Below are 87,930 nucleotides of genomic sequence, written 5' to 3' on the forward strand. Positions count from 1 at the left end.
GCGGCTCTCCGCCTTGAGCTCCTCCCCCTTTTCGAGCGCGAAGAGCCGCAGGGAGTAGATGACCTCCCGCTGCTGGTTCATCACATCGTCGTACTCGAGGAGCCGCTTTCGGGTCTGGAAGTTCTGGAGCTCGACCCGCTTCTGGGCCTGCTCGATGGCACGGGTGATCAGCGCCCCCGTGATCACCTCGCCCTCCTCCGCACCGCTGCGGTCCATCCATGCCGCAATCCGGTCGGACCCGAACATCCGCATCAGGTCGTCTTCGAGCGACAGGAAGAAGACCGACTGGCCGGGGTCGCCCTGACGGCCCGAGCGTCCGCGGAGCTGCCGGTCGATGCGCCGCGACTCGTGCCGCTCGGTGCCGACGATCTGGAGCCCCGCCTCCTCGGTGGTCAGGTCAAGATTGGCCCCGAGCTTAATGTCGGTGCCGCGGCCGGCCATGTTGGTCGCGATCGTGATGGCATCGCGCTGCCCCGCCCCGGCCACGATCTCGGCCTCGCGCTGGTGGAACTTCGCGTTCAGCACCTCGTGCTTGAGACCGCGCCGCTTGAGCATCTTGCTGAGGGTCTCGGACGTCTCGACCGTCACCGTGCCGATGAGCACCGGCAGGCCGAGTCCGTGCAGCCGCTCCACTTCGTCGGCGATGGCGTTGTATTTCTCCCGGCGGCTCTTGTAGATGAGGTCGACCTTGTCCCGCCGCCGGATCGGGCGGTTGGTCGGAATGACGACGACGTCGAGGCCGTAGATCGTGTAGAACTCGGTCTCTTCCGTCTCGGCGGTGCCGGTCATGCCGGACAGCTTGTCGTACATCCGGAAGTAGTTCTGGATGGTGATCGTGGCGAGGGTCTGGGTCTCGCCCTTGACCTGCACCCCTTCCTTGGCCTCCACCGCCTGGTGCAGGCCGTCGGCCCAGCGCCGCCCGTGCATCGTCCGGCCGGTGAACTCGTCGACGATGAGGACCTGGCCCTCCACGACCAGGTAGTCCACGTCGCGCTCGTAGAGGGCGTGCGCCTGCAGCAGCTTGTGGATGCCGTGGAGCTTCTCGCTCTTGACGGCGTATTCCGCCTCGATCTTCCGGCGCGCCTCGACCCGCTCCTCCGGGGTCAGGTCCGGGTCGTGTTCCGCATCGTGGATGGCCTGCGAGATGTCCGGCACGATGAAGAGGTCGGGATCGTTCGGCGACATCGTTTCCGCGCCCCGCTCGGTCAGGTGCACCGAGTGGCCCTTCTCGTCGAGCACGAAATAGAGATTGTCCTCGATGCCCCGCATCTTCTGCTGCCGGAGCGGCAGCTTCCGGTCGGCCAGGGCGTCCAGCTCGGTTCGCTGCAGCAGTGCCTTGACGCCGGTCTCGTTCAGCATCTTGAGCAGTTTCTTGTTCTTCGGCATCCCCAGGTGCGCCTGGTAGAGCAGGATGCCCGCGTCGGCCTGGGTGTCCGGATCCTGGAGCAGCGTCTCCGCCTCGGTCAGCAGCTGGTTGACCACCGCCGTCTGCTTGCGGACCACCTCCGCCACCGGTCGGTTGTGCTGGGCGTAGGAGTCGTCCTCCGCATTCCCCGCCGGGCCCGAAATGATCAGCGGCGTCCGCGCCTCGTCGATGAGGATCGAGTCGACCTCGTCGATGATGGCGTAGGCGTGGGGCCGCTGGACCCGCTGCTCGATCGCGAACACCATGTTGTCGCGCAGGTAGTCGAACCCGAATTCGTTGTTGGTGCCGTAGGTGATGTCGGCGGCGTAGGCCGCCTTCCGCTCCGGCGTGCTCGGTTCGGTGTCGTCGAGCACGGCGACGGTCAGGCCGAGCCAGTTGTAGAGGTGGCCCATCCACTGGCTGTCGCGCCGGGCGAGGTAGTTGTTGACCGTAACGAGGTGCGCCCCGCGACCGGCCAGGGCGTTCAGGTACAGCGGCAGGGTGGCCACCAGCGTCTTGCCTTCGCCCGTGGCCATTTCGGCAATCTTGCCCTGGTGCAGGACGATGCCGCCGATCAGCTGCACGTCGTAGTGCACCATGTCCCAGGTCAGTTCGCGGCCGGTGACCACCACGGTCGTCCCGACGAGGCGGCGCGCCGCCTCGCGGACCGTGGCAAACGCCTCCGGCAACAGCGCGTCGAGTTCGGTCGCCAGCGCTTTCTTGTAGTTCGACTCGAGTTCGTGGAACCGGGTCTCCAGGCGGTCGCGCTCGTGCGGATCCTCGCACCCGTGCTTGGCGGCCCGGACTTCCTCGAGTTCCGCCTGGGCCGGCCCGAGGCGTTCCGCCAGGCGCGCGCGGAAGACGGCGGTTTGCCCGCGGATTTCGTCGTCGGACAGCCCCGCGAGCCGTTCCTCCTCCTGCTTGATGGCCTCGACGATCGGCCGGATCTTCTTCATTTCCCGGTCGTACTGGGTGCCGAAGACCACCTTTACCAGTTTCTTGATCATCCCTGTCCGTTCCTGTACAGCCCCTGGGCCGCGATATATTCGGCGACCGCGTCGGGGACGAGATAGCGAATCGAGCGTCCGGCCGCCACGCGCTGCCGGATGGCCGTCGAGGAGATCTCGACGGCGGGGGCGTCCACCACCTCGCGGAGCAAGGGGTGCGAGGGACGGGGACCGCCCGCCCGCGTGAACGCCACGAACTGCGCGAGGTCTGCCAACGCATCCGCCTCGCGCCACTGATGCAGCTCGGCGGCGGCATCGGACCCCAGTAACACCACGAACCGGTGGTCGGGTTCCCGCGCCCGGAGCGCGCGCAGCGTGTCGACCGTGTACGACACGCCGGGACGGTCCGACTCGATACGTTCGACGGCCAGCCCCGCCTCCCCGGCCACGGCAGCGGCAACCATCGCCACCCGGTGCCCGACCCCGGCCACGTGCCGGCCCCGCTTCAGCGGCTGTTCGCCCGTCGGCATGAACCGCAACTCCGCCAGGCCGAGCCGCTCCGCGATCGCCCGCCCCACAATCAGGTGTCCGACATGGATCGGGTCGAACGAGCCCCCGAAGAGGCCGATCATCGCGTCACCCGCCGGAGACCGGGCAGAGCGTGTCGAGGTTCTTCGTGTCGGGGTGGAACTGCCGCAGCGCCCCGCACATCTCCTCCGCGTCCTCGACATACCCGAGCTTGCGGTAACTGACGACCAGCTGCTCGAGCGCCTGCTGCGCCGACGGGGTGTTGGGATACGAGGCCACGAGCGCCCGCATGTAGAGAATCGCCGAGTCGTACGCCTTGAGGCGCAGGTAGAACTTGGCCGTTTCCCACTCCTTGTACGCGAACTTGTCCGCCAGGTCCGCCAGCTGCACCCGCGCCTTGGCGGCCGCGGGCGAGTCCGGGTACCGGTTCAGGAGCTCGGTATAGGTGGCCATGGCGGACTTGCCATAGGTCGGATCGAGCTGCGGCTTGTGCCAGAGCACGGCGTAGGCGTCGCCGGCACGATACAGCGCGTCGGGCGCCAGCGGATTGCTGGGAAAGTCGTCCGACACCTTGCGGAACTCGCGCACCGCCTGGAGCTCGCTGCCCGAACCGAAGTACGACTCGCCCAGGTAGAAATGGGCCTGGGGAATTCGCGGGTCGCCAGGACTGAACTCGAGCAACACCCGCTGGAACACCTGGGCGGCGGAATTGTAGAACCCCTTCCGGAAGTCCTTGACGCCCTTCTCCCACATCGAGTCGATCCGCGCCGCCGAGAGCGTCGGGTCGGCCGGCGCCGCGCCCAGGTCGGGCGTGGCGGTTCCGCTGCCCGACTTGCAGGCGGCCAGCGCGAGCATCCCACAAACCAGCAGTGACCGCAACGTCATGGCGTTTCCGTCGAGAGTGAGTCCGGCACGTCGGCCGACACGAGCGCATTGAGTTTCGCCGCAGCCACGGTGGACAGCGAATCGGAACGGTCTCCACTCGAGAGGACCGTCTGATAGGCGAGCGCGGCGCCGATCAGGTCGCCCTGGCGCAGGCGCGCGTCGCCCAGTCCCACCATGGCCGCGCGGCCGACCGGCGACGTCGAATCGATGCCCGCGACACTGCGAAACCACACCTCGGCGCTGTCGGGCGCCGTGGCCAGCTGCGTCGCGCCCAGGCGGAAGAAGCAATCCACCAACCCCGCCTCGGCGCCGGCATTACCCGAGCGACCGGCCCGGCGGACGGCCGCCTGATAGAGCCGAATCGCCTCGGTGCAATCGCCCCGGGCGGCGAGCGCGCCGGCCTGCCGCACCAGCAGCGAATCGACCGAGCGCGCGTCGCTCGCGACCGCCAGCGCCGCCGCGAAGTCGGAGGGCGCCACCGGCCCGTCGACCACCTGCATGAGGTTCAGCGCGTGCCGGCCCAGCGGGCGTTCCGGCGCGACCTCGCGGAGCGCCGCGACCGCCTGCTCCAGCGACACCTCGTCGCGCCGGCGTTCCGCCGCCTCGATGACCTGCTCGAGCCCCTCCGACGCCTCATCGGCCCGGTCGGGTGCCGAGGCGGCAAGCGCCTGGTACGCCGCCGTGGCCTCCCGGAGCTGGCCAAGCCGAAGCGATGTGGCACCGATCTTTGCCCAGAGGGACGGAGAGGGCTCGGTCTCGGCCAGCGGGGCGTACACGGCCAATGCTTCCTGGTACCGGCCCTCGGCGTAGTCCCGGTCCGCGACCCCCTCGGGTCCCCCAGTGGGTCCGCAGGCGACAATCCCGAGCACCAGCAGGCAGGAGCCACACCACGCCGCACCCGTCATCGCGTCCCGCGGCTCAGCATGGCCAGGTAGGCCTCGACCCGGGCATCCTCCGGCCGACGCGTCAGGCAATCCCGCCAGACCGCCTCGGCGCCATCCGCGTCGCCGCTGAGATACCGGGCGAGGCCAAGGAGGGCCAGCGCATCGAGGAAGTTCGGACGGGTCCGAACCACGAGCTCCAGTTCCTCGCGCGCTTCCAGGGTCTGGCCGGCCTCGAGCAGCAGACGCGCCAGCCGATACCGGAGGTCCGGAAACTTCGGACCCAGTTTCGTGGCCATGGTCAGCTGCTCGATGGCCGGCTCGAGCGCGCCGAGTTCCGCATAGGCCTCGGCGAGGCCGGCATGCAGGTTGGCGAGCCGACCGGCGGCGTGGGCCGGCAACCCCGCCGTGAGCATCTCTCCCTGCTGCGCGAGCTGGAACGAGGCCTCCGCCTCCTCGCGGCGCCCGAGATCCATCAGGATCATCCCGCGGTGAATCAGCGCTTCGAGGTACCGCGGATTGAGCGCGAGCGCCCGGTCGAATTCCACCAGGGCGCGATCGGGCAGGCTGAGCAGCGAGTAGGACACCCCGAGCAGGTGATGCACGTCGGCAAAGGCGCGGCCGCCGGCAACCACTTCCTCGAGGAGGAAGGCGGCGCCGCGGTAGTCCTGGAGGGCAAAGCGCTCGCGCGCCTGCTGAATCAGGTGCTCAGGGCTGACGTTCATCGAACTCCCGGGGCGGCCACTCACGGCCGGCCAATGGAGGCGTAGGAAAACCCGAGGCCGCGCAAGCGGGCGGCATCGTACAGGTTGCGTCCGTCCACGAGAACCCGGCCTGCCATTTCCTTCAACAGGCGATCGAAGTCGGGGTTCCGGTAGACCAGCCACTCGGTGACCACCACCAGCGCGTCTGCCCCGCGGGCCGCCGCATACGGATCGGCCGCGTAGTCGATCCGGTCGCCGAAGTACCGGCGCGCGTTTTCCATCGCGTGCGGATCGTGCGCCACCACGCGCGCGCCGCGGGCCAGCAGCCCCTCGACGAGCGGAATCGCGGGGCTCTCCCGCACGTCATCGGTCTCGGCCTTGAAGGCGAGCCCCCAGAGGGCCACGGTCTTGCCCGCCAGGGCGCCACCGAACGCGCTGTCCACCTTCCGCAGCAACACCTGCTTCTGCCGCTGGTTGACCGTTTCGATCGCTTCGAAGAGGTCGGCCGAGGCATCGGCGTCGCGTGCCGTGCGAATCAGCGCCTTCACGTCCTTCGGAAAACAGGCCCCGCCGTATCCAGGCCCCGGGAAGAGGAACGCCGGTCCGATGCGCTGGTCGGTGCCGATGCCGCGTCGCACGCTCGTCACGTCCGCCCCGACCAGCTCACAGAGATTCGCGATCTGGTTCATGAACGAGATCCGCGTGGCGAGCATCGCGTTCGCGGCGTACTTCGTGATCTCCGCCGACGGGATGTCCATGAACAGGATGCGGTCGCTCTTCCGGAAGAAGGGGCCATACAACTGGGCCATTGCCTCCCGCGCGCGATCGTCCTCCACCCCGACGACCACCCGGTCGGGATGCATGAAGTCCTCGACCGCGGCGCCCTCCTTCAGGAACTCCGGGTTGGCGCAGACCGAGAACGACTCGGTCGACTCCGCGCGAATCACCTCGCGCACCCGCTCGGCCGTCCCGACCGGCACCGTGGACTTCGTGGCAATCACCTTCGGCCCGTTGAGATGCCGGCCGATGACCCGCGCCACATCGAGGACATGCTGGAGGTCGGCGGAGCCGTCCTCGCCCTCGGGCGTGCCCACCGCAATGAACACCACCTGGGCCCGCTCCACCGCCGCGCCGATGTCCGTGGTGAAGGCCAGCCGCCCCTCTTCCTGGTTCCGGCGCACCAGCGGCTCGAGCCCCGGCTCGTAGATCGGCATTTCATTCCGCCGCAGGCCTTCGATCTTCCCCTCGTCCAGGTCGGCGCACACGACATCGTTGCCGGTCTCGGCAAAGCACGCGCCGGCCACAAGGCCGACATACCCGCTCCCGACGATGGTCACGCGCACGGCCGGCTCAGTCCCTCGGCATCACGTGACGGGTGTCGACCACCAGCTTCGCGTGCTTCTTGACCATCGCATAGTCGACCGCCTTGTGGTCGGTCACCACCATGACGCAGTCGGACTCCTCCACCTTCTCGACCGTCAGCGGAACGGAGTGCACGAGCCTGCCATCCTCGCGGTAGCTCTTCACGTGGGGATCGTGGAACTCCACGTGGGCCCCCTGGAGCTCGAGCAGCCGGATGATGTCGAGCGCCGGGCTCTCGCGCAGGTCGTCGATGTCCCGCTTGTACGCGACGCCGAGGATCAGGACCCGGCTGCCGCGCACCGAGCGGCTCACGCTGTTCAGCGCGTCCGCCACCTTGCGGACCCAGAACATCGGCATCTCGGTGTTGACTTCGCCGGCCAGGTCGATGAACCGCGTCTTGTAGTTGAGCCCGCGCATCTTCCAGGCGAGATAGTGCGGATCGATCGGGATGCAGTGGCCGCCGAGCCCCGGTCCAGGCAGGAATTTCATGAACCCGAACGGCTTGGTCGCGGCGGCCTCGATCACCTCCCAGACGTCCACCCCGAGCTTGTCGCACACGATGGCGGTCTCGTTGACCAGCCCGATGTTCACGCTGCGGAAGGTGTTCTCGAGAATCTTGACGAGCTCCGCCGCTTCCGGCGACGAGACCGGCACCAGGGTGTCGATCGCGGGCTGGTAGAGCGCCACCGTCACGGCCAGGCAGTCGGGGGTGATGCCGCCGATGACCTTGGGGGTGTTCCGGGTGCCGTAGGTCGGGTTGCCCGGATCGACGCGCTCGGGGCTGAACGAGAGGAAGAAGTCCTTCCCCACCACGAGGCCGGTGCTCTCCAGCGCGGGGAGCATCAGTTCCCGCGTGGTGCCGGGATAGGTGGTGCTTTCCAGGATGATGACCTGACCCTTCCGGAGCGTCTGGCGGATCGACTCGGTCGAGGCCTGGATGAAGCTGACATCCGGATCCTTGAACTTCGAGAGCGGGGTCGGCACCGCGATCGAGATCGCGTCCGGCTCGCCGAGACGGCTCAGGTCGGTCGTGGCCTCGAAGAGGCCCTTGTCGAGGACCTCCTGCAAGGCGACGTTGGTGATGTCCTTCACGTGCGAGCGGCCGGCGTTCAGCCCCTCGACCACGCTTGGAAGGATATCGAAACCGAGCACCTTGTAGCCGGCACGGGCCAGCTCAATGACGAGCGGCAACCCGACATAGCCGAGTCCGACGACGCCGAAGAGCGCGTCGCGCCGCTCTGCCTTGGCGATGAGGTCCTGCGCGGTGGTATTGGTCATCCCTGGTAGAACTCCCGGACGGCCGCGATGACGGCGTCGAGTTGGGCGGAGGTGAGCTCCGGATAGATCGGCAGCGACACGACTTCTTCGGTGGCCTGCTCGGTGACCGGGAGCGAACCGGCCCGCACGCCGAGGAAGGCGAAGCACGGCTGCAAGTGCAGGGCGAGCGGGTAATACACCTTGTGCCCAATGCCACGGGACTTCAGGTGCGCCAGGAGCGCCTCGCGCCGCTCGGCGCGGATCGTGTACTGGTGGAAGATGTGCTCGTTGGCCGGGTCGACCGGCGGCGGGGTCACGCCGGGGATCCCGGCAAACGCCTCGGAATAGATCGCCGCGAGCTCGCGCCGGCGCACTCCCCAGGCGGCGAGATAGGGCAGCTTGGCCAGGAGCACCGCCGCCTGGATCGAGTCGAGCCGGCTGTTGAGTCCCACCTCGTCGTGGAAGTACTCGCGGGCCCCGCCATGCAGCCGCTCCCGGCGAAGCCGGTCGGCGAGCTGGTCGTCCTGGGCCACCATCATGCCGCCGTCGCCCCAGGCACCAAGATTCTTGGTGGGAAAGAACGAGAAGGAACCGACGGTCCCCAGTTCGCCCGCCGCACGCCAGGTCCCGTCCACCTTGCGACGGGCCCCGATGGCCTGCGCCGCGTCTTCCACCAGCATGAGATTGTGCTTCCGGGCGAGGGCCGCGAGGGCCCCCACGTCAGCCATCTGGCCGAAGAGGTGCACGACAACGATGGCCCGGGTGCGGGGGGTAATGGCGGCCTCGACGGCCGCCGGGTCGACGTTGAAGGTCCCGGGCTCGATGTCCACGAACACCGGACGCCCGCCGGCGTTGTGAATGGCGCCCGCGGTGGCAAAAAAGGTAAACGCCGGTGCGATGACCTCGTCCCCCGGCTTCATGTCGAGGGTGCGGAGCGGGATGAGGAGCGCATCGGTGCCGCTGGCGCACGCGATGCCGTGTTTAGCCCCCGAGAGCTTCGCTACCTGGGTCTCGAGTTGCCCCACCTCGGGACCCATGATGAAGCCCTGCCGCTGAATGACACTCATGACGGCCGGGAGGACGGCCTCCTTGATGCGCTCATGCTGGGCAACGAGATCAAGCAGCGGGACGTTCACTGGTGTGGCCCTCAAGTGGCGGGCGGCCTGCCCCGCCGGTGGAAATACTCTAACCTACGATAACCAACAAACTTAGCCCTGCGGAGGGGTAGAATCAACGCGGCGGAGAGCCCCCCCATCCTCCCGATATTCCGCTCCGCAGGAGGCGCAGGCAGCCGCCCCATCGGTCACCACGAGGCGTTCCCCGCACTGGCACATCCAGCCGATCCGGCGGGCGGGCATGCCGACCATCAAGGCGTAGTCGGGAACCACCCCCCGCACCACCGCCCCGGCCCCCACGAAGGCATAGGCCCCGAGGGTGCTGCCACAGATGATCGTGGCGTTGGCCCCAATGGTGGCGCCCCTGCGGACGATGGTCGGCCGGTACTCATGCTTCCGCGACACATGGCTCCGCGGGTTGATGACATTCGTGAAGACGCAGCTCGGGCCGCAGAATACATCGTCCTCAAGCTCCACACCCTCGTAGATCGAGACGTTGTTCTGGACCTTCACGTTGTTCCCAAGGCGGGTCCGGGGCATGACCACGACGTTCTGCCCGAGGTTGCACCGCTCGCCGATGATCGCCCCGGACATCACGTGGCTGAAGTGCCAGATCTTGGTCCCGGTCCCGATGACGGCGCCGTCATCGACGTAGCTGGATTCATGGACGAAATAGTCAGGCATGGGGTGTTCCGTCATCGGGGGGTGGGAGCGTGTCGGCACTGCCGTCGGGTCGGATGAGCTTCACTTCGGTCTCGAGCACCGCACCGAATTGCTGGTACACAGTGGCCTGTGCACGGCCGATCAGCGCCCGGATATCGGCCGCGGTCGCGCCACCGGTGTTCACGAAGTAGTTCGCGTGCTTCGGGGAGATCTCGGCGCCGCCGACCCGGACCCCCTTCAGCCCCGCGGCCTCGATCAGCTGCCCCGCGGTCCGGGGCCCCCCCTCCCGGTGCCAGGAGGCGCCGCCCGGGTTCCGGAAGACGCTCCCGCAACAGGGCTGGTTGAAGGGGGTGCCCTCGGAGCGCCACTTGAAGAGCTCCGCCAGCTCCTCCTCGATCACCGCGGGCGACTCGGACCGGAGGCACACGGTGGTCTCCAGCACCACCCGACCGGACAAGCCGCTCTGTCGATACGCAAACGGAATCGCCGCGCGCGGCAGGACCTGGTCGGCCCCGGCCTCATCGACCACGAGCACCGATTCGACGAAGTCGGACCATTCGGCGCCATGGCAACCGGCGTTCATGTAGACGCCGCCGCCGACCGTCCCGGGGACCCCGACGAACTTGTGCAGGCCGAACCAGCCGGCGGCGGCGGTGCGGCGCGCCGCAAGGGGAGCGGGAAGGCCCGCGCCGATCGTCCAGCGGTCGGCGTCCCGCGCGAGCCGGTCGAGTCCCTTCCCCAGCCGGATGACGAGGGCATCCATCCCTTCGTCCGGCAGGAGGATGTTGGAGCCGAGGCCGATCGTGAACCAGGGGACCCCCGCCTCGGTCGCCGCGCGCAGCGCCACGCCCACATCCGCGTTGACCGCCGGGAGGAGCACCGTGGCCGGACCGCCGATCCGATAGGTCGAGTACCGCGCCAGTGGCTCATCGGCCCGTACCTCACCCCGCACGCTGGCACGCAGCGAGGCGATGAAGCCGGGGTCGCGGGCCGTCGTCACACTGGTTCCGTGGCGGCCTCGCGCGCCAGGGCGTGCCACTCCTGCAGGGAGCAGACGGTCCGGGCCCGGCTTCGCATCGCGATGACGGCGTCGCAGGCGGCGGAGGCCGCCGAAAGCGTCGTCGTGTAGGGCGTGCGGTGCTGCAGCGCCGCGCGACGGATGAGGTAGTCGTCCTGCTGGGTCAGCTTGCCCAGCGGCGTGTTGATCAGGAGCTGCACGTCGCCGGAGAGAATCAGGTCGATGGCGTTCGGCCGCCCTTCGTGCACCTTCAGGACGCGCCCGGCGGGGATGCCGCGGGAGCGGAGATAGCGCCCCGTCCCCTCCGTGGCCACCACCTTGAAGCCCAGCTCGTGGAACCGTCGGATGATCGGCACCACCGTCTGCTTGTCGTGGTCGTTGACCGTCACGAAGACGGTCCCCTCGAGCGGCAGCGCGCCATCGGCGCTGATCTGCGCCTTGGCAAAGGCCATCCCGAACGAGTCGGCGATGCCCATCACTTCGCCGGTGGAGCGCATCTCCGGCCCGAGAATCAGGTCCACCCCGGGCAGCTTGTTGAAGGGGAACACCGCTTCCTTGACCGCCACGTAGGGCTGGAGGACGTCGTCGTGGAGGCCGAGCGACTCGAGCGTCTTGCCCGCCATGACGGCCGCGGCGAGCGACGCGAGCGGCACGCCGGTGGTCTTCGACACGAACGGTACGGTGCGCGAGCCGCGGGGGTTCACCTCGAGCACGTACACCTGCCCGTGCTTGATGGCGTACTGCACGTTGATCAGGCCGACCACACCGAGCCGCAGCGCGAACGCCCGGGTGTGCTCGCGCATCTGCTCGACCTGGTCCTCGGTGATCAGATACGGCGGGAGGACGCAGGCGGAATCGCCGGAGTGGATGCCGGCGTCCTCGATGTGCTGCATGACGCCACCGATAATGCACTGGGTCCCGTCGCAGATGGCGTCGACGTCGGCCTCGAAGGCGTCCTCGAGGAAGCTGTCGATCAGCACCGGGTGTTCCGGCGTGACCCGGGTCGCCTGCGCGAAGTAGCGCTGCAGGGAGTCGACGTCGTAGATGATCTGCATCCCGCGGCCGCCGAGCACATACGAGGGGCGGACGAGAATCGGGTAGCCGATGCGGTCGGCCACCGAGGAGGCCTCCTCCACCGACATAGCCGTGCCGCTCGGCGGCTGCGCCACACCGAGCTCTCGGGCCATGGCCTCGAACCGGCCGCGGTCCTCCGCCTCGTCGATGGCATCGGGCGAGGTGCCGAGGATCCTCACCCCGGCCGCCTCCAGGCCGCGCGCGAGCCGGAGCGGGGTCTGGCCGCCCAGCTGCACCACGACCCCCATCGGCTGCTCGATGTGAACGATCTCAAGCACGTCCTCGAGTGTGAGCGGCTCAAAATACAATGCGTCGGAGATGTCGAAGTCGGTGGAGACCGTTTCGGGGTTGGAGTTGACCATGACCGTCCGGTAGCCAAGCTCGCGGAAGGCAAGCACCGCGCGGACGCAGCAGTAGTCGAACTCAACCCCCTGCCCGATCCGGTTCGGGCCGCTGCCGAGGATGATCACGGCCGGTCGGCCATCGGGGATCGACTCGTTTTCCTCGTCGTAGGAGGAATAGAGGTAGGGCGTGGCGGACGGGAACTCACCGGCGCAGGTGTCCACCATCTTGAAGACCGGTCGGATGCCGTGCCCGTGGCGCGCCGCGCGCACCTCCGCCTCCGGCACACCGCGCAGCCGCCCCAACTGGGCGTCGGAGAACCCCATTCGCTTCATCGCCCGCAGCGCTTCCGCACCCATCGCGTTCGGGTCGGCCGCCCACGCGGCCTCCGCCTCCACGAGTTCGGCCCATTGGTCGATGAACCAGGGGTCGATGCCGGTCCGCTCGGCCACCTCGGCAACCGGCACGCCGCCGGCAAGCGCCCGCTTGATCTGGAAGATTCGCTCCGGCGTCGGGCGCCGGAGCGCCGCCTTGACCGTGGCGATGTCGGCGTCGTCGAGCCGGTCAGCCGCGGGGGTGGCCCCTTCGACCCAGCCGATCCGGTCGATCTCGAGCCCGCGAAGCCCCTTCTGGAACGCCTCCTTGAAGGTGCGGCCGATGGACATCACCTCGCCGACCGACTTCATCTGCGTGGTGAGCGTCGCGTCCGCGGTGGGGAACTTCTCGAACGCGAACCGCGGCACCTTCACCACCACGTAGTCGAGGACCGGCTCGAAGGAGGCGGGGGTCGTCTTGGTGATGTCGTTCTGGAGCTCGTCGAGCCGGTACCCCACGGCGAGCTTGGCGCCGATGCGGGCGATCGGGAAACCGGTCGCCTTGGACGCCAGCGCCGACGACCGGGAGACCCGCGGATTCATCTCGATCACGAGTTGCTCGCCCGTGGCGGGATCGACGGCAAACTGGATGTTGCACCCGCCGGCCGCCACGCCGACCTCGCGGATGATGGCCAGCGCGCTGTCGCGCATCGTCTGGTACTCCCGGTCGGTCAGCGTCATGGCGGGCGCCACCGTGATCGAGTCGCCGGTGTGGACGCCCATCGGATCGATGTTCTCGATGGCGCAGACGATCACCACGTTGTCCGCGGCGTCGCGCATGACCTCCAGCTCGAACTCCTTCCAGCCGATGACGCTCTTCTCGATGAGGACCGAGCCAACCGGCGAGAGTTCCAAACCATGCCCGACCAGCGACTCGAACTCCGCCCGGTTGTACGCGATGCCGCCCCCCGACCCACCCAGCGTGTAGGAGGGGCGCACAATGGCGGGATAGCCGGTCTCCGCCACCACAGCGAGCGCCTCCTCGAGGTTCCGAATCGTCTGGCCGGACGGCGTCGCCAAGCCGAGGCGCCGCATCGCCTGCGCAAACTGTTCGCGGTCCTCCGCCAGGCCGATGGCGCGGGCGTCGGCGCCGATCAACTCGACGCCGTACTTCTCGAGCGTCCCGTCGTTGGCCAGGGCCATCGCCACGTTGAGCGCCGTCTGCCCGCCCATCGTGGGCAGGAGGGCGTCGGGGCGCTCCCGTTCGATGACCCGCGCCACCCACTCCGGCGTGACCGGTTCCACGTAGGTCCGGTCCGCCAGCTCGGGATCGGTCATGATGGTGGCGGGGTTGGAGTTCACCAGGATGACCCGATACCCCTCCTCCTTGAGCGCCCGCACGGCCTGCGTCCCGGAGTAGTCGAACTCGGCGCCCTGCCCGATGACGATCGGGCCGGAGCCGATCAGGAGAATGGAGGAGATGTCAGTCCGCTTCGGCATCAGCAACTTCCTTCAGGATCCGGTCGAGTGCGATGGTGGGCTGCCACGCGGTGGCGGCCCGCAGCTTGGTGGCGTCACCCACCAGGTGGAGGATGTCCGCCGCGCGCATGAGGCCGGGATCGACCTCCGGCACGGCGGCCACCCCGACTTCCGCCGCGAGGCGGGTAAAGAGCTCGTGCAGCGACATGCCTTCGCCCCGGGCCACGTTGTAGGCCTGCCCGGGCTCGCCGTGCACCACGAGCGCAAGATAGGCGTTTACCACGTCCTGCACATGGAGGAAATCGCGGACCGGCTCGAGGTTGCCGGTGCGGACCGCGGTGGCGCCGGATCGCCGCGCCGCCCGCAACCGGGCCGCGAACGCCGGCACCACGAACCGGTCGCTCTGGCCGGCGCCGGTGTGCGGGAAGGGACGCGCCACGACGACCCGCAGCCCGGTCCGGCGCCAGACCTCGAGCGCCGCGATCTCCGCCCCCGCCTTGCTCGCGGCGTACGGGGAACAGGGCACGATCGGGTCGTCTTCCCGCCGCGGCCGGTTCACGCCGCCGCCATACACCTCCGCGCTGGACACGAGCAGGAACAGCGGGTCGGCCTCCCCCCGCTCGCGAAACCCGCCCAGGACGTCGGCCAGGCGGGCGGTTCCCGAGGCGTTGACCGCCCAGGCGGTGCCGACGTCGCGCCGGGCGTCCGCCCCGGAGGCGATCGCGGCGAGGTGAATCACGGCGTCGGGGCGCCAGGCCATGGCGGCGTCGACCGACGCGGTATCGAGCAGCTCCAGCGGGATCCGCGCGACGGCCGCGCGTTCGGCGGCCGCCAACCCCGGGACTTCAAGTGGACCGCCTGGTCGGATGCCCGCCTGCACTTCGTGGCCGGCGGCCAGCAGGGTGCGCACCATGGTGCGCCCCACAAACCCCTCGGCCCCCGTCACGAAGACCCGCATCAACGCCCCTTGAGACGGGCGATGTCGGCGTCCACCATCATCGCGATCAGCTCGGGGAACGCGACCGTGGGCGTCCAGCCGAGCTTCGCCTTGGCGAGCGACGGATCGGCCAGCAGCAGGTCGACTTCGGCGGGACGGATGAACGCCGGATCGAGCTTCACGTATTGCTGCCAGTCCAGCCCGGCGTGGCCGAACGCCTGCTCGACGAGGTTCCGCACGCTATGCGTGACGCCGGTGCCGATGACGAAGTCCTGCGGCGTATCGAGCTGGAGCATGCGCCACATCGCGTCGACGTAGTCGCCCGCAAATCCCCAGTCGCGGTGCGCGTCGAGGTTGCCGAGTCGAAGCTCGGTGGCCATCCCGAGCTTGATGCGCGCCACCCCGTCGGTGACCTTGCGCGTGACGAACTCGATGCCGCGGCGGGGAGACTCGTGGTTGAAGAGAATGCCGCTCACCGCGTAGAGGTTGTACGACTCCCGGTAGTTGACCGTGATCCAGTGGCCGTAGGCCTTGGCCACGCCGTAGGGTGAGCGGGGGTAGAAGGTGGTGGACTCCTTCTGCGGGGTCTCGGTCACCTTGCCGAACATCTCGGAACTCGACGCCTGGTAAAACCGGGCGGAGGGATGCACCAGCCGGATCGCCTCCAGCATGCGTGTCACGCCGAGGGCGGTGAACTCGCCGGTCAGCACCGGCTGCGACCAGGAGGTCGGCACGTACGACTGCGCGGCCAGGTTGTAGACCTCGTGCGGGGTCGACTGCTGCAGGGCGACCGTCAGCGAGTGCTGGTCGAGAAGGTCGGCGGGAAGCAGCGTGATCCGGTCGGCAATATGGTCGATACGCGCCAGCCCGTGGTGGCTGGTCCGCCGCACCACACCGAACACCTCGTACCCCTTGTCGAGGAGCAGCTCGGCAAGATAGGACCCGTCCTGCCCCGTGATGCCGGTAATCAGCGCGCGTTTGCGCTCAGTCATGGGGGTCTCCAAGGGGTGGTTGTGTCGGGGCGGTCACTGGGTTAGATTTCGCGGTTTCCAGTTGTACCGTCAATGACGTAACTGCTTGAGGGATGGACATATGGCACGGGTATGCACCGTGTGCGGCAAGGGGCCGGTCACCGGCAACAACGTCAGCCACGCCAAGAATCGCACCAACCGCCGCTGGTATCCGAACCTGCAGACTGTTCGCGTCCTGAAGGACGGCGAGCCGCGGCGTGTCCGCGTCTGCACCCAGTGCATCAAGGGTAACAAGATCGCCAAGGCGGGGTGAACCTCGGCGCGCCCTCGCGGGCGGCGCCGTCCGGACCGCCGCAGTGCTGTAAAAAAGGGGACCCTCGCGGGTCCCCTTCGTCGTATCGGAAGCGGGCGATGCCACCCTTACTCCGCAAGCAACTCGATGCGAGCCACGTCGGCGCCGTCGCCGGGCCGGTGCCCCATCTTGAGGATGCGGGTGTAGCCGCCGGGACGCGCCGCAAAGCGGGGACCCAGCTCGGAAAAGAGGCGACCGAGGACCTCGCGGTCCTTGATGTTGCGCCCCACAAGCCGGCGCGCGTGCAGGTCGCCGCGGCGGGCCAGGGTGATGAGCTTCTCGGCAAAGGGCCGGAGCTCCTTGGCCTTGGCTTCCGTCGTGTTGATGCCTTCGTGCTTGAACAGGCTGGTGGCCATGTTGTTCAGGAGCGCGCGGCGATGGGCGGAGGTCCGGGACAGCTGCCGTCCCTTGGCGCGATGACGCATTTAGGCGGTCTCCCCGTTGCTGGCGGCGGGGGCAGGCGCGGCGGCGGGGGCAGGTGCGGCGGCGTCGGCGCTCTTGGCGCGCAGGACACCGGCCACCTCATCGAGCACGTGCCCGAAGGCCAGGCCTTCCTTCTCCAGCAGTTCAACGATTTCCGACACGGCCTTTTCGCCCACATTCTTGACCTTGAGCAGGTCTTCCTCGGAATAGGCGATCAGGTCCTGCAGGGTGCGGATATTGGAGTTCTTGAGCGAGTTCAGCGACCGGACCGAGAGGCCGAGGTCGTCGATGGGCCGCGAAAGGCTGTCGCGCAGTCCGCCGCCGAGCTCGGCGACGACCGGCGCGGGCTCGCGCATGACCGGCACCTTGCCGAAATCGACGAAGTACCGGAAGTGCTCCTGCGCCAGCGCCGCGGCGTAGGCGACGGCGTCTTCGGGCGAGATGGTGCCGTTGGTCTCGACGGTGACCGTCAGGCGGTCATAGTCGGTCCGCTGTCCGACGCGGGTTTCCGCCACCGTGAAATTGGCGCGGGTGACCGGGTTGTAGATCGCGTCGATGCGCACGAGGTCGACCGGCAGGGAGCGGTCGAAGGGGTGGAGCTCCGACTCGACGTAGCCGCGGCCCTTGTTGACATAGAGCTCGGCGTTCACTTCCCGGTCTTCCTGCACGGTGAAGAGCAGGTGGTCGGGATTGATGACGGTGACCGAGCCGTGGGGCTGGATGTCGCGGGCGTAGACCGGCCCTGGGCCGTTCTTCTTGATGTGCAGGACGGCTTCATCCACCTCGGGGACCAGCACCAGCGTCAGCCCCTTGAGGCGCTGCACCACCTGGTGGATGTCCTCGAGGACGCCCTGGACGGTCTGATGCTCATGCACGACGCCGTCGAGCCGGAAGCCCCAGACCGCGGAGCCGCGGAGTGAGGAGAGCAGCATGCGGCGCAGTGAGTTGCCGAGAGTGTAGCCGAAACCCCGCTCCAGCGGCTGGAGGCGGAACTCGGCGGCGTTCGGGTTGTCCTCGCGGCGGCTCATTTCGAGCAGGTGCGGGCGGACAAGTCCGGTCAGGTCGATAGTCATGGTTCAGGCCACCACTTACTTCGAGTAAAGCTCGACGATGAGCTGTTCCTGCGCGTTGACCGGAATGGCCTCGCGCGTGGGACGCTCAACGTACCGCCCGGCGGCCTTGTCGCCGTCGACGGAGAGCCAGGATACCGGAGCCCCGCGCGACGCGTATTCCTGCGCCGCCTTGACCGCCACCATCTCGCGGCTGGTCGGGGCGACCCGGACTTCCTGTCCGGGCATGACGTGATACGACGCGATGTCCACCCGGCGGCCGTTGACTTCGACGTGGCCGTGGTTGACGAGCTGGCGCGCCGCCTTGCGGCTCGACGCGAAGCCCATCCGGTAGACGATGTTGTCGAGCCGCGACTCGAGGGCGATGAGCAGGTTGGTGCCCTTGACGCCCGACTCGCGGGTGACGCTCTCGAACAGGTTGCGGAACTGCCCCTCGGTCAGGCCGTACATCCGCTTGACCTTCTGCTTCTCCCGGAGCTGCTTCGAGTACTCGGACGGCTTGCGGCCGCGGCCGGTGCCCTGCCCGTGCTGCCCGGGCGCATAGGCCCGGCGCTCCACGGCGCACTTCTCGGTGAGACAGCGGGTGCCCTTCAGGAAGAGCTTCGTGCCCTCGCGACGGCAAAGCCGGCAGCTGGGTCCAGTGTATCGCGACATGGTTAGACCCGCCGCTTCTTCGGGGGACGGCACCCGTTGTGAGGAATCGGGGTGACATCCCGAATGGACACGACCCGGAGGCCGACCGACGCGAGCGCCTGGATGGCGGACTCACGCCCGCTGCCGGGGCCCTGCACGCGGACATGGACCCGGCGCACGCCGAGGTTCATGGCTTCGCGACCGGCGCCTTCCGCGGCGACCGTCGCGGCGAACGGCGTGGACTTCTTGGAGCCCTTGAACCCCGCCTTGCCCGCCGTTCCCCAGGCGAGGGCGTTGCCCTTCATGTCGGTAATGGTGATCAGCACGTTGTTGAAGGTGGCCGAGATGTGGGCGATGCCCTCGGACTCGACGACCTTCTTGGAACGCTTGGCGCCAGGCGCCTTCGTGGGAGTAGTCGGTGCAGTCATGGTTACTTCTTCGTCGCCTTCTTCTTGCCAGCAATGGCCCGCCGGGGACCCTTCTTGGTCCGGGCGTTGGTATGGGTGCGCTGCCCGCGCACCGGAAGGCCCCGGCGGTGCCGCGACCCGCGATAGCTGCCGATGTCCATGAGCCGCTTGATGTTCATGGCGACTTCCGTCCGGAGGGCGCCTTCGACCTTCAGCGCGCGCTCGATGAACTGACGGAGCCGGGCCACCTCGGTGTCCGAAAGATCCCGGACCCGCGTGTCGGCGGGAACGCCGGCCTCGGTGAGGATGCGAACGCTCGTGGGACGACCAACCCCGAAGATGTACGTCAGGGCAATTTCGACCCGCTTCTCGCGCGGAAGGTCCACGCCTGCAATGCGTGCCATGATCAGCCCTGCCGTTGCTTGTGCTTGGGGTTGCGCTTGCAAATGATGCGAACAACGCCCTGTCGCTTCACGACTTTGCAGTGTTCGCAGATTGGCTTGACACTCGAACGTACCTTCACGGAATCTCTCCAGGACCAGACTTTGAGGTAGCTGAGGAATATAGACCGCGCCAGAACCCAACGCAAGGGAAGCGGTTAGGACGCGATCCGGACCTCCGTCAGCACCCAGGCCGACCGGCCCCGGCGGTAGCCGAGCAGGATGACCGACTGCCGCTCCCCGGGAATCCCGACCTCCCGGTAGCGCCGGCTCAGCCCCACGTAGCCCTGGGCGGAGTCGACCACCTCCGCCCGCTGCAGGACGGTCTCAACCTCTTGTGTCCCTTGGACATAGGACGATAGCATGGCGCGCGCCTGCTCGGCGGTGATCGGCGCCGACTGACCGGCGGCCGGGAGGGTCACCACCAGGCGGCCCGCCCCCGCCGGGGCCAGAAAGGCCCGCAGGTCACGTCGCTGCCAGGAGGCGCGGGCGGAGTCGCCGACCTCGGTGAGGCCAGGCAGCGCTGGTGGGGAGGCGGGGACGCGGGGACGCGGGGCCGGACTGCCGAGGAGGGCGAGGGCGGCGGCCAGCGAGAGACTACGGATCATGCCGCACCGGCCTCGGCCGTGAACTCCGCCAATACCGCGGCGGGATTCGGGGCCTGGGTGATCGGCCGCCCCACCACCAGGTGGGTGGCCCCGGCGGCCGCCGCCTCGCGCGGGGTGGCGACCCGGACCTGATCGCCCGCCGCGTCGATGGCTCGCCGAATCCCCGGCACCACCACCCACCCCCCGGCCGGCACCACCGGCCGGACCACCCCGATCTCCGCCGGCGAACAGACGACCCCCCGGAGCCCTGCCCCGATCGCCGCAGCTGCCAGCCGTGGCACCTCGCGTTCGAGGTCCACCGCGTCCCGGCCGACGGCGTCGGCATATCCCGCCGCATCGAGCGAGGTCAGGACGGTCACGCCGACGAGGTTCATCTCGCCGGCGGCATCCTGCGCGGCCCGGAGCATCGGGACACCCCCCAGCGTGTGCACCGTGGCCATCGCGACGCCGAGCGATTCGGCCGCGCTCACGGCGCCGGCGACCGTGTTCGGGATGTCGTGCCACTTGAGGTCGAGAAAGATCCGGACGCCCCGCTGGTGAAGCTCCGCGAGGAAGGGTGCCCCCTCCCGCGTCATCAGGACCGACCCAACCTTGGCCCAGCGCAGGTCGGGGAGACGGTCGAGGAGCCGGCGGCCGGCGTCGCCCGATTCCACGTCGAGCGCAAGGATGATGTCAGCCACGGTGGCGCTCCAGGTCGCGAATGATGCGGGCGGGAAGGCGCGGATCGGCGAGCGCGCCCGTCCCGATGCCGACGAGCGTGGCGCCGACCGCGAGATACTGGCGGACATCTGCGGCGCTTCGGACGCCGCCGAGGCCGATGATCGGCAAGTCGGGCGCCCGTTCACGCACCCGGCGCACCGCCAGCACACCGGCCGGGAGGAGGGCCGGACCGCTGGCACCGCCGTTGCCGTTGCCCAGCCGAGGGACGCCGTCGGGGTTGAGCGCCAACCCGGGCATCGTGTTCACGACCGATACCCCATCGGCGCCGGCGTCACGCGCCACCAGTGCCAATGCCGCAATGTCCGGCAGGACCGGTGAGAGCTTGGCCACCAGCGGTCGCCCGGTCACCCGCCGGCATCGGGAGATGATGGTGGTGACCGAGGCGGCGTCCGCGCCGAATTCGAGGCCCCCCGCCGACGTGTTGGGACAGGAGAGATTGAGTTCGTACGCGGTGATGCCCTCCAGGTCGTCCAGCCCCTCGATGACCGCCGCATATTCATCGAGCGTGAAGCCGACGACGTTCACAAGGACGCGCGCCGCCTGCATCCGCTGAAGCAGCCACGGCATTTCGACCGCGCGTACCTGCGCGAGGCCGGGGTTGGCCAGGCCAATCGCATTGAGCATCCCACCGCGAAACTCGGTCACCCGTGGCGGGGCGTTCCCTGCCCTGGGCTCGACGGAGACCGCCTTGGTCACCAGCCCGCCGAGGCGGTCAATGTCCATCACGCCGTCGAGTTCACGGCCGTAGCCGGCGGTGCCCGACGCGAGCACAAGGGGATTCTGGAAGCGGACTCCGAAGACCATCCGCTCCAGCGCGGTGGCCGCCATCACTTGATGTCGTCCTCCCGGAGCTGGCCGGCGGGCGTATTGGGTGCCGTCGTGGGCCGCGCGCGCCGTTGCCCGGTCGACCTCTCGCCGCTGTTGGCGTACGCCTGCATCGAATCCTCGAGCGCCAGTACCGCGGGGGTCACCTCTCCCGCGACAAGCTGGAGGTACGGGCTCTCCGGATACTCGCACTCGAGCGTGTGGAAGATCGACTCGGCACGGGTCGGCTCCAGCGCCGCCAGGGCGAGGAGCGCCTTCGGCGCATACGGGGAGGTCGGCCACCAGGCCGGCACCGTGGCAAAGAGTTCGGCGGCAATGCGCGGCGCGGGGAGGGAGTCGCGGACCGCCTCGGCGAGCACGAACGTCGCGAGGTCGCCCTCTTTCGCGTCGGGGCTGATTGAGTCGGCGTAGGCACGGGCCTGGTCGAGGACACGGAGATAGCGCAACGCCTGAATCGAGGGGCGGCCGCCGATTTCGCTGAGCTCGGTGAGTTCCGGGCGCGCCTGCTCGAGCTGCGACAGGGTGTCCGCCTGCCCGATGAAGTATTCGCCGATCCGCAGCCGCGCCGTCAGGCTGGAGAAGGTGGTCGGCCTCGCCGAGGCGGCCTCGCGGAGCCGCGCCAGACCGGAGTCTGGATTGGAGGAGAGGAGGCGCATGCCATCGGCGAGGAGGAGCCGGTCCCTCGATTCCGGCGGCAAGCCGGGGAGAGCGACGGCGGCCGAGGTGTATTTGGAGGCCAGGCCGGGGTCGACGCGGCCGACCCCGGTGATGATCGACTCCCACGGCAGCGCCGTGTCGCCCTGTGCGAGCGCCGAATCGATGAGTGGAACGGCCTCGGCGAGGTTGCCGAGGTTGGCATAGTCGGCCGTGCGTTCGGCGTCGACCGCGGGCCCCTCCAGGCCTTCCAGCGTCGTGACCGCCGCCTGGTACTCCCCGTTGAGTCGAAGCACGCGGGCGTGCTCCAGCTGGGCAGGGCGACTGATGGCGGTGTCGGAACTCGCCATCAGCTCGAGGAGCACGCGATCCGCGGCGGAATAATCGCCCGCTTCAAGGAGGCAACCACTGAGGAGGACCTTGGCCCGCTCCGCCACCTTGGGACTGTCCATGCTCAGCGAAGCGGCCTCGAGCGCGGGCACGGCGGCCGGGCAGTCTCTGCGCGCCACCATCGCCTCACCCCGGATCAGCTGCGCATCGTCCACCCAGCTGCTCTCCGGATGGCGGGCGATCACCGTATCGGCGCGCACCTCCGCCTGCGCCCAGTACCCCTGCGCCTCGAAGGTGCGCCCCGCCGCCTGCGCCTTCTGGGCGCGCTTGGCAAACCGATTGGCGTTGTACATCCCGTTGTAGTAGACGCACCCCGTCAGCGCGAGCAGGAGCAGCAGCGCGCCTCGCTTCACCGGCCCGGGCCCCCGGCCCGCGCCCCGCTCTTCCACTCGAATTCCAGCAGGTAGTCGACAATGGCATCCGCCAGGGCGCGCGCAATCTGGCGCTGGCCCGTCTTCGACATCAGGTACTTCGCATCGGACGGACTGGTAGCGTACCCGATCTCGACCAGCACTCCGGGCCGCCGGCCGGTGTTGAGCACGATCAAGTCGTTGCGCTGCTTGACACCGCGATTCGCGCCGGGATGCACCGGCTCCAGGTGGGTCTGAATCAACGCCCCCGCGCGCGCCGACTCACGCAGATACTCGTTCATCTGCAGGTCCTTCAGGATGTACCCCAGCGGGCCGGTCACCAGCTCCTGATCCTCGGGGCTGTCAAACCGCAGCGCTTCGTTCTCTGTCCGGGCTACCCGATCCGCGTCGGCGGAGTTCTCCTCGCCGATAATTAGCGTCGAGAACCCGTTGACGGAGCGGTAATCGCGCCGCTTCCCGGTATCGAGGGCGTCCACATGAAGGCTGATGAAGAGATCACAGCTGGCGTCGCAGGTCGGCGCGCCTGAATCAGGTTCGCTGGCGGACATCAGTGGTGCGCGTCATCCGCACGGTGATGCCGCGCTTAACCAGTTCCTCTTGCAACAACAACGAGACCTGAAGCGTGACGTCCTTCTCGGTGACGCCGCGCGGAAAGAACTTGCCGAGATTCCCGGGGTCGGCGCCGCCATGCCCGGCGTCCACCGTGACGATGTGCCCCGGCAACAGCCCGTTGGGCAGCCGCTTCGGCGCTGGCGCCGTGACGGCCACGCTCCCAAGCTGGACCAGCCGGCCCGCGGTGCGGTCGAACTTGTACAACTCGCCGAGATATCGCGGCAGAACTTCCGAGACGAACTGGTAGGGCACGAAGAGTGAATCGCCGCGCTCGATGGTCGGCACGGCCAGGGGCTCGAGCCGGTCGTTGAGGCGGAAGAGCGGTGCGCCGGGGAGGAAGGCGAAGTCCTGCCGGGAGATGACCAAGGTGACCCAGGCGCCCTCGCGCCGGATGGTCCCGGCCAGTGCCGCGGCAAGGGGATAGGCGGCCACCATCGGCCGGCCATCGGCATCTGTACTCACCGACAGCTGCGTCTCGCCGCGCGGCGTGGCCACGAGAAGCTGCGAGGGCACGGCGCCCGTGAGCGCGAGGAGGAGCGAGAGGGCGATCACCGTTGCCGCCCCACGGCGATGGCGCGGGCCGTTTCGCGGTCGATCATCCGTTCCTTCAGCGCCTGTCGCTTGTCGTGCTGTTTCTTGCCGCGGCCGAGCCCGATGGCAATCTTCGCCTTGCCCCTGCTGAAGTAGAGCTCGAGCGGCACGAGGCTGAGCCCCTCGCGCTCGACCGAGCCGATGAGACGATTGATTTCGCGACGATGGAGGAGAAGCTTGCGCGAACGAACCGGGTCGTGATTGTACCGGTTACCCTGGGCGTACGGGGTGACATTCATTCCTTCGAGATACACCTGTCCCCCGGAAACCCGGGCGTACGCTTCCTTGATGGAGGCCTTGCCGCTGCGGAGCGACTTGACCTCGGTGCCGGTCAGCACCAAGCCCGCCTCCCACGTCTCGAGGATGTGGAAGTCGTGGGTCGCCTTGGGATTGCGGGCGACCGAATGCCGGCGCTCCGTGGGCGCATCCGATTTGGTAGACATGGGCGGTCTCGTAAACCCAAGATAGACAGTGGGTTCGGGAGGGTCAACGGGCCGCTTGACGCCGGGGCCGGCCTCCCGCTACCTTTGCCGCCCACGCCGAAGTGGTGGAATTGGTAGACGCGCTGCGTTCAGGGCGCAGTGGGCGCAAGCCCGTGGGGGTTCGAGTCCCCCCTTCGGCACTTCCCTTCCTCAGTACCGCACCATCTCCCGATCAATCTCGCGAGCCCACCGGTCAATGCCGCCGGCGAGGCTCCGCACGTTGGGCAACCCGACGGACCGCAGGAAGCTAGCCGCCTGCAGCGAACGCACGCCGTGGTGGCAGTACGCGACGATCTCCGCCGCAGGGTCGAGCGCATTCGCCAGGCCCGGCAGCCGGGAGAGCGGCGCCAGGCGCGCACCCTCCAGTCGCACCAGTTCCCACTCCGGCACCTCCCGCACATCGACCAGCACGATGGAGCGCCCTCCCGCGAGTTCGCGCTGGAGTTCCGCCGGCGTCACCTCGAGCCCGGGGGCCGCCGCCACGGGCGCCACCCCGCAGAACGCCTCGTAGTCGATCAGTTCCCGGACGCTCGGCGAGTCGCCGCAGAGGGGACAGGCGGGATCCCGCTGCAGGGCGAGTTCGCGGAACTGCATCCGGAGCGCATCGAAGAGCAGCAGGCGTCCGATGAGGGGATCGCCAATGCCGAGGAGGAGCTTGATCGCCTCCATGGCCTGGATGGAACCGACGACGCCCGGCAGCGCGCCAAGGACCCCGGCCTCCGCACATCCAGGCACCATGCCCGGCGGGGGTGGCTCCGCGTAGAGGCAGCGATAGCAGGGACCGCCCTTGGCCGCAAAGACCGACGCCTGACCCTCGAACTGGAAGATGGCGCCGTACACGTCGGGAATGCCGCTGAGGTACGCCGCGTCGTTGATGAGATAGCGGGTGGGAAAGTTGTCACTCCCGTCGAGCACCACCTCGAACCCCTCGAAGATGCCGAGCGCGTTCTTCGCTGTCAGCCGCTCGGGGAACTTCTCCACGGTGACGAAGGGATTGAGGTCCTCGATTCGGGCCGTGGCGGAGTCGAGTTTCGGGAGGCCGATGGTGGCGGTCCCGTGGAGGACCTGGCGCTGCAGGTTGCTCACGTCCACCACGTCGGCGTCCACGAGCCCGATCGTCCCGACGCCTGCGGCGGCGAGGTAGAGCGCGGCGGGCGAGCCGAGGCCCCCGGCCCCCACCACGAGGACGCGCGCCTGCTTCAGCCGGCGCTGGCCGGCCTCGCCGACGTGCGGGAGGATCAGATGCCGGGAATACCGCTGGAACTCGGCGGTGGTCAGCGGAGGAAGATCGGGATGGAGTTGGTCAGCCATGGCTGGGACCGCCCGCGGTCAGGACGCGGCGGCGGTCCCGACGAGCTGCGCGACCCGGCCTTCATCCTGCAGGAGGTCGGTCAGGCTGACCCCCTTCAGGAGATCGTCCACCCGGGTGCGGAGGGCGTGCCAGACGGGGCGGATGCTGCACTGGGCGCCGGGGCCGCAGCGTTCCTCGTCCACCGGGTGCGTTTCGCAGTTGATCTCGAAAATCTGGTGATCGCAGGCGGCCATGACGTCGTGCACGGAGATCTGCTCGGGGGGACGCCCGAGGAAATACCCGCCACGCGCGCCGCGGACGCTCTCCACCAGCCCGGCCCGTCGCAGCCGGAGGAGGATCTGCTCGACATAGTCGCCGGGGAGGCGCTCCGACTCGGAGATGTCCCGCGCCGCCACGGGCTCGGTCCCACCCCGCCGCGCCAGATGCAGCGAGATGATGAGGCTGTACTCGGTCCAGGTTGTCACTCGCATGGACGCAATATGGGAGTTGCGGGGTGGGATATCAACCGCAGCCCCACGGACCTCAGCCCCCGGCCGGCAGTCCCTTCCCACCAGGGACGCCCAGCTCCGTCATGGCCCGCAAGTCGAGGATCTCCTCGAGTTCCTTCCCCTTGAGGATCCCGCGCTCGGTGACCAGCTGCTTCACCGTCAGTCCGGTCGCGATGGCCTCCTTGGCAAGCTTGGCGGCCGCGGCGTAGCCGATCTTGGGTGCCAGCGCAGTGACGAGCGCCGGGCTCCGCTCGAGCCAGTGCGCGCACTGCGCCTCGTCGGCGGTGATGCCCTCGATGCAGCGCTCCGAGAAGACCCGGGTCGCGTTGCCGACGATGATGAGGCTGAACACGATGTTGTGGGTGATGACCGGCATCATGACGTTCAACTCCAGCTGCCCCGCTTCCGCGGCCATCGCGACGGTCATGTCGAGGCCCAGTGCCTGATAGCACACCTGGTTGACCATTTCGGCGATGGAGGGATTCACCTTGCCCGGCATGATGCTGGAGCCGGGCTGCACCTCGGGCAACCCGATTTCCGCCAGGCCGGTGCGGGGCCCCGAGGCGAGGAGCCGGATGTCGTTGGCCAGCTTGTTGAGGTCGAGCACCCAGGCGCGGAGCGCGCCGCTGAAGGTGGCGATGTCGCCCATCGACTGCATCAGCTGGACGCGGTCCTCCGCGACCTCGAGCTTGAGCCCGGTGATCTCGCTCAGGTGCTTCACCATCAGCGCGGGATACGCGGGTTCGGCGTTGATGCCGGTGCCCACCGCCGTGCCGCCGATGTTCATCGCGCGGAGCCAGCGGGCCGCCTCGGCCAGCTTGGCCCGGTGGCGTGCCACGGTATGCCCGTATGCGGTGAACTCCTGGCCGAGCCGGATCGGCGTCGCGTCCTGCAGGTGGGTGCGTCCCGACTTGATGATCCCATCGAACGCCTTGCCCTTGGCGAGGAACGCCTCGGCCAGGCGATCCATGGCGTCAAGCAGCGGCGTGAGGGTGGTGAGGGTGGCGAGGCGCATGGCGGTCGGGATGACGTCGTTGGTGCTCTGCGCCATGTTGACATGGTCGTTCGGGTGCACGGGCGAATAGGTGCCTCGCTCCGTGCCGAGAATCTCATTGGCCCGGTTGGCGAGCACCTCGTTGCAATTCATATGGTGACTGGTGCCCGCGCCGGCCTGGTAGACGTCCACCACGAACTGGTCCCGGAAATTGCCGCCGAGCACTTCCTTGGTGGCCGCAATGATCGCATCGGCCAGCTTGCGATCGAGCCGGCCGGTCTCCCTGTGGGTGAGCGCCGCGGCCTGCTTGATCTGGATCATGGCGTCGACGAACGCGGGGAGGGGACGGAGCCCGGAGATGGGGTAGTTTTCAACGGCGCGCAGGGTCTGGATGCCGTAGAGGGCGTCGGCGGGGACGGCCTTCTCGCCGAGGGGGTCCTTTTCGATGCGTGTCTTCATGACGGATACCGGTTGATCGGGGAATGAATCACAAGGCTGCCAAAGGGAACCAGATGAGCACCTATTTCACTCAGCTGTCGGAACATACGGCCTTTGCCGAGGCCAAATTCACCAAGGCGGACCTGGCGCAGGGGGCCCACCTCTTCGCCGGGCTCAACTGCTTCGAACCGGGGCAGTCGCAGGCGGTCCACGCCCATGCGGGCGCCGATAAATTTTACCTCGTGCTGGAGGGAAAGGCGAGGATGCGGGTGGGCAGCGAGGAGATCGATGCGGAGGCGGGAACGCTGGTGTGGGCGCCGGCGGGCGTCCCGCACGGGGTCGTGGAAGCGCTGGAACGCTCGGTGATGCTGGTGGGGATGTCGCGCTAGGTCCAGGCTGTTGCTGCTTCCCTGCCCCGCTGTGCTGCCTCACCCGCTGTCCCCCGGCCACGCCGATCCACCTCACCCCCTGTCCCCCTCTCCATGATATGGAGAGGGGGGACGTGTGCCTCACGTTCTGTCCCGGCGGATGGGACCCCTAGTCCGAACAGTCTCCGAGGGGATAGACGGTGCCGCAGTTGGGGCATGGATTCTTGCAGCCCATGGCGCGGGTCCGGACCTCAAAGCCGCAGCGATTGCACAGCGGGCGGGGCAGCGGGGCCGCGGGGCCGTCCGCACTGTGCATCCCCTTCTCCTGCCCCCCTGCCCCGCTGCCCCGCCTATTCAAGGCGATAGACCCCGGTCAGGAAGGGGTTGGTGTTCCGCTCGACGCCGATGGTGGTGTCGGGACCGTGGCCGCTATGCACGATGGTACTGTCGGGGAGGGTCAGGAACTCGCGGTCGATCGAGGCCATCAGCGTTGCGGTGTCCCCGCCCGGGAGATCGGTCCGCCCGATGGAACCGTTGAAGAGCACATCACCACCGAACACCCTGCCATACCCCACGAGCGCGACGCTGCCGGGGGAGTGCCCGGGCGCGAATCGCACATCGAAGCGGATGTCGCCGAGGGTCAGCGGCTGACCGGGGACGATCTCGTCGGTGGGCGGCGGAGCGGGCAGGCAGCGCAAGCCGAACATCTGTGCCTGCGGCGCCAGGTTGTCATACAGCGGCCGGTCGAGCGGGTGGAGCCAGATCGGCACCGGCCAGCGGTCGATCACGTCGCGAACGCCCATGATGTGGTCGATATGACCGTGCGTGAGCCAGATTGCCTCCAGCGTCCAGCCCCGTCGCTCCACCTCCGCCATGATGCGCCCGCTCTCCTCCCCGGGGTCAATCATCGCCGCCGCCCCGGTGGCCGGATCCGCCACGAGGTAGCAGTTCTGCATGAACTGCCCGTTGGGAATGGAGACGACGACCGGATCAGGCAACGGCGGCGGCCTTTCGTTCGGTCAGGAACTTCTCGACGGCGATCAGGGCGGTGGTCGCGTCGCCCACGGCGGTGGTCACCTGGCGCGTCAGCTGCACGCGCACGTCCCCGGCGGCAAAGAGCCCGGGAATCGAGGTCATCATCCGGTCGTCGGTGATCATGTAGCCGGCCGGATCGTGGGCGAAGTGCTGGGTGACGAGCCCGGTGTTCGGCTTGAACCCGATGAAGATGAAGCAGCCGGTGACCGGCAAGGTCGACGTGGCGCCGTTCACGGTGTCCTTGAGCGACAGCGACTGGAGCCCGGTGTGGTCGCCGGTCAGCTCGGTGACCACCTTGTTCCAGATCACCTCGATCTTCGGGTTGGCGAAGAGCCGCTCCTGAAGAAGCTTCGACGCGCGGAACTCGTCGCGCCGGTGGATCACGTACACCTTCGAGGCGTACCGCGTCAGGTAGGCGGCCTCCTCGACCGCGGCATCGCCCCCGCCGACGACGGCGATGGTCTGCTCCTTGAAGAAGGCGCCGTCGCAGACCGCGCAGTACGACACTCCCTGCCCCGCATACTCCAGTTCGCCGGGCACGCCGAGCTTGGTCGGGGTGCCGCCGGCGGTGAGGATGACGGCCGGCGCCTCGTAGGTGGCGCCGGTGCTGCAGGCCACCTCGAACATGCCGTCCTCGCGACGGGCGACGGTCTCGACGTTCTCCTGCAGGATCTTCGCGCCGAACTTCTCGGCGTGCTCCGCCATCAGGCGCGCCAGTTCCTTGCCCTTGATGGTGGCAAAGCCGGGATAGTCCTCGATGAGGTCGGTGTTGAGGAGCTCGCCGCCCGGGATGCCGCGCTCGAGGACGACGGCGTCGAGCATCCCGCGACCGGCGTACATGCCGGCGCAGAGGCCGGCGGGGCCGGCGCCAATGATGATCACATCGTGGGTGGAACGGGACATTTGAAGCCCAGGTCAGAGGTTGTCCGCCACCGGCCGGTGTTTGGCGGGGAAGCGGGAACGCGGGCCCCGGCTTTCGCCGGGGTGACGGCGGGGCCGTCGATGCTCAAATATAGAACAATCGGGGGTTCCCTACTGCGCCCCGCCATCGGGGCCGGCATGGTCCCCACGGAGGATCGGGCGCAACAGGCAGATCCCCGACCAGGGCCGGTTGGGGTCGAAGCCGCCGCTGCCCGGCAGGTAAGAGAGGAGGCGCAGGAATCGTGGGAGTCGCCGCAGCGCCCTGGCGGCGACGAAGGTCGACTGGCACTCCGCCACCCGCCAGCCACGGGACTCGAACCAGGCCACACCCTCGGGAGGCGCGAAATGCATGGAGGCGCTTCCCGCCCGGAGCGCGTGCCCCCAGTCCTTCTCGATCATCCGCAGCAACCCGGGTGATATGACGTCCGTGACCCAGCCCTGGATGGTGGGGACGCCGGCCATGGTGCGTGCCAGCGTCGCGACCTCCTCCGGCCGGAGATACATCACCAGCCCCTCGGTGATTACCAACACCTTCTCGGCCCGCTGCCCGAGTCGCTGCAGCAGCTCCCGGACGGGGGCTTCCTGTGACAGATCCAGCGGAATCCGCTCGAGCGTGCAATGGGGCTCGGCCGATTCGAGCAGCGCCGCCTTTTCCGCCAGCAAGGGCCCCTGATCCACCTCCACCCAGACGAGGTTTGGCGGCAGTGGGAGGCGATAGGGCCGCGTATCCAGCCCGGCGGCCAGGTTGACGACGAGCGTGACACCGGCGCTGATCTCCGCCTGGATCATGCGGTCCATGACGACCGTCCGGGCCACCACCGACCAGGCGGCGTTGCGCATGGGCCTGGGCAGCGTCGCATGGATCTGCTCGCCTCGGGTGCCAGCCAGCCTTCGCGCGTGTGCATCGTGGAAATGCGCGTCCGGGCGTTCCGACTCCAGGGCACGGTAAAGCGCCACCCAGTGGGCGGTGTCGGAGACGTTGCGGACGGAGGCGGGAGGGTTCATCGATGGTACTCGGAGGGTGGAAACGGTGTGGTCGTGGGCGTGGCGTGCGAAGAGCGGTGACCAAGATAATCAGGGATTGAACGTCACCGCCTGAAAGACCAATACCCGCACCTTCTGCCCTCGCACCTCGCCCGGCCGGAAGAGGCTCCCGAGCACCATCCGGAGGGCGGCGACCTCGAAGCTCGGGTACACCACCGAGTGAACATGGAAGGAACAGGGCTCCGGATGGCCAAGGGTATCGATGATGAACGAGAGCTCAACTCGCCCTCCCACGCCGGCCATCTCCAACTGCCGTGGATACCGCCGCTTTCCCACTTTGACCAGCTCGGGAGGGATGTCCACGGTCGCCTCGGTGTAGGCAGCCCCCGAATCGACCGCACCGGAGGCCGGACTCACCTCATGGGGCGGCTCCTCGGGACAGACGCTCTCCTCCGGCACAATCCGGTGCGGAACCGGCAGCTGCCCGGCAGTACGACTGGACACCGCCCCCAGGGGGACGGGCCGGAGGGGAACCTGGCCGCGGAGTGGTCCCGCGGACAGAGGGAAGCAGAGCGCGAGCAGCAGGAGGCATCGCATCACCGCCCGTTTCATTTGCCGGTCGTCCTCGCGAGGCGAATGACGGAAGGGATATCGAGGGAATCGGTCTCGATCCCATAGAGCTTTCCGCCGGCGACCGCCGCCAGGCGAAAACCCGCCGGAAACCGAATTGTCCCGAGGAACCGTCCGTCGGCGTCGAAGACATCCGACGCCGGCGGCGCCTGCGGCGCTTCAATTGCCGGGAGTCTCGAGACCGCGCCAGCCATCTCCGCCGCGGTGATCGGCTGCCGCACCAGCCAGGTGCCGTCCGGCCCAGCGATTACTGCCCCGAACGCCGGGTAGGTCTCACCGAATTCGATGTTACCAGCCATCTGCGTCATGGCAGCGCGAATCTGCTCGTTGTCGATCTTGGCCATCTGCGCCTCGAAGGCCTGCTTGAACGCGGCCGTCACCCTGTCCCGATCCGCCTCCGTGACCGGCTTCGGCTCGTGCTGCTTGGCGAAGACCATCCGCAGACGGCCGTCCGCACCGTAGACGGACAGCCGGTACTCGCCGGTCATCCCGGCCGCTACGAGGCCGTTGTCGGCCGTGGTCCACGCCGCGGTGGAATTGAAAACCCGCGTCTTCATGGTGGTGGGGCCTTGGCTGATATCAAGGATCGGATCGAGCGGGAAGGAGAGGATGGTGTCCTGCACCACTCCATCGGGCGCCAGGCGTACAACGACGTTGATATGACCCTCGGCGGCCTGGCCGGGCATTACCATCGCGTTGACCTGACCCGCAAGCTGGCCCTGAGGAAGCGTCCGCCAGAGGAACGGAGTGTCGGGAGAGGCCGGCAGCGAAAAGCTCCGCACGAACCGCCCGTCGGGCGCGAAGAGCTCGATCCGCATATTTCCCAGATCAGGGACAGTGAGGGTGTCGCCGGCACCCACCAGCACCCCCGCCACCATCCGCCCAAACTGTCCCGGGCCCTCGCCGGGTCCGCCGATGGTCCCGAGGAAGGAACCGTTCGAGTCAAAGTGCTGAATATTGGGTACGGAGCGGTCCAGCACGAAGATCTCACCGCGGCTGTTGACCGCGACGCCGGCGAGGATCCCAAACTCGCGACCGGCCACATCCTCGGCGGACTCGATGCGGAGGTCCTCCTTGAACTGCCAGGCCTGGTCGGGCGTCCACGTCCCTTCCGTCCCGTTCATGACCAGTTTCACACCGGCGCTGTCGGTGACCTGGTAGCTGGCGTCGCCGGAGGGGCGGTCGCAAGCGATGGCACCGACGCAGACGAAGGCAACGACTACGACAACTGGCAGCTTTCGGTGCACGCGGCCTCCTCAGCCGGAGTTTGCAGCCTGTGCGTCGTGCACCAGTCACTCCCCCTGCTTGAACACCTTCATCGCCGTGGCCACCATCGAGGCCATGTCGCCCACGTTGGCCGGCAGGATCATCGTGTTGGTCTTCTGCGCCAGGGCGCCGAACTGGATCAGGTAGTTCTCCGCGACCCGCAGCTGGGTGGCCTCCATGCCGCCCGGCTTGTGGATCGCCTCGGCCACCATGCGAATGCCCTCGGCCGTCGCCTTGGCCACCGCCAGGATGGCCGCGGCCTCGCCCTCGGCCTCGTTCATCTGCTGCTGCCGGTTGGCCTCGGACGCCTTGATCACCTGCTGTTTGCTGCCTTCGGCGACGTTGATGGCGGCATCCCGCTGGCCTTCAGACGTGAGAATGACCGCGCGCTTCTCCCGCTCCGCGCGCATCTGCTTTTCCATCGCCGCGAGGATGTCGTGCGGTGGATTGATGTTCTTGATCTCGTACCGGAGCACCTTCACGCCCCAGGGGTCGGAGGCCTTGTCCAGCTCGGCGACCACCGCGCTGTTGATGTTCATCCGCTCCTCGAACGTCTTGTCGAGGTCGATCTTGCCGATCTCGCTGCGGAGCGTGGTCTGGGCCAGCTGCGTGATGGCAAAGGTGTAGTCGTCAATGCCGTACGACGCGCGTTCGGGATTGAGCACCTTGAGGTAGAGCACCCCGTCCACACCTACCTGCACGTTGTCCCGGGTGATGCAGACCTGCTCCGGGATATCGTACGCCCCTTCCTTCAGCGAGAGGCGGTACCGGATCACGTCGATGAAGGGAATGAGAATGTGGAAGCCCGCCTGCAGCACGCCGGAGAACCGGCCGAGGCGCTCCACCACGAACGCGCTCTGCTGGGGGACCACCACCGCCGTCTTCGCGATGACCATCACGATGACGACGCCGAGGAACAACGCGACGATCACGAAGGGACTGATGCTCATTGGCCTGCTCCTTCTGGCGCGACGGAAAGGGTAAGACCATCCACGCTGGTCACCCGGCAGCGGGTGCCGCGGGGCAGGAGCGCTCCGGTGCTCGTGCGGGCGGACCAGGTCGTCCCCCGGAGCTCGACCTTGCCGACGGCGCCCGGCGGCAGCTCCTCGATGACGATGGCGACTTCCCCCACGAGCTGGTCGATCTCCGTCGCTCGGGGATCGCCCTGGAAGTGCTGCACCAGGGCGTCACGGAAGAGCAGGAGGGAGGCGACCGAGAGCACCGAGAACAGAATGAGTTGCGCGCCGATCGAGCCTGCCGCATGCATGCTGGACAGCAGCCCGACCAGCAGGGCGGCGATGCCGAAGAAGATGACGTAGAAGCCCCCGGCCGCGGCCAGTTCGACCAGGACGAGGAAGAGCCCCAGCACAACCCAGTGCCACCACAGGATGTCCATTGCGTCCCGCCGTTGGAGGAGGGGGATCGTTCAGGGATTTCGAAGTATATCGTGCGGCGAGGCGCCCCGCCACGTGGGGCGGCCCGCACTCGACGCCCGGTGCCTAGTCCAGGCCGAGCAGCCCCAGCGCCCCGTGACAGGCGGAGACCGTCCCGACCAGGAGTGAGCACGAGCGGCCGCTCGCGCCGGCGTCGCGCAGCATCCCGGCCGCCGCCGCCGCATCACTGACCGCGAACGCCCCGACGCCGTCCGTCAGATGGCGCGTCACGAACAGGGCCGGCCCGAACACCTCGCGCTGCTGGGACAGTCGCTCCACCACCGCATGTGCCGTCTCGCTCATCTCCCACATGCGTGGCGCGCGAATCACCGGACAGGTGGCCGGCTCGATGCAGTGCGTCGGGCAGAGCCAGTCGGCCCAGGATACGTACCGCGTGCCGTCGGGTGCGAGCGTGTCGTAGGGGGTTCCGACGGGATCGGTCAGCGGCTGCTGAGCGACAGCGCGTCCGGGCCAGGTCTTCTTCGCGAGGCGGCGCAACCAATCGAACATGAGGTGGGGCATGAGGGGAGAGGGGACGATGTAGGAGGGCTGGGCAGCGGGGCCGCTGGGCAGCGGGGCCGGGAGGCCGGAGCGGAGATATGTATCAAAGAACCCGTCCCAGTCCTGCACCACCAACTCGCGATCGGGACTCGGCGGCAGCTCCCGGGTCACCTGGCAGGCGGGATCCCGGTCCACCACCAGCACCCGCTCGTACCCGAGGACGCCCCGCGCCTTGGCGCGCGCGAGCTGGCGGGCGTAAAACGTTCCGTAGCAGCCGCCACCCACGACAACGAATTCGTGGACCGCGATCGGCTCAGAGTGCGCCGTTGGTGATGGGGAGGACGTGCCCGGTGATGGCGGAGGCGGCGTCGCTCGCGAGGAAGAGTACTCCATCGGTGATTTGCCTCATCTCGACCCAGCGAACGGCGGCATCGTCGACCGAGGACACGTTGTCGCCGGTGCGGACCATGCCGGGCGCCACGGCGTTGACCCGGACGCCGCGGTCGCGGATCTCGAGCGCCAGGCTCTGGGTAAACGCCGCCACCGCAGACTTGGCCGCGGCGTAGACTGCCATCTGGTCTTGCGGTCGGAAGAAGGCCACCGAGGCGAAGTTGATGACGACCCCGCCGGTATCGGCCAGCGCGCCGACCGCCGCCTGCGACACCAGGAACGCCGTCTTGAGATTGATGGCGATTTCCCGGTCGAAGTCCGCGACGGTGGTCCCCTCGATTGGCCCGAACGTCGTCAGGCCGCCCGCCACGTTGACCACCACATCGAGCCGCCCGAAGTGCTTCACCGCCGTCTCGACGGCCAACCGGGCGATATCGGGCTCCGTCAGGTCGCCTGCGGTCGGCCGCGCCTCGATGCCCTCGGCCTCGAACTCCCGGGCCCGGGCCGCTGCAGCCACCGCATTGCGGTCACACAGCACGAGCTTGGCACCTGCGCGCCCAAAGGCGAGCGCCACCGCGTGCCCAATCTGGCCCACCCGCGCGACGCCGGTGACCAGCACCACCTTGTCCTTGAAATTCCACGCCGTCGTCATGGAGGGCTCCGTCACGTGGGCGTCGGCCGTCGCGACTCCAGCCGCGCCAGCCACTCCTCCGGCACCGTCTGCGAGCCGAGGGAACCATGTCCCTCCCCGGGGCCGATGTCGCCATGCCAGTCGCTTCCGCCCGTGCGCGCCAGGTCGAGCGCCGTCGCCAGCCCGGCGATCCGGGACCGCGTCTCGGCCGCGTGGCGCGGGTGCCGCACCTCCACGGCGTCGAGTCCTTCCTGCTTCAACCGCGCCAGGTAGGGCCGGGTGGCCCGGTCGCGCAGGTGCGCGGCCGACACGACGCCGCCCGCCGCGTGGACCAGGTCCGCCACTTCCCCGAACGTCGGAAGGACCTTGTCGGCGTACGCCGGCTTGTTGCGGCCGAGAAAGCGATCGAACGCCGAGTTCACATCTTCCGCGCCGCCCATGCGGACCACCGCGCGGGCCACGTGGGGCCGTCCGATGGCACCGCCAGCCGCCTCCTCCAGCACCGCGTCGAGGGTGACGCCGAGCCCCAGCTCCTGCAGCCGGCCACACATCACTTCGGCCCGGCGCCGCCGGTCGGCACGGCAGCGGTCGAGAAACGCCTCGACCCGCTCGTCATCCACCGGCAGGAAGTAGCCCAGGATGTGGACCTCGCCCCACGGGGAGGCGGCGGAGAATTCGCAGCCGGCAATGACCCGGACGCCCGCCGCGTCTCCCGCTGCCACCGCCTCGGCGACGCCGGCCACCGAATCGTGGTCGGTCAGGGCAATGGCGCTGAGCTCCGCCGACCTGGCACACGTTACCACATCCGTCGGCGAGAGGGCGCCGTCGGACGCGGTGGAATGCATGTGCAGGTCGATAAAGCGAGGAGGAGTCAGCGCCGATATCCTGTATCAGGTGAGGTCCAGGAAGGCTGCGACCGGGCAAAGAGCTCGCGGAGCTGCTTCTCGGTCAGTTCGTTGAGCGAGAGCTCGCGGCTCCGCGCGCCGATCGGGGAATACTTGGCCACACGCTCCACGCGATCGGGCCCGGTGCCACTGATGAAGACCATGGTGAATTCGTCGCGGGTGTACTGGGTGACATGCCCGCTCGGGGTCACCCTCCACGTCGTGCCGTCTACATCGATGGTGCGTTCGGGCATGGAAACCTCAGTCGGGCAGAGAAACTTCGAGCCACAGGTCATCGGCGCCGGGACCGTAGGAGGCGATGCCCTGGAGGGCGCCGATCAGGCTTGCTTCGTCCGGCGTCGGCGCCAGCGCGGCGTGCGCCGCTCCGTCCGCCGCTTCCCGGAACTCCAGAAATTGACCGGGACGATCCGGGTGACGGAACACCCAGAGGTGCTGGCCGCGCAGCGTCAGCAGCGCGGCGAGCCGTCCGGCCAGGGCGAGGTACTCCCCTTCGCGCGCCGTCGGCACGCTCACCCGGGCAACCGCGAGCGCCCGGGCCACCGATCAGGCGCCGGTGTCGGGGAAGGTCTGCAGGGCGGTCTTCAGGTCAGCCAGGAACCGGTCGGCGTCGGCGCCATCGACGATGCGATGGTCGTACGCCATGGTGAACATCCCCTTGGTCCGGATGGCCAGCGCGTCGGTGCCGTCGGGCCCCGTGACCACGTGCGGCCGCTTCTCGATGGCCCCGATGCCCAGGATGGCCACCTGCGGCTGGTTGATGATCGGGGTGCCGGCAAAGGAGCCGAAGCCACCGGGGTTGGTGATGGTGAAGGTCCCCCGCTGCACCTCGTCCGGCGTCAGCTTCTTGGCCCGCGCGCGCTCACCGAGATCGTTGATGGCCCGGGCGACCCCGATGAGGGACAACTCATCGGCGCGCTTGATGACCGGCACGATCAGGCCCCAGTCGAGCGCCACGGCGATGCCGATGTTGATGTCGCGCCGATAGACTGTGGCGTCGCCCATGACGGCGGCGTTGACCACCGGATGCTTCCGGATGGTGTCGGCCACCGCCTTCACGATGAACGCCAGGAAGGTCAGGTTCACTCCCCGCTCGGCGTACTCCTTCTTCCGCGCGGCGCGCACCTGCGCGACACGGGTGAAGTCGATCTCGAAGAGGCTGTTCACGTGCGCCGACACCCGGCGCGACATGATCATGTGATCGGCGGTGAGCTTGCGGATCTTGCTCCACGGCTCGACGCGATCCCCTTCCCACGGCTCGACGACGGGAGCGGGCACCTCGATGAGCGTGGTCGCGCCGCGAGCGCCCGCTGCGCGGGCGGGCGGGGCGGCGGGGCTGCTGGGCAGCGGAGCGGCCGGCGCAGATTCGAGGTAGGTGAGGACATCCGACTTCGTCACGCGGCCGGCGTGGCCGCTCCCCGGAATGGCGCCGATGTCCAGGTTGTGCTCCGCGGCCATCTTGCGGACCAGTGGCGTGCTCTTGCGCCGCAAGCGCTCGTCTGCCGTTTCAGGACCGGTGTGCGCCGGAGGCGGGGCCGCCGGGCTGGGGGGCCGGGGGGCAGGAGCCGCGGCAGCGGACGGCGGGGCCGCGGGGCTGCTGGACTGCGGGGCTGCCACAGCCGTGGGAGCGGGTGTCGGTGCCGCTGCTGGTGCGGGGGCCGCGGGGGCCGCCGCCGGGGCAGCCGCCGGGGCAGCCGCCGCCGCGCTGGCATCCGTCTCCAGTCGGGCGACGACCGTCTGGATTGCCACCGTCTCCCCTTCCTGGACCAGGATCTCGACGAGAACACCGGCCTGGGGCGCCGGGATCTCGGCGTCCACCTTGTCGGTGGAGATCTCGAAGATCGGCTCGTCACGCTTGACCGTGTCGCCGACCTTCTTCATCCACCTCGACAGCGTCCCCTCGGCGATGGATTCACCCATCTGGGGCATGATCACGTCGATCTTCGCCATGCGAACCTCTCCCAATTCCTAGTAAGCGGCCAGCCAGCGGGCGGCGAGCACCAAGTCGTCCGTCTGCGGCAGCACAAAGTCTTCGAGCGTCGGCGCGTAGGGCAGCGGCACATCGTGCGCCGTCACGCGCTTGACCGGGGCGTCGAGCCACTCGAACGCCTGGTCGTTGATCCGGGCGGTGATTTCGCCGGCCACACCGCCGGTGCGGGTGTCCTCATGCGCAATCAGCACCCGGTTGGTCTTGCGTACCGAGGCCATGATCGCCTCGTCGTCCATCGGCATCAGCGTCCGGAGATCGAGCACCTCCACCTGCAGCCCGTCTTCCTTCTCCAGCCGTTCCGCCGCCTCCAGCGCCTTATGCACCATAGCCGACCAGGTGATGATCGTCAGGTCCCGGCCCTCGCGGGCCACGCGCGCCTTGCCGATCGGGGTGAGGATCTCCTCCCCCTCGGGCAGCTGTTCCTTGATCCGGCGATAGAGGAACTTATGCTCAAAATAGAGCACCGGGTCGTCGTCGCGAATGGCGCTCTTGATGAGACCCTTCGCGTCCCGCGCCGTGGCGGGGCAGACGATCTTGAGTCCCGGCGTGTGCAGGAACGCGGCCTCGGGATTCTGCGAGTGGAACGGGCCGCCGCGGACGTAGCCCCCCGAGGGGCCGCGCACCACCATCGGCGTCGGCAGGCCGGCCCGGTACCGCGCCGTCGCGACGTAGTTGGTCAGCATGTCGTAGGCGCAGGAGATGAAGTCGATGAACTGCATCTCCGCCACCGGTCGCAGCCCCATGTGCGCCGCGCCCGCCGCCGCGCCCACGATGGCCGCCTCCGCGATCGGCGTGTCGATGACCCGCCGCTCCCCGAACTCGGCCAGGAACCCGTCGGTCACCTTGAACGCGCCGCCGTAGGCGCCGACGTCCTCGCCGAGAATGAAGACATTCTCGTCGCGCCGCATCTCCTCCTGCAACCCCTGGCGGATCGCCTCGAGGTAGGTCACCTCAGCCATCGGTCCTCCGGTACCATTCAAGCTCGGCGCGGGCCGGATCGGCCAGCACACCGTCGAGCGCCGTCATCGCCTCGGGCATCGGCTCGTGCTCGCACGCGCCGACCGCTTCGTCCAGCAACGCCTCGACCCGCGCATCGATCTCGGCCAGTTCGGCAGCCGTCGCCCAACCGGCGGCCGTGTAGTCGCGGATGCAGCGGTCGATCGGGTCCTTCGCCTCCCACTCGGCGATCTCGGCCTTCGGCTGGTACGACTGGTTGTCGTGCTCCGCGTGGCCCTTGCGGCGATAGGTGACCAGTTCGATCAGGGTGCATCCCCCGCCCTGCCGCGCCCGTTCGACGGCCGGCTTGGTCACGCCGTACACGTCGAGCACGTTGTTGCCGTCGGCCCGCTCGCCGGGAATGCCGTAGGCGGCCGCCTTGTCCACGAGCTGCGTGACCGCCGTCTGCTTCCGCATCGGGGTGCTGAACGAGTAGCCGTTGTTCTCGCAGACGATGACCATCGGCAGGCGCTGGACGGCGGCGAAGTTGATGCCCTCGTGGAAGGCGCCGGTGCTCATGGCGCCGTCGCCGACATACACCAGCCCGACCCGCGGCTGCTTCCGCATCTTGAACGACAGCGCCACGCCGGCCATGACCGGCACCATGTCGCCCAGGTGCGAAATCTGGCCGATGAAGCCCCGCTCGAGGTCGCCGTAGTGAATGTTGAGCTCGCGGCCGCGCGTCGGGCTCTCCGCCTTGGCCATGTACTGCCGGAGGATCTCGAGCGGCGTGGCGCCCTGCACCAGCATCGAGCCGAGGTTCCGGATCAGCGGCGAGAGGAAGTCGCCCTTCGTCCGGTCGAGGGCGTAGGCGCTGCCGACGCTGTCGGCCTCCTGGCCGAGCGAACGGAAGAGCCCGCCGATGACCTTGGTCTGGCGGTACAGGTTGACCAACCGCTCCTCGAGGGCGCGGGTCAGTCGCATGTAGTAGTACATCTCGTGCAACTGGGCCCGGCTGAGCCCGTGCGGCGGGGCGGCCGGGGTGGTGCTCGGTGCGGCGGTCGGTGTCATATCAATCCGTTACTGCGTTTCGATTCGCATGCCGTAGAACGACCGGTACACGAAGACGGTGCTCACCAGGAAGAAGGCCCCGGCCAGGACGTGCAGGAGCATGCTGCCCTTCTCGGCCGCCAGGTAGACGCCGAGCTCGACCGCCAGCAGGCCGAACAGGGTGGTGAACTTGATGACCGGGTTGAGCGCGACCGAGGAGGTGTCCTTGAACGGGTCGCCGACCGTGTCGCCGACGATCGAGGCGTCGTGCAGCGGCGTCCCCTTCGCCTTGAGCTCGGTCTCCACGATCTTCTTCGCGTTGTCCCACGCGCCGCCGGCGTTGGCCATGAAGATGGCCTGGTAGAGCCCGAAGAGCGCGATGGAAATCAGGTACCCGATGAAGAAGAACGGTTCCGCGAAGGCAAAGGCGAGGGTCGAGAAGAACACCGCGAGGAAGATGTTCAGCATCCCCTTCTGCGCGTACTGCGTGCAGATCTCGACGACCTTCTTGCTGTCCTCGACGGAGGCCTTGGTGACGCCCTCGAGCACGATGTTGGCCTTGATGAACTCGACGGCGCGGTAGGCGCCGGTGGTCACGGCCTGCATCGACGCGCCGGTAAACCAGTAGATGACGGCGCCGCCGGTAATCAGCCCGAGGAGGAAGGGGGGGTGCAGGATCGACAGGCTCTGCATGCCGCTCTGGAGGCCGTGGGTCAGCGCCATGATGATCGAGAAGATCATCGTCGTGGCCCCGACCACCGCGGTCCCGATCAGCACCGGCTTGGCGGTGGCCTTGAAGGTGTTCCCCGCCCCGTCGTTCTCTTCGAGGAGTTCCTTGGCGGTGGTGAAGTCGACATCGAAGCCGAAGTCGCGCTTGATCTCCGCCTCGATGCCCGGCATCTGCTCGATGGTGGAGAGTTCAAAGACCGACTGGGCGTTGTCGGTGACCGGCCCGTAGCTGTCCACCGCGATGGTGACCGGCCCCATCCCGAGGAAGCCGAACGCCACCAGGCCGAACGCGAAGATGGCGGGGGCCAGCATGATCCCGCTGCTAAGGCCCATCGTGCTCACGCCGTAGGCGGCGGCCATGAGGCCCATGATGGTCAGGCCGAGCCAGTACGCGGAGAAGTTGCCGGCCACCAGGCCGGACAGGATGTTGAGCGACGCGCCGCCTTCGCGCGAGCTGATGACGACCTCCCGCACATGCCGTGACGAAGTCGAGGTGAAGACCTTCACCAGTTCGGGGATGATCGCACCGGCCAGCGTGCCGCAGGTGATGACGGTGGAGAGCTGCCACCAGAGCGAGGTGTTGCCGCCCAGGTCCGGGATGATGAAGTAGGACACCACGTACGTGGCGACCACCGAGACGATCGAGGTGAGCCACACCAGCTGGGTGAGGGGATGCTCGAAGTCGAACTTCACGGCCGCACGGTACTTGGCCCGCGAAATGGCGTTGCTGACCAGGTAGGAGAGTCCCGACGCGATCACCATCATCACGCGCATCAGGAAGATCCAGACCAGGAGCTTCGCCTGGATGGTGGTGTCCGGAACCGCCAGCACGATGAAGGTGATGAGGGCCACGCCGGTCACGCCGTAGGTCTCGAACCCGTCGGCGGTGGGACCGACCGAGTCGCCCGCGTTGTCGCCGGTGCAGTCGGCGATGACGCCGGGGTTGCGGGCGTCGTCTTCCTTGATCTTGAACACGACCTTCATCAGGTCGGCGCCGATGTCGGCGATCTTCGTGAAGATGCCGCCGGCAATCCGGAGCGCCGCCGCGCCGAGCGATTCACCGATGGCGAAGCCGAGGAAGCAGGCGCCGGCCACGTCGGCGGGAATGAACAGCAGGATGCCGAGCATGAAGAGGAGCTCGACCGCGATGAGCATCATGCCGACGCTCATCCCCGCGCGGAGCGGGATTTCGGAGACCGGCCATCCCTTGCCGCGGAGCGACGCGAAGGCGGTCCGCGAGTTGGCCAGCGTGTTGATCCGGATGCCGAACCAGGCGACCCCGTAGCTTCCCGCCATGCCGATGAGCGAGAAGAGGAGGATGATGGCGATCTTGGGGAGTTCGAGCCCGGTCAGCAGGAAGTAGACGATGATGACGGCGCTGACGAACACCCAGAGCCCCATCAGGAACTTGCCCTGCTGGATCATGTACGCCTTGCAGGTCTCGTAAATGATGTCGGAGACGTCGGCCATCGCCTTGTGCACCGGCATCTTCTTGACGGCAGCGTAGCTCCAGAGCCCGAAGAGCAGGCCGAGGACGCACACGACGATCCCGGAGAGCAGGATCTGGTGCCCGGTATAGCCGAGGAAGTTGCCCTGGTTCAGGTCGGGGAGGAGGAGGTTGACCTCCCCGCCCGGGCGATGCGTCGGAGCGGCGTCCTGCGCCGCGGCGACGCCGGCCAGGAGCGGGAGCATCAGGAAGGGCAGAAGGAGTGCATTACGCCACCGCAGGGCCAGACGAGGCATGGCTCGGTATCTCCGGAAAGGGTGCCGCCGGCGGACGACGGCTCAGTAGGCGCCCCGCGGCTCGAACGCGGGGTCCGCCATGGTGTGCACGACCGTGAGAAAGCGCTTCGCGAGTTTGTCGAGCTCGCTCTCCCCCGGCTGGTCGGTCTCGATGGTGATGAGCGTGTAGTGCCCCCCCTCGGCCTGGACCGTCACGCCGAGCTGCCCCAGCGTGCCGCCGAAGCGGCGGCGACGCGGGGTTTCCTCGACCGGGGTCAGCCGCGCGCCGAAGAACTCGGCGGCGCGGGCGACGGCGGCGTCCGGGGAGATGCTGGTCCGATGGAAGTACTTCATCAGTCGTTCTCGTAGTACTCAATGCCCAGGTGGGTGATCTGGTCCTCACCCTTGAGGTACCGGAGCGTGTTCTTGAGCTTGGTCAGCTGAATGAAGAGGTCGTGCTCCGGATACAGCCCGGCGCCCACCTGAGGGCTCTTGAAGTAGAAGGACAGCCATTCCTGGATCCCCGAGAGGCCGCACCGGCCGGCGAGGTCGAAGAAGATGGCCAGGTCGAGCACCAGCGGCGCGGCGAGGATGGAATCGCGGCAGAGGAAGTCGACCTTGATCTGCATCGGGTAGCCGAGCCACCCGAAGATGTCGATGTTGTCCCAGCCTTCCTTGTTGTCGCCCCGCGGCGGATAGTAGTTGATCCGCACCTTGTGATAGATGTTCCCGTACAGCTCGGGGTAGAGCTTCGGCTGCAGGGTGTGCTCCAGGACGCCGAGCTTCGACTCTTCCTTCGTCTTGAAGCTCTCCGGATCGTCGAGGACCTCGCCGTCGCGGTTACCGAGGATGTTCGTGGAATACCAGCCGGCCACGCCGAGCATCCGCGCCTTGAACATCGGCGCGAGCACGGTCTTGAGCATCGTCTGGCCGGTCTTGAAGTCCTTGCCGCCGATCGGCACACCCTTCTCGCGGGCAAGCGCCTCGAGCGCCGGGACGTCGCAGCTGAGGTTCGGCGCGCCGTTGGCGTACGGGACGCCTTCCATGATGGCGGCGTAGGCGTAGAGCATCGACGGCGCGATCGAGGGATCGTTGGCGTCCATCGCCTTTTCGAAGGTGGCCATCGTCTGGTGGGTCGGGCCGGGGGCGATGAAGACCTCGGTGGAGGCGCACCACACCATCACGAGCCGGTCGCACTTGTTGGCAGCCTTGAAGTCGCGGATATCCTTGCGCAGCGCTTCGGCGAGCTCCCGCTTGGTCTTTTCCTTCTTGACGTTGGTGCCGACGAGCCGCTTCACGTAGAACTGGTCGAAGACGGCGGGCATCGGCTTGATGCCCTTCAGGAACTTGGCGATCGGCTCCACGTGCTCGTGCTTGTCGAGCACGCCGCACTTCAGCGCCGATTCATAGGCGTCGTCCGGAATCGGGTCCCACGCGCCGAACACGAGATCCTCGAGCGCGGCGAGCGACACGAAGTCCTTGATGAGCGGGGTGCGCATCTCGGTCCGCTTGCCGAGCCGGATCGTGCCCATCTGGGTCAGGGACCCGATCGGCTTGGAACGCCCCTGTCGGACGTTCTCGACACCCGCCATGAAGGTGGTGGTCACCGCGCCGAGGCCGACGCAGAGGACTCCGAGCTTGCCCTTGGCGGGCGTGATAGACCGGGCAGTTTGTGGCGCCACGGTGGTCATCCTTTCACGAGTGGTTCAGGTAGGGGCGTACGGGCGCGGCATCCGCGCCTCTACGCCCCGTTGGTTGCGCGATAGACAAAGACGAAACGCTGCACGACAGTGATGATGGACGCGATCGCCAGCAGGGCCACGATGCCCTCGAGCACGAGCGCATTCGGCCCCGCCCCGACCAGGAGCGAGGCGAGCCCGAGCCCGATGATCCGTTCCGCGCGCTGGGCGATCCCCACCCGGCAATCGATGCCGAGCCCCTCGGCGCGCGCACGCGCGTAGGACACGACGAGCGACGAGAGAGTGGCGACCATCGCGAGGATGATGGCAAGGTTGCGATAGGCCACGTCGGGCGCGTGCAGGAGGTACGCCGCAATCCCGATGAAGGTGGCCCCGTCGCCGATGCGGTCGAGGGTGGAATCGTAGAAGGCCCCGAACTTCGTGGTCGCGCCACTCAGCCGGGCAACGGCCCCATCGAGGGTGTCCATCCCCCCGCTCAGCAGCAGGACGGCCCCGCCGAGGCGGATGCGCCCGAAGCCGTAGAGGACCGCGGAGAGGACGACCAGCAGGGTCCCGACCGTGGTGATCGTGTTCGGCCGGACACCGGAGCGCACCAGCCACCGGACCAGCGGACCGGTGACGGCGTAGTAGGCGCGTTCGACGCCGATGGGAACAAGCTTCACTGGTCGGATAGACCTCGACAAAGTCGCTTTTCGGCCACCTTCAGAGCGGCGAAAAGTTAACCGGGAGAAGGCGTTAGGGCAATTCGACAGGGGGGGCAGCGGGGCAGCGGGGCAGCGAGGCCGGAGGGCTGTGGGGCGGTCAGGGGGTGGGTGACGTCCCACTGGCTCGGGGGTACAGCAGGGCCGGCTGCCGACGCCGGGCGAACGCCGTGAGCTCCGCCGCCCAGTCGTTCATCACCGCCGCGGGTGCGGCACCCGACGCCAACCCGTTCCGCAGAACGGAGTTACCGGCCAGCCGATCGAACTGCGCCGGGGTCCATTGCATCTGTGTGGGGTGCACCGCCCGGATCACCGCCATAATGGCGACCGCCGTCGCGGTGGGGTCATACGTGTCCCGGTCGGTCATGGTGAGGCGGATCCCGAAGAGCCGTGTATCGGGGTACTTGGCGTCGCCGGGCTTCTTCGGACGAAACTTCACCCCCGAAAAGGTGACCCCGGGCAGATGGGCGGCCCGCAGCCCCGCAAGGACCTTCGTGGTGTCGAGCCAGGGAGCCCCCACCTGCTCGAAGGGGTGCTCGGTACCCCTGCCGACGCTCAGGTTGGTCCCCTCCATCAGGCAGAGGCCGGGATAGTGATAGAGCGCCTCGAGCGAGCGCAGATTGGGACTCGGGGGAACGTACGGGAGGCCGGTCTCGGCCAGATCCATCGACGGGGTCCACCCCGTGACCGGTACCACGGTCAGGTCGGCGCCGATCCCGAGCTCCGCGTTGGCGAGCCGGGCCAGTTCGCCCAGCGTCATCCCGTGTCGCATCGGGATCGACATGATGCCCACGAACGAGGTGTACGCCGGATCGAGCACATTGCCCTGCACCATGTCGCCGATCGGGTTCGGCCGGTCGAGCACCACGACCCGCTTGCCGCTGCGGACGGCCGCACGCATCACGGCCACGGTCGTGCTGAAGTAGGTGTAGTAGCGCGCGCCGACATCCTGCAGGTCCACCAGCAGGAGGTCGATTCCCGTTAGCGTGGAGGCGATGGAGGCGGTATTCTGGTTATAGAGACTGTAGATTGGGAGGCCAGTGGCGTCGTCGGAACTGTGCGGTACCGGCGCCCCGGGGTCGGCCTCTCCGCGGTAGCCATGCTCGGGGGAATAGAGCGCCACCAGTTCCAGCCCCTTGGCCCGGATCCTGGTCACGTCGCTCACACCGGCGGCGTCCACACCGGCCTGGTTGGTCACCAGTCCGAGCCGCGCGTGGCGGACCAGCGACATCGAATCTGACAGCAGGACATCGATGCCGGGCCACACCCTCGTTTCGACGGGCACCGGCTCCGGCGTCACGGTGGGCGGCGGACTGCCGCATGCCGCCACCACGCCTACCATTGCAACCAGGACTCTCTGCCGGTGATTCACGCCCGCCTCGCCCAGTATTCGGTTCTCCTGCTTGCCTGCGCGGCATCCGCCGCGCCGGCACCGACCGCCGTCACCCCACTCCCGTCGACCCCCGTCGTGCCCGCCACCGCACCGGCGGCCCCGGTGGATCCGATACAGCGGATGCTCGACTCCCTGTCGCTGCGCGCGAAGGTCGGCCAGCTTGTGATGCCGTGGATACCCGGCACCTACAGCGCGCTCGACGACCCCGGATTTCTCAAGGCCCAGGCGTGGGTCGACTCGCTGCAGGTCGGCGGCATCATCGTCTCCATCGGCTCGCCGCTCGACATTGCCGCCAAGCTCGACGCCCTGCAGCGGCATGCGAAGCTGCCGCTGCTCATCGCGTCCGACCTCGAGGGGGGCACGGCGATGCGGTTCAACGGCGGCACTGCCTTCCCCACCAATATGGGGGTAGCCGCCACCGGCCGGGAGTCGGACGCCTACGAGATGGGCCGGATCACCGCGGTGGAGGGGCGCGCCGTCGGCATCCACCTGGTCTTTGCCCCGGTGGCCGACGTCAACAACAACGCCGCCAACCCGATCATCAACACCCGATCCTTCGGGGGCGACGCCTCCGCGGTCGCCACGCTGGTTGCCGCCGAGGTCCGCGGGCTGCAGGACCACGGGATGCTCGCCACCGCGAAGCATTTTCCCGGTCACGGCGACACCGGCACCGACACCCACATCGAACTGCCCGTGATCGACGCGCCGTGGAGCCGGCTCGACTCGGTCGAGCTGGTTCCCTTCCGCGCCGCCATCAAGAGTGGCGTCGCCGCGGTGATGTCGGCGCACATCGCCTTGCCGGGCATCGACAGCGGCAAGGTCCGGCCCGCCACGCTGACGCCGACGGTCCTCACCGGTGTGCTCCGCGACTCGTTGGGCTTTGAGGGGCTCGTGGTGACCGACGCCCTCGACATGGGCGGGATCGTCCGCACCTACGGCCCCGGCGAGGCGGCGGTGCTGGCCATCCTCGCCGGCGCCGACCTCATCCTCCAGCCGCCGGATGCACGCACCGCCATCGACGCGGTGGTGGCCGCCGTCGGGCAGGGCCGCATCACCACGGCCCGGCTCAATCAGTCGGTGCGGCGCGTCCTCGAGATGAAGCGACGGGCGGGTCTCTTCACGCACCGCACCGTGGACCTCGACAGCGTCATGGCCCGGGTCGGCACCGCCGAGCACCAGGCGATGGCGCGCGACGTGACGCAGCGCTCGCTGGTCCTGGTGCGTGACAGCGGCGATGTGCTGTCCGCGCTCCGCGCGGCCCCGCAACCGGTCACCCTGCTCACCTATGCCGACGATCCGTCGAGCGGACTCGGCGGCACGCTGGCCGGCGCGCTGCGCAGCGCCGGCTACACCGTCACCACCTTCCGACTCTGGCCGTCGAGCGGGACGGCGAGCTACGACTCGGCCCGCACCGCCCTGGCCGCGTCGCCGGTAGCCGTCGTGGCCGCCTCGATCCGGGTCAGCGCCTGGAGCGGCACCATCAGCCTCCCGCCGCAAGTCGCGGAGCTCGTGAACGCCAACGCCGCCGTCCAGCCCACGGTCCTCGTGTCGTTCGGATCGCCCTACCTCCTGACCCAGGCGCCCGCGGTGCAGGGGTATCTCCTCGCGTGGGCAGCCCGCCCGATCAACGAGCAGGCGGTCGCGGCGGCGCTCACCGGCACGGCCGAGATTGGCGGGCGGTTGCCCATCGCACTCGACAGCACCATCCCGATCGGGACCGGCCTCCGCCTGGGAGCCACCCGCTGAGGCTGGCCGCGGCAGCCCTGCTCCTGGCCGCGCTCGGCTGCGCCCCGCGCGTCACGCCGGGCCCCGTCCCCCTCTACAGCCGGCCGGACTGGAAGCCGCTCCGCCACTTCGTCGACAGCGCCGTGAAGGCCGGCGCTGCGCCGGGCATCGTGGTGGCCGTCAGCTGGCCGGGGCATCGCTACATCTACGGCACCGGCCATCTCGGCGACGGCTTCCGTCACCGCCCCGACCAGAAGACCGTCTACGACCTCGCCTCCCTGACCAAGGTGGTCGGGCTCACCACCACGATGATGTGGGCGGTCGAGGAGGGGCAGATCGACCTGGACGCACCGATCACCCGGTATGTGCCCGCCTTCGACACCCCCGGTGCCGACAGCGTCACCATCCGGCTCCTGCTGGCGCATGCCAGCGGCCTCCCGCCCTGGCGACCGCTCTATCTCCTCGGCTACAGCCGTCCCGCCGTCCTGGCCGTGGCAGACTCGACCGTGCTGGACACGATCCCCGGCGCCCGGTTCGCCTACTCGGACATCGGCGCGATTCTCCTGACCCAGGCGATTGAAACGGCCTATGGCGAGCGGATCGACTCCCTCCTGTCCCGCCGACTGTTCACTCCGCTGGCCATGGGCTCGACCCGGTACAACCCGCCCGCCACCTGGCTGCCCCGCGTGGCACCCACCGAGTTCGATTCCCTGCGAAACCGGATCGTCCGGGGCCAGGTGCATGACGAGAACGCCTGGCGGATGGACGGCGTCTCCGGCCACGCCGGCATCTTCTCCGACGCGGAGGACCTGCTGACGTTCGGGGAATGGTGGCTGGCCCGGTATCATGGGGCGCCGGCGGTGGCGGGACAGCCGACTGTGTCCGACTCGATCCTCCGGTCGTTCACCGTGCGGCAGGAACTCCCTGCCGGTTCGCCGCGCGCGCTGGGCTGGGAGACGCCGACGCCGGAGAACACCGGCAGCGGGTTCCTCTCCGCCGGCAGCGTCGGCCATACCGGCTTCACCGGCACGAGCATCTGGATGGACCCGGTCCGCAACGTGGTGATCGTGGTGCTCTCCAACCGGGTGCATCCCACGCGCGCCAACCAGCGGTTTGCCGGGGTCCGCGGCGGCGTCGGCGACCGGGCCCTCACCGCGCTCGACCCCCGACTGCAAGCGACTGCATCGGGCGTGCGTTGACAGGTGCGGGGCAAAGTCCCTAGCTTTGATCGTCACCCAAGGAGCAACACCATGACCACCGAAGCACAGTCGACGCAATTCCAGCTCACGCTCACCGACAAGGCCGCGGAAGAGGTGCGCAAGTTCATCGCCGCCGAGGACGTGCCCGTCGAGTCCGCCGGGCTCCGGATTTCCGTGATGCCGGGCGGCTGCAGCGGATTCAAGTACAGCCTGAACGTCGAAGAGAAGGCGCTGGAAGACGATGTCGTGCTCGACTTGAACAGCGTCCGCGTGTTCGTGGACGGATTCAGTCTCCAGTACCTCGCCGGCGTGACCGTGGACTACGTCTCGTCGATGCAGGGCAGCGGGTTCACCTTCACGAACCCGAACGCGACCGGCGGCTGCGGCTGCGGGAGCAGTTTCACCGCGTAACTGAGGCGGGGCAGCAGGACAGCGGGGCCGAGGGGGGATCGTTCCCCCCTCTTTCATTGCCCCTCCCTGCCCGCACCTCGCCTGGGGCTGCATGACACCACTCGATCTCACCGTCATCGTCGCCTACTTCGCGCTCACCATGGGCGCGGGGCTCTGGGTGTCCCGCGCGCAGTCCACCGCCGGCGACTATTTCCTCGGCGCACGCAACCTCCCCGCCTGGGCCATCCTCTTCTCCATCGTCGCCACCGAGACGTCGGCCATCACCGTCATCTCGGTGCCCGGCCTCGGCGCCCGCGGTGACCTCACCTTCCTCCAGCTCACCTTCGGGTACCTCGTCGGCCGGATCGGCGTGGCGCTCTGGCTCCTCCCCGGCTACTTCCGCGGCGACCAGGAGACGGCGTACCAGCGGATCGAGAGCCGGTTCGGCCCGACGAGCCGGCGGCTCGTGTCGGTCGTCTTTCTCCTGACCCGCCTTCTCGGCGATGGCGTCCGGATCTTTGCCGGCTCGATCCCGCTCGCGCTCCTCACCGGCTGGTCGGTGCCCACGGCCATCGTGGCGATGGGCAGCATCACCCTCGTCTACACCCTCCTCGGCGGGTTGAAGGCGGTGGTCTGGTCGGACGTGATCCAGCTGGCGGTGTACGTGACGGGCGGGATCGCGGCGCTGCTGATTGCCTGGCACCTGGCGGGAGGCGCCGACCAGGCGCTGGCCGCGGCGGCCGCCGCGGGCAAGCTGCGGATCCTGAACCCGGTCATCAGCTTCACCCAGACCTACACCCTCCTTGGGGGACTGATCGGCGGCGCCCTGCTCTCCGCCGCGTCGCACGGCACCGACCAGCTGATCGTGCAGCGCCTGCTCGCCACCCGCTCGCTCCGGGACGCCCGGATCGCCGTGGTGGGATCGGGTGTGGCGGTCATTCTCCAGTTTGCGCTCTTTCTCCTCATCGGGTCGGCCATCTGGGCGGCGGGACTCGCCCCCGACGACATGCCGGCGGACCAGATCTTCTCGCGCTTCATTCTCGACAAGCTCCCCGCCGGCCTCGCGGGGCTCATGGTGGCGGGGATCCTGGCGGCGGCAATGAGCACCATCAGTTCGTCGATCAACGCACTCGCCAGCTCGGTCACCCACGACCTCTACTCGTCGTGGACCGGGGTGAAGGATCCCGTGCGGCTGCTCCGCCTCGGCAAGATCTTCTCCGCCGGCTGGGGCATCGCGCTGATCGGCGCCGCGCTCTTCTTCGACCAGCTCTCCCGCGGGGGCGATACGCCGGTGGTGGTCCTGGCGCTCTCCATCGCATCGATCACCTACGGCGCCCTCCTCGGTACCTACGTGCTCGCGGCCCGGGTGACCCGATCCCGCGGCCGCGACGTCGTCGGGGCCGTGCTCCTGTCCGTTGCGGTCATGCTGGTCGTCGTGTTTTCGGCAAAGCTGGCCCTGGTACCCGGCCTCGAGTGGCTGACGCCGGTGGGCCGGGTAGCCTGGCCGTGGTACGTTCCGGCAGGCACGGCCCTGACCATCCTGGTCGGCTGGTTCCTCAGCACCCTCCCCCATGCGGAGAGCAGGCGATGACCGCTCCACTGATCGGCGCCGATGTCGGCGGCTCCAAGACCGCCGTCTCGGTCGGCGACCCCAACAACATCCTCGGCCGTGCCCTCGGGCCCGGCGCGGCGGTGCGGCCGGGACGCGCGATCGCCTCGGCGGCGATCATCGCCGAGACGGTGCGGAAGGCGCTGGCCGCCGCCGGTGTCATGCGCGGCTCGGCGCTGGTGGTCGGCGCCGCCGGGGTGGGGCGGGAATCGGAGCGACGGGAGCTGGAGCAGGCGCTCCGCACCGAGGCGCTCGCCGATCGGCTGAAGGTGACCACCGACATCGAGATTGCCCTGACCGCCGCCTTCGGCGACGGGCCGGGGATCGTGGTGGTGGCAGGCACCGGCAGCGTGGTCCTGGGCCGCGACCCCGAGGGGCGGATGCTCCGCCGCGGCGGGTATGGGTGGCAGATGGGAGACGAGGGGAGCGGCTACGCGATCGGACGCGCCGCCCTCGGCGCGGTGAGCCGGGCGCAGGACGGACGGAGCCCGGAGACGGCCATCACCCCGGTGCTGATGGAAGTGACCCGGAGTCTCGATTTCGACGCGCTGGTGCGGTGGGCGGCGGCGGCGGGGCCGGCGGAGGTGGCTTCTCTCGCGCCCCACGTGCTGCACACGGCGGAACGGGGCGACGCCGTGGCACAGGGGATTGCGGACTACGCCGCGCGGGAGCTGAGCGCGCTGGTGCTGCGGCTCGCCGACGAGTTCCCCACCGGCGAACGGGTGGGGGTGGCGCTGATGGGGGATGCTCGCGGAGGAGCGCTCGCTGCGGAGCGCGGTGCTGGAAAAACTGGGGACCGAGTCCACCCTGCGCCCGCTGGCCACGATCGTCGACGCGACGCTGGGGGGGCGCTGGCGCAGGCGGGGAAGCTGTAGTTCCTCACCCCAGGTGAAGATCCCTCACCCCCGTCCCCCCTCTCCCTCCGGGAGAGGGGGCTTTTTCTTACGGCTTGGCCGCGTCGCGCGCCGCTTCCGCCGCGTTGTCCTTGATCCGCAACCGGCTGTGCCGCACCCCGTACAGGAAGTAGATCACCAGCCCGATCAGGAGCCAGATCCCGAACCGCTCCCACGTCACCTTCGGCAGCTTGAACATCAGGTAGACGCAGGCGACGATGGAGATCATCGGCGTCAGCGGCACGAGGGGGACCCGGAAGGGGCGCACCCGTTCCGGCTCCTTGTAGCGCAGCACGATCACGCCGAGCGAGACCAGCACGAAGGCGAAGAGGGTGCCGATGTTGGTGAGGTCCACCACCTCGGCGATGTTGGCAAACGCGGCAAAGACCCCGACGAAGATGCCGGTCAGGATGGTCCCCACCCACGGCGTCTTGTACTTGGGGTGCACCTTGGCCAGGAAGGGCGGGAGCAGGCCGTCGCGGGCCATCGACATGAAGATGCGCGGCTGGCCGAGCTGGAACACGAGCAGGACGCTGAACATCGCGATGACGGCGCCCAGCGAAATGATGAACCGCGAGGCGTTGATCAGTTTCGGTGGCCCGTCGGCGAACGCCAGGGCGGTGATCATCGGCTCCGCCGTGCCGAGGGTCTGCCACGGGGCGATGCCAGTCATCACGGCCGACAGGGCGATGTAGAGCACCGTGCAGATGAGCAGGCTCATGATGATGCCGAACGGCATGTCCTTGCCGGGGTTCCGTGCCTCCTCCGCCGCCGTCGAGACCGCGTCGAACCCGATGTAGCTGAAGAAGATGATGGCGGCACCGGCGCCGATGCCGGAGATGCCGTTCGGGGCAAAGCCGCCGGTGGCGGGGTTGGTCCAGTTGTCGGGCTTGAGCAGCGTGAAGCCGACCGCGATGAAGAAGAGAATGATCCCGATCTTGAGGATGACCATCGCGTTGTTCGAGTTGGCGGACTCCTTGATGCCGTACACCAGGAGGATGGTGATCAGCATGACCGAGATAAACGCCGGCACATTGGCAATCAGCGGCAGCCCGAAGACATTTGGCGCGCCGGTGACCGCGGAGGCCAGGTAGACGGTGTTCGGGTCGGTGGCGCCGGCGGCCAGCGCCTTGGCGGCGTCGTACGCGGTGCGATAGTCCGTGGCGAGCCAGGAGGGCAGTGACAGCCCGAAGTGGCTGATGAGTTCACGAAAGTGCCCGGACCACCCGATGGCCACGCCGATGTTGCCGACGGCGTACTCGATGATCAGGTCCCAGCCGATGATCCAGGCAATGAACTCGCCGAGGGACGCGTAGGCATAGGTGTAGGCCGAGCCGGCGATCGGCACCATCGCCGCGAACTCGGCGTAGCAGAGGGCCGCGAACCCGCAGGCGAACGCTGTCAGGACAAAGGAGAGGATGATGGCGGGCCCGGCACCGGGGCGGGCCGCGTCGCCGACGATGGCGGTGCCGGTGGTGGCGAAGATGCCAGCGCCGATGGTGGCGCCGACGCCGAGGGCGGTCAGGTGCCACTTGCCGAGGGTGCGGCGGAGTCCGCCGCGCGACGCGAGATCGTCTTCGCAGTCCTGGACCGACTTGAGGCGGAAGAGCTGGCTCATCAGGTCCTATTTCGTTGGTAGAGTGAAGGTCATCGTCATCACCCCGGGCACGGCCACGCCCTCGGCGTTCCGTGCGGGCTTGAAGCGATAGGTCTCGGCGCGTTCCGTGAACTTCCGCGAAAAATCGCCGTCGGTGATTTTCGGCTCGGTCTCGACTCGGGCCACACGGCCGTCGGCCCGGACGTAGAAGGTGACGCGGAGGGTCTGCCCTCGCAGCTCCTTGGGCGGCTTCTCGAAGAAGAAGGTGCCGTAGGTCCACTGCGGCTCGCGGCCCGATCCGCCGCCCCCGCCGCCGCCACTCCCGGGTCCGCTCCCAGCCCCGGTGCCCGTGCCCACCCCGCCCCCGGAACCACCACCACCGCCACCGCCGCTGCCGGGTCCGGTGCCTGGTCCGCCACTGCCCTCCTCTGCCGCCGGCACACTATCCGCCGACGACACGACCACGGTCGGGGTCGGCTGGGTATCGGCTGGCACGGGGGTCGGCGCGACGACTGCGGGCGGCACCACTTCGGGCGGTGGAACGGCGGGCTGTTCCACCTGGGCCGGCGCAGCGGCCTGCTGCAGCGGCGGGAGCGTAATATACCGGACCCTTTCGCCCCCGCCACCCCCGCCGCCGCCGCCGCCCGGCGCCAGCAGCGGGTTGCCGGCTGCGGGGGTCTGGATGAAGGCGTCCACCGTCCCGCGCACGACCAGTACGACGAGGGCCGCATGGAACAGCAGCGAGACCGCGGCCCCGATGAGGCGGCGCGGGTCAGGCTGGCGTTCCAGCAGCGGGTGGCGCGGAGGTGGGATCTGGTTCACGGCTCCATGATACATCCGACGGGCGCCGGCACCACCGCCAGTGGCGGGGGCCGGCGCCCGTCGAAATGGGCTGACGTTGTGAGCGACACCGACTCCCGGGAGACGTCCGGGAGGGGGCGATGCCGCACGGATCAGTCTCCTGCTACTGGTTCGCTTCCTTCGGCGTGAACCCGATGACCTGCACCCCGGCCCCACGGGCGATATCCATCGCCTCCACGACGTCCTGGTAGATCCGGTTCGGCCCCGCCTTGATGAACATCAGCTTGGCCGGCCGGTCGTCGTAGATCGCGTGCAACTGCGCGTCGAGCTGGTCCTTCGGATACGGCTGCGTATTGATCGCGTAGGTGCCGTCGTCCAGCAGTTCAAGCACGATCTGGAACGAGGGCTGCTGATTGGTGTTCGGCGTGTCGGGCGGCGGCACCTGGACGTCCATCGCCATCCGCGACAGCGGCTGCGCAATCATGAAGATGATGAGCAGCACCAGCAGCACGTCGATCATCGGCGTCACGTTGATTTCCGAGGAGACTTCCCCTGGGGCCCCTCCAGCTGCCATGGCCATGGGTTACTCCTTTCCCTGCTTCAGGAGCGGCTCCGGCACCGGCTCCGTGATGGCGGCGAGGACTCGCACCCCGGCGCGCCGCGCCAACTCGACTGCGTCCTGCACCTGGCTGTACTTCAGGTTCACGTCCGCCTTGAAGTACAGGATCTTGTCCTCGGTCCGCGCGGCGTACACCGTCCGGAGATAGTCCTCCAGGACGGCGGCGTCGATCGGCCGGGTGTCGAGGAAGTACTTCCCGTACTTGTCGATGCCGAGGATGACGTCCGTGTCCTTTTCGGCGCTCGGATCGAGGTTCTTGCCCTTGGGCAGGGTGGCCTCGAAGCCGGCGGCGATCAGGGGCGTGACGATCATGAAGATGATGAGGAGCACCAGCATCACGTCGATCATCGGCGTGACGTTGATGTTCGCATTCACCTTCCCCTTGCCACTACCCGTGGAGATGGCCACTGCCGGTCACCGCTTTCTGGGCCTGGAATTCCTTGGTGAAGATCGACCGGCCCTGAGACGCGCCCACGTTCTTGATGAGCTGGTCGATGAGTTCCTTCGAGGCGTAGGTCATCTCGACAGACAGGTTGTCGATCTTGGTCGTGAAGTAGTTGTAGAACCAGACCGCCGGGATGGCCACGAGGAGGCCGAACGCCGTGGTGATCAGCGCTTCGGCGATACCGGCCGAGATGCCGGCCAGGCCGCCCGAGGCGCCGCCGGCCGCCATGCCGGTGAAGGCGTTGACGATACCCATGGTGGTGCCGAGGAGGCCGACGAACGGCGCCGTGGCGCCGACGGTGCCCAGCACGCCAAGACCGCGGCGGAACTCGGCCAGGAGGATCAGCATCTGCCGTTCAATGGCCCGCTCCGCCGAGTTGATGTCGGCGGCGGTGATGGTGGCCCGGTCGCTGATAAGCGGCTTCATTTCGCCGAGGGCGCCACCGAGGACGCGCGAGATATGGCCGATCTTGTGCTTCTCGGAGAGCTGGATGGCCAGTTCCAGGTTGTCTTCCATGATCGCCTTCGACAGCTGCGGCGCGAACTTGCGGGTGGCGCCCGTGCTGCGCTTGATCTGGATGAGCTTGGTCACCGCGATCGTCAGCGAGTAGATGGACATGAGGGCCAGGACGACAATGACGCCCCGGGCAAACATGCCTGATTGATGCCAGAGTTCCAGCATTGAAACGTTCATCGGTCGAACCTCCTGGGAGCGTGCTTCAGGCCGTCGGCGGTGCCGGCGGCGGGGTTGAATTCAAGGGCTACGGATTAAACGAGACCGCCTGCTGCACCTGCACGCGCACCGCCTGCCCACGCACCCTGCCGGGCCGGAAGACGCTCTTCATGATCATTTCCTTCGCCGGCTCGTTGAAAGCCGCGTTCGTGGTGCTCAACACCTTGAAGCCCGCCGCCTCCGGATGCCCGGTCGTGTCGACCACAAACTGGGCGACGACCCGGCCACCGATGCCGGCACGCTCGAGAACCGGCGGATAGCGCCGGGGACCCGCCGAGATGAGGTCCGGCGGATCGTCCACCTGGGCCTCGAGGTAGGTCTCGCCGGTGACAGGACCCGTTCCGCCGACGACACCCACCGCGACGCCGCCCTGGACGCCGGTGCCGGTGAAGTCCTTCGGGTCAAACCGCTCGTTCAGGTTGATCGGCGGGATTTCCGTGGGAATGTCCTGCACGGCCACCACCGTCTGGAACCCGCGCGGCGGCGGGTTGGCGCTCACGATGGCGTCCGGCGGCGGGGCTTCCGGCGGCGGCGCCTCGGGCTTGGGCGGGGTGAGCAGCACCATGGTGGTGTCCATGATGTGCTCACGGACCACCTCGGCCGCCCCCTTGGTCGCCACCACCGCGCCGGTAATGACCAGCGCGTGCACGATCATGGAGACCATGAACTGGCCGAAGGTGCGTTCCTTCTTGGGCTTGGATTCGACGAGTACCTCGAACACGGCACTACCTCCGTGGTGAGTCAGGCTTCGATTGCAACCTACGCAACTCGCCTTGCCTCCGTGTGGCCCGTAGATGACAATTTGATAACAACCGAATGAGGAGTCCCCGCACTCAATTGCCGATCGAAGAATCGTGAATCTACCCCTCGCTGGCCGCTCCGCCACCCCCCGCACGCGGTAAATTCACCACAAAACTCGAACCACGGCCCGGGCGACTCTGAACCGAGATGGTGCCCCCGTGTGCCTCGGCGATCCATTTGGTGATGGCGAGGCCCAGCCCCACCCCCGGCCGGTCCCCGGTCCGGGAGCGGGCCGGGTCCGCCCTCCAGAATCGGTCGAATATATGGGGCACATCCACCGACGCGATCCCGATGCCGGTGTCCCGGACCGTCACGCGGACCCCGTCATCCCCATCCTCGAGCACCACCCCGACCGCCCCCCCCGCCGGCGTGTACTTGACCGCGTTGGTCACCAGGTTGAGCAGCAGCTGCTGCATGCGGTGCGCATCAAAGGGCACCTTCACCTCGTGGTCGGGCACCACCACCTGGGTGGTCAGCCCGTGCTGCTCCCCCAGCATTTCCGCCGTCTCCCCGACGTCGACCACGAGGGCCCGGAGGTCCTGCACTTCCAGGGTGAGCGGCGACCGCCCCTCGTCGGCGCGGGCGAGCATGAGCAGGCTGTCCACCAGTTCGTTCAGCTGGTTGAGTTGATCCAGGGTGGCGTCGAGCGCCTCGAGGACTTCGGGCGGGGTCCCCGGATGCACCAGCGATCGCTCCACGCCGGTGCGCAATACAGTCAGCGGCGTCTTGAGTTCGTGACTGGCGTCCGCCGTGAACCGGCGCAACTGGCTGAAGCTCTGCTCCAGGCGGCTGAACATCGCGTTGAGGGTCAGGGCCAGCCGGGCGATCTCGTCGCCGGAGCTCGGCACCGCCACCCGGCGGTGCAGGCTCCGCCCGTCGGCCACCTCCTGCACCTCGTCCATCAGCCGCTCCACCGGGCGCATGGCCCGACCCGCCAGGAACCAGCCGAGCACGGCGGAGGCGACAAGAATCAGCGGCACCACGAGGACCATCGACTGGACGAGGTCGGCCGGGCCGAACGCCACCGCAGAGAGGCGGGCCGCCACCACCACCGCGCCGACCTCCGTGCCGGCCCCGTCGACCGGCAGCGTCACGTACCGCATCGGCTCGGCGCCGGCGGGAATCACGGCGGTGCCGGTGGCCGGCGCGATCGGCGCTGGCCCGGCGAGCGCCACGAGCCGCTCGATGGCCGCGAAATTGAGCTGCCGGACCGGATCGTTGATATAGAGGGTGCGCCCCGCGCGGTTGAACACCAGCAGGAGGTCGCGCACCCCCTCGAAGTTGGCCGCCACGCCCGGCTGGATTTCCTGCGGATCGTCCGGCCGCAGCACCGTGGAGAGCACCTGGTAGGACTCGTTGAGCCAGCGGCGGGCAAAGTCCGCCTCGAGCGCCAGCCGCTGGTCGAGCTCGCGGACGCTCGACTGGCGCCGTTCGAGGTAGAGGGCGGTGCCGAAGACGAGCACCGTCGCCGTGAGGGCGACGGTGTACCAGAAGGTGAGGCGGCCGCGGATCGTCCTCACGCCTTGACCACGTACCCCACGCCGCGCACCGTGTGAATCAGCTTCTCGTCGTGGCCGGAATCGACCTTCTTGCGGAGCCGGTTGATCACCACGTCGACGATGTTCGTACCCGGGTCGAAGTGGTAATCCCAGGCATACTCGGTAATCAGGGTGCGGCTCATCACCCGGCCGGCGTGCCGCATCAGGTATTCCAGGACGGCGTACTCCTTGGGCGTGATGTCGAGCAGCTCGCCCCCGCGGCGGACCTCGCGGGTGCCGGTGTCGAGCGAGAGGCTGCCCACCGTCAGCGTCGGCGGGGCCACCTGCTTCGGCCGGCGGCCAATGGCCTCGACCCGGGCCAGGAGTTCCTCAAACGCAAAGGGCTTGGTCACGTAGTCGTCGGCGCCGGCGCGCAGCGTCTGCACCTTGAAATCCACCGCGTCCTGCGCCGTCAGGATCAGGATGGGCGTCGTGACGCCGCGGTCCCGCAGGGTGCGGACGATTTCCAGCCCGGTCATCCCGGGAAGCCGCAGGTCGAGCACCACCAGGTCGTAGAGGCCCCCCGACGCGAGCCGCAGCGCCTCGAGTCCGTCGTCCACCAGATCGACATGGTTCTGGTGCTCCTCGAGCCCGCGCTTGACGTAGGGTCCGACGGTCGGATCGTCCTCGACCACGAGAATCTTCATGCGAGCACCGGAAGGCAGACGCGGAACGTTGCGCCGAGGCCGGGCTGGCTGTCCACCTCGAGCCGGCCGTTGTGGTCCTCGACGATGCCGTAGCAGATCGACAGACCGAGCCCCGTGCCCCGCCCCTGCGTCTTGGTGGTGTAGAACGGCTCGAAAATCTTGGACTGTTCGGAGCGCGGGATGCCGACCCCGGTGTCCTGGACCTCGACGACGACTTCCGCCCCGCGATGCCCACCCATCGTGCTCCGCACGGTGAGCTGGCCGTTGCCCGTCTCCATGGCATCGAGCGCGTTCAGCATCAGCGACATCAGGACCTGGACAAGCTGCTCGGCGTTGGCGAGCACCTGCGGCAGCTTGTCACCGAGTTCACGCTGCACGGTGAGCTTCTTGAACCGGGTATGGTGCTTCAGGAGGAAGAAGGTGTCCTCGATGACGGTGTTGATGGCCACCGGGCTCTTCTGCACCCCCTTGGGCCGGCTGAAATCGAGCAGTCCATCCACGATGTTGGTGCAGCGGTCAACTTCCTTGTCGATGATGTCGATGTACTCCCGAAACTGGCCCTGGGCGGTTGCCGGCACCTCGTCGAGGCGCCCTTCCATGGCGGCGGCGCAGGCGCCGATCGTGGCGAGCGGGTTGTTGATCTCGTGCATGATCCCCGCGGCGAGCTGGCCGACCGCCGCCAGCTTCTCGTTCTGCATGATGCGGCGGTGAATCCGGTACCACTCGGTGACATCCTCGCCGATGGTGATCACGTGGGAAATCTGGTCGCCGCCGAGCCGCATCGGGATCTTGCTGATCCGGTAGAACCGGCCGCCGGCCGGGTCGTCGACCTCGATGTCCATCTGGGACATCTGCCCCGACTCGAAGATCTGGTCGAATTCCGCCTTGAGCTGGTCCGCCGACTGCCGGGTGAGCACCTCGAACACCGGGCGCCCCACCACCTCGTCGCGATGGACGCCCTGGGTGCCGGTTTCCCGCTTCCGGTTCCAGATCTGAATCCGGTACTCCCGATCCACGACATAGAGGCCCACCGGGAGGGAGTCGATGACAAGCCCGGTGAAGCGGCGTTGTTCCTCGATTTGCCGCGCGCGCACCGCGACCTCGAAGGCGAGGTCCTCGGACAGTTCGATCAGCGCGATGTGCGGAGCGAGCAGGTCGGCCACGATTCCGGCGGCAAGCCGGCCCGCCCCAGGGCCGATGCCCTCAAGCGCCAGCATCCCGACCATCGTCCCGTCGTGTTCCAGCGGCAGGCGGAGGCTCCCCGCATCCGCGGGCGGCAATGCCTCAAGCGTCGGCAGCGCAAACGGCGGCTCGGCGGGGGGAGGCGAAATGAAGGGGGTGAAGGCCGCGCCGCTCGGCTGGCGAACCCAGATGGTGACCAGCCTGGCGGGCACACCATGATGCAGAAGGTCGGCCACCCGGCTGATGGCCTCCTTGGAATCGCTCCCATTGAGGAGCCGGGCGACCGCGCCGATGAGATCGAGCGCAGCCGACGCGGCCGTCGACGTTTCGGTCACCATTCCCCCATCAGCGGCATCTCCCTGATCCATCCCGATGGCCCCACCGTGGAAATAGAACCGGAGGAGGACAGTCGCGCCAATCCCCGCGCAGCCGGCTCAGGACCGTGGCCGCGACGGGGAGCCGTGGTACGCCACCGTCCAGCCGGCAGGATCCCGGCGGAGCACCAGCAGCGTCATCCGTTCACCCTGGCCTTCGCTCGAGGGCGGCGAGGTCGTGATCCAGGCGGAGGCAAGATCGCGGTCCTGGCGAATGTCGGCCCGCAACAGCTGCGCCCACGGTTCCTCCTTTGCCAGCCAGGCGGCGGTGGCGGAGCGAATGGCGGCCTCGTCGGCCGGCAACCCGGCCGGCGGATGCGACTCGAGCCGGCAGCCGGTGGCCAGAAGCACCACCAGCGCCAGCGCGTAAGGAATGGAGGTACGCATGCGATGGCGGCTCGCGAAAGAGGGAGATTCAGGAATGCCAGACGAGTGCGTGGGTGCCGTCGGCCTCGAAGGCGGCGCGGCCGCCCCGGAGTTCCACATCATCGACCTGGACGATGGCATCGGTCGGGATCCCGCGCAGCTGGAATTCGACGTGCATCCGTGGACCATGCACCCGCTCGACGCGCGCCGCCACCTGGCCGAAGCGACGCCGCACACGGATGGTCAGCACGGTGCGCCCGACACGGAGTCGCTCGAGCGCCATGGCGTCCCACTCGGGGGGAAACCACGGGGCGAGCCGGACGGCGCCTTCCAGCGCATTGGGCCGCACGCCCCAGAGCCCCTCGACGGCAAGGCTTGCGACGGCGGCGGGCAGGTCGGCGCCGGTCGCGCGCCGCAGCAACCCCTCGCTCAGGCGACGCCAGGCCTCCAGGCCCTGCGCAAACCGATCCTGCTGGAAGTCTGCCAGCCCGGCCGGGCCAGCAAGAAAAGTAGCGGAGCCGGCCGCCGACCGCGCCGCCCCCGCCGCGGCCCCGATCTCCTCAGCGACCTCGGGATGACCCAACGCCTCGGCGAGCGGCTGCACCGCCTCGCAGGCGGCCGCCCAGAGTGCCGCGTCGGCGGGAGCGCCCTGGCAGGGATGACTCGCCACACCGATCTCGTACGCCCGGCGCAGGGCCCCCCAGCGCTGGGCCAGGAAATCGAGTTCTCCGGTCCAGTTCGCGTACCGCGCGGCGAGGAGGAGATAGAGCGGAACCGCCGGCGTGGTGCCGAAGCGGCCAAGGCCGCTGGTCGAACACCCCTCGGCAATTCGCCCATCCACGTCCTGGGTGAGCGACATGAATTTGAGCGTATCGCGCGGCGCGTTGCGGTCGCCGGCCGCGAGTTGTGCCATGGCACGGAGCGACCCCGCCGGACCCGCAAACCAGGCGCCGCCCGGCCGCTCGGGCCCCGCCGACGGCAGCGCCAGGCATCGGCCCACGCCCGGGACACCCGCCAGCCCGCCGTCCATTTCCACCTTGGCCCACTCGAACGCCTCCGCCAGCGGAGGCTCCGGTGAGTCGATCGAGGTGGCGTACGTGGCGAGCTCCCGCGCATGGTCCGCGCGCTGCTTCCGCACCCCGGCAAAGGCCCGGCGCGCCAGCATCACGCGGGACCGCTCGAGGTCACCGGCGTCAGGACCGCCGGTAAACCGGACCCGGCAGCGGCCAATCCCGCGCAGCGAGAACCGCACGGCCGGCCCGTCGGTCGGCGCCGCCTCGAGGGTGCCGCCTTCAACGTCGATGATCAACTGGAAGGGATCGCCCACCGCGCGGAGCGCCGCATGGCGCCCACCGGCGGCCAAGGCAAGCTCAAGGTCACCTCCACCACCGGCGGGATACGGCCAGGCGCGCCGCAGGTCGGTGGTCCATTCGATGTGAATGGCGGCGTCCCCGGCCGCGGCCACCTCCCAGTAGACCACCGGATGTTCGAGAGCGACCGTCCATCGTTCGGTCACTGGGGTGCCCCCCACCGTCGCCCGACGGAGTACCTCCGTCGGCGACACCCACGCGGTCGCACCCGCGAGGGCGGTCCCGGACACGGCGACGGCGGCATCGCGAGCAACCGCGTAGGGATGAATCCACGCCTCCCCGAGGCCATGCCCATCGCCTCCGTCAAGCGACGCGCGGCGCCCGGTAAAGCGCCAGCGATGCGGAGCTTCGGCGGAGAGTCTGGCGACGAGTGACGCGGCGGCATCCGGCCAGTCACCCGAGAGTCCCGGCAGCTCCGGCACCGCAAGCAGATCCTGCCGCAGCACCTGTGTGGCAGGAGCAGGCCAGCGTCGGGCGGCGAGGAGCCGGTCCCGATGGGGAATCCCCTGTCCCGCGAGCGCGTTGCCGAGCAGCGTTTGAAGCTGCGGCGTGCAGGAACTGCCGGATGCCGGGGGGTGGATGCCGCTGCCAATGCACAGGATGCCGCCATCGCCGACCGCGTATTCCCAGGCGACGACGCGCGCCGGGTTGAGGGCGAGTTCGACCATTTCCAACGCCACGATGCGGGCCGAGGCCGGGCGGGTCGCCAGGTGGGTTGCCCATCGATATGGCTCGCCGGACCGTGGCACCCAGGTGCAGGTGCCGAGTGGAAGGCCGGCGACGAGGGGGTGCGGGCCGAAGCAGGCCAGCCCGCGCGGCGCCGTGTCGGCGGGGTCCGCCTCCCAGAGCGTGTCCCGGACATCGTCCGGGGGCACAACCTCGATGCCGAGTGTCACGGGAGTCTGGACGGCGCTGAGCGTGGCCAGCAGCCGGCCACCGGAGCTGATCCAGGGGAGGAGTTCTGGTGAAGGAAGCGAGACATCATGCAGCCAGAGGCAATCGGTGTCCGGCCACGGCACATCGTGGAGGTCGGTGATCACCCGCGCACTGATGCCCGGCACGGCGCCGACGAGCGCGCGCATCTCATCGACGGCGCCCACGCGCGTGACCACCGCCACTCGCCGGATTGCAGACACCATTGCTGGACGCCTCACGGCCTGAAGATGAAAAGGACCGAGAACTGAGCGCGGTCCTGCCTCAGCCCTCGGTCCCCGGTCTTCGCGTCGTGCTACTTGCCGTATCGCGCGGCCACCACATCCCAGTTGACGACATTCCACCACGCGGTCATGTAGTCCGGCCGCCGGTTCTGGTACTTGAGGTAGTAGGCGTGCTCCCAGACGTCGCAGCCGAGGAGGGGCGTGCGGCCCGAGGAGAGCGGGGAGTCCTGGTTCGGGGTGCTCTCAACCACCAGCTTGCCGGCCTTGTCCATCGACAGCCAGGCCCAGCCGGACCCGAATCGGGTGGCGCCGGCCTTGGCAAACTGTTCCTTGAAGGTGGCGAAGGCACCGAACGTATCGGTGATGGCCTTCGCGAGCGCGCCACCCGGCTCCTTGGCACCACCCGGCGTCATCATTTCCCAGAAGATGGTGTGGTTGTAATGACCGCCGCCGTTGTTGCGGACCGCCATCCGGATCCCTTCAGGCACGAGATCGAGATCGGAGAGCAGCGCCTCGACGGTCTTGCCGCTCAGGCTGGCTTCGCTTCCCACCGCGGCATTCAGGTTGTTGACGTAGCCGGCGTGATGCTTGTCGTGATGAATCCGCATCGTGGCTTCGTCAATATGGGGTTCCAGCGCGGTATAGTCGTATGGGAGGGGGGGCAGTGAAAAAGTCATTGTCAGGCTCCTGATATTGGCGAGCGATTAGTTCAGGCTTGCACGTTGCAATATGGGCCGTATCCGTAAGAGGGTCAACGCGGCGTGTTCACTTCCCGGTCTGACTGGGTCGCCAGTTGGGCGAGCAACGCGGCGGCGGCGGCGGTCAGCAGCACCGTCAGCAGAACCTCCTCCCCGAGCAGTACGGGCCAGACGAGGTAGGCGCCGAACGCCGAGATCACGGCGATGACCCGCGGACGTGACCGATCGCCGAGGGCAGCGATGGCCAGCGCAATCCAGCCGGTCCACCCGCCGAGGCCCGTTTCGGGGGCGGCGAACGAGGTCGCGAAGGCAACCGCAGCCAGTGCGAGTGACGGACGACGGGTCGCCGCCGCCCACGCCAGCCCCAGCACGGCGATGCCGACCCCGCTCGGCTGCCAGGAGAGGACCCAGAGCGGCCAGCGGTACCAGGCGAGGTGAAAGAGGAGGGCGGCAACCAGGAAGAGCGGTGTGCCCCAGCTCTGCCTGCCCCGCAGCGCGGGGAGGTGATGGTCGAGCCACCGCAGCGCCCGTCCCACTCCCAGGACCTCGCCAACCATCCAGACGAGAAGGGAGCCGAACCCCAGCACGCCGGCCGTCAGCGCGGCGGGGAGCGGGCCTCCCCGGTCGAGGGTCGGCCAGGCTGCGGCGAGTCCCGCCGTCACGCCGGCGAGGGCCAGCCAGGGCGCCGGGTGGCGGAGAGTCAGCCGGCTGCGGGCACGCCACGCCGCCAGGGCGAGCAGCGCCGGCCCGAGCAGCAGGAGCGCACCGCTGATCCAGACGGTCAGCGACGGGCCGCGAAAGTCGGGAAGGTATGGGAGGCTCGCGACCCCGAGAAGGAACGCGGGGAGGCCAAACGCACCACGGAAGCGATCGACCGGGGTGGGCAGGAGGAGCGCCGCCAGCATCATCGTGGCGTAGGCGACAGGCACGATGTTGGTCAACGGTGCTCCCCCCTCCGGAGGCGTTACTTGCCCGTCATGATCCCCTGCCGAATCTGGACCGCGCTCGGCGAGGCGTTGGGATCGATCACCAGGCGATAGCTGACGATTGTGACGAAGCGAAGCGGCATCTGCAGGGTGCGCTGTGCCCCGTCACGCCGCACCACCACCGGGATCATGGTCCCCTCGGGCTCGCTCCCGTACTTGCTTCGGAACTGTGCGGCCCACCCCTGATTGGCTGCGTCGAGGGTGCCGACGCTGACCAGTTCGTCACCGGCGAGACCTCCGGCGTCGGCAAAGGCCGACCCCGGCGTCACCGCCAGGACGATGGTGGTCGAATCGTTGGAACTCTGGATCCCGAGCCGGGCCACGCGGTTGCTGTCCCGCACCGCGGAGAGCCCGGCCATGGCGAAGTCGGCCGCGTAGGGGAACGGTTCCCGTCCGTCAATATAGCGGGCGTTGAAGTCGTCAAAGGACACCCCACCGGCCGCGGCAGAGACGGTGCCCCACCAGTCCTTGGCGGTGAATCCCCGGCCCTTCTCGTACGTGGATTGATAGAGCGAACGCATCACGTCGTCGAGCGACTTCATGTTGCCGGTGGCCGCGCGGATCCGGATATCGAGGAGCATCCCGGCCAGGGAGCCCTTCGGATAGTAGATCGAGCCCGTCCCGTCGGTCATGCCGATCCAGGCGGAAATCGAGGCATCTTCCAGCGACACGACCGGCACATCGGCCACTTCCTGCATCTTCCCGGCGGTCAGCGCGAGGAATTCGGTCGAATCGATGACCCCGGCGCGCACCAGCGCCAGGTCGGCGTAGTAATCGGTGATGCCCTCGCTCACCCAGAGCCAGGGCGTCGGCATCCAGTGGTCGTAGGTGTAGGGCACCATGTCGGCCGGCCGGAGTCGCTTGACGTTCCAGAGATGAAAGATCTCGTGGGCGGTGATGGAGGGGAGGATCGGGTTGCCGATGAGCAGCGGGGTGTAGATGCCCACGTGGGAGTTCTGGTGCTCGAGGGCGCTGCCGCCGCCGTAGTCCTGGTCGAAGATGAGCAGGTTGGTATAGCTGTCATACGGCGCCACACCGAAGACGGCAATTTCCACCGGCAGGTACCGCTTCAACTGGCTCCAGAATTCGGCCCGCGACGCGCCGGTCAGCGAGCCGCTCGGGTAGCTGGCCAGCCGGACCCACTTTCCCTCCACCTGGGTGCTGTCGAAGTCGAAGGTGCCGATGAAGAACGGCATGTCCACCAGGTCGTGGTAGTTGCCCGCGCGGTAGGCGCGTGGGGCGCCATCGGGCGTCATGCCGGTGGCCACCCGCCAGTTCGGCTCCGTGGTGACCGTCACCTTGGCCGGGAAGTCGAGGCTGCGCCCCTCAGGATAGAGGAAGACGTTGGTGCCGTTGACCATCAGGAAATCGGGCCGGCTCCACGCCATCGCGTTGTCGAGCTGGTTGGCCTGAAAGTCGAAGGTGATGGTCACCTCGCCCTTCCCGGTCGGGCGGATCCGCCAGGTGTCGGGGTCGGCCTTGTCCCAGGCGATCGGAGCGCCACCCTGGGTCACGGTGAAGCTCGAGACCCGCCGCGCGAAGTTGGACACCTCGTAGGCGCCGGGTGTCCAGCTGGGGAGCGACAGCAGGACCGGATTGCTGCCCCCGACTTCGAACCGGGTCGTGACCGCGACGCTCTGGGCCTGCGCGGTGGCGCGGGTAAAGTTGAGGTCGTAGCGGAGGTTGGCAACGGGAGCGGACTGCTGGGCCAGGGCGACGGTTGGAAAGGTCGCGGCGGCGAGGAGAGTCAGGAAGCGACGCATGGGGTCCAGGAGCGGAGGATGGGCAGGGCGGCAGGGCGGCGGCGTGGCCGGCTGCGGGAACAGAGGCCCTACGAGCCTCGCCAACAGAATGTGTCAGCGGACGAGCCGGGCATGTCCCGGGTGCGACACGGCCGCCGGCGTGCGGGTGTTCCGCGCGCCGACGGCCGGTGCGATCACGTCTGGCCGATCGGGCTAGAGGCCGTAGATCGAGGCCGGCACCTTCAGCACGTAGGTGTTGAGGGTGAAGGTCTCGTCGTACGCCGCCCCGACGATGATGGTCCCGTCCGCCGAGGCCGCGACAACGGCCTCCCAGTAATAGTTCTCCGGCAGGGTGATGCCGTTGGCAGCCGCGACGTCGAGCAGCGACACGACACCGCCCGCCTGCGTCCAGAAGAACGGGAACGGAAGCCCGAAGAAGCCCTCGGTCAGGGTGCCGTAGACCACCTGGCCGTTCAGGGCGGTGGCCTGGCCGTATCCGACGTACCCCTCGTAGGCACCAGAGGCGACGTTGATGGTACCGAGCGTCGCGCTCCAGATGAAGGGCATCTGGGCCCAGACACCGGTCACGACCGCACCGTTGCCAGAGATGGCCAGGACTTCGCCCGGGCTGTCATCGGTGAACACGCCGTTCGAGGGAACCAGCGAGCCGACTCCGCTCGCGGTCCAGATGGCCGGGCGGCGATCGATCCAGTAGGTGGCACCGCCCACGTTCGCGTACGCCGAGGCGAATCCGCCGACCATCGTACCGTCATCCGAGACGACCGTGGCGCGGTTGCTCGCCGGGCTGCCGCTCGTCGAGTCGCCGTCGCCGATCAAGTCGAGGGCGACGAAGTTGCCGGCGCCGGCGGCGTCGGTCCAGAGGAAGGCCTCTGAGTTGCAGAGGTTCCAGATCAGGCCAACCGTGGTGTGGCCGGCCGAATCGATATCCCAGGCGCTGCTCAGGTCCTGGTTGCCGGTGTCGGCGTCGTACTCGCAACCGTTGGCGTAGATGCTGCCGAGATCCTGCCAGCCCGCGCCTTCCTGCCAGAGGCCGGCGTTTTCAGGCTTGCCATGGATGGCGCTGACTCGGCCGGCATTCGAGATGCCCGTGGTGAAGTCGAACGCCGCGTCGCCGGCCTGCCCCTTCAGTGTCGACGTGTTGCTGGCCACGTCGTAGAAGTAGAAGTCGGACGTCGCCGAAAACGGGTCGGTCAGCAGGATGGAGGCGCCGTCGGCGCTGATGTCCTCGGCGCGCAGGTTCGGGATCAGGCTCAGCGTGGCGCCCGGGATCGGGGCCGGTTCGGTGGTGTTGTCTTCGCTGCAGCCGGCGAGGGTGCCGGCCAGCAGGCCGACAAGCACCAGCGGGCGCAGGGCGCGCGCCGGTGAGGTCCAGCGGGTCATCAGGGTCACGTGCACTCCAGTGTCGATGTGTGGTATGTGGCTACGCCACAACCTGCGCCCGGGGAGGCGAAGGTGCGAAAGGGCTGGAGCACTGAGTCAGGGGGACTCGGGCACGCGAATCAGCAGGAGGGGCTGCCCGACGATGCGGGGCGGAAAATAGGGAGGGGGTATCCCGGGAGTCAACGTGGGGGGGGCGGGGTGCCAAACCCCGTCGAACGGGGTACTTTTTGGGGTCTCTTGCCGGGTGTACCCCGGCCTGGCCTGCCCTCTTCGAGGTTGTCTCCATGCGCACTTCCCGTTTCCCGACCGTGGCCTGCTCGGCTGGGCTGCTGGCCCTCGCCGCCTGCTCCCCCCCGTCCATCACCTCCGAACGGAACAGTGACATTCCGGTCCCGGCAGGCGCCACGGTGAGCTTTATCGGCGGCACCACCGAAGGGGCCACGCAGGTGAACCCCGCGGTCTCCAACGAGATCATGCACGTGCGCATCCAGAATGCCGTCAAGACGCAGCTGCAGAAGAAGGGCTACACCGTCGTGGACAGCGGGACGCCGGCCACCTTCCATGTCCGGTATTTCGTCGGCGTCAAGCAGAACACCTCCTACGTCACCACGACCACCGGCGTCGGCATGGCCGGCCCGTACGGCCCCGGCTTCGGGCCGTACGGCTACGGCTATGGCTACGGCTATGGCTACGGCTGGGGCGGGTATGGCGTCTCCACCACCACACCGGTGACCAACACGAACGTCTCGTTCGTGGTGGACCTGGTCCAGGCCACCAGCGGGAAGATCGCCTGGCGCGGCATCTACAACGGCGAGGCCTCCAGCTCACCACCGAGCGACTCCAAGCTGAACTCCCTGGCCCAGTCGATCTTCAGCACGCTGCCGAAGGTCCCGCAGTAAGGCGGGGCAGCAGGGCAGCAATACGAAACCCGTCACCCCGGCGAACGCCGGGGTCCAATGCGTGGTTCCATCCAACCAAGAGTTCGACCGACGAGGTGACACGATGACCGCTATCGTATTCGATACGCGATTCCAACGCGCCGGCGCACTCCTGGCCGTCGTGTTGGCTGCCGGTTGCAGTTCGTCCGTCACCTCGGAGCGCAACGAGGCGATTGCCATCCCCAGCGGGGCCACGGTGACTCTCCCGGTCTCGGGGGCGCAGCGCACCCCGGAGCTGTACCCCACGGTGTCGAACGACAGCATTCACCACATGATCCAGCGCGCCATCAAGGCTCAACTCGCGGCGAAAGGGTACACCGTCGTCGACAGCGGTCAGCCGGCGACGTTTGTCGCGCGGTACTTCCTTGGCGTGCAGACCTCGTCGCGGTACGCCGCCACCGCGGGCGGGGTCAGCGGTCCGCCAATCCAGGGCATCGGCAATGGGTACGGCCGGACGCAGGACACCCCGCTCTCGGCCCTTCCGTCGCCGGGCCAGATCCACAACGTGACCTTTGAAGCGGCGCTGGTGGACGAGAAGGCGGGGCGGACGGCGTGGCGGGGCGTGCTCGATCGCGAACCGAAGAGCACGGCCCCCGACCAGGCGCGCATCAACCAGGTCGTGGGCGAGGTCATGAAGTCGCTGCCCCAGGTTCCCTGAGCCTGCGTGCCGCAAGACCTCTCGTACGTCCTGCTGCTCTTCGTGCTGTTTGTGGTGCCACGGTTCCTGCAGCGCTATCGCCTGCCAGGGGCCGTGACGGCGCTCGCGCTGGGCGTCGGCGCCACAGCCCTCGGACTCTTCCAGCACGACGAAACCATCGCCCTGATGGCCACCTTCGGCATCGTGGCGCTGTTCCTGTTTGCCGGGCTCGACGTCGACCTCGAGGCGCTCAAGCCGGATGCCCGGGTGCTGACCCAGCACCTCGTGATCTGGGGCGCCACCCTCGCGCTCCTCACCACGGCCGCGTCCTGGGTCTTCTCCCTGGCCATCCGGGAGGCGTCGCTGGTCGCGCTGGCGCTGATCACCCCCTCCACCGGCTTCATTCTCGATTCGCTCGACCTCTTCGGGCTCTCCGACAGCGAGAAACGCTGGACCAAGTCGAAGGCCATCGCCTCCGAGCTGCTCGCGCTCATCGTGATGTTCCTGACGCTGCAGTCCACCTCGCCGGAACAGCTGGGACTCAGCGTCCTCGCCATGCTGGCGCTGATCGTGATGTTGCCGCCGGTCTTTCGGTGGTTCGCCGGCCGGATCGCGCCGTTTGCCCCACGCTCCGAGTTCGCGTTCCTCCTGATGGTGGCGGTCGTCGCCGCCTCCGCCACCCGCCGGCTCGGCGTCTACTACCTGGTGGGGGCCTTCGTCGTCGGCCTGTCGGCGCGCCAGTTTCGCGCCCGCCTTCCCGCCATGTCCTCGGAACGGATGCTCGGGGCGGTCGAGGCGTTCGCGTCATTCTTCGTGCCGTTCTACTTCTTTCACGCCGGCGAGTACGTCAGCCACGATGAGTTGAACTGGGTGGTGCTGGGGCTCGGCGCGGCGTTCCTGGTAATCTTCGCCTTGCTCCGCCTCGGCGAGGTCATCCTGCACCGATGGGTGGCGCTGCGCGAAGCACCGAAGAAGAGCCTCCGCATCGGCGTGGCGCTGCTCCCGACCCTGGTGTTCACGCTCGTGATCGTGGATATCCTGCGGGGCCGCCCGGGGGTGACGCCGACGCTGCTCGGCGCGCTGGTCCTCTACACCACGCTCATCACGCTGCTGCCGGGCCTGATCCTGCGAGTGCCAGCGATCGACTACTCAACGCTGCATCTCGACCCGATCGCTCCGCCGCCGGACAGCGGGTTCGGGGCCTCGGGACCCGAATGGCGTGGCGGGGCCTCCGCGTCGCTCACCGAGTCCAATCCGCCACCACCCCCGCCAGCCCCACCACCGAGTGCGGCCGATCGGACGTAGCTGTGCAGGGAGGCAGGGAGGGAGGGAGGCAGGGAGGCAGGGAGGCAGGGAGGCAGGGAGGCAGGGAGGCAGGGAGGCAGGGAGGCAGGGAGGCAGGGAGGCAGGGAGGCAGGGAGGCAGGGAGGCTGAGTTCAATCCCACCTGTCAATCGCACTCACGGAGCCAACCAACCGGGGCGACCTGGTCATGCGGCACCTCTGGGGGTGTTCCTTTAATTAGGGGTGGGCATATGCCCACCCCGGTCCGTCCGCCCGCGCATGCGATGGCCACCAACGGGTTCGTCCATGCCCACCCCGGTCCGTCCGCCCGCGCATGCCCACCAACGGGTTCGTCCATCCGCCCGTCCGCCCGCGCATGCGATGGCCACCAACGGGTTCGTCCATGCCCACCCCGGTCCGTCCGCCCGCGCATGCGATGGCCACCAGCCGGTTCGTTTCCGCCCACCCTGGACCCCCGCTTTCGCCGGGGTGATGGAAAGCAGCCGGACCCCCGCTTCCGCCGGGGTGACGGGAAGCAAACAGCCCCCCGCTTTCGCCGGGGTGACGACAGTCTATCCGCCCTCTCCCCCGCCCCCCTGCCCTGCGGCCCCGCCCGACTCCGGGGCGCCAGCCAGGATCCTCCCATACAGACTGAGGATGTCGCTGCGCCGGAGGAGTCCGACCAGGCGCCCCGACTCCGGATCCACCACCGGCAGGGCGGAGGCGCCACGCGCCCCCATCCGGCGCGTCGCTTCGAGGAGCGAGTCCTCGGGTTCGAGTGACTCCGTCGGCTGGGCTGCCTCCGCCGCAATCAGGATCTGGTGCAGTTCCCGCGGTTCGTTCGCGATGCGGGCCAGGTCGGACACCGTCAGGACGCCGCTCAACTCGCCGTATTCCGTCACCACCGGAAAGACGTCCTGGGTGCCCGCGCCGAGGTGGGTCAGGAACTGTGTGGCGAGCGCGCGCTCCTGAATGACGATCGGCTTCCGATGGTACGCCTCCGCCACGCGCAGGCTCGCGAGCACGTCGCGGTCGGTGCCGTGCACGATATGCTCCCCCTGCCGCCGCAGCCACCCGCTGTAGAGGGAATCGCGCTCCAGCCGCCGCGCCACGAAGTGGCTCACGACGACCGCGAGCATCAGCGGCAGCATGATGGCCGAGTTGTCGGTCATTTCCCAGACCATCAGGATCCCGGTCATGGGGGCGTCGAGCGCCGCGGCGACGACGGCCCCCATCCCCACGATGGCGTAGGGTTCCACGGTCAGGTTCAGCCCGGGGAAGAGCACGATCAGCCCCGCGCCGAAGGCCCCGCCCGCCGCCGCCCCGACATAGAGGGAGGGAGTGAAGAGGCCGCCGGATCCGCCGGTGTTCAGCGTGATGGAGGTGGCGATGATCTTCATCCCGGCGAGGAGAATCAGGAGGTACCAGGCCAGGTCGCCGAAGCGGTCGAGCGGGATGGCCAGGTGCCCGAACCCGACGAGGAGGCCGCTGGAAAAGAACGCGAGGCCACCGACGGCGGCGCCGCCGGCGAGGGCAAGGAGGACCGGCATCCGCTGCCGAAACTTCTCGGCCCAGTCGTCTACGCTGAAGTAGAAGCGCACAAACGCCACCGACGCGAGGCCGGCCACCAACCCGAGGAGGGGATAGAACAGGATGACTTCGCGGGTCAGGCCGTAGCCCTGCTCGAAGGGCACCGGAAAGACCGGATGGTTGCCGAATACCGAGCGGGTGACCACGGCGGCCACGACGCTGCTGACCACGACCGGCGCAAAGGCGGCGATGCTGAACGACCCGAGGATTTCCTCGAGGGCAAAGAAGGCACCCGCCAGCGGCGCATTGAAGGCCGCGGAGATGCCGGCCGCGGCCCCCGCGCCGACCAGGATGATCGTCCGGTTGCCCGAGAAGCGGAACGAGCGCCCCAGCCGCGAACCGACCGCGGCGCCGAAGACGGCAATCGGGCCCTCGGCACCCGCCGAGCCACCGCTCCCGATTGTGAGGGCGCTCGCGGCTGTCCGCACCATCACCGCCCGGGTGGGGATGACCCCCTGGCGCCGCACCACCGCGAGCTGCACGTCGGGAATGGTCAGCCCCTTCTGCCCCGGCGCGAACCGCCGCATGACCCACCAGGCGGCGACGGCCCCGGCGCCGGTCAGGATCGGCCGATAGGCCAGCTGGCCCAGTTCCGGGAGGTAGGCCTCCGGCCAGCTGAAGAAGACCTCGTGGGCCAGGTCGATCAGCTTGTAGAACCCGATGACGCCGAAGGACGCGGCGAGCCCGATCACGACCGCAAAGCCGAGGAGGATCGAATTCTCGCTCAGCTCGAGGCCGTTGAACCAGTCGACGATGTCGTCCCAAACCCCCTGGGCGACGTTGACCGGTCCGTAGGTGGAGTGACGGGCCTGCGCCGCGAGGCGGCGGAGCTGCCGGCGGAGGGTGCGGAGGATGTCGGCGGGTTTCACTTCAGGGGAATCTTTCCGGTTGCGAATTCGTCTGACAAGGTAGCACTATTCACGACGTTGTCACAGCGACCCGCCGCGCCGGCCATGCCTGCGCCCTGTCCCCGTCTACGATGAGAGTCTTCATGCGGTTCTCCCTCCGCCGGCTTGCCCTGGCCACCATATTCGCACTCACCCCGGCCACCGTCATTGCCCAGTCGATCGGCGCCTACACCCCGCCGGTGCAGTGGCCGGAGCGTCCAACGCGCTTCGACCTCCTCCACCAGCGAATTGCCCTGAGCGTGGACTGGTCGCGGCTGGCCATCAGCGGGACGGTGACAACCACCGTCAAGCTGACCACCGTCACCGACACGGTCCGGCTCGATGCGGACCACCTCACCATCACGGGCGCCACCGACGCAAAGGGACGGAAGCTCCGGTACCAGACCGATTCCACCCATGTGACCGTCAAGCTTCCCCGCCGCATGTCCCCCGGCGACACGGCGGTGTTCACCCTGACCTATACCGGCGTGCCCGAGCGCGGCCTCTACTTCGTGCCGCGCAGCCACGTGGTCTGGACCCAGGGCGAGGCCGTCGAGACCCGGAGCTGGGTCCCGACCTATGACTTCCCCAATGACAAGGCCACCTGGGAATTCCTGGTGACCGCCGACCCCGGCATGTCGGTGCTCTCCAACGGCACCCTGACGGAGGTCACCCCGGCACCGGGCGGTCGCCAGGTCTGGCACTGGGTCCAGGAGCAGCCCGCCTCCACCTATCTCTATTCGGTCGTGATCGGGCCGTTTACTGTGCTCCGCGACCAGTGGCGCGGCCGGCCGGTGGACTACTGGGTCGCACCGGACACCGTTCCCGCCGGCTGGCGTACCTTCGGCGAAACCCCGTCGATGATCGAGATCTACTCCCAGGTCCTCGGCGTGAACTACCCGTGGCCCAAGTACAGCCAGGCCGTCATTCCCGACTTCACCTATGGCGGCATGGAGAACGTATCGGCCACCACCCAGACCGACCTCGTGCTGCACGGGGCGGACGGTGAACCCGAGAGCAGCGGCCGGGGCCTCGCGGCCCACGAGCTGGCGCACCAGTGGTTCGGCGACTACACCACCACCGCCACCTGGTCGCACGCCTGGCTCAACGAGGGGCTGACCACCTACATGGAGTCGGTCCAGAACGAGAAGAGCCGCGGCTGGGCCGCCGGCCAGCAGTCGTGGTACAGCCAGCAGCAGCAGGCGATGGGCGCCGACCTCCGGCAGGAACGCCCCCTGGTCTGGGGCGACACTCTGGCCGACCCGATCCAGCTCTTCTTCAGCGGACACATCTACCCGAAGGGCGCCCAGGTGGCCCACCAGCTGCGCCGCCTCCTCGGCGACTCGCTCTTCTGGGCGGGGATGCAGCGATTCCTGCAGGACAACGCCTACAAGCCGGTGCGCACCGAAAACTTCGCGGTGGCGTTCGAGCAGACCGCCAACCGCGACCTCGACTGGTTCTTCGATCAGTGGGTCTATGGCATCGGGTACCCGAAGGTGCAGGTGACGCGGCACTGGGACGCCGCCGCGAAGCAGCTGCACGTCACGGTCACGGAAACCCAGAAGATCGACTCCACCCATCCTCTCTTCCGTTTCCCGGTCACCATCCGCCTGATCACCCCCGATTCGGTGTTGCGGAAGGAGATCATGGTCACGAAGCAGACCGAGACCTTTACCCTGCCGGTGTCGCAGGAACCGCTGTCGTTCCGGTTCGACGAAGGGGCCTGGCTCCTCGGCACCGTCTCCACCGACCAGACGCCGACTGAGTTGTCGGAAATGGCCAAGCACGACCTGGAATACGGCGCGCGGAACTGGGCGCTCCGGGCGCTGGCGGGCAACACCACCGCCGTGGCCGACAGCGCGCGCCGGTTCATCGTGTTGAACGAGCGGGAACCGCTGCTGCGCGAAATTGCGCTTGCGCAGCTCGCCGAGCGGAAGGACCCGGCCGACATCCCGCTGGTCAAGTCGGCGCTGCGTGACCCGGCCAGCGGTGTGCGCGGTGCCGCCATCGATGCCTGGGCCTCCTACGATTCCATCGCGGTCCGGCCGACCGCACGGGACATGCTGCTGACCGACCCCAACTCGGCGGTGCGCCAGACTGCCATCGGCGTCCTCGACCCGGGCGACCCCCAGATCCGCACCCTGCTCGTGAGCCTGACGGCACCTGGCCAGCCGCTCGGCATTCGCCAGTCCGCCGCCGCCCGGATCCGGAATCAGTCGGATCCGGCGGTGGTGGCCGCGCTCATCGCGCTCACCGATCCCTCCAACCCCAGGAACCTCCGGCAGGCGGGGCTGCGCTATCTCGCAGGACGGAGCGACAAGGGTCCAGCCATCACGACGGCCACCACGTACCTCGACGATCCGGATCCGCTCTTCGCGGTCAGCGCGGTGCAGACGCTGGCGCGGGTGGGCGGCCCGGCCGGCAAGGTCACCCTGACCCAGCGGCTGAAGGTGGAGCAGCGGGTGACGGTGGACGACGCGATCCGGGAGGCGCTGGAAGGGAAGTAGGCGGGGCAGCGGGGCAGAAGATTGTCACCCCGGCGAACGCCGGGGTCCAGGTTCACTCCACGCGCACCTCAATGGCTGTCGCTGCCAGGGTCGTGGTGTCAAAGCCCTGGATATGCTTGAAGTACCAGTCGATGTGCACCTGACCGCGGCGGTTCGCTTCGTCCAGCATGGAGTCCGTCAGGTCGGCGACGTCGTTGCCGTCATCCCAGATGGGGGTCCCGATGGCCCAGTTGGTGCCCGAGGCGATCCACCGGGCATCCGTCTCGGCGGCAAACGCCAGGATCAGGTGGTAGTCGCCTGGGCGGTCCGGCCCCGGAATCGCCACGGTGTGACGGGAGATCGCGTCCACCACCGGCGTGGCAAGAGCGGAGATGGTCACGAAATCCTCACGCTTGTCCCCCCAACTCGGGAAGGCGCCCAGGATGACGGAGGCTGCGGGCCAGTAAGCAGAATAGCGGAGGGTGAGGTCGCCCCGGATCGTGTCGCCCGGGGCGATCGTCAGCACAGGGTTGGCCGACGTCAGTTCCTGACCGTTGAGTTGCGCCCGATCCAGCCACAGGGTGGCGCCTTCGGCCCCGCCAAGGGTCACGGTGATCGGCTTCATCCCGTCGGCGGAAAAGCGGAGCGTACGCTCCCCCATTTCCTCCGATGAGAGCGAGGCACTGCTGAACGTCGCAAGGCCCTCGACTGCCGTGGCCGTGGCCGTTCCCAGGACCGAAGCGGAGTTCCCGACCGCCTCCACCCGCACCTCGACCCGCGCATCCCGGACTCGCCTTCCCGAAGCGTCCTGAATCTCGATGATGGGGACTGGCACGAGTGCGTTCTCGTTCCCCGCAATCGGTGCCTGCAACAGCACCAGCCGGGCGGGTCGTGCCTCGCTCCGGTTCACCACCAGCGCCAGCGCCGTCACCATCAGCAACCCCGCCCCCGCCGCCCCCCACTTCTTCGGACGGGTATCCAGGCCCAGGCGCCGATGCATCGGCCGTACACGCAACACGCGCCGCAGCCGGTCCGCTGTCGCGGCGGTCCCGAGCAGGGCGCGCGCCAGGTCGGCGTCCGCGCGAGGATCGCGACGCCGTCGCGCCTCGGCCAGCCAGCGCAGGAAGAGGGGCGCAAGGGCCTCCTCCGCGCCGCCCTGGACCAGCAATTCCGCGGCGCGCTGATGGTCGAACGGCGACATCGACGGCTCCACCAGGAGCGCGGTGCCGAGCCGCCGGGCCAGCTCCCGTTCGCCGCCGGGGCCCGCGCCACGGAGCACCACCTCCGCCAGTTCGTCGTGCCCCAGCCGCCAGCGATCCTCGATGCCGGCCACGAATCCGCGGAGCTCGAGGGAGCCCAGGAGGGCGGCCACCTCCTCCTCCGAGAGTCCGGCCGCGCCGGCGAGCACCCGCGCCCGCAGCGGGGCGGCCGCCGTGGCCAGCAGGGAGAGCAGCAGGCGGGCCTGCGCCCCCAGTGCATCCACCCGCCGGCCCAGCGCGTCACCGGCCGGCAATTCGACGGCAAGCCGCTCAGGGTCGGGACAGCTCCACCCGCGCTCGTCGAGTACCAGCCATTCGTGGTCGAGCACCAGCTGGAGAGTCTCGAGGATCAGGTGCGGTGAGCCCTTCGACGCCTCGTGCAGACGCTGCACCAGGAGCGAGGGCCACGGCTCGTCCGGCAGTGCGCCGACGCTCATGATGAGCGCCTCGACCTCCGCCGCCGTCAGCGGGGTGAGGGTGAGCACCTCGGCGTCGGCCGCGATCAGTTCCTGCCCCCGCGCCGGTCGGCCCGCCGTCACGATCAGCGCGGCGGAGCCGGTCAGCCGGGCACGGAGCCCCGCCAGGAGCTGCAGCGACTCGCCATCCATCCAGTGCACGTCGTCGATCAGGAGCGCCAGCGGCGACTCTTCGAGGAGCGCGAGCAGCAGGTCGGCCAGGGCGAGGGTACGGCGCCGCAGCGCCTCGGTGCCGGTGCTCGGATCGGGTGCGCCGCCGAAGCCGGTCACCAGCGACGGATCGAGCGCCTGCAGCGTGGCCAGGGCGGCCGGCGTCACGCCCGATGCGCCCGGCAACGCGATCAGCGTGCGGGCCAGTTCCGCGGCGAACGCGTAGGCGATCTGGCGAGAGCCCGGCGGGGCGCGCAGGTAGAGGATGCGTCCTCCCATGGCGCGCAACCGGCGCTCGGCATCGCGAAGGAGCCGGGTCTTCCCGAGCCCTGCCGGGGCGGAAAGGTGGAGATGGCGACCCTCGCCGGCGCGGGAGCGTTCCCACGCCTGGGTGATCCGCCGGAACTCCCCTTCCCGCCCGATCAGCTCGGTGGAAAGCAAGGTCGAGGCGAAGGGCGTGGCCGGCGGAGGCATCGCCCGGACGCGTGCGAGGAACGGGACGGTCTGCGGCTCCGGCTCGCGTCGTTCCTCGGAGAGGAGCGCCTCGAGGGCATCGGCCTCGATACCGGCCCCGATCGAATCCCCCGACAGGAGGAGGGTGTCGAGCAGGAAACGCCACGCCGCCTCATTCGCAGGATCGGCATCCCGGTGCTGCCGGGCGATTGCCACCGCTTCCCGGACCGCCCCACGGTCGAGCCGCTCCCGCGCCACGGCATCCAGCGCGCGCATCCACCCTGCACGCAGGCGATCCCGGGCCTTGTCGGCCCAATGCTCGAAGCCTGCCCCGCCCGGAACGCCGAACTCGCTGAGGAAGTCTCCCTCATAGAGTCGAACGGCTTCCTCGAACTGTGCGTTGCGGAGCGCGGTACCGACCTCGTCATGATCGGATGGGATCGGGAGGTTGAGCGTCAACTGCTCGCCGTCGGCAATGAGCGAAGATTCTCCGAGCTTGCGGCGGATTTGCCAGACCGCCTGCCGGAGCGACTGGCGGGCCCGTTCGAGGTCGGAATCGGCCCAGAGGAGGTCGGTGAGGTGGACACGGCTTGCGGTGTGGCCCGGCGCCATCGACAGGTAGACGATGATGGCCAGCGGCTTCCCCGCACCGAACAGGAGTGTCTCCCCCTCGGCCGTCACCTGCACCAGGCGGGGGACGGGGCCGAGCGTCTTGAGGCGGAGGCCGGTGGCCAGGGGTTCTGTTGTCATGGGGTCAGCGTAAAGAATAGCAATCTGGCCCGATTCCGGGAGGGTCAACCCCAATCTCGGCAACGTGTTGAGTGTGTTTCACCGGAAATGACGGGAGATTGACGGCCTGGTGATAGCCTACCAGAATGCGAATGGACTCAGGACCCCATGCCAAGCGCCAGGTGACGCCACCCAAAGCCTGCCCGCAGTGCGGCGCGAGCATGGACGGGGAGGTGACGACAGCGGGAGCCGCACTGCCTTGTCCAGTGTGCATCGCCGCTGCCGCCAGGGCGACGCAGGCGGAACAGACCCGCATCGAGGCCTTCGCCGATTCGGTCGTCGTCACCACCTCGCCTGGCGTGAACCGCTACCGAATTGAACGCCAGGTCGGCCATGAACGGATCAGTTTCATCACCGAGGGCGGGCTGATCTCGGAATTCACCGCAGAGTTCTACGGCCTGCTCGGGCAGCGGGCGGCGGACGCCCACGGCCAGCTCCGCTCCAAGCAACACCCCGCCATCCGCGCGCTGATGCTGCGCGCGGCCCGCCAGGGCGCCAACGCCGTCATCAACGTGGAACTCACCTACGAGGGGCATACCGGCGAGCGCGCGCGATATGTCCTGAGCGGCACGCTGGTCCTGCTGGTGCCGAACCCTTAACAACCTCTCTCCGCCACCGTCTCCCCTGGGTACATCAACCAGGGGAGCATCCCATGCGCCACCTCATACCGACCGCCTCGGCGGTCGTTCTCGTCCTCACCGCGGCCGCCGGTCCCGCCACCGCGCAGGGCTCAGCCCAGCACGACATGGCGATGATGGAAGCCACCGACGTCGCCGGCAAGCATCTCACCGTCACCCCCCACTGGCCAGTGCAGCCGGGCGACTCGGCGCGTGCCGACAGCATCGTGGAGGTCAACGAAGCAGCGCTGGCAAAATACGGGGATGTTGCGGTGGCTGAAGCCGACGGATTCAAGATGTTTGCACCGAAGGTCAAGAAGCAGAAGGTCTATCACTACACCCGGCGCATGAACGCGATCAAGGCGCGCTGGACCTTCGATGCCACGGCGCCGACGTCGCTGCTCTACGCACCCCAGCCGGATGGCACCGTGCGGCTCATCGGGGCGATGTACACGACGCCGCCAAACTTCACGCTCGCACAACTCGACGCGCGCATCCCCCTGAGTATCGCGCAGTGGCACCAGCACACCAGCATCTGCCTGCCACCGGGTGCCGACGTCGAGGCGGGGCTCACCACCCGCGACCCCCGGTTTGGCCCCAGGGGCAGCATCTCGACCGAGGAGGCGTGCCGGGCCGCCGGCGGCACCTTCAAGACGCGGATGGCGGGGTGGATGGTCCACGTGAACATGTTCGAGGCGCCCGATCAGGTCTGGGAGCACAAGCACTAGGAAAGGCGGCGGGGCCGAATGCGGGTCCACCTCCCCCCTGCTCCCCTCCCTGCTCCCCTTCTCCACGTTCCGCCTGACCCCCCATCCCCCCTCACCCTATCATGGAGAGGGGGAAGGGGGGAAAGTGAAACCGGTGATGGCATTCTCTGCCTCGACGGATACCTTACGGAGGTCGTTCCAACCCCCTGCAGATACGTGGCACCTCGGAGGCAGGACTGTGAGAAAGCATCGGACCCCGTGGCTCGCCGCGGCACTCATTGGCATGCTGGCCGTTCCTGCGTCGGCACAGGCGCCGTCCGCCGGCTACCAGAACGCCGCCGCCATGCAGCGCACCATCGACCAGCTGGCTGGCGCCCACCGGAACGTGGTGCAGGTGTCCGAAGTGGCGCGCTCCCCCGGCAACCGGCCGGTGACGGCCATCCGCCTCGGCGCGGGCAAGGATCCCGACGGCCGGCCCGCGCTGCTGGTGCTGGCCAACGCCTTCGGACCCCACGTGGTGGGGAGCGAAATGGCCATGCGGATCGCCACCCGGCTGGCCGATGGGTACGGCAAGGATGCGGCGGTCACCGCCCTCCTCGACGCCCGCACCATCTACATCATCCCCCGGATCAATCCCGACGCCGCCGAGGGGTTCTTTCGGAGCCCGCTCTACGAGCGGATTCGAAACGACGGCTCCGCCGACGACGACCACGACTGGGAAGTTGACGAGGACGGCCCGGAAGACCTCAACGGCGACGGGCTGATCACCATGATGCGGGTGCGCGATCCGGCGGGAGAGTGGATCGCCGATTCCGCCACCCCGGCGCTTCTCCGGAAGGCGGACCGGACCAAGGGCGAGGTCGGCGTCTACCGCCTCTACACCGAAGGGCGCGACAACGACCACGACCAGGCCTGGAACGAGGATCCCACCGGCAGCACCGCCGTCAGCGCCAACTTCACCTATCAATACGACTTCTTCGGAGATGCCACCGGGCTCTACCCGATGTCCGCACCGGAAACGAAGGGCGTCGCCGACTTCTTCATTGCCCATCCCAACATCGCCGCCGTCTATGTCCTCGGTCCGCAGGACAATCTCCTCACCCCCTGGAAGCACAAGAGCGGACGGGGACTCGGGGGGAAGCCGGAGGGAACCACCGCTGGCGGACCGTACACCAGCATCCTGGAAGCCGACCAGCCCTATTTCGAGGAAGTATCCGCGCGTTTCCAGAAGGCCACCGGACTGAAGACCGGCCCCGCCTCCGCCTCCCTCTCCGGCGACCCGCTCTCCTGGGCCTACTACGACATGGGCCGCTGGGCCTTCGGATCACGCGTCTGGTGGATTCCCGACACGCCGGTGAAGGACTCCACCGCCACCGACGACTCCGCTCCCAGGAAGGAGTCCAAGGCGGGCGACGGGAAGAAGCCGGCCCCCGCGGGCGACTCGCTCAAGGCAGAAACGAACGCCTATCGCTGGATCGCGGCGAACGGCGGCACCGGCTTTGTCGACTGGAAGCCGTATACACATCCTGACTTTCCGGGGCGCGAAGTGGAGATCGGCGGTTTTGCGCCGTTCGTCGGCATCAACCCGCCCGCGGCAATGCTCGACTCGCTCGCGGGTGGCCAGCTGGCCTTCGTGACAGCGCTGGCCGGGGCGCTGCCGAAGATCACCCTGCGCAACGCGAGGGTCACCGCCGTCGGCACCCGGACCTATCGCATCGAGGTCGAGGTCGGCAACGAGGGGTACTTCCCCACCCTCTCGGCCATCGGCGTGAAGGCCTTCTGGCCGAGGCGCATCCGGCTGGAGCTGGCCAAGGGATCGGCGGACATTGTCGGTGGCCGGGCCATCCAGCTGGTCGGGCCGATCCCCGGCAGCGGGGCGTCCGAGACATTCCGCTGGGTGGTGGTCGGGGATCCGGGAGCGACAGTGACAATCACCGCGACGAGTCCAGTCGCAGGCACGGCGTCCGAAACGCTGAAGCTGCGCTGAGGCGATGACCATGACGACTATCCAGAGACGGTTCGTGCGCGCGGCCACGCTGGCCCTCGGCGCCTGCTTCATCCTCAGCGGCGCGGCCTCGGCCCAGAGCGCCCTCGCCGCCATGGGCTCGCCGCCCAATCCGAAGGTGCCGGTCTCGTGGGACCGGTACTACGACCACGCCGCCATCGGAGACATCGGCCGGCGGCTGCAGAAGGCCTACCCCGACCGCTGCCACCTCGGCTCCATCGGCACCTCGCACGAGGGCCGCGAGATGTGGCTGCTGACCGTCACCAACTTCAAGGTCGGCAACGTCGACGACAAGCCGGGGATGTACATCGACGGCAACATCCACGCGAACGAGGTGCAGGGCACCGAGATCTCGCTCTACACCGCGTGGTATCTCTGCGAAATGGCCGACCGGGTGCCGTGGGTCGATTCCCTCCTCGACGCGCGGGTGTTCTACATCGTGCCGACCATCAACCCCGATGGTCGCGAGGACTTCCTCAAGAAGCCGAACAGCCCCAATTCCCCGCGCTCCGGCGTGGTGCCACGGGACAGCGACGGCGACGGCCTGGTCGACGAGGACGCCTACGACGACCTCGACGGCGACGGCAACATCACCCAGATGCGCCGCCGCAACCCGAACGGACGCTGGGTCACCTCGCCGGTGGACCCGCGCATCATGATTCGCGCCGAGCCCGACCAGCCCGGTGAGTACGACCTGCTGGGTTCTGAAGGGTACGACAACGACGGGGACGGCCTGGTCAACGAGGACGGTGTCGCCTTTTCCTACGACCCGAACCGCAACTGGCCCTGGAACTGGCAGCCGCGCTACGTGCAGAACGGCGCCGACTACTACCCCGGCTCCCTTCCCGAGACGCGGGCCGTGATGCAGTTCATCATCGACCACCCGAACATTGCGGGGGTACAGACCTACCACAATTCCGGCGGGTGGATTCTCCGTGGCCCCGGCGTGCAGTCCGATGAATACCAGCCGCAGGACATCCGGGTGTACGACGCCATCGCCAAGGTGGGGGAAACGATCCTGCCGGGCTACAAATACGTCGTCATCTGGAGCGGGCTCTATACCACGTGGGGGAATGAACTCGACTGGACCTACGCGGGCCGCGGCATCATCAGCTACAGCAACGAGCTCTGGACCCCGTTCAAGTACTTCGAGAAGACGCCCGAACGGGACAAATACGACCGGCCGGAGTACCAGTTCGACCGGCTGCTGTTGATGCAGGAGGCGGTGGTGCCGTGGACGCCGGTCAACCATCCGCAGTACGGGATGATCGAGGTGGGCGGGGTCAAGAAGCAGTACACCCGCGCCATTCCGGGCTTCCTGCTGCCCGCCGAGGCGCACCGGAACATGGCGTTCACGGTGTACCAGGCGAGCCAGATGCCGCTGGTGACCGTGGATTCGATCACCACCAGGTCGCTCGGCGGCGGGTTGACGGAGGTCACGGCCATCGTGGCCAACAAGCGGCTCGCGCCCACCCACATGCAGCAGGATATTGCGCAGCACATCACGCGCCCCGACTGGGTGACGATCGATGGCGGTGACGTCGTTGCCGGCTTCGTGGTCGAGGACCCGTTGTCGGGGCTGGCACGGGAGCAGGAGCGCAATCCGCGGCGGATCGAAGTCGACAACATCCCTGGGATGGGAACAGCCACCGTCCGCTGGGTCGTACGCGGGAATGGGCCCTTTACGGTGACCGTGGATTCGGAAAAGGGCGGGATCGGGAAGCGGGGAAGCAGAGGTTCATGAATCGTCACCCCGGCGAAGGCCGGCGTCCAGTCGCACCTCACCCCCTGACCCCTCTCCATCATATGGAGAGGGGGAACGAACCTTCACGCGAGGAGCACCGATGTCTGAACCGCACACGGGGAACGCCCCCAAGCTCAGCTGGCACTTCTGGGTGGTAAGCGTCGGAGGCTTGCTGTGGAGCGCCATTGGCGCCTTTGACTACGTCATGTCGCAGACCCGCAACGCCAACTATATGGCGAATTTCACCCCGACCCAGCTGGAATTCTTCTACAGCCTTCCCGCCTGGGTGGTGGCCTGCTGGGCCATCGGGGTGTGGGGCGGCGTGGTCGGCTGCCTGCTCCTGCTCCTCCGCAAGGGCGCGGCGGTCCCGGTGCTCCTCGCATCACTCATCGGTGCCATCCTGACTTTCATCCACAATTTCCTGCTCTCCGAAGGTGTCGAGGCGATGGGCGGCGGCGCCTCGGCCGTCATCTTCCCGATCATCATCGTGGTGATTTCGCTGGGCTTGTGGTGGTACGCCCGGGCGATGAAGTTGAAGGGCGTCATCGCCTAACCCCTCACCACCTCCCCCCTCTCCACCCTGTGGAGAGGGGGAACTCTATGGAACCCATGCGCTTCGCACTCCTGCTGCTCACGGTCCTCGCCGCCCCTGCCGCTGCACAGGCCGGCGACTCGCTCCTCCTCGAGTCGCCAGGTGCCCGGCTCGTGGTCCACGCTGCCGACCTGGCTCCCCTGCCCCACGACACCATGCGGGTGCGGTTCCATGACCAGCCGGCCCAGCTCTACTCCGGCGTCCCCCTGCCCGCGCTGCTCCAACTGGTGGGAGTCCGTTCTGATTCGCTACGGAGTCGAGCCCTGACCCTCCGCATCGTCATCGAGGCATCGGACGGCTACCGCGTGGTGCTGGCCCTCTCCGACCTCGACCCGACCCTCGGCGGCCGGCGGGTGCTCCTCGCGGACCAGGTCGACGGTCAGCCCCTCCCTGCCAAGGAGGCCCCGTATCGGCTCCTGATTGCCGGTGACCAGCGCCCCTCGCGGTGGATGCGGCAGGTGGTGGCGATTTCGGTGCGCGCGGAGCCATCAACAGAGTGAATACACGATGGGCTTGTGGGACGATGGCGATGCACGAAGGCGACGTGACCGCGCTTCGGCCCGGCACATACTGAACACGAAACGAGCACGGCCATGGCGATCGAAGAGGCGGCGTACACGGTGGTGCAGCGGGATGGCGCATTCGAGCTGCGCGACTATGCCCCCCAGGTCGTCGCGGAGACCATCGTGGCGGGCGACCTCGAGGGCGCCGGGACCAAGGCCTTCAGACCGCTCTTTCGATACATCTCCGGCCAGAATCGACCGGGAGTCAAGCTGGCGATGACGGCACCGGTCTCCCAGGAGCCGGCGCGGCAGAAGATCCCGATGACGGCCCCCGTCGGGCAGGAGCCCGTCCCGGGCGGGTGGGCCGTCAGCTTCATGATGCCGACGGCGTTCACCCTGGAGACCCTCCCGGAGCCGGCCGATCCGGCCGTCAGGTTGCGGCAGGTGCCGGCGCGCCGTGTCGCGGCCGTGCGGTACACCGGCGTGTGGAGCGAAAAGAGCTACCGGCGGCACAAGGCCAGCCTCGAATCGTGGATTCGTGAGAACGGATGGACGGTGGCGGGCGCCGCCGTCTGGGCGCGCTACAACGCCCCCTTCACCCCCTGGTTTCTGCGACGCAACGAGATATTGATCCCGGTCTCCTGACCCGGGCGTAGCTTTGGGTTCAGTTCCCTCACCCCCGCCCCTCTCCCTCCGGGGACGGGGGCTCGTCGTCACCCCGGCGGAACCCGGGGTCCAATCTCCTTTGCCGAGGACACCACCATGCGATACGTCGATGCCTATGTGATCCCCATTCCGAAGCGGAAGCTGAAGGCGTACGAGGCGATGGCGCGCCTGGGGAAGAAGACCTGGATGAAGCACGGCGCACTCTCCTACTATGAGTGCGTTGGAGATGACCTGAAGTCGTCGTGGGGGCAGGGCTTTCCCAAGATGGCCAAGCTGAAGCGCGGGGAGACCGTCATCGCCGCGTTCGTGGTGTTCAAGTCGCGGGCCCATCGCGACCGGGTCAACGCCAAGGTGATGAAGGAGTTCGCCGAGGCCGACACGCCGATGGAGATGCCGTTCGACATCAAGCGAATGGCGAACGGCGGGTTCGAGGTGCTGGTCGGGAGCTGATCCATGGCCCTCGGCGCAACGATCTACAACTTCGATATCGAACTCGCCGATATGGACCGGGGGGTGTACGAGTCGCTGGCACTCCGGGTGGCGTGCCATCCGTCGGAGACCCCCGAGTACCTGCTGACGCGGGTGCTGGCCTATTGCCTGGAGTACGCCGAGGGGATCCGCTTCGGGAAGGGGTTATCGGAGCCCGACGAGCCGGCACTGACGGTGCGCGAACTGACCGGGGCGCTGGTCACCTGGGTCGAGGTCGGCGCCCCCGACGCGCGGCGGCTGCACAAGGCCAGCCGGGAGGCGCCCCGTGTGGCCGTCTACACCCACAAGGACCCCGCCCTGCTGGTGCGGCAGCTCGCCGGGGAGCGGATCCACCGCGCCGAGCAGATCGAACTGCACGCGGTAGACCAGGCGTTCCTGGCGGAGCTGGCAGCGCGCCTGGACCGCCGGATGAC

General features: G+C 68.4%; 86 protein-coding genes and 1 tRNA gene. 21 read left to right on the plus strand and 66 right to left on the minus strand.

Annotated elements, in window-relative coordinates; all coding sequences use genetic code 11:
- The 13 genes from secA to R2910_11640 all read right to left on the minus strand — a co-directional run.
- A partial coding sequence (gene secA, locus R2910_11580) for a preprotein translocase subunit SecA (protein ID MEZ4413617.1) occupies positions 1 to 2,412 on the minus strand: 2,412 nt, incomplete at its 3' end.
- Positions 2,409 to 2,984: a nicotinate-nucleotide adenylyltransferase gene (nadD, locus tag R2910_11585; GenBank protein MEZ4413618.1), complete on the minus strand. Its 576-nt coding sequence runs from the start codon at positions 2,982 to 2,984 to the stop codon at positions 2,409 to 2,411. The genes nadD and secA, both read right to left, overlap by 4 nt.
- Positions 2,985 to 2,988: 4 nt before the next feature.
- Positions 2,989 to 3,765: an outer membrane protein assembly factor BamD gene (gene bamD / locus R2910_11590; GenBank protein ID MEZ4413619.1), complete on the minus strand. Its 777-nt coding sequence runs from the start codon at positions 3,763 to 3,765 to the stop codon at positions 2,989 to 2,991.
- Complete coding sequence (locus R2910_11595) at positions 3,762 to 4,670, minus strand: tetratricopeptide repeat protein (GenBank protein ID MEZ4413620.1); 909 nt, start codon at positions 4,668 to 4,670, stop codon at positions 3,762 to 3,764. The genes bamD and R2910_11595 overlap by 4 nt, the downstream gene beginning before the upstream one ends.
- On the minus strand, positions 4,667 to 5,371 hold the full coding sequence (locus tag R2910_11600; protein MEZ4413621.1) for a tetratricopeptide repeat protein: 705 nt from the start codon (positions 5,369 to 5,371) through the stop codon (positions 4,667 to 4,669). Before R2910_11600 ends, R2910_11595 begins: the two co-directional genes overlap by 4 nt.
- A 20-nt stretch (positions 5,372 to 5,391) precedes the next feature.
- Entirely contained in the window at positions 5,392 to 6,693 is a 1,302-nt protein-coding gene (locus R2910_11605) for a UDP-glucose/GDP-mannose dehydrogenase family protein (protein ID MEZ4413622.1), read from the minus strand.
- Between the two features lie 7 nt (positions 6,694 to 6,700).
- Positions 6,701 to 7,990 (minus strand): nucleotide sugar dehydrogenase, encoded by a 1,290-nt coding sequence (locus R2910_11610; protein MEZ4413623.1) that lies wholly within the window; start codon positions 7,988 to 7,990, stop codon positions 6,701 to 6,703.
- Entirely contained in the window at positions 7,987 to 9,105 is a 1,119-nt protein-coding gene (locus R2910_11615; protein ID MEZ4413624.1) for a DegT/DnrJ/EryC1/StrS family aminotransferase, read from the minus strand. The genes R2910_11610 and R2910_11615 overlap by 4 nt, the downstream gene beginning before the upstream one ends.
- 72 nt (positions 9,106 to 9,177) lie before the next feature.
- Positions 9,178 to 9,768 carry a DapH/DapD/GlmU-related protein gene (locus R2910_11620; GenBank protein ID MEZ4413625.1) on the minus strand — a complete coding sequence of 197 codons (591 nt, stop codon included), beginning with the start codon at positions 9,766 to 9,768 and terminating at the stop codon, positions 9,178 to 9,180.
- A complete protein-coding gene (murB, locus tag R2910_11625) occupies positions 9,761 to 10,747 on the minus strand; it encodes a UDP-N-acetylmuramate dehydrogenase (protein MEZ4413626.1) in 987 nt (328 codons plus the stop codon). The genes R2910_11620 and murB overlap by 8 nt, the downstream gene beginning before the upstream one ends.
- The gene (gene carB, locus R2910_11630) at positions 10,744 to 13,995 is read right to left on the minus strand and encodes a carbamoyl-phosphate synthase large subunit (GenBank protein ID MEZ4413627.1); all 3,252 of its coding nucleotides are present in this window, start codon (positions 13,993 to 13,995) and stop codon (positions 10,744 to 10,746) included. Before carB ends, murB begins: the two co-directional genes overlap by 4 nt.
- Positions 13,979 to 14,932 (minus strand): GDP-mannose 4,6-dehydratase, encoded by a 954-nt coding sequence (locus R2910_11635; GenBank protein MEZ4413628.1) that lies wholly within the window; start codon positions 14,930 to 14,932, stop codon positions 13,979 to 13,981. The genes carB and R2910_11635 overlap by 17 nt, the downstream gene beginning before the upstream one ends.
- Positions 14,932 to 15,903, minus strand: coding sequence for a GDP-mannose 4,6-dehydratase (locus R2910_11640; protein MEZ4413629.1), 972 nt, complete (start codon positions 15,901 to 15,903; stop codon positions 14,932 to 14,934). Before R2910_11640 ends, R2910_11635 begins: the two co-directional genes overlap by 1 nt.
- Before the next feature lie 100 nt (positions 15,904 to 16,003).
- Between R2910_11640 and rpmB the strand changes: the two genes are divergently transcribed.
- A complete protein-coding gene (gene rpmB, locus R2910_11645; GenBank protein ID MEZ4413630.1) occupies positions 16,004 to 16,195 on the plus strand; it encodes a 50S ribosomal protein L28 in 192 nt (63 codons plus the stop codon).
- A 107-nt stretch (positions 16,196 to 16,302) separates the two neighbouring features.
- On the opposite strand, the gene rplQ is transcribed toward rpmB, so the two are convergent.
- The 13 genes from rplQ to smpB form a co-directional block, all read right to left on the minus strand.
- Positions 16,303 to 16,659: a 50S ribosomal protein L17 gene (gene rplQ, locus R2910_11650; protein MEZ4413631.1), complete on the minus strand. Its 357-nt coding sequence runs from the start codon at positions 16,657 to 16,659 to the stop codon at positions 16,303 to 16,305.
- Entirely contained in the window at positions 16,660 to 17,730 is a 1,071-nt protein-coding gene (locus R2910_11655; protein MEZ4413632.1) for a DNA-directed RNA polymerase subunit alpha, read from the minus strand.
- Between the two features lie 15 nt (positions 17,731 to 17,745).
- Positions 17,746 to 18,381: a 30S ribosomal protein S4 gene (gene rpsD / locus R2910_11660; GenBank protein ID MEZ4413633.1), complete on the minus strand. Its 636-nt coding sequence runs from the start codon at positions 18,379 to 18,381 to the stop codon at positions 17,746 to 17,748.
- A gap of 2 nt (positions 18,382 to 18,383) precedes the next feature.
- Positions 18,384 to 18,788, minus strand: a complete 405-nt coding sequence (gene rpsK / locus R2910_11665; GenBank protein ID MEZ4413634.1) for a 30S ribosomal protein S11 — start codon at positions 18,786 to 18,788, stop codon at positions 18,384 to 18,386.
- Positions 18,789 to 18,790: 2 nt separating this feature from the next.
- A complete protein-coding gene (gene rpsM / locus R2910_11670; GenBank protein MEZ4413635.1) occupies positions 18,791 to 19,171 on the minus strand; it encodes a 30S ribosomal protein S13 in 381 nt (126 codons plus the stop codon).
- A 2-nt stretch (positions 19,172 to 19,173) separates the two neighbouring features.
- Positions 19,174 to 19,290, minus strand: coding sequence for a 50S ribosomal protein L36 (rpmJ, locus tag R2910_11675; protein MEZ4413636.1), 117 nt, complete (start codon positions 19,288 to 19,290; stop codon positions 19,174 to 19,176).
- Positions 19,291 to 19,365: 75 nt separating this feature from the next.
- Complete coding sequence (locus tag R2910_11680; GenBank protein MEZ4413637.1) at positions 19,366 to 19,815, minus strand: hypothetical protein; 450 nt, start codon at positions 19,813 to 19,815, stop codon at positions 19,366 to 19,368.
- A complete protein-coding gene (gene pyrF, locus R2910_11685) occupies positions 19,812 to 20,495 on the minus strand; it encodes an orotidine-5'-phosphate decarboxylase (protein ID MEZ4413638.1) in 684 nt (227 codons plus the stop codon). Before pyrF ends, R2910_11680 begins: the two co-directional genes overlap by 4 nt.
- The gene (locus tag R2910_11690) at positions 20,488 to 21,363 is read right to left on the minus strand and encodes a dihydroorotate dehydrogenase (protein MEZ4413639.1); all 876 of its coding nucleotides are present in this window, start codon (positions 21,361 to 21,363) and stop codon (positions 20,488 to 20,490) included. Before R2910_11690 ends, pyrF begins: the two co-directional genes overlap by 8 nt.
- Positions 21,363 to 22,757, minus strand: a complete 1,395-nt coding sequence (locus tag R2910_11695) for a hypothetical protein (protein ID MEZ4413640.1) — start codon at positions 22,755 to 22,757, stop codon at positions 21,363 to 21,365. Before R2910_11695 ends, R2910_11690 begins: the two co-directional genes overlap by 1 nt.
- A complete protein-coding gene (locus R2910_11700) occupies positions 22,754 to 23,323 on the minus strand; it encodes an N-acetylmuramoyl-L-alanine amidase (GenBank protein ID MEZ4413641.1) in 570 nt (189 codons plus the stop codon). The genes R2910_11695 and R2910_11700 overlap by 4 nt, the downstream gene beginning before the upstream one ends.
- Complete coding sequence (locus R2910_11705) at positions 23,304 to 23,939, minus strand: N-acetylmuramoyl-L-alanine amidase (GenBank protein MEZ4413642.1); 636 nt, start codon at positions 23,937 to 23,939, stop codon at positions 23,304 to 23,306. Before R2910_11705 ends, R2910_11700 begins: the two co-directional genes overlap by 20 nt.
- Positions 23,936 to 24,421, minus strand: coding sequence for an SsrA-binding protein SmpB (gene smpB / locus R2910_11710; GenBank protein MEZ4413643.1), 486 nt, complete (start codon positions 24,419 to 24,421; stop codon positions 23,936 to 23,938). Before smpB ends, R2910_11705 begins: the two co-directional genes overlap by 4 nt.
- Positions 24,422 to 24,516: 95 nt before the next feature.
- Between smpB and R2910_11715 the strand changes: the two genes are divergently transcribed.
- Positions 24,517 to 24,600: transfer RNA gene (locus R2910_11715), tRNA-Leu, on the plus strand.
- 10 nt (positions 24,601 to 24,610) lie between these two features.
- On the opposite strand, the gene moeB is transcribed toward R2910_11715, so the two are convergent.
- Genes moeB through R2910_11730 form a run of 3 tightly spaced genes read right to left on the minus strand, consistent with a single transcriptional unit; the run spans position 24,611 to position 27,713 of the window.
- A complete protein-coding gene (gene moeB / locus R2910_11720; protein MEZ4413644.1) occupies positions 24,611 to 25,771 on the minus strand; it encodes a molybdopterin-synthase adenylyltransferase MoeB in 1,161 nt (386 codons plus the stop codon).
- Positions 25,772 to 25,789: 18 nt separating this feature from the next.
- Complete coding sequence (locus R2910_11725) at positions 25,790 to 26,236, minus strand: Rrf2 family transcriptional regulator (GenBank protein ID MEZ4413645.1); 447 nt, start codon at positions 26,234 to 26,236, stop codon at positions 25,790 to 25,792.
- A gap of 58 nt (positions 26,237 to 26,294) precedes the next feature.
- On the minus strand, positions 26,295 to 27,713 hold the full coding sequence (locus R2910_11730; GenBank protein ID MEZ4413646.1) for an aspartate ammonia-lyase: 1,419 nt from the start codon (positions 27,711 to 27,713) through the stop codon (positions 26,295 to 26,297).
- 23 nt (positions 27,714 to 27,736) lie between these two features.
- Here R2910_11730 and R2910_11735 point away from each other — a divergent pair, with 23 nt between their 5' ends.
- The gene (locus R2910_11735; GenBank protein ID MEZ4413647.1) at positions 27,737 to 28,081 is read left to right on the plus strand and encodes a cupin domain-containing protein; all 345 of its coding nucleotides are present in this window, start codon (positions 27,737 to 27,739) and stop codon (positions 28,079 to 28,081) included.
- A 329-nt stretch (positions 28,082 to 28,410) separates the two neighbouring features.
- Here the strand turns inward: R2910_11735 and R2910_11740 are convergent, their stop codons facing one another.
- The 20 genes from R2910_11740 to R2910_11835 form a co-directional block, all read right to left on the minus strand.
- The gene (locus tag R2910_11740) at positions 28,411 to 29,058 is read right to left on the minus strand and encodes an MBL fold metallo-hydrolase (GenBank protein ID MEZ4413648.1); all 648 of its coding nucleotides are present in this window, start codon (positions 29,056 to 29,058) and stop codon (positions 28,411 to 28,413) included.
- Positions 29,051 to 29,998, minus strand: coding sequence for a thioredoxin-disulfide reductase (trxB, locus tag R2910_11745; protein ID MEZ4413649.1), 948 nt, complete (start codon positions 29,996 to 29,998; stop codon positions 29,051 to 29,053). Before trxB ends, R2910_11740 begins: the two co-directional genes overlap by 8 nt.
- A 129-nt stretch (positions 29,999 to 30,127) precedes the next feature.
- The gene (locus tag R2910_11750; GenBank protein ID MEZ4413650.1) at positions 30,128 to 31,021 is read right to left on the minus strand and encodes an SAM-dependent methyltransferase; all 894 of its coding nucleotides are present in this window, start codon (positions 31,019 to 31,021) and stop codon (positions 30,128 to 30,130) included.
- Between the two features lie 69 nt (positions 31,022 to 31,090).
- The gene (locus tag R2910_11755; protein ID MEZ4413651.1) at positions 31,091 to 31,504 is read right to left on the minus strand and encodes a TonB family protein; all 414 of its coding nucleotides are present in this window, start codon (positions 31,502 to 31,504) and stop codon (positions 31,091 to 31,093) included.
- Positions 31,505 to 31,608: 104 nt separating this feature from the next.
- Positions 31,609 to 32,877: a hypothetical protein gene (locus R2910_11760; protein ID MEZ4413652.1), complete on the minus strand. Its 1,269-nt coding sequence runs from the start codon at positions 32,875 to 32,877 to the stop codon at positions 31,609 to 31,611.
- 45 nt (positions 32,878 to 32,922) lie between these two features.
- Positions 32,923 to 33,846, minus strand: a complete 924-nt coding sequence (locus R2910_11765; protein MEZ4413653.1) for a stomatin-like protein — start codon at positions 33,844 to 33,846, stop codon at positions 32,923 to 32,925.
- A complete protein-coding gene (locus R2910_11770) occupies positions 33,843 to 34,292 on the minus strand; it encodes an NfeD family protein (protein MEZ4413654.1) in 450 nt (149 codons plus the stop codon). Before R2910_11770 ends, R2910_11765 begins: the two co-directional genes overlap by 4 nt.
- A 103-nt stretch (positions 34,293 to 34,395) precedes the next feature.
- On the minus strand, positions 34,396 to 35,115 hold the full coding sequence (locus R2910_11775) for a hypothetical protein (protein MEZ4413655.1): 720 nt from the start codon (positions 35,113 to 35,115) through the stop codon (positions 34,396 to 34,398).
- Between the two features lie 28 nt (positions 35,116 to 35,143).
- Complete coding sequence (locus R2910_11780; GenBank protein ID MEZ4413656.1) at positions 35,144 to 35,872, minus strand: SDR family NAD(P)-dependent oxidoreductase; 729 nt, start codon at positions 35,870 to 35,872, stop codon at positions 35,144 to 35,146.
- Positions 35,873 to 35,883: 11 nt separating this feature from the next.
- Entirely contained in the window at positions 35,884 to 36,696 is an 813-nt protein-coding gene (locus tag R2910_11785) for a PHP domain-containing protein (protein ID MEZ4413657.1), read from the minus strand.
- 26 nt (positions 36,697 to 36,722) lie between these two features.
- Complete coding sequence (locus R2910_11790) at positions 36,723 to 36,989, minus strand: hypothetical protein (protein ID MEZ4413658.1); 267 nt, start codon at positions 36,987 to 36,989, stop codon at positions 36,723 to 36,725.
- A gap of 7 nt (positions 36,990 to 36,996) precedes the next feature.
- Complete coding sequence (locus tag R2910_11795) at positions 36,997 to 37,296, minus strand: hypothetical protein (GenBank protein MEZ4413659.1); 300 nt, start codon at positions 37,294 to 37,296, stop codon at positions 36,997 to 36,999.
- Positions 37,297 to 37,299: 3 nt separating this feature from the next.
- A complete protein-coding gene (locus R2910_11800; protein MEZ4413660.1) occupies positions 37,300 to 38,703 on the minus strand; it encodes a dihydrolipoamide acetyltransferase family protein in 1,404 nt (467 codons plus the stop codon).
- 18 nt (positions 38,704 to 38,721) lie between these two features.
- Positions 38,722 to 39,702 carry an alpha-ketoacid dehydrogenase subunit beta gene (locus tag R2910_11805; GenBank protein ID MEZ4413661.1) on the minus strand — a complete coding sequence of 327 codons (981 nt, stop codon included), beginning with the start codon at positions 39,700 to 39,702 and terminating at the stop codon, positions 38,722 to 38,724.
- Complete coding sequence (locus R2910_11810) at positions 39,695 to 40,750, minus strand: thiamine pyrophosphate-dependent dehydrogenase E1 component subunit alpha (protein ID MEZ4413662.1); 1,056 nt, start codon at positions 40,748 to 40,750, stop codon at positions 39,695 to 39,697. The genes R2910_11805 and R2910_11810 overlap by 8 nt, the downstream gene beginning before the upstream one ends.
- Before the next feature lie 9 nt (positions 40,751 to 40,759).
- Positions 40,760 to 43,201 (minus strand): sodium-translocating pyrophosphatase, encoded by a 2,442-nt coding sequence (locus R2910_11815; GenBank protein MEZ4413663.1) that lies wholly within the window; start codon positions 43,199 to 43,201, stop codon positions 40,760 to 40,762.
- A 42-nt stretch (positions 43,202 to 43,243) separates the two neighbouring features.
- Complete coding sequence (locus R2910_11820; protein MEZ4413664.1) at positions 43,244 to 43,534, minus strand: hypothetical protein; 291 nt, start codon at positions 43,532 to 43,534, stop codon at positions 43,244 to 43,246.
- Positions 43,534 to 44,862: an inositol-3-phosphate synthase gene (locus R2910_11825; protein ID MEZ4413665.1), complete on the minus strand. Its 1,329-nt coding sequence runs from the start codon at positions 44,860 to 44,862 to the stop codon at positions 43,534 to 43,536. Before R2910_11825 ends, R2910_11820 begins: the two co-directional genes overlap by 1 nt.
- Positions 44,863 to 44,921: 59 nt before the next feature.
- Positions 44,922 to 45,542 (minus strand): CDP-alcohol phosphatidyltransferase family protein, encoded by a 621-nt coding sequence (locus R2910_11830; protein ID MEZ4413666.1) that lies wholly within the window; start codon positions 45,540 to 45,542, stop codon positions 44,922 to 44,924.
- A gap of 139 nt (positions 45,543 to 45,681) precedes the next feature.
- On the minus strand, positions 45,682 to 46,923 hold the full coding sequence (locus tag R2910_11835) for a DUF1343 domain-containing protein (GenBank protein MEZ4413667.1): 1,242 nt from the start codon (positions 46,921 to 46,923) through the stop codon (positions 45,682 to 45,684).
- 21 nt (positions 46,924 to 46,944) lie between these two features.
- On the opposite strand from R2910_11835, the gene R2910_11840 reads away from it, so the two are divergent.
- The 5 genes from R2910_11840 to R2910_11860 all read left to right on the plus strand — a co-directional run bounded on the left by R2910_11840 (position 46,945) and on the right by R2910_11860 (position 52,772).
- Positions 46,945 to 48,720: a glycoside hydrolase family 3 N-terminal domain-containing protein gene (locus R2910_11840; GenBank protein ID MEZ4413668.1), complete on the plus strand. Its 1,776-nt coding sequence runs from the start codon at positions 46,945 to 46,947 to the stop codon at positions 48,718 to 48,720.
- Positions 48,721 to 48,743: 23 nt separating this feature from the next.
- Positions 48,744 to 49,898 (plus strand): serine hydrolase domain-containing protein, encoded by a 1,155-nt coding sequence (locus R2910_11845; GenBank protein MEZ4413669.1) that lies wholly within the window; start codon positions 48,744 to 48,746, stop codon positions 49,896 to 49,898.
- A gap of 51 nt (positions 49,899 to 49,949) precedes the next feature.
- Entirely contained in the window at positions 49,950 to 50,309 is a 360-nt protein-coding gene (gene erpA, locus R2910_11850; GenBank protein MEZ4413670.1) for an iron-sulfur cluster insertion protein ErpA, read from the plus strand.
- A gap of 91 nt (positions 50,310 to 50,400) precedes the next feature.
- Positions 50,401 to 51,879, plus strand: a complete 1,479-nt coding sequence (locus R2910_11855) for a sodium:solute symporter (protein MEZ4413671.1) — start codon at positions 50,401 to 50,403, stop codon at positions 51,877 to 51,879.
- A complete protein-coding gene (locus R2910_11860; protein ID MEZ4413672.1) occupies positions 51,876 to 52,772 on the plus strand; it encodes a BadF/BadG/BcrA/BcrD ATPase family protein in 897 nt (298 codons plus the stop codon). The genes R2910_11855 and R2910_11860 overlap by 4 nt, the downstream gene beginning before the upstream one ends.
- Before the next feature lie 67 nt (positions 52,773 to 52,839).
- On the opposite strand, the gene R2910_11865 is transcribed toward R2910_11860, so the two are convergent.
- The 15 genes from R2910_11865 to R2910_11935 form a co-directional block, all read right to left on the minus strand.
- Entirely contained in the window at positions 52,840 to 54,408 is a 1,569-nt protein-coding gene (locus R2910_11865; GenBank protein ID MEZ4413673.1) for an amino acid permease, read from the minus strand.
- 6 nt (positions 54,409 to 54,414) lie between these two features.
- Complete coding sequence (locus R2910_11870) at positions 54,415 to 55,209, minus strand: hypothetical protein (protein ID MEZ4413674.1); 795 nt, start codon at positions 55,207 to 55,209, stop codon at positions 54,415 to 54,417.
- A gap of 142 nt (positions 55,210 to 55,351) precedes the next feature.
- Complete coding sequence (locus tag R2910_11875) at positions 55,352 to 55,768, minus strand: biopolymer transporter ExbD (GenBank protein MEZ4413675.1); 417 nt, start codon at positions 55,766 to 55,768, stop codon at positions 55,352 to 55,354.
- A gap of 3 nt (positions 55,769 to 55,771) precedes the next feature.
- Positions 55,772 to 56,215, minus strand: a complete 444-nt coding sequence (locus tag R2910_11880) for a biopolymer transporter ExbD (protein MEZ4413676.1) — start codon at positions 56,213 to 56,215, stop codon at positions 55,772 to 55,774.
- Positions 56,196 to 56,945: a MotA/TolQ/ExbB proton channel family protein gene (locus R2910_11885; GenBank protein ID MEZ4413677.1), complete on the minus strand. Its 750-nt coding sequence runs from the start codon at positions 56,943 to 56,945 to the stop codon at positions 56,196 to 56,198. Before R2910_11885 ends, R2910_11880 begins: the two co-directional genes overlap by 20 nt.
- Before the next feature lie 67 nt (positions 56,946 to 57,012).
- Entirely contained in the window at positions 57,013 to 57,705 is a 693-nt protein-coding gene (locus R2910_11890; GenBank protein ID MEZ4413678.1) for a TonB family protein, read from the minus strand.
- Between the two features lie 139 nt (positions 57,706 to 57,844).
- Positions 57,845 to 59,305 carry an ATP-binding protein gene (locus R2910_11895; protein ID MEZ4413679.1) on the minus strand — a complete coding sequence of 487 codons (1,461 nt, stop codon included), beginning with the start codon at positions 59,303 to 59,305 and terminating at the stop codon, positions 57,845 to 57,847.
- On the minus strand, positions 59,302 to 59,970 hold the full coding sequence (locus R2910_11900; protein MEZ4413680.1) for a response regulator transcription factor: 669 nt from the start codon (positions 59,968 to 59,970) through the stop codon (positions 59,302 to 59,304). The genes R2910_11895 and R2910_11900 overlap by 4 nt, the downstream gene beginning before the upstream one ends.
- Positions 59,967 to 61,490, minus strand: a complete 1,524-nt coding sequence (locus R2910_11905; protein ID MEZ4413681.1) for an ATP-binding protein — start codon at positions 61,488 to 61,490, stop codon at positions 59,967 to 59,969. Before R2910_11905 ends, R2910_11900 begins: the two co-directional genes overlap by 4 nt.
- Positions 61,491 to 61,586: 96 nt before the next feature.
- Positions 61,587 to 61,913: a hypothetical protein gene (locus tag R2910_11910; protein ID MEZ4413682.1), complete on the minus strand. Its 327-nt coding sequence runs from the start codon at positions 61,911 to 61,913 to the stop codon at positions 61,587 to 61,589.
- A gap of 28 nt (positions 61,914 to 61,941) precedes the next feature.
- Entirely contained in the window at positions 61,942 to 64,401 is a 2,460-nt protein-coding gene (locus R2910_11915; protein ID MEZ4413683.1) for a hypothetical protein, read from the minus strand.
- A gap of 89 nt (positions 64,402 to 64,490) precedes the next feature.
- A complete protein-coding gene (locus tag R2910_11920; protein ID MEZ4413684.1) occupies positions 64,491 to 65,096 on the minus strand; it encodes a superoxide dismutase in 606 nt (201 codons plus the stop codon).
- A gap of 74 nt (positions 65,097 to 65,170) precedes the next feature.
- Positions 65,171 to 66,058: a hypothetical protein gene (locus R2910_11925; GenBank protein ID MEZ4413685.1), complete on the minus strand. Its 888-nt coding sequence runs from the start codon at positions 66,056 to 66,058 to the stop codon at positions 65,171 to 65,173.
- 23 nt (positions 66,059 to 66,081) lie between these two features.
- Positions 66,082 to 67,866, minus strand: a complete 1,785-nt coding sequence (locus tag R2910_11930) for a hypothetical protein (GenBank protein MEZ4413686.1) — start codon at positions 67,864 to 67,866, stop codon at positions 66,082 to 66,084.
- Between the two features lie 192 nt (positions 67,867 to 68,058).
- Entirely contained in the window at positions 68,059 to 69,255 is a 1,197-nt protein-coding gene (locus R2910_11935) for a hypothetical protein (GenBank protein MEZ4413687.1), read from the minus strand.
- Positions 69,256 to 69,530: 275 nt separating this feature from the next.
- Here R2910_11935 and R2910_11940 point away from each other — a divergent pair, with 275 nt between their 5' ends.
- The 3 genes from R2910_11940 (at position 69,531) to R2910_11950 (ending at position 72,126) form a co-directional block, all read left to right on the plus strand.
- Complete coding sequence (locus R2910_11940) at positions 69,531 to 70,145, plus strand: DUF4136 domain-containing protein (GenBank protein MEZ4413688.1); 615 nt, start codon at positions 69,531 to 69,533, stop codon at positions 70,143 to 70,145.
- Between the two features lie 103 nt (positions 70,146 to 70,248).
- Positions 70,249 to 70,842 (plus strand): DUF4136 domain-containing protein, encoded by a 594-nt coding sequence (locus tag R2910_11945; protein MEZ4413689.1) that lies wholly within the window; start codon positions 70,249 to 70,251, stop codon positions 70,840 to 70,842.
- A gap of 6 nt (positions 70,843 to 70,848) precedes the next feature.
- Positions 70,849 to 72,126 carry a cation:proton antiporter gene (locus R2910_11950; GenBank protein MEZ4413690.1) on the plus strand — a complete coding sequence of 426 codons (1,278 nt, stop codon included), beginning with the start codon at positions 70,849 to 70,851 and terminating at the stop codon, positions 72,124 to 72,126.
- 550 nt (positions 72,127 to 72,676) lie between these two features.
- On the opposite strand, the gene R2910_11955 is transcribed toward R2910_11950, so the two are convergent.
- The gene (locus R2910_11955) at positions 72,677 to 74,563 is read right to left on the minus strand and encodes a chloride channel protein (protein MEZ4413691.1); all 1,887 of its coding nucleotides are present in this window, start codon (positions 74,561 to 74,563) and stop codon (positions 72,677 to 72,679) included.
- Between the two features lie 122 nt (positions 74,564 to 74,685).
- On the opposite strand from R2910_11955, the gene R2910_11960 reads away from it, so the two are divergent.
- Positions 74,686 to 77,088, plus strand: coding sequence for a M1 family aminopeptidase (locus R2910_11960; GenBank protein MEZ4413692.1), 2,403 nt, complete (start codon positions 74,686 to 74,688; stop codon positions 77,086 to 77,088).
- Between the two features lie 52 nt (positions 77,089 to 77,140).
- Here R2910_11960 and R2910_11965 read toward each other — a convergent pair whose 3' ends face one another.
- On the minus strand, positions 77,141 to 80,155 hold the full coding sequence (locus R2910_11965; protein ID MEZ4413693.1) for an AAA family ATPase: 3,015 nt from the start codon (positions 80,153 to 80,155) through the stop codon (positions 77,141 to 77,143).
- Between the two features lie 131 nt (positions 80,156 to 80,286).
- Here R2910_11965 and R2910_11970 point away from each other — a divergent pair, with 131 nt between their 5' ends.
- From R2910_11970 to R2910_12010, 9 genes are all read left to right on the plus strand, one after another.
- Positions 80,287 to 80,793 (plus strand): heavy metal-binding domain-containing protein, encoded by a 507-nt coding sequence (locus R2910_11970; GenBank protein MEZ4413694.1) that lies wholly within the window; start codon positions 80,287 to 80,289, stop codon positions 80,791 to 80,793.
- Between the two features lie 53 nt (positions 80,794 to 80,846).
- Complete coding sequence (locus R2910_11975) at positions 80,847 to 81,539, plus strand: hypothetical protein (protein MEZ4413695.1); 693 nt, start codon at positions 80,847 to 80,849, stop codon at positions 81,537 to 81,539.
- Between the two features lie 217 nt (positions 81,540 to 81,756).
- Complete coding sequence (locus tag R2910_11980; GenBank protein ID MEZ4413696.1) at positions 81,757 to 83,505, plus strand: M14 family metallopeptidase; 1,749 nt, start codon at positions 81,757 to 81,759, stop codon at positions 83,503 to 83,505.
- 10 nt (positions 83,506 to 83,515) lie between these two features.
- The gene (locus R2910_11985) at positions 83,516 to 85,267 is read left to right on the plus strand and encodes a M14 family metallopeptidase (GenBank protein MEZ4413697.1); all 1,752 of its coding nucleotides are present in this window, start codon (positions 83,516 to 83,518) and stop codon (positions 85,265 to 85,267) included.
- Between the two features lie 100 nt (positions 85,268 to 85,367).
- On the plus strand, positions 85,368 to 85,820 hold the full coding sequence (locus tag R2910_11990; protein ID MEZ4413698.1) for a hypothetical protein: 453 nt from the start codon (positions 85,368 to 85,370) through the stop codon (positions 85,818 to 85,820).
- 56 nt (positions 85,821 to 85,876) lie between these two features.
- Positions 85,877 to 86,359: a hypothetical protein gene (locus R2910_11995; protein ID MEZ4413699.1), complete on the plus strand. Its 483-nt coding sequence runs from the start codon at positions 85,877 to 85,879 to the stop codon at positions 86,357 to 86,359.
- A 93-nt stretch (positions 86,360 to 86,452) separates the two neighbouring features.
- Entirely contained in the window at positions 86,453 to 87,007 is a 555-nt protein-coding gene (locus tag R2910_12000) for a heme-binding protein (protein MEZ4413700.1), read from the plus strand.
- A gap of 117 nt (positions 87,008 to 87,124) precedes the next feature.
- Positions 87,125 to 87,478: a DUF1428 domain-containing protein gene (locus R2910_12005; GenBank protein MEZ4413701.1), complete on the plus strand. Its 354-nt coding sequence runs from the start codon at positions 87,125 to 87,127 to the stop codon at positions 87,476 to 87,478.
- Between the two features lie 3 nt (positions 87,479 to 87,481).
- Positions 87,482 to 87,930 (plus strand): YaeQ family protein (locus R2910_12010; GenBank protein MEZ4413702.1); only part of this gene is annotated, 449 nt, incomplete at its 3' end.

The organism is Gemmatimonadales bacterium, from assembly GCA_041390145.1.
Classification (GTDB): Bacteria; Gemmatimonadota; Gemmatimonadetes; order Gemmatimonadales; family GWC2-71-9; genus SPDF01.

Bases quoted from the DNA above. Each gene is read 5' to 3' on its own strand.
- R2910_11990 (MEZ4413698.1), top strand. From the start codon at position 85,368: ATGTCTGAACCGCACACGGGGAACGCCCCCAAGCTCAGCTGGCACTTC.
- erpA (MEZ4413670.1), top strand. From the start codon at position 49,950: ATGACCACCGAAGCACAGTCGACGCAATTCCAGCTCACGCTCACCGAC.
- R2910_11750 (MEZ4413650.1), bottom strand. From the start codon at position 31,021: ATGAACCCTCCCGCCTCCGTCCGCAACGTCTCCGACACCGCCCACTGG.
- R2910_11855 (MEZ4413671.1), top strand. From the start codon at position 50,401: ATGACACCACTCGATCTCACCGTCATCGTCGCCTACTTCGCGCTCACC.
- rpsM (MEZ4413635.1), bottom strand. From the start codon at position 19,171: ATGGCACGCATTGCAGGCGTGGACCTTCCGCGCGAGAAGCGGGTCGAA.
- rplQ (MEZ4413631.1), bottom strand. From the start codon at position 16,659: ATGCGTCATCGCGCCAAGGGACGGCAGCTGTCCCGGACCTCCGCCCAT.
- R2910_11655 (MEZ4413632.1), bottom strand. From the start codon at position 17,730: ATGACTATCGACCTGACCGGACTTGTCCGCCCGCACCTGCTCGAAATG.
- R2910_11885 (MEZ4413677.1), bottom strand. From the start codon at position 56,945: ATGAACGTTTCAATGCTGGAACTCTGGCATCAATCAGGCATGTTTGCC.
- R2910_11780 (MEZ4413656.1), bottom strand. From the start codon at position 35,872: ATGACGACGGCGTGGAATTTCAAGGACAAGGTGGTGCTGGTCACCGGC.
- R2910_11915 (MEZ4413683.1), bottom strand. From the start codon at position 64,401: ATGGTGTCTGCAATCCGGCGAGTGGCGGTGGTCACGCGCGTGGGCGCC.
- R2910_11940 (MEZ4413688.1), top strand. From the start codon at position 69,531: ATGCGCACTTCCCGTTTCCCGACCGTGGCCTGCTCGGCTGGGCTGCTG.
- carB (MEZ4413627.1), bottom strand. From the start codon at position 13,995: ATGCCGAAGCGGACTGACATCTCCTCCATTCTCCTGATCGGCTCCGGC.
- R2910_11690 (MEZ4413639.1), bottom strand. From the start codon at position 21,363: ATGGCGGCCACCGCGCTGGAGCGGATGGTCTTCGGAGTCCGCTTCCAG.
- bamD (MEZ4413619.1), bottom strand. From the start codon at position 3,765: ATGACGTTGCGGTCACTGCTGGTTTGTGGGATGCTCGCGCTGGCCGCC.
- R2910_11620 (MEZ4413625.1), bottom strand. From the start codon at position 9,768: ATGCCTGACTATTTCGTCCATGAATCCAGCTACGTCGATGACGGCGCC.
- R2910_11635 (MEZ4413628.1), bottom strand. From the start codon at position 14,932: ATGCGGGTCTTCGTGACGGGGGCCGAGGGGTTTGTGGGGCGCACCATG.
- nadD (MEZ4413618.1), bottom strand. From the start codon at position 2,984: ATGATCGGCCTCTTCGGGGGCTCGTTCGACCCGATCCATGTCGGACAC.
- R2910_11610 (MEZ4413623.1), bottom strand. From the start codon at position 7,990: ATGACCAATACCACCGCGCAGGACCTCATCGCCAAGGCAGAGCGGCGC.
- R2910_11910 (MEZ4413682.1), bottom strand. From the start codon at position 61,913: ATGCGTACCTCCATTCCTTACGCGCTGGCGCTGGTGGTGCTTCTGGCC.
- R2910_11835 (MEZ4413667.1), bottom strand. From the start codon at position 46,923: ATGGTAGGCGTGGTGGCGGCATGCGGCAGTCCGCCGCCCACCGTGACG.
- R2910_11995 (MEZ4413699.1), top strand. From the start codon at position 85,877: ATGCGCTTCGCACTCCTGCTGCTCACGGTCCTCGCCGCCCCTGCCGCT.
- rpmB (MEZ4413630.1), top strand. From the start codon at position 16,004: ATGGCACGGGTATGCACCGTGTGCGGCAAGGGGCCGGTCACCGGCAAC.
- R2910_11770 (MEZ4413654.1), bottom strand. From the start codon at position 34,292: ATGGACATCCTGTGGTGGCACTGGGTTGTGCTGGGGCTCTTCCTCGTC.
- moeB (MEZ4413644.1), bottom strand. From the start codon at position 25,771: ATGGCTGACCAACTCCATCCCGATCTTCCTCCGCTGACCACCGCCGAG.
- R2910_11680 (MEZ4413637.1), bottom strand. From the start codon at position 19,815: ATGATCCGTAGTCTCTCGCTGGCCGCCGCCCTCGCCCTCCTCGGCAGT.
- R2910_11960 (MEZ4413692.1), top strand. From the start codon at position 74,686: ATGCGGTTCTCCCTCCGCCGGCTTGCCCTGGCCACCATATTCGCACTC.
- rpsK (MEZ4413634.1), bottom strand. From the start codon at position 18,788: ATGACTGCACCGACTACTCCCACGAAGGCGCCTGGCGCCAAGCGTTCC.
- R2910_11975 (MEZ4413695.1), top strand. From the start codon at position 80,847: ATGCGCCACCTCATACCGACCGCCTCGGCGGTCGTTCTCGTCCTCACC.
- R2910_11865 (MEZ4413673.1), bottom strand. From the start codon at position 54,408: ATGAGCCAGCTCTTCCGCCTCAAGTCGGTCCAGGACTGCGAAGACGAT.
- smpB (MEZ4413643.1), bottom strand. From the start codon at position 24,421: ATGTCTACCAAATCGGATGCGCCCACGGAGCGCCGGCATTCGGTCGCC.
- R2910_11970 (MEZ4413694.1), top strand. From the start codon at position 80,287: ATGGACTCAGGACCCCATGCCAAGCGCCAGGTGACGCCACCCAAAGCC.
- R2910_11965 (MEZ4413693.1), bottom strand. From the start codon at position 80,155: ATGACAACAGAACCCCTGGCCACCGGCCTCCGCCTCAAGACGCTCGGC.
- R2910_11730 (MEZ4413646.1), bottom strand. From the start codon at position 27,713: ATGAAGACACGCATCGAAAAGGACCCCCTCGGCGAGAAGGCCGTCCCC.
- R2910_11700 (MEZ4413641.1), bottom strand. From the start codon at position 23,323: ATGTCCGCCAGCGAACCTGATTCAGGCGCGCCGACCTGCGACGCCAGC.
- R2910_11985 (MEZ4413697.1), top strand. From the start codon at position 83,516: ATGACGACTATCCAGAGACGGTTCGTGCGCGCGGCCACGCTGGCCCTC.
- R2910_11790 (MEZ4413658.1), bottom strand. From the start codon at position 36,989: ATGCCCGAACGCACCATCGATGTAGACGGCACGACGTGGAGGGTGACC.
- R2910_11765 (MEZ4413653.1), bottom strand. From the start codon at position 33,846: ATGAGCATCAGTCCCTTCGTGATCGTCGCGTTGTTCCTCGGCGTCGTC.
- R2910_11735 (MEZ4413647.1), top strand. From the start codon at position 27,737: ATGAATCACAAGGCTGCCAAAGGGAACCAGATGAGCACCTATTTCACT.
- trxB (MEZ4413649.1), bottom strand. From the start codon at position 29,998: ATGTCCCGTTCCACCCACGATGTGATCATCATTGGCGCCGGCCCCGCC.
- R2910_11785 (MEZ4413657.1), bottom strand. From the start codon at position 36,696: ATGCATTCCACCGCGTCCGACGGCGCCCTCTCGCCGACGGATGTGGTA.
- R2910_11905 (MEZ4413681.1), bottom strand. From the start codon at position 61,490: ATGGTGACCGAAACGTCGACGGCCGCGTCGGCTGCGCTCGATCTCATC.
- R2910_11640 (MEZ4413629.1), bottom strand. From the start codon at position 15,903: ATGACTGAGCGCAAACGCGCGCTGATTACCGGCATCACGGGGCAGGAC.
- R2910_11815 (MEZ4413663.1), bottom strand. From the start codon at position 43,201: ATGCCTCGTCTGGCCCTGCGGTGGCGTAATGCACTCCTTCTGCCCTTC.
- R2910_12005 (MEZ4413701.1), top strand. From the start codon at position 87,125: ATGCGATACGTCGATGCCTATGTGATCCCCATTCCGAAGCGGAAGCTG.
- R2910_12000 (MEZ4413700.1), top strand. From the start codon at position 86,453: ATGGCGATCGAAGAGGCGGCGTACACGGTGGTGCAGCGGGATGGCGCA.
- R2910_11875 (MEZ4413675.1), bottom strand. From the start codon at position 55,768: ATGGCCATGGCAGCTGGAGGGGCCCCAGGGGAAGTCTCCTCGGAAATC.
- R2910_11810 (MEZ4413662.1), bottom strand. From the start codon at position 40,750: ATGACACCGACCGCCGCACCGAGCACCACCCCGGCCGCCCCGCCGCAC.
- R2910_11945 (MEZ4413689.1), top strand. From the start codon at position 70,249: ATGACCGCTATCGTATTCGATACGCGATTCCAACGCGCCGGCGCACTC.
- R2910_11930 (MEZ4413686.1), bottom strand. From the start codon at position 67,866: ATGCGTCGCTTCCTGACTCTCCTCGCCGCCGCGACCTTTCCAACCGTC.
- R2910_11920 (MEZ4413684.1), bottom strand. From the start codon at position 65,096: ATGACTTTTTCACTGCCCCCCCTCCCATACGACTATACCGCGCTGGAA.
- R2910_11600 (MEZ4413621.1), bottom strand. From the start codon at position 5,371: ATGAACGTCAGCCCTGAGCACCTGATTCAGCAGGCGCGCGAGCGCTTT.
- R2910_11595 (MEZ4413620.1), bottom strand. From the start codon at position 4,670: ATGACGGGTGCGGCGTGGTGTGGCTCCTGCCTGCTGGTGCTCGGGATT.
- R2910_11805 (MEZ4413661.1), bottom strand. From the start codon at position 39,702: ATGGCTGAGGTGACCTACCTCGAGGCGATCCGCCAGGGGTTGCAGGAG.
- R2910_11800 (MEZ4413660.1), bottom strand. From the start codon at position 38,703: ATGGCGAAGATCGACGTGATCATGCCCCAGATGGGTGAATCCATCGCC.
- R2910_11820 (MEZ4413664.1), bottom strand. From the start codon at position 43,534: ATGAAGTACTTCCATCGGACCAGCATCTCCCCGGACGCCGCCGTCGCC.
- R2910_11860 (MEZ4413672.1), top strand. From the start codon at position 51,876: ATGACCGCTCCACTGATCGGCGCCGATGTCGGCGGCTCCAAGACCGCC.
- rpsD (MEZ4413633.1), bottom strand. From the start codon at position 18,381: ATGTCGCGATACACTGGACCCAGCTGCCGGCTTTGCCGTCGCGAGGGC.
- R2910_11900 (MEZ4413680.1), bottom strand. From the start codon at position 59,970: ATGAAGATTCTCGTGGTCGAGGACGATCCGACCGTCGGACCCTACGTC.